The 114,497-nt window shown below is 61.8% G+C and carries 105 protein-coding genes (1 of these 105 running past the window's edge); 51 read left to right on the top strand and 54 right to left on the bottom strand.

Annotated features, from left to right (window positions below; genetic code table 11):
- From ABWV89_RS16550 to creB, 20 genes are all read right to left on the bottom strand, one after another.
- Positions 1 to 192: hypothetical protein (locus tag ABWV89_RS16550; protein WP_353399342.1), on the bottom strand; the 192-nt coding region annotated here is incomplete at its 3' end.
- A gap of 187 nt (positions 193 to 379) precedes the next feature.
- The gene (locus ABWV89_RS16555; protein WP_353399345.1) at positions 380 to 952 is read right to left on the bottom strand and encodes a DUF2059 domain-containing protein; all 573 of its coding nucleotides are present in this window, start codon (positions 950 to 952) and stop codon (positions 380 to 382) included.
- Between the two features lie 167 nt (positions 953 to 1,119).
- The gene (locus ABWV89_RS16560; protein WP_353399348.1) at positions 1,120 to 2,286 is read right to left on the bottom strand and encodes a hypothetical protein; all 1,167 of its coding nucleotides are present in this window, start codon (positions 2,284 to 2,286) and stop codon (positions 1,120 to 1,122) included.
- Positions 2,287 to 2,475: 189 nt separating this feature from the next.
- On the bottom strand, positions 2,476 to 2,883 hold the full coding sequence (locus tag ABWV89_RS16565; protein WP_353399350.1) for a hypothetical protein: 408 nt from the start codon (positions 2,881 to 2,883) through the stop codon (positions 2,476 to 2,478).
- Positions 2,884 to 2,917: 34 nt separating this feature from the next.
- The gene (locus tag ABWV89_RS16570) at positions 2,918 to 3,178 is read right to left on the bottom strand and encodes a hypothetical protein (protein ID WP_353399353.1); all 261 of its coding nucleotides are present in this window, start codon (positions 3,176 to 3,178) and stop codon (positions 2,918 to 2,920) included.
- Positions 3,165 to 3,629 (bottom strand): hypothetical protein, encoded by a 465-nt coding sequence (locus ABWV89_RS16575; protein ID WP_353399356.1) that lies wholly within the window; start codon positions 3,627 to 3,629, stop codon positions 3,165 to 3,167. Before ABWV89_RS16575 ends, ABWV89_RS16570 begins: the two co-directional genes overlap by 14 nt.
- Before the next feature lie 51 nt (positions 3,630 to 3,680).
- The gene (locus tag ABWV89_RS16580) at positions 3,681 to 4,283 is read right to left on the bottom strand and encodes a hypothetical protein (RefSeq protein ID WP_353399359.1); all 603 of its coding nucleotides are present in this window, start codon (positions 4,281 to 4,283) and stop codon (positions 3,681 to 3,683) included.
- Positions 4,284 to 4,312: 29 nt separating this feature from the next.
- The gene (locus ABWV89_RS16585) at positions 4,313 to 5,293 is read right to left on the bottom strand and encodes a trypsin-like serine peptidase (RefSeq protein WP_353399362.1); all 981 of its coding nucleotides are present in this window, start codon (positions 5,291 to 5,293) and stop codon (positions 4,313 to 4,315) included.
- Between the two features lie 329 nt (positions 5,294 to 5,622).
- The gene (locus tag ABWV89_RS16590) at positions 5,623 to 6,012 is read right to left on the bottom strand and encodes a tetratricopeptide repeat protein (protein ID WP_353399365.1); all 390 of its coding nucleotides are present in this window, start codon (positions 6,010 to 6,012) and stop codon (positions 5,623 to 5,625) included.
- Between the two features lie 2 nt (positions 6,013 to 6,014).
- On the bottom strand, positions 6,015 to 6,590 hold the full coding sequence (ybiA, locus tag ABWV89_RS16595) for a riboflavin biosynthesis intermediates N-glycosidase (RefSeq protein ID WP_353399368.1): 576 nt from the start codon (positions 6,588 to 6,590) through the stop codon (positions 6,015 to 6,017).
- A 201-nt stretch (positions 6,591 to 6,791) separates the two neighbouring features.
- Positions 6,792 to 7,247, bottom strand: a complete 456-nt coding sequence (locus tag ABWV89_RS16600; protein WP_353399371.1) for a zf-TFIIB domain-containing protein — start codon at positions 7,245 to 7,247, stop codon at positions 6,792 to 6,794.
- A gap of 101 nt (positions 7,248 to 7,348) precedes the next feature.
- Complete coding sequence (locus tag ABWV89_RS16605) at positions 7,349 to 7,705, bottom strand: DUF2200 domain-containing protein (RefSeq protein ID WP_353399374.1); 357 nt, start codon at positions 7,703 to 7,705, stop codon at positions 7,349 to 7,351.
- An 88-nt stretch (positions 7,706 to 7,793) separates the two neighbouring features.
- Positions 7,794 to 8,282, bottom strand: coding sequence for a GNAT family N-acetyltransferase (locus tag ABWV89_RS16610; protein WP_353399377.1), 489 nt, complete (start codon positions 8,280 to 8,282; stop codon positions 7,794 to 7,796).
- A gap of 148 nt (positions 8,283 to 8,430) precedes the next feature.
- The gene (locus tag ABWV89_RS16615) at positions 8,431 to 8,967 is read right to left on the bottom strand and encodes a tetratricopeptide repeat protein (RefSeq protein ID WP_353399380.1); all 537 of its coding nucleotides are present in this window, start codon (positions 8,965 to 8,967) and stop codon (positions 8,431 to 8,433) included.
- Positions 8,968 to 9,176: 209 nt separating this feature from the next.
- Positions 9,177 to 9,653, bottom strand: coding sequence for a hypothetical protein (locus ABWV89_RS16620; protein WP_353399383.1), 477 nt, complete (start codon positions 9,651 to 9,653; stop codon positions 9,177 to 9,179).
- A gap of 116 nt (positions 9,654 to 9,769) precedes the next feature.
- Positions 9,770 to 10,992 (bottom strand): IS3 family transposase gene (locus ABWV89_RS16625; protein WP_353399386.1). Its coding sequence is split into 2 segments (ribosomal slippage): positions 9,770 to 10,734 and positions 10,734 to 10,992, totalling 1,224 coding nucleotides; the frame shifts between segments, so codons are not numbered across the junction.
- 929 nt (positions 10,993 to 11,921) lie between these two features.
- The gene (locus tag ABWV89_RS16630) at positions 11,922 to 12,764 is read right to left on the bottom strand and encodes a metal-dependent hydrolase (RefSeq protein ID WP_353399389.1); all 843 of its coding nucleotides are present in this window, start codon (positions 12,762 to 12,764) and stop codon (positions 11,922 to 11,924) included.
- 97 nt (positions 12,765 to 12,861) lie between these two features.
- Positions 12,862 to 14,319 carry a cell envelope integrity protein CreD gene (creD, locus tag ABWV89_RS16635; protein WP_353399392.1) on the bottom strand — a complete coding sequence of 486 codons (1,458 nt, stop codon included), beginning with the start codon at positions 14,317 to 14,319 and terminating at the stop codon, positions 12,862 to 12,864.
- Between the two features lie 162 nt (positions 14,320 to 14,481).
- Positions 14,482 to 15,990, bottom strand: coding sequence for a two-component system sensor histidine kinase CreC (creC, locus tag ABWV89_RS16640; protein WP_353399395.1), 1,509 nt, complete (start codon positions 15,988 to 15,990; stop codon positions 14,482 to 14,484).
- Between the two features lie 49 nt (positions 15,991 to 16,039).
- The gene (gene creB, locus ABWV89_RS16645; protein WP_353399398.1) at positions 16,040 to 16,768 is read right to left on the bottom strand and encodes a two-component system response regulator CreB; all 729 of its coding nucleotides are present in this window, start codon (positions 16,766 to 16,768) and stop codon (positions 16,040 to 16,042) included.
- A 121-nt stretch (positions 16,769 to 16,889) separates the two neighbouring features.
- On the opposite strand from creB, the gene ABWV89_RS16650 reads away from it, so the two are divergent.
- From ABWV89_RS16650 to ABWV89_RS16665, 4 genes are read left to right on the top strand one after another with little or no spacing between them, the layout of a single operon-like run.
- On the top strand, positions 16,890 to 17,576 hold the full coding sequence (locus ABWV89_RS16650) for an SDR family oxidoreductase (RefSeq protein ID WP_353399401.1): 687 nt from the start codon (positions 16,890 to 16,892) through the stop codon (positions 17,574 to 17,576).
- A 24-nt stretch (positions 17,577 to 17,600) separates the two neighbouring features.
- Positions 17,601 to 18,815: a ferric reductase-like transmembrane domain-containing protein gene (locus tag ABWV89_RS16655; RefSeq protein WP_353399403.1), complete on the top strand. Its 1,215-nt coding sequence runs from the start codon at positions 17,601 to 17,603 to the stop codon at positions 18,813 to 18,815.
- Between the two features lie 8 nt (positions 18,816 to 18,823).
- Entirely contained in the window at positions 18,824 to 19,213 is a 390-nt protein-coding gene (locus ABWV89_RS16660) for a cytochrome b5 domain-containing protein (RefSeq protein ID WP_353399406.1), read from the top strand.
- Positions 19,214 to 19,269: 56 nt separating this feature from the next.
- Positions 19,270 to 21,741 carry a penicillin-binding protein 1A gene (locus tag ABWV89_RS16665; protein WP_353399409.1) on the top strand — a complete coding sequence of 824 codons (2,472 nt, stop codon included), beginning with the start codon at positions 19,270 to 19,272 and terminating at the stop codon, positions 21,739 to 21,741.
- 120 nt (positions 21,742 to 21,861) lie between these two features.
- Here the strand turns inward: ABWV89_RS16665 and ABWV89_RS16670 are convergent, their stop codons facing one another.
- From ABWV89_RS16670 to ABWV89_RS16685, 4 genes are all read right to left on the bottom strand, one after another.
- The gene (locus ABWV89_RS16670) at positions 21,862 to 22,842 is read right to left on the bottom strand and encodes an NAD(P)H-dependent flavin oxidoreductase (protein ID WP_353399411.1); all 981 of its coding nucleotides are present in this window, start codon (positions 22,840 to 22,842) and stop codon (positions 21,862 to 21,864) included.
- Positions 22,843 to 22,964: 122 nt separating this feature from the next.
- Complete coding sequence (locus ABWV89_RS16675) at positions 22,965 to 24,755, bottom strand: acyl-CoA dehydrogenase (protein WP_353399414.1); 1,791 nt, start codon at positions 24,753 to 24,755, stop codon at positions 22,965 to 22,967.
- Positions 24,756 to 24,891: 136 nt separating this feature from the next.
- Positions 24,892 to 25,824 (bottom strand): electron transfer flavoprotein subunit alpha/FixB family protein, encoded by a 933-nt coding sequence (locus ABWV89_RS16680; RefSeq protein ID WP_353399417.1) that lies wholly within the window; start codon positions 25,822 to 25,824, stop codon positions 24,892 to 24,894.
- 152 nt (positions 25,825 to 25,976) lie between these two features.
- The gene (locus tag ABWV89_RS16685; RefSeq protein WP_353399419.1) at positions 25,977 to 26,726 is read right to left on the bottom strand and encodes an electron transfer flavoprotein subunit beta/FixA family protein; all 750 of its coding nucleotides are present in this window, start codon (positions 26,724 to 26,726) and stop codon (positions 25,977 to 25,979) included.
- Between the two features lie 396 nt (positions 26,727 to 27,122).
- Here ABWV89_RS16685 and ABWV89_RS16690 point away from each other — a divergent pair, with 396 nt between their 5' ends.
- From ABWV89_RS16690 to ABWV89_RS16700, 3 genes are all read left to right on the top strand, one after another.
- On the top strand, positions 27,123 to 28,133 hold the full coding sequence (locus tag ABWV89_RS16690; protein ID WP_353399422.1) for a TRAP transporter substrate-binding protein: 1,011 nt from the start codon (positions 27,123 to 27,125) through the stop codon (positions 28,131 to 28,133).
- Between the two features lie 155 nt (positions 28,134 to 28,288).
- Positions 28,289 to 28,786 (top strand): TRAP transporter small permease, encoded by a 498-nt coding sequence (locus ABWV89_RS16695; protein ID WP_353399425.1) that lies wholly within the window; start codon positions 28,289 to 28,291, stop codon positions 28,784 to 28,786.
- Positions 28,783 to 30,075, top strand: coding sequence for a TRAP transporter large permease (locus ABWV89_RS16700; protein WP_353399428.1), 1,293 nt, complete (start codon positions 28,783 to 28,785; stop codon positions 30,073 to 30,075). The genes ABWV89_RS16695 and ABWV89_RS16700 overlap by 4 nt, the downstream gene beginning before the upstream one ends.
- 127 nt (positions 30,076 to 30,202) lie before the next feature.
- Here ABWV89_RS16700 and ABWV89_RS16705 read toward each other — a convergent pair whose 3' ends face one another.
- Positions 30,203 to 30,985, bottom strand: coding sequence for an enoyl-CoA hydratase (locus tag ABWV89_RS16705; RefSeq protein ID WP_353399431.1), 783 nt, complete (start codon positions 30,983 to 30,985; stop codon positions 30,203 to 30,205).
- Between the two features lie 40 nt (positions 30,986 to 31,025).
- Positions 31,026 to 31,979: a histone deacetylase family protein gene (locus ABWV89_RS16710; RefSeq protein ID WP_353399434.1), complete on the bottom strand. Its 954-nt coding sequence runs from the start codon at positions 31,977 to 31,979 to the stop codon at positions 31,026 to 31,028.
- Between the two features lie 26 nt (positions 31,980 to 32,005).
- Between ABWV89_RS16710 and ABWV89_RS16715 the strand changes: the two genes are divergently transcribed.
- The 5 genes from ABWV89_RS16715 to ABWV89_RS16735 are packed head-to-tail and all read left to right on the top strand — an operon-like array spanning position 32,006 to position 37,765.
- On the top strand, positions 32,006 to 32,926 hold the full coding sequence (locus ABWV89_RS16715) for an AAA family ATPase (RefSeq protein ID WP_353399437.1): 921 nt from the start codon (positions 32,006 to 32,008) through the stop codon (positions 32,924 to 32,926).
- Positions 32,927 to 32,937: 11 nt separating this feature from the next.
- Positions 32,938 to 33,984 (top strand): DUF58 domain-containing protein, encoded by a 1,047-nt coding sequence (locus tag ABWV89_RS16720; protein WP_353399440.1) that lies wholly within the window; start codon positions 32,938 to 32,940, stop codon positions 33,982 to 33,984.
- Positions 33,978 to 35,996 (top strand): transglutaminase TgpA family protein, encoded by a 2,019-nt coding sequence (locus ABWV89_RS16725; RefSeq protein ID WP_353399442.1) that lies wholly within the window; start codon positions 33,978 to 33,980, stop codon positions 35,994 to 35,996. Before ABWV89_RS16720 ends, ABWV89_RS16725 begins: the two co-directional genes overlap by 7 nt.
- 16 nt (positions 35,997 to 36,012) lie before the next feature.
- Positions 36,013 to 37,146: a lytic murein transglycosylase B gene (mltB, locus tag ABWV89_RS16730; RefSeq protein ID WP_353399445.1), complete on the top strand. Its 1,134-nt coding sequence runs from the start codon at positions 36,013 to 36,015 to the stop codon at positions 37,144 to 37,146.
- 16 nt (positions 37,147 to 37,162) lie between these two features.
- A complete protein-coding gene (locus tag ABWV89_RS16735; RefSeq protein ID WP_353399448.1) occupies positions 37,163 to 37,765 on the top strand; it encodes a DUF2062 domain-containing protein in 603 nt (200 codons plus the stop codon).
- Here ABWV89_RS16735 and ABWV89_RS16740 read toward each other — a convergent pair.
- The 3 genes from ABWV89_RS16740 to ABWV89_RS16750 form a co-directional block, all read right to left on the bottom strand.
- Positions 37,757 to 38,629: a transglutaminase family protein gene (locus tag ABWV89_RS16740; RefSeq protein WP_353399450.1), complete on the bottom strand. Its 873-nt coding sequence runs from the start codon at positions 38,627 to 38,629 to the stop codon at positions 37,757 to 37,759. The genes ABWV89_RS16735 and ABWV89_RS16740 overlap by 9 nt on opposite strands.
- A 92-nt stretch (positions 38,630 to 38,721) precedes the next feature.
- Positions 38,722 to 39,684, bottom strand: a complete 963-nt coding sequence (locus ABWV89_RS16745; protein WP_353399453.1) for an alpha-E domain-containing protein — start codon at positions 39,682 to 39,684, stop codon at positions 38,722 to 38,724.
- Between the two features lie 90 nt (positions 39,685 to 39,774).
- The gene (locus tag ABWV89_RS16750) at positions 39,775 to 41,214 is read right to left on the bottom strand and encodes a circularly permuted type 2 ATP-grasp protein (RefSeq protein WP_353399455.1); all 1,440 of its coding nucleotides are present in this window, start codon (positions 41,212 to 41,214) and stop codon (positions 39,775 to 39,777) included.
- A gap of 443 nt (positions 41,215 to 41,657) precedes the next feature.
- Here ABWV89_RS16750 and ABWV89_RS16755 point away from each other — a divergent pair, with 443 nt between their 5' ends.
- Genes ABWV89_RS16755 through ABWV89_RS16765 form a run of 3 tightly spaced genes read left to right on the top strand, consistent with a single transcriptional unit; the run spans position 41,658 to position 48,759 of the window.
- Positions 41,658 to 45,152, top strand: coding sequence for a transglutaminase family protein (locus tag ABWV89_RS16755; protein WP_353399458.1), 3,495 nt, complete (start codon positions 41,658 to 41,660; stop codon positions 45,150 to 45,152).
- 34 nt (positions 45,153 to 45,186) lie between these two features.
- Positions 45,187 to 47,787 carry a circularly permuted type 2 ATP-grasp protein gene (locus ABWV89_RS16760; RefSeq protein ID WP_353399460.1) on the top strand — a complete coding sequence of 867 codons (2,601 nt, stop codon included), beginning with the start codon at positions 45,187 to 45,189 and terminating at the stop codon, positions 47,785 to 47,787.
- A gap of 6 nt (positions 47,788 to 47,793) precedes the next feature.
- The gene (locus ABWV89_RS16765) at positions 47,794 to 48,759 is read left to right on the top strand and encodes a transglutaminase family protein (RefSeq protein WP_353399463.1); all 966 of its coding nucleotides are present in this window, start codon (positions 47,794 to 47,796) and stop codon (positions 48,757 to 48,759) included.
- On the opposite strand, the gene ABWV89_RS16770 is transcribed toward ABWV89_RS16765, so the two are convergent.
- From ABWV89_RS16770 to ylqF, 3 genes are all read right to left on the bottom strand, one after another.
- Positions 48,756 to 51,122, bottom strand: a complete 2,367-nt coding sequence (locus ABWV89_RS16770; protein ID WP_353399465.1) for a DNA internalization-related competence protein ComEC/Rec2 — start codon at positions 51,120 to 51,122, stop codon at positions 48,756 to 48,758. The two genes, ABWV89_RS16765 and ABWV89_RS16770, sit on opposite strands and share 4 nt — an antisense overlap.
- 204 nt (positions 51,123 to 51,326) lie before the next feature.
- The gene (locus ABWV89_RS16775) at positions 51,327 to 52,178 is read right to left on the bottom strand and encodes a hypothetical protein (RefSeq protein WP_353399468.1); all 852 of its coding nucleotides are present in this window, start codon (positions 52,176 to 52,178) and stop codon (positions 51,327 to 51,329) included.
- A gap of 237 nt (positions 52,179 to 52,415) precedes the next feature.
- Positions 52,416 to 53,387 carry a ribosome biogenesis GTPase YlqF gene (ylqF, locus tag ABWV89_RS16780; protein ID WP_353399471.1) on the bottom strand — a complete coding sequence of 324 codons (972 nt, stop codon included), beginning with the start codon at positions 53,385 to 53,387 and terminating at the stop codon, positions 52,416 to 52,418.
- 92 nt (positions 53,388 to 53,479) lie between these two features.
- Between ylqF and ABWV89_RS16785 the strand changes: the two genes are divergently transcribed.
- On the top strand, positions 53,480 to 53,962 hold the full coding sequence (locus ABWV89_RS16785; RefSeq protein WP_353399474.1) for an SRPBCC family protein: 483 nt from the start codon (positions 53,480 to 53,482) through the stop codon (positions 53,960 to 53,962).
- A 41-nt stretch (positions 53,963 to 54,003) separates the two neighbouring features.
- Here the strand turns inward: ABWV89_RS16785 and ABWV89_RS16790 are convergent, their stop codons facing one another.
- The 3 genes from ABWV89_RS16790 to ABWV89_RS16800 all read right to left on the bottom strand — a co-directional run bounded on the left by ABWV89_RS16790 (position 54,004) and on the right by ABWV89_RS16800 (position 57,651).
- Positions 54,004 to 54,897, bottom strand: a complete 894-nt coding sequence (locus ABWV89_RS16790) for a dienelactone hydrolase family protein (protein ID WP_353399477.1) — start codon at positions 54,895 to 54,897, stop codon at positions 54,004 to 54,006.
- A 105-nt stretch (positions 54,898 to 55,002) separates the two neighbouring features.
- Positions 55,003 to 56,550, bottom strand: a complete 1,548-nt coding sequence (locus ABWV89_RS16795; RefSeq protein ID WP_353399480.1) for a glutamate--cysteine ligase — start codon at positions 56,548 to 56,550, stop codon at positions 55,003 to 55,005.
- A 54-nt stretch (positions 56,551 to 56,604) separates the two neighbouring features.
- The gene (locus tag ABWV89_RS16800; protein WP_353399483.1) at positions 56,605 to 57,651 is read right to left on the bottom strand and encodes a tRNA dihydrouridine synthase; all 1,047 of its coding nucleotides are present in this window, start codon (positions 57,649 to 57,651) and stop codon (positions 56,605 to 56,607) included.
- Positions 57,652 to 57,854: 203 nt separating this feature from the next.
- Between ABWV89_RS16800 and ABWV89_RS16805 the strand changes: the two genes are divergently transcribed.
- From ABWV89_RS16805 to ABWV89_RS16845, 9 genes are all read left to right on the top strand, one after another.
- Entirely contained in the window at positions 57,855 to 58,415 is a 561-nt protein-coding gene (locus ABWV89_RS16805) for a FecR family protein (RefSeq protein ID WP_353399486.1), read from the top strand.
- On the top strand, positions 58,412 to 59,074 hold the full coding sequence (locus ABWV89_RS16810) for an OmpA family protein (RefSeq protein WP_353399489.1): 663 nt from the start codon (positions 58,412 to 58,414) through the stop codon (positions 59,072 to 59,074). Before ABWV89_RS16805 ends, ABWV89_RS16810 begins: the two co-directional genes overlap by 4 nt.
- 11 nt (positions 59,075 to 59,085) lie before the next feature.
- Entirely contained in the window at positions 59,086 to 59,586 is a 501-nt protein-coding gene (locus tag ABWV89_RS16815; protein ID WP_353399492.1) for a HugZ family pyridoxamine 5'-phosphate oxidase, read from the top strand.
- A gap of 14 nt (positions 59,587 to 59,600) precedes the next feature.
- Complete coding sequence (locus tag ABWV89_RS16820; RefSeq protein ID WP_353399495.1) at positions 59,601 to 60,281, top strand: pseudouridine synthase; 681 nt, start codon at positions 59,601 to 59,603, stop codon at positions 60,279 to 60,281.
- A 13-nt stretch (positions 60,282 to 60,294) separates the two neighbouring features.
- Positions 60,295 to 61,095 carry an SDR family NAD(P)-dependent oxidoreductase gene (locus tag ABWV89_RS16825; protein WP_353399498.1) on the top strand — a complete coding sequence of 267 codons (801 nt, stop codon included), beginning with the start codon at positions 60,295 to 60,297 and terminating at the stop codon, positions 61,093 to 61,095.
- Positions 61,096 to 61,279: 184 nt separating this feature from the next.
- Positions 61,280 to 62,464 (top strand): beta-ketothiolase BktB, encoded by a 1,185-nt coding sequence (gene bktB / locus ABWV89_RS16830; protein WP_353399501.1) that lies wholly within the window; start codon positions 61,280 to 61,282, stop codon positions 62,462 to 62,464.
- Positions 62,465 to 62,570: 106 nt separating this feature from the next.
- A complete protein-coding gene (locus ABWV89_RS16835; protein WP_353399504.1) occupies positions 62,571 to 63,992 on the top strand; it encodes an AAA family ATPase in 1,422 nt (473 codons plus the stop codon).
- Between the two features lie 29 nt (positions 63,993 to 64,021).
- Positions 64,022 to 65,503: a VWA domain-containing protein gene (locus ABWV89_RS16840; RefSeq protein ID WP_353399506.1), complete on the top strand. Its 1,482-nt coding sequence runs from the start codon at positions 64,022 to 64,024 to the stop codon at positions 65,501 to 65,503.
- Positions 65,504 to 65,605: 102 nt separating this feature from the next.
- On the top strand, positions 65,606 to 65,908 hold the full coding sequence (locus ABWV89_RS16845; protein ID WP_353399509.1) for a YkvA family protein: 303 nt from the start codon (positions 65,606 to 65,608) through the stop codon (positions 65,906 to 65,908).
- On the opposite strand, the gene ABWV89_RS16850 is transcribed toward ABWV89_RS16845, so the two are convergent.
- A complete protein-coding gene (locus tag ABWV89_RS16850) occupies positions 65,897 to 66,658 on the bottom strand; it encodes a 2OG-Fe dioxygenase family protein (protein ID WP_353399512.1) in 762 nt (253 codons plus the stop codon). The genes ABWV89_RS16845 and ABWV89_RS16850 overlap by 12 nt on opposite strands.
- 145 nt (positions 66,659 to 66,803) lie before the next feature.
- Between ABWV89_RS16850 and ABWV89_RS16855 the strand changes: the two genes are divergently transcribed.
- A complete protein-coding gene (locus ABWV89_RS16855; RefSeq protein ID WP_353399515.1) occupies positions 66,804 to 67,214 on the top strand; it encodes a bacteriohemerythrin in 411 nt (136 codons plus the stop codon).
- Positions 67,215 to 67,367: 153 nt separating this feature from the next.
- The gene (locus tag ABWV89_RS16860) at positions 67,368 to 68,228 is read left to right on the top strand and encodes a DUF2189 domain-containing protein (protein WP_353399518.1); all 861 of its coding nucleotides are present in this window, start codon (positions 67,368 to 67,370) and stop codon (positions 68,226 to 68,228) included.
- A gap of 91 nt (positions 68,229 to 68,319) precedes the next feature.
- Here ABWV89_RS16860 and acuI read toward each other — a convergent pair whose 3' ends face one another.
- Both acuI and ABWV89_RS16870 read right to left on the bottom strand, forming a co-directional pair.
- On the bottom strand, positions 68,320 to 69,327 hold the full coding sequence (acuI, locus tag ABWV89_RS16865) for an acrylyl-CoA reductase (NADPH) (protein ID WP_353399520.1): 1,008 nt from the start codon (positions 69,325 to 69,327) through the stop codon (positions 68,320 to 68,322).
- A gap of 62 nt (positions 69,328 to 69,389) precedes the next feature.
- Positions 69,390 to 71,096, bottom strand: coding sequence for a long-chain fatty acid--CoA ligase (locus ABWV89_RS16870; protein WP_353399749.1), 1,707 nt, complete (start codon positions 71,094 to 71,096; stop codon positions 69,390 to 69,392).
- A 442-nt stretch (positions 71,097 to 71,538) separates the two neighbouring features.
- Between ABWV89_RS16870 and ABWV89_RS16875 the strand changes: the two genes are divergently transcribed.
- The 5 genes from ABWV89_RS16875 (at position 71,539) to ABWV89_RS16895 (ending at position 76,655) form a co-directional block, all read left to right on the top strand.
- A complete protein-coding gene (locus ABWV89_RS16875) occupies positions 71,539 to 72,576 on the top strand; it encodes an amino acid ABC transporter substrate-binding protein (protein ID WP_353399523.1) in 1,038 nt (345 codons plus the stop codon).
- A gap of 416 nt (positions 72,577 to 72,992) precedes the next feature.
- The gene (locus ABWV89_RS16880; RefSeq protein WP_353399526.1) at positions 72,993 to 74,168 is read left to right on the top strand and encodes an amino acid ABC transporter permease; all 1,176 of its coding nucleotides are present in this window, start codon (positions 72,993 to 72,995) and stop codon (positions 74,166 to 74,168) included.
- 16 nt (positions 74,169 to 74,184) lie between these two features.
- On the top strand, positions 74,185 to 75,288 hold the full coding sequence (locus ABWV89_RS16885; protein WP_353399529.1) for an amino acid ABC transporter permease: 1,104 nt from the start codon (positions 74,185 to 74,187) through the stop codon (positions 75,286 to 75,288).
- A gap of 64 nt (positions 75,289 to 75,352) precedes the next feature.
- Positions 75,353 to 76,105 carry an amino acid ABC transporter ATP-binding protein gene (locus tag ABWV89_RS16890; RefSeq protein WP_353399532.1) on the top strand — a complete coding sequence of 251 codons (753 nt, stop codon included), beginning with the start codon at positions 75,353 to 75,355 and terminating at the stop codon, positions 76,103 to 76,105.
- Positions 76,106 to 76,346: 241 nt separating this feature from the next.
- Complete coding sequence (locus tag ABWV89_RS16895; RefSeq protein WP_353399535.1) at positions 76,347 to 76,655, top strand: hypothetical protein; 309 nt, start codon at positions 76,347 to 76,349, stop codon at positions 76,653 to 76,655.
- 46 nt (positions 76,656 to 76,701) lie between these two features.
- Here the strand turns inward: ABWV89_RS16895 and ABWV89_RS16900 are convergent, their stop codons facing one another.
- Positions 76,702 to 77,250, bottom strand: coding sequence for a hypothetical protein (locus tag ABWV89_RS16900; protein WP_353399539.1), 549 nt, complete (start codon positions 77,248 to 77,250; stop codon positions 76,702 to 76,704).
- Between the two features lie 147 nt (positions 77,251 to 77,397).
- On the bottom strand, positions 77,398 to 77,910 hold the full coding sequence (locus ABWV89_RS16905; RefSeq protein WP_353399542.1) for a Cd(II)/Pb(II)-responsive transcriptional regulator: 513 nt from the start codon (positions 77,908 to 77,910) through the stop codon (positions 77,398 to 77,400).
- A gap of 63 nt (positions 77,911 to 77,973) precedes the next feature.
- On the opposite strand from ABWV89_RS16905, the gene ABWV89_RS16910 reads away from it, so the two are divergent.
- The 9 genes from ABWV89_RS16910 to ABWV89_RS16950 all read left to right on the top strand — a co-directional run bounded on the left by ABWV89_RS16910 (position 77,974) and on the right by ABWV89_RS16950 (position 87,027).
- Positions 77,974 to 78,684, top strand: coding sequence for a cation efflux transmembrane domain-containing protein (locus ABWV89_RS16910; protein ID WP_353399545.1), 711 nt, complete (start codon positions 77,974 to 77,976; stop codon positions 78,682 to 78,684).
- An 83-nt stretch (positions 78,685 to 78,767) separates the two neighbouring features.
- The gene (locus ABWV89_RS16915) at positions 78,768 to 79,136 is read left to right on the top strand and encodes a hypothetical protein (protein WP_353399548.1); all 369 of its coding nucleotides are present in this window, start codon (positions 78,768 to 78,770) and stop codon (positions 79,134 to 79,136) included.
- Positions 79,137 to 79,272: 136 nt separating this feature from the next.
- Complete coding sequence (locus tag ABWV89_RS16920; RefSeq protein ID WP_353399550.1) at positions 79,273 to 80,673, top strand: TolC family protein; 1,401 nt, start codon at positions 79,273 to 79,275, stop codon at positions 80,671 to 80,673.
- Positions 80,674 to 80,713: 40 nt separating this feature from the next.
- Positions 80,714 to 82,111, top strand: a complete 1,398-nt coding sequence (locus ABWV89_RS16925) for a multicopper oxidase family protein (RefSeq protein ID WP_353399752.1) — start codon at positions 80,714 to 80,716, stop codon at positions 82,109 to 82,111.
- Positions 82,112 to 82,149: 38 nt separating this feature from the next.
- Positions 82,150 to 82,701, top strand: coding sequence for a cupredoxin domain-containing protein (locus ABWV89_RS16930; RefSeq protein ID WP_353399553.1), 552 nt, complete (start codon positions 82,150 to 82,152; stop codon positions 82,699 to 82,701).
- Between the two features lie 35 nt (positions 82,702 to 82,736).
- Entirely contained in the window at positions 82,737 to 83,222 is a 486-nt protein-coding gene (locus ABWV89_RS16935) for a DUF411 domain-containing protein (RefSeq protein WP_353399556.1), read from the top strand.
- Between the two features lie 27 nt (positions 83,223 to 83,249).
- A complete protein-coding gene (locus ABWV89_RS16940) occupies positions 83,250 to 83,615 on the top strand; it encodes a copper-binding protein (RefSeq protein ID WP_353399559.1) in 366 nt (121 codons plus the stop codon).
- A gap of 389 nt (positions 83,616 to 84,004) precedes the next feature.
- Positions 84,005 to 85,582 carry a methyl-accepting chemotaxis protein gene (locus ABWV89_RS16945; RefSeq protein WP_353399561.1) on the top strand — a complete coding sequence of 526 codons (1,578 nt, stop codon included), beginning with the start codon at positions 84,005 to 84,007 and terminating at the stop codon, positions 85,580 to 85,582.
- 95 nt (positions 85,583 to 85,677) lie between these two features.
- On the top strand, positions 85,678 to 87,027 hold the full coding sequence (locus ABWV89_RS16950) for a TAXI family TRAP transporter solute-binding subunit (RefSeq protein ID WP_353399563.1): 1,350 nt from the start codon (positions 85,678 to 85,680) through the stop codon (positions 87,025 to 87,027).
- A 6-nt stretch (positions 87,028 to 87,033) separates the two neighbouring features.
- On the opposite strand, the gene ABWV89_RS16955 is transcribed toward ABWV89_RS16950, so the two are convergent.
- The 4 genes from ABWV89_RS16955 to ABWV89_RS16970 all read right to left on the bottom strand — a co-directional run bounded on the left by ABWV89_RS16955 (position 87,034) and on the right by ABWV89_RS16970 (position 93,193).
- Positions 87,034 to 88,959 carry a DUF1631 family protein gene (locus ABWV89_RS16955; RefSeq protein ID WP_353399566.1) on the bottom strand — a complete coding sequence of 642 codons (1,926 nt, stop codon included), beginning with the start codon at positions 88,957 to 88,959 and terminating at the stop codon, positions 87,034 to 87,036.
- Positions 88,960 to 89,178: 219 nt separating this feature from the next.
- A complete protein-coding gene (locus tag ABWV89_RS16960) occupies positions 89,179 to 89,721 on the bottom strand; it encodes a DUF1415 domain-containing protein (RefSeq protein ID WP_353399569.1) in 543 nt (180 codons plus the stop codon).
- A 967-nt stretch (positions 89,722 to 90,688) separates the two neighbouring features.
- Positions 90,689 to 92,353, bottom strand: coding sequence for an energy-dependent translational throttle protein EttA (gene ettA, locus ABWV89_RS16965; RefSeq protein ID WP_353399572.1), 1,665 nt, complete (start codon positions 92,351 to 92,353; stop codon positions 90,689 to 90,691).
- A 231-nt stretch (positions 92,354 to 92,584) separates the two neighbouring features.
- Complete coding sequence (locus tag ABWV89_RS16970) at positions 92,585 to 93,193, bottom strand: hypothetical protein (protein WP_353399575.1); 609 nt, start codon at positions 93,191 to 93,193, stop codon at positions 92,585 to 92,587.
- A gap of 291 nt (positions 93,194 to 93,484) precedes the next feature.
- Here ABWV89_RS16970 and ABWV89_RS16975 point away from each other — a divergent pair, with 291 nt between their 5' ends.
- A complete protein-coding gene (locus tag ABWV89_RS16975; RefSeq protein ID WP_353399577.1) occupies positions 93,485 to 95,317 on the top strand; it encodes a DEAD/DEAH box helicase in 1,833 nt (610 codons plus the stop codon).
- 109 nt (positions 95,318 to 95,426) lie between these two features.
- On the top strand, positions 95,427 to 96,452 hold the full coding sequence (locus tag ABWV89_RS16980) for an endonuclease/exonuclease/phosphatase family protein (RefSeq protein ID WP_353399579.1): 1,026 nt from the start codon (positions 95,427 to 95,429) through the stop codon (positions 96,450 to 96,452).
- Here ABWV89_RS16980 and ABWV89_RS16985 read toward each other — a convergent pair.
- The 3 genes from ABWV89_RS16985 to ABWV89_RS16995 all read right to left on the bottom strand — a co-directional run bounded on the left by ABWV89_RS16985 (position 96,449) and on the right by ABWV89_RS16995 (position 97,785).
- A complete protein-coding gene (locus ABWV89_RS16985) occupies positions 96,449 to 96,844 on the bottom strand; it encodes a cupin domain-containing protein (RefSeq protein WP_353399581.1) in 396 nt (131 codons plus the stop codon). The two genes, ABWV89_RS16980 and ABWV89_RS16985, sit on opposite strands and share 4 nt — an antisense overlap.
- A gap of 200 nt (positions 96,845 to 97,044) precedes the next feature.
- Entirely contained in the window at positions 97,045 to 97,464 is a 420-nt protein-coding gene (locus tag ABWV89_RS16990) for a hypothetical protein (protein ID WP_353399584.1), read from the bottom strand.
- A gap of 30 nt (positions 97,465 to 97,494) precedes the next feature.
- On the bottom strand, positions 97,495 to 97,785 hold the full coding sequence (locus ABWV89_RS16995; protein WP_353399587.1) for a hypothetical protein: 291 nt from the start codon (positions 97,783 to 97,785) through the stop codon (positions 97,495 to 97,497).
- Between ABWV89_RS16995 and ABWV89_RS17000 the strand changes: the two genes are divergently transcribed.
- Genes ABWV89_RS17000 through ABWV89_RS17010 form a run of 3 tightly spaced genes read left to right on the top strand, consistent with a single transcriptional unit; the run spans position 97,784 to position 100,275 of the window.
- Positions 97,784 to 98,647, top strand: coding sequence for a hypothetical protein (locus tag ABWV89_RS17000; protein WP_353399590.1), 864 nt, complete (start codon positions 97,784 to 97,786; stop codon positions 98,645 to 98,647). The genes ABWV89_RS16995 and ABWV89_RS17000 overlap by 2 nt on opposite strands.
- Before the next feature lie 48 nt (positions 98,648 to 98,695).
- Complete coding sequence (locus ABWV89_RS17005; RefSeq protein ID WP_353399592.1) at positions 98,696 to 99,262, top strand: sigma-70 family RNA polymerase sigma factor; 567 nt, start codon at positions 98,696 to 98,698, stop codon at positions 99,260 to 99,262.
- Complete coding sequence (locus ABWV89_RS17010) at positions 99,259 to 100,275, top strand: ankyrin repeat domain-containing protein (protein WP_353399595.1); 1,017 nt, start codon at positions 99,259 to 99,261, stop codon at positions 100,273 to 100,275. The genes ABWV89_RS17005 and ABWV89_RS17010 overlap by 4 nt, the downstream gene beginning before the upstream one ends.
- On the opposite strand, the gene ABWV89_RS17015 is transcribed toward ABWV89_RS17010, so the two are convergent.
- The 6 genes from ABWV89_RS17015 to ABWV89_RS17040 form a co-directional block, all read right to left on the bottom strand.
- Entirely contained in the window at positions 100,267 to 101,256 is a 990-nt protein-coding gene (locus ABWV89_RS17015; protein ID WP_353399598.1) for a 2-hydroxyacid dehydrogenase, read from the bottom strand. The two genes, ABWV89_RS17010 and ABWV89_RS17015, sit on opposite strands and share 9 nt — an antisense overlap.
- A gap of 11 nt (positions 101,257 to 101,267) precedes the next feature.
- Entirely contained in the window at positions 101,268 to 102,689 is a 1,422-nt protein-coding gene (locus tag ABWV89_RS17020; protein WP_353399601.1) for a sodium:proton antiporter, read from the bottom strand.
- A 101-nt stretch (positions 102,690 to 102,790) separates the two neighbouring features.
- Positions 102,791 to 103,138, bottom strand: coding sequence for an FKBP-type peptidyl-prolyl cis-trans isomerase (locus tag ABWV89_RS17025; RefSeq protein ID WP_353399604.1), 348 nt, complete (start codon positions 103,136 to 103,138; stop codon positions 102,791 to 102,793).
- Between the two features lie 112 nt (positions 103,139 to 103,250).
- Complete coding sequence (locus ABWV89_RS17030) at positions 103,251 to 103,997, bottom strand: nitroreductase (protein WP_353399607.1); 747 nt, start codon at positions 103,995 to 103,997, stop codon at positions 103,251 to 103,253.
- On the bottom strand, positions 103,994 to 104,458 hold the full coding sequence (locus ABWV89_RS17035; protein ID WP_353399610.1) for an acyl-CoA thioesterase: 465 nt from the start codon (positions 104,456 to 104,458) through the stop codon (positions 103,994 to 103,996). The genes ABWV89_RS17030 and ABWV89_RS17035 overlap by 4 nt, the downstream gene beginning before the upstream one ends.
- A 72-nt stretch (positions 104,459 to 104,530) precedes the next feature.
- Complete coding sequence (locus ABWV89_RS17040; protein WP_502903250.1) at positions 104,531 to 105,451, bottom strand: histone deacetylase family protein; 921 nt, start codon at positions 105,449 to 105,451, stop codon at positions 104,531 to 104,533.
- A gap of 359 nt (positions 105,452 to 105,810) precedes the next feature.
- Between ABWV89_RS17040 and phaP the strand changes: the two genes are divergently transcribed.
- From phaP to ABWV89_RS17060, 4 genes are all read left to right on the top strand, one after another.
- Positions 105,811 to 106,356: a TIGR01841 family phasin gene (gene phaP, locus ABWV89_RS17045; protein ID WP_353399755.1), complete on the top strand. Its 546-nt coding sequence runs from the start codon at positions 105,811 to 105,813 to the stop codon at positions 106,354 to 106,356.
- Positions 106,357 to 106,685: 329 nt separating this feature from the next.
- Positions 106,686 to 107,840, top strand: coding sequence for an iron-containing alcohol dehydrogenase (locus ABWV89_RS17050; RefSeq protein WP_353399616.1), 1,155 nt, complete (start codon positions 106,686 to 106,688; stop codon positions 107,838 to 107,840).
- A 296-nt stretch (positions 107,841 to 108,136) separates the two neighbouring features.
- On the top strand, positions 108,137 to 109,165 hold the full coding sequence (locus ABWV89_RS17055; RefSeq protein ID WP_353399756.1) for an extracellular solute-binding protein: 1,029 nt from the start codon (positions 108,137 to 108,139) through the stop codon (positions 109,163 to 109,165).
- Between the two features lie 910 nt (positions 109,166 to 110,075).
- Positions 110,076 to 110,837 (top strand): 3-hydroxyacyl-CoA dehydrogenase, encoded by a 762-nt coding sequence (locus ABWV89_RS17060; RefSeq protein WP_353399618.1) that lies wholly within the window; start codon positions 110,076 to 110,078, stop codon positions 110,835 to 110,837.
- A gap of 327 nt (positions 110,838 to 111,164) precedes the next feature.
- Here ABWV89_RS17060 and ABWV89_RS17065 read toward each other — a convergent pair whose 3' ends face one another.
- A complete protein-coding gene (locus ABWV89_RS17065; protein ID WP_353399621.1) occupies positions 111,165 to 113,108 on the bottom strand; it encodes a GspE/PulE family protein in 1,944 nt (647 codons plus the stop codon).
- Between the two features lie 320 nt (positions 113,109 to 113,428).
- Between ABWV89_RS17065 and ABWV89_RS17070 the strand changes: the two genes are divergently transcribed.
- Positions 113,429 to 114,497, top strand: partial view of a gamma-glutamyltransferase family protein gene (locus tag ABWV89_RS17070; RefSeq protein WP_353399624.1) — the 5' portion only. It continues 773 nt past the right edge of the window; only the first 1,069 of its 1,842 coding nucleotides appear in the window; its start codon is at positions 113,429 to 113,431; the stop codon falls past the right edge of the window.

Raw genomic sequence — 114,497 nt, forward strand, 5'->3', positions numbered from 1 at the left:
TCGGCCGCTGGCGTTGTTCACCGACACGCCGTACTGCGCAAACGCCGTGACCTGCGTGGTCACGATCAGCAGCGCTGCAATGGCGCGCATCCACAGCGGCGTCTTGCGCTCGGTGATGACCACGCTGTCATCGAGCACCGGATCGTCACGGCGCATGCGGCGTTGGGCCTCCCCGAAGAGGAGGTGTTTCAAGAACTGGCGGCTGCGGTTCACGGCGGCTTCTCCCTTACTGGCGGTAGCGGGTGGTGGCGGCGGGCCTTGTTGGCGGCTCTTTGTGCGTCCACCCGAACATCGTCATCGCTTCATCGGTCGGTGAATACGGTACTGACAGGGTTGTCGGTGTTGTCGGTGCCGTAGGTTTTGACAGTGTTGTCGGTGCTTACTGCCCCGGCCCTTGCTGCATGGGTGCCAGGCCTTTGACGGCGTCCACCAGCAGCGGCTCCAGCTTGGGCAGCACCTTGGGCAGGCGGTCTTGAATGAGGCGGGACGACTGCAGGTTCACCACCTGCATCTTCTTCATCAGCGCCACATAGCCCGGGTCTTCATACAGTGCGATCAACTGCTCGACCTCTTCAGCAGAAAACTGCTTCTGGTACAGGTTCAGGTAGGCGGGCCGCACCGAATCCCAGCTGAGCTCGGTGCGCAGCAGGTTCTCGATGGGGGGCAAGGCGTTTTCCACCGCCTGGCGCTGGTTGGGGGTCAGCGGTGCGCCCTTGTTGGTCTGCAAGAGCTTGAGCGTGAGCTGCTGGCGCAAGGGGCCGCCAATGCTGCGCACCGCGGCCTCCAGCGCAGCGTGGGCGCCGTTGAGCTTGAGCAGGCGGTCCACCTGCTCTTCTGTGGGTGGCGCTGCATGGGCAGCCAGTGGCAGCACCGTGCAAACGCCCAGCAGCGCAATGCCCAACAGCTTGCCCGCATGGGCACGAAGCGCGGAAGAAAGAAGCTTGGCCTTCATGATGAATACACCCTCCGATTCTCTTAGTGCAGCTGCCTGGGGGCCGGGCTTGTGGCTTGCCCCCAGGCACTGCTCCATGTCACATGTCACATGTCACATGTCACATGCCCATTGCCATCTGTACCTGTAGAGGTCCGATGGCGTTAAAGCCCGGGCTCAGTCCGAACTCAGTTCTTGCCCAGGAAGTGGTTGACCTTGACGGACTGCTCTTCGTCGCCGTTGTAGTTGGCCTTGGTGCCATCCACATCGGTGAAGTCCACCAGCAGGCCTTCGCCTTTGTAGACCTTCTCTTGTGTGGTGAGCGGGCCGGCCCAGAACACATAGTGTTCGCGGTACTTGGATTCGCGGTTGGACACTTGCGGGCGCATGATCATGCGGCCCTTGCGGTCAAACGCGCTGATCTCGAAGCTGGTCTCGGCCTTGACGGTCTCGTTGTTGTAGATGAGCGCGTCAAAGCGGCTGCGCACGGTTCCGAAAATGTCCACCGTGACGTACACCAGCACTTCGGCACTGGGGTCGGTGGGGGTGGTGGGCACCACGCCGTTGAACAGCAGGTAGTTGCGCACCAGGCCCATGAGCAGGCTGGCGTCGCTCTTGGGCACACTGAAGTTCTGGTAGTCGCCCAGGCCCTTGTACTGCAGGGTCACGTTGGCTTCACCACGGGTGCCTTCGGTTTCGGATTCGGTGTAGCTCGGGCTGGGGCTGACCACTTGCCGGTTGGTGCTGAAGCCGCCCTGCGAGTTGTTGGTATCGCGGTTGCTGCTGCTGCCCGTGGTGGTGTTGCTGCTGCTGTCCGATTGGTCGAAGCTGCTGTTGGTGCGGGTACCACCAGTGACGCTGGTGCTGGAGCCTGAGCTGCTGCCCGAAGACACCATGGTGCTGGCGCTCGAGCCCGAGCCGCTGCCCTGGGTGTTGTTGTAGTTGGTGCCGCTCTCCGACAGGTTGAACACCTGGAAAGCGTTGGTGGTGGTGGTCACCGGGCTGACCACGCTGCCAGCGGTGAACAACAAGCCGGGCGTGAGGCGGCCACCCGAGAGGTTGCCACCGCCCTCGTCTGCCACCAGATCGAACACCAGCGCCGCACGCTTGCCACGCAGCTCGGTCACGTCAATATCCTTGAGTGCAGCGCGAATGCTGGCCGATACCAGCCGCTGCTCAGTGGCAAAGCGCTTGCCGCCACCGTGAGACGGAATGCCCGTCAAGGTGCCGCACGCTGTCAGCGCAAAGCTGGCAAGCAATACAGCCATGACGCCCAGGCGGCGCCCCCATGATGTGCGGTGCGATACGGCGCTGACATGCGCGGCCTCGCCCGCGTGCACTTGCAACGCAGACATGACTCACTCCCTGATGTTTATTTGCAGAAGACACAAATTGTATCTATCGACTTGCAACTCACCAAGGGAATACCCTGTCATATCTGACAGAAGTAGCAGCTTCGTCGGTCATTCTTCGCACTTTTGCGAAGATCTGCTGCGAATCTGCAACAGCGCGAAAACCAGCTCGACAGGACGAGCTGCGGCAGATCAGCGAGGCAAACAGCTGGCCAGATAAGGCGCTTCGCCAAACACCTTGGCGGATTTGCGCGGCGACAACAGGGCCGGCTCGTTACTGGTGGCGGGGAAATAAAGCACGAAGCTGCACCCCCGCGCACCCTTGGGACCAAGCGTGATCTCACCGCGGTCTGCCCTGCCGGTCAGCGACTTTTGCCGCGAAGGGTTGTCACAGGAAGCGGGCAACGGCCATGGCTCGCTCAGCTGGAGCGAAACCAGGCGGCCCTCTGCGGTACTGCCGCGCCGCGACACCTCCACCGTTGCAGAGAACTGTCTCCCCTCGGAAAACTTCGGGTGCGCAGTGCAGTTGTAGGTTTCGGCCTGGGCCGACGTGGCGAGCACCAGACCCCACGTCAATACAAACAGAGCGTGTGACTTCACTCAGCTACCTCAATCAAAACTCAAAGCTCAAAACTCAATGCAAATATCTGTTCATGGCTGGCAGCCAGCAGGCCGCCTTGTGCATCTGCTGGATGCTGTCGCCGTCATGCAGCAATATGCCATGCCTGCCAATCCCCTTGCCAACGAGGGACAAGGTGTTGCGGTCTTCAAAGCGCAGGATGTCTGCCACCCTGACGTCAAATGACCACGGGACCACGGCGGCACGCCTGGGTACCGCTCGGTGAAGCATGCGTGCCACGGCCACGCTGGCCTTGCAAGGTTCACAGTTGACCATTGCCAGAGAAGCCTGCTTCAGTATTGCTCGGGTGCTCGCTCTTCAACCATCGGGCAAAGAAGGCGTTTTGCTCCGCCACGGTAGAGAAGTCGCTGTCGTCGGCCGGATCAAAAATGTCCACCAGCCTGGCTGGTTGGGCATGCTCTTCCATGACCAGCACGTACGCCATTCGGCCACCGCCCATGTCGCGGCTCATGCCTGACGGGTAGACATTCAACCTGGCGCCCTGGCAGCACAGGAAGGCGCTCTGGGGTTCGAGTTGCTCACGGATCGCTTGCAGCGCCTGAAACCAGTCGTCGGCATTGGCAAACAGCAACTGGTTCTCCCAGTGCATGTCAATTCGATACGTCTCCGCGCTTTCAAACAAATCCAACCGGGCGTCCGACCAGTTCGCCTGCCCCTGGAGCTGCTTCATCACCACTTTGATGCGGCAGGTTTCTTCATGCGTCATGCCGCCATTGTTGTGCAGAACGGCGAGCAGACCAAGCGGCAAAGGCGTGGGCTACCGGATCAAGCAGGGATCGGCGGGATTGTCAGCGAGCCTGCTCAGCAGTTGGAACGGCTCAAACGTCGACACGTTGCCGAACGTGTCGCGCGCCTGGCCAGTGAGCGTCACGCCGTTGTGAAACGTGTCGGCAATCCTGAACTGCAAAGTGCCGCCGGTGCGAATCTCGCCAATGCCTGGGCTTGTAAAGTCGACGCGGACCGTGTCGACCAGATTTGTATCGTTGAAGCTGCTCCTCACATCCCGTGCTTCAGGGCCCACCACAACCGAATTGGGCTGGATGTTTTGGGCAGATATTTCAAAGTAACGCATCCCGCTCAGGTCGGACACCAACACGGTCACGTCAATGTTTTGCTCGCCGACGTTGGCCGCGTCGGGAATGATCGCGCAACGGTTGACGCTGGTGGCCGGGTCGTCGTTTCTCGCGGGCAGCTCCGCTCTGATGGCACCGCTGAGCAGCACCTTGAAGTTTGGGCCCTCAAAATCTGTCGTGGAGGGTCTTGGCCGCACACATCCAGCAAGAGACGAGCCGACGAGCGCACAAAGGGCAAGGTTTTTCACGACCTTCATTGGCATATTCGTCTTCAAATTCGCATTCATGTTCTTGTCCTTGAAACTGCTGGCCGCCATCACGGGCTCTGGCTGATGGCGTGATGAACGAGGTTGGTGAGATACCGCCCCCCTGAGCACCAGTTTTCGTTGGCACTGACGCTCTGGGAAGAGGCCACCGACACCACGTACGGCCCCTCGTCCCAGAAGCCGAACACAGGTCCGCCGGAATTGCCTGGCGTCAGGTCTGCGTCTGTCCGCATGGAGCGTGCAGCGCCAAGGTCGTTCCAGGGTTCGTCCAGAAATTTCTCTCGCTGGAAGGTGGGGCGAAGCCCTCCACCAATCGCGCTTGGGTAGCCCACATTCCACCAATACGGTTCGCCGTCCCATGAGCTGTTGTACGTGCGCGTGCCCATCCAGCCAAACAGATCGCCAATACGGTCTGCCGTCACCAGCACCACATAGTCCTCATCCACCTCGGAGAAACTGATTGATGCAGCAGACAACTGGTTGTAGTGGTAGATCGAGATGTATGGCGTCGACGCCCTGACGAAGCCGCCGGCCCTGTGCACTTCCACTGTGCCGCTCAGGTTGCCGCCCCAGTTCATCATATGGCTGGCCGTCAGAACGTGCCGGGGGCCAACAATCACACCTGAGCCGCCACCGCCGGCGGTCACCACGCGGCAAATGGTGCCCCACGGGTAGCTGGTGTCGTTGTAGATTCGCCTGTCCTCTGGTGCAAACACGACCAGTGGATCCAGCTCTTTGCCCCGCTGCATCACACGCATCGGCGGTGGCAGCTTGGCACGCAAAGGCGCGGCACGGGCGGCGAACCAATCGGGAATCATGGGCCGGATCGGCTCGCGCTCTGGTGCACCGGCCTTCTCGGCCTGAATGCCCACCAGCTTGCATTCAGGCAACTCCGGCAGCAGCATGTGCTGCAACTCTTTCGGAATGTCACCTTTGGCCTCCCGGCAAAAGGCCGCCTTCGCTTGCGCATGGGTGAGCGGCGTGTCGCGGGCAACACCATCATCATCACAAGAGTCATGTACGTCGGCCATCAGGCACCTCCAGAGACGGGTTGGAAGGATCAACGGGGGAACACACTGACGACTCTATGACCAATGCACTGAAAGCCAACCCCAGTTTGGGTAATCAGGAAAGGCGCGACTTCTCTTGAAGCCCAAGGACAAAAAAGATGGCTTAGGCGTTCCTCACCAGGACGTTGCCAGGAAGTGGGTGTCAGAGCGTCGGTGCCAGGTCTTGTGTTGTGCCCCGGAGGCCGAAGAGATGGCAAAAGGCAAGGCCCGACCTCAGCGCCCTCGCAATGCCCCCGATCTTGCTTCTTTTGCAAGCCTGAAACTGGTCTGCCCGCCTTGCCTTCGCTGAACTAGCCACGCGGCAGAAACTCCTGGAAAGGCTCCACATGCGTTTGCCTCCACGTCGGCTCCAGCACGGAAACCTTGTCAAAAAGCACTTTGGCTTCTTCCAGCCGCCCCAGCTGCAGCTCTGCACGCGCGAGCCACCAGATCGCCGTTGCGTGGTTCGGATGGGTACGGAGCTTGCGATGGCAGTGACTCACCAGCTTCTGGTAGTTGGCTGCCTCATAGTAGCTGGAGGCCACCTGGGAAAAGTACCCCTGCAGCGCAGCAGTGAGATTTCGTGCGATGGTAGCCAGCCCATTGATCACCCAGACAGCCGTGGCAAAAGCGACAAGAGCGACAAGTACATAAAGAACGCCGCGGATATCCTTGAGTACGGCGACAAGTTCCTGTTCCATGCTTAGATCCTTGAAGTCGCTTGTACGAGGGTGTCGCGCACTTTCATGAGCGCAAAGCCCAGAAGGTTCAGGCCACGCCACAGATTCGGGTTGCTCGCATCGTCATCGTCATGTGCAAGGCCTATGCCCCAGACACTGTCGACCGGGCTGGCCTCTACAAGAATACGCGAGCCAGTTTGCAGCAGATACTCGCCCATTTCTTGGTTCTGCGAGAACTTGGCAAGGTTGGCCCGGATGACAATATCCAACCTGTTCGCCAGCCACCGGGATTCATCGAAGCCACGAACCTGCCGACCCAGAGCTTTCGCCGCGCCTGGATTTGGCGCATCCAGCACCATCGATCGGGTGGCCAGGTCGCCAAACAGCGCCGCCTTTTCGGCCATCATGAAGTGCTCTGCCGTCGGATAGAGCTGCCCGTCCACTGTGAATGGAGAGTCATACCACTGGCTGAAGCAACTGGAAGACACACCTCCGGGGCGCTTCTGGTGGCCCCAGAAGAACACGAACTTCAACCTTTCGCCAGCGTTGAAACGCGCGCAAAGCTCTTCAACAAGTTGTGCGTCCTGCCCGGCACTCATGGCATCTGGCCATCAAGTGCGGTCAACGCCAGAGGCCGCGAACAAGGGGCAAGCAGTTTCGGTCGCCGACCGCCCACATCTGAACCATTCATTTTTTTCTCCCTCCTGACAAAGTCGGGGCAATGTGAGGACCTCATCATGCACCAGTGTTGAAGCTTGATCGTACCAAGCGAACGCCTTGCCAGTGGAATTGTTGCTTTCCTACGAGAGCAGCAGGTACAACAAGACCACAACAGCCACTCCGCCGTCTGCTCCGGAGAGGGTTCGCCCACCCATGGCATGGGCGACGATTTCCGCGATGTTCCAACGCCCTCCCCCGAGCCTGGAGGACAGCTGTGCAACAGCTGCTCTCGGGAGATAGACCGAGCCACACTGTGAACAGCAGAAGAGAGTTCGCTTGTCTTCCCCGACGGTCGCGAAAACGCCTGACTCGCACTCAGGGCACCGAAGTGATGCAATGGGCGAGCCGGTGTGCATGGACATCGCTTCGGCCTGGCAAGGCGCCAGCTTCTGGTCGCCCGCAGAGAGCACCCGCTGGGCCGATCGGGACGGCAGCCATGCACCTTCGCAGTACATGCAAGTCCACACACCGACCATGCCGGCTTCGACCGACGACAGGCGTTCATGACAATTTGGGCAAGCGGGTGTGTTTTTCATGGAGGCAAGCGGCAAACCAACCAGTTCAATGGAGAGGCGAGACGTGCCAACAACTTACCAACGACGTGCGTTCTGGCCTCGCCACTTCATGCATGGCGACCTCAGGACCTCAGGACTTTTTCAAGAGGCTTGCCCTTGGCGAGCTCGTCCACTAGCTTGTCCAGCTGGCGAATGGTCTTCATCAGCGGCTCTTCCACCGCTTCCACGCGGACGCCACAAACAACACCCGTGATCAAGGATCGATTCGGGTTCATTGCCGGCGCGTCGGCAAAAAAGGTCTGGACGTCCACTTCCCTTTTTTCCAACTGATTGGCCAGGCCCGCACTGTCATGACCGGTCAGCCAGCAAATGACGGCATCAAGCTCTTCCCGCGTCCGGCCCTTGCGCTCGACCTTATTGAGGTAGGCGGGATAGAGCGCAGAAAACGACATTCCAAAAATTCGGTGTGCAGTTGCCATGAAACTCCTGGCCCGGTCTGGCGTTGATATCAAATGAAAGCATGCCAGAACCATCCGGCACACTAGGCTCGCTGAGGGAGCAAGACCATCATCTCATACCCAGGGTGAACATTTGCTCATTGACTTCCTTCCCCCATTGGGCGCCGCGCTGGCTGCGCGAGAGCCTGAACCCATGCTTCTCATAAAGGTGTCGTGCAGCGTGCAGTTCATCAAACGTCCACAGGTAGATGCGCTCGTAGCCGCTTGCCTTGCAAAAGTCCATGGCAGCGTTGAGCAAGCTGGACCCCAGCCCATTGCCACGCGAATGATCCGAAGTGATGAACCAGCGCAGATGGGCGCCCGACGCCTGGTAGTGAGAGCCGTCAATGGCAATCGAGCCGTGCAGTTGTCCATCTTCTTGTTCCGCCAGCCACAGGCCATCACGCCCTGGCGTGTAGTCCAGACAAAACTGCGCCAGCTCGGCAGCCACCTTGGCCTCGAAAGGAGCACCAAAACCTACCGTGCGCGAGTAGAAACTCGCATGAAGCTCGGTCACGCGGCCGATGCAGCCGGGGCGATAGCCAAGATGAATGTTCATGGTGATGGTGACGGTGACGGTGATGAGCGCAGGAAAGAGGAAGGCGGACTGAGGATGAAACCTGGTGCTTGAACAAGGAAAAGGCGTGAAGAGGTCTCCTCACGACCGGTGCACATCAGGAGCCGCTCCGCATGAACGGAGGGCAAATTCATGGAATCTCCAAACCCAGGGACTTGAGCTTACTGGCGGCTTCTGCCCCCCATTCCCCGAGATCATTCTGTCCATCTGGATCTGCAAGCAACTCTGCGAGGATCTCATAGTCTTGCCTGGCATTGACCGTATCCCCAAGAAGCTCATAAGACCGGGCTCGTAGCCAGTACACAGCCGCATAATCGGGCTGATAGGGAACCCCTTTCGTGAAAGCGTCTATCGCCTCCCGGTACCGGCCCAACTCGAACAGCGACCATCCGATGTGGTACTGGGTCATCATGCTGCCTCTCGAAGTTTCCAAAGACTCGATCTTCGAGGCCTGCCGCGCAATGAGGAGACTCTCCTCGAATCGTTTTGCCTTCTTGAGATAGAGCGAGTAGTTGATGAGTGGCCGGTACGACGCATTCGAAGCCAGGGACAACGCCTCTGCCTGATCTTCGACCGCTCGTTCAAAGTCACCCAACTGATTGAAGGACCAAGCCCGATGGAACCGCGCTTTCGTCAGCACTTCATTGCTGCCTGAGTCCGCTTTCAAACACTCCGTCAGCTGCTCAACGGCTCCAACACGGCAGCCGCTTGTAGTGTGAGGCAATTCGGTGACGCAGATTCTCGTGGCGCCAAGGACTACAAGAGAGTCCACAACAGATGCCGGATATACGACTGCAGGCACCTTACCCCAAGGTCAACGATCGATCAGTCCCTTGCTGTTGAGCGAGAGTCCATATACAGGGTTAGGCGCCTGCTTCACAGCCGCACCGGCTTGGGTGTGTATCGTGGGTAGATGACCCCAGCCTGCACCTCAATGAGTGCCGGCCAGCTGATTCCGTGAAGTGTGTATAGCGTTGCCTGCATCTGACCTGCAGCGGGCTTCCAGCCGAGCGGGATGAACTCAAATCTCCACTTTTGATCCGGCTCGGACGCCACCGTTGCATAGAAAGTCTGGGAGTCCGAAGAGTCTTCGACCTCGATTTCGACCAGTCCCTGCATTTGCATGCCAGATCGCAGTGCACGCGACGCTGCACGAATGTGTGGACCAGTTTGATGCGCAGAGTATGCGATGAGAGCCGGAAGGATGGCGAACATGAAGTACTGCAGTTGACCGGCGTAGATGCCGAACGCAAGTAAAGCCGCGCAAAGTACTACAGAGAACCCCTTCAGCCAGTGCATGTGGCTGCCACGCGCCATTGATTGGATGGCCGCTATCTGTTCTTTCGTGTTCACGGCTCGAGCGCGCCTAACGACCAAGGCCAGCGGAGGCCATAGGCCGCCCGTGCCGAACCGTTTTGGAGTTGGAGTTGGAGTTGACCCACTTCCGTGGACGGTTATTGGTTTGATTCTCAAACCGTTTCGGTCGCTGTCTCGACATGCACGTCAGCATTGTCGACAGCATCGAACATTGTTTGCTTGCTCCTTTCATAGTTCGTTGGTGATAGGTAGCCCAGGCCGCTGTGGCGGCGTCTGGGGTTGTACCAGCCTTCAATCCAGGTAAAGACCGCCATACGAGCCTGTGACTTGCTCTGGAAGCAATTGCGCTCAATGAGTTCGCCTTCGAGGCTGGCGAAGAAGCTCTCGGCCATAGCGTTGTCATAGGCATCGCCCACTGTCCCCATCGAGGGGCGTACCTTCATCTGCCGGCAGCGCTCCCCAAAGGCCAAGCTCGTGTATTGGCTACCTTGGTCCGAGTGGTGAATGACGCTCTTGGGTTTGCGCTGCTCCAAGGCCATATTCAACGCGGCAAGCACGAGGTCTGCGGTCATGCGCTCTCCCATGGCCCAGCCCACCACGCGCCGGCTCCAGACGTCGATGACCACGGCCAGGTATAGGAATCCCATCCAGGTTGGAACGTAGGTCATATCAGCCACCCAAAGCTGATTTGGCCCCGTGGCGTGAAAGCGCCGGTTGACCAAATCTCTTGCCGGCGTTTGACGCCTGTCGCGCCGGGTGGTGACAGTGAAGCCTCGGCGCTTGCTGATGCCACGGATACCTGCGTCTTTCATCAGGCGCGCCACTCGCTGACGGCTGATGCACACACCCTGCTCATTGAGCTCAGCGCGTACGCGAGGCATTCCATACGATTCGTAGGACTCTCGGTGAATCTGGCGAATGCGCTCGGTCATCACCGCGTTGGCCATGCTGCGCTTGGACGGAGCCCTTTGCCGCCAAGCATAGAAGCCGCTAGCAGAGACACCGAGAACGCGACACATACTACGCACAGGAACGTCGGCCTGGTTCGCCATCACGAGTCGGAAGACTTCGTGGATGTCGCATCGCTGCGACCGGCGAACCAGGCCGTAGCCTTTGCCAGGATGTCTCGCTCCTGCTGTACCTGGCGCAACTGCCGACGCAGCCGCACAAGCTCTTCTCGCTCTGCGGTGGTCAGCCCCTCTTTGCCGGGAAGCGGATGCCCCTCATCAATGGCAGCTTGGCCGACCCAATTGGTGATGGACTGGGCAGTGACACCGAACTCGCGTGAGAGATCCGCAGGTCTGCGACCAGCTTTGACCAGCTCGACCATCTGCTGACGAAATTCCGCCGGGTACGGCGGCCGTACTTTGGACATAATCGACTCCTTGAACACAAAGCATGATGTGTCCACGAAATCGGGTCAACTCCACAAGCGTAGATCTTGCCAGCCTCGGGAATAGTGAAGCCATAGAGCCGCTCGGTGAACTCGGGGATTGATAGCCTTCGTAGCATTGAAACTCTCTCGCTTAGCACTTAGCCGCCTAACGACTGAGTTCAGCGGCTGCCGAAGGCAGTCCGCTGGAAAGACGGGTTGGGCCGGTTGCAGCGCTCATCGTTAGCCGAGCACATGCGCGCCAGCCATTTCTAGCATTTCCCGGTCGATCGCGAGACCTGAAGCTGACCCGATCACCACACTGGTCATTCCGCATCTTGGGCAGCAAGCAGTCGCTCCACCGTCCCACCACTTGGTGATCTCGGAAGGCGGATAAATCTCAGCGCAGGCCATGCAACCGCATTGCTCGCTACGCAGAATTTCCTCGCGATGATCATCCGCCGCGCGTTGATACGAATACGGATCGATCCCTGGATCCCACAGGCGACCGCTTGCGAGGCGAACAGTCATAGACCAGTCCAACTAGATATATACGACAGCCAAGTGCCGGGTAACATGGACGCTGCTGGATAACATGGTCATCGTTTCCTCCCAAAAACGTTTATGACTCAGGGACTTAGGGGATTTATGCTGTACGAATGGACAGGTATAAATAAACCATGAAAGTCCGCACTTCAGCTTCCCCGCGTTTTTCAACGCCCGGTCTTCGTTCTGCTACTCGACTGTTGTGTTGGACCAGGTGCACGAGATGATTCGTTGCAGGCACTATAGCCTGAGTACCAAGAAATCGCATGTGCTTGCGACACCGTTCTTTGTTCGGTGGCACGGGCGCACCGGTACCATGCGGCATCTGCGCGACACCCAGTCGCATGCATGCCTCCATGCCTGGCTGCGATCCGCACCTGCTCCTGCTATTGCACGCCCCGCGTCAGGCTCTGGGCAAACAGCTCCAGCGCCAGCCGCCTCCTCTGGCGCTGCGCTCTGGGATGGTCGGCCCAGGTGGTGGTGTCGTTTTCTCGCCTGGCCTCCGTGCCCAATCCGCTGGCTTCGATTGCCTGCAAGCGCATGCGGAGAAGAACGGCCTCTGCCTGGTAGGCTTTGATTTGATGCTGCGTCCGGGCAGAGAGAACCTCCTTTTGCGTTTTTTGCTGCTTGACAGTCTCAATGCCTGCGCTTTCTGAAGCTTCGCCATTGCCGTCACTCTGCTTCATCCATCGTGCCATCCGGCGCCACAGCCGCGCCACCGCCGCCACCGCCAGCAAGGGGAGACCAATCCATTTCATCTCGACCCACAGCCAGTCCAGGGTGAACATGCGCATGCCGCTCACGCTGATGGGGCGCCACGGCAGACAGGTTCTTGCATCGTCCAGCGGCCAAAACCAGGCGGTGCAGATGCCGGCGTTGATGAGGTTGTCGAGCAGAGGGTGCGAGAGTGTGCAGAGCAGGATGAAGCTGGCTGCGATGGCGCGATCAGCCCACCGCAGTTTCCGCGTTTGCTGTGCTTGCCGGCGCCAGGGCACGGCCCATAGCCACGCCAGCACGGCCAACAGCACGGCAAATCCAATGGAGTGGGTGAACCCGCGGTGGCCATAGATGTGGCCGTATGGGAAGCCGCCCAGCTTCATGACGAGGAAGTCGACGTCGGGCAGGACGGCGCAGGCTGCGCCGGCGAGCATCAGGCGTGGGGAGATGATGCGTTTCCCGACGGTGGCAGCCAGACCGATGGCGGGGGCGAAATGCAGAAAGACAGCCATGATGGATGAGAGCCTTTGAAATGTGTGTCTGTATGCCGGTGAGTGGGCTGTGCACGGAGCCGCTCAGCGCGGCCCCGTCACTTTGACGCGGAAAGCCTCAGGCGGGCTTCAGCCCCGTGCCGCCGCTGTTTCCAGCCGGCGGAGTGGGCGGCGATGGCGGCAGGCCTCCCGACCTGCCGGGCTGCGGTGGCTGCGGTTTGCCACCGACGCTGGGCAACTTCATCACGTTGTACCAGTCGATCTTGCGGGTGGCGATCATCACCAGAGCCAGCACGGCAAACAGCAGGAAAGAGCCCATCATCAGCGCGTTGTCTTCCGACATGAGAATCCCGTAGAGCACACCGTACACGGCCACCAGCATGCTGCTCATGCCAAAGGACTGACGCCAGCCCCCGAGCACGTGGCGCAGGTAGTAGCCCAGCAGCGCAATACAGGCTGCGCTGGCCGAGAAGTAAGCCATGGCGAACGACACATGCTCGGACAGCGAGAGCAGCAGCAGGAAGAACACCACGAGCGCAGCGCCGACCATGAGGTACTGCATGGGGTGAACTCGCCAGCGCCGGACGGCTTCGCTGATGAAAAAGCCCACAAAGGTCAGCACCACGAACAGCATGCCGTATTTGGCCGCACGATCAGTGAGACGGTAGACGTCCACCGGGTCTTGCAGGTTGACGGCAAAGTTCTCCAGGTGCTGGCGGTGGCCGTCGTTGGCGCCGGTTTGCTTCAACGCGTCCAGTGCGGTGGTCTGGGCGCTGGAAGAGAGTGATGGCACACGCCAGGTGGCAGAGAAACCGCTGCCGGAGACGTCGCGCTGTCGCGGCAGAAAGCTGCCGTTGAAGTTGGGATGCGGCCAGGGCGATGTGACGGTCACGCTGTTGTCATCGGCCAGTGGCACCCAGCCCAGCCGGTCTGTGCCAGCCAGATCCAGATCAAGCACGAAGTCCAATGGCTCGCCGGCCCTGAGTGACATGCCTTTGAGATCTACACCGAGAGGCATCAAGGGGTGCGGGTTCTGGGTGATCTGATCGATCTCGAAGGTTCTGCCACTGAAGTTGAGCTCGGGCTTGCCCAGCAGACCTCGCACATCGCTGACGTTCATCAGAACGCGCGGAGTCCCCCACTCGATCACACCCTGGTTGTGCACGGGCTTTTCCGGTGTCCACACGAAGCGGCCTGCACTGCGCTGCTGGCTGTTGTAGACCGTGACCGGGAAGATGCCTCGCATGCGGGTTTCGGTGTCGATCTGCGCCTGCGTCTCCAGGCGTGACGGGAACACCACTTGCCAGGAGGCACGCTCGCGCGTTTCGGTGCGGATTTTCTCGCCCTCTTTGCCGTAGCGAACCGTCACAGGGTAGCGCTCGGTAAAGGGCACCCACAGGACCGGGCCCGAGACCACTTGCTGGCGGGCGTGCGAGTTGGCTACTTCGCGGGTGGCCTGATCGCGGTAGCGGGACCGCTCCTGGATGGTGGCTTGCACCATCAGCAGTGGAATCCATAACATGATCATCAGCATGCCGATGATGACGCTCTTGCTGAGCAGCGGAAATTTGTTCACCTCAAGCTCCCTTCTTGTTGGTGGTGGTGTCGTTGGGCCTGAACGCTGCGCCCCGGTGGGACGTCAGCAGATGAAACGCAGTCTAGGAAGCGCGCAAGAAGCCCTCACGCACGCGGCATGAAGCGAGGAAGAATTTTGTGAAGCGGGTGTGAAACGCCGGCTTCAGCCCCCGACCGGGCTTTGGCGGTCTGCCGGCTTGGCTCGTTGCTGTGGCGCTTGCGGCTGCTGCCGTGGCAGGCGCATGGTGGCGATGCAGCCGCCTTCAGGGTGGTTGCCCACATCGGCCTGGGCATGGTGCAGTTCCGCCACTTCGCGCACCATGGACAGGCCCAGGCCGGAGCTGCGGTCCTGACCTTCTGCGCGGGGCAGAGAATAGAAACGCTCAAACACCCGGTCTGCCGCGTAGTCAGGCACGCCCTGGCCATGATCGCGCACCCGCCAGATGATGTGCTCCGGCCCGTCGCCGGAGAGGCTGATGTCGATGCGACCTGCTTCGGGCGAAAAGTCGATGGCGTTGTCCAGCAGGTTGTGCAGTGCCTGGCGCAACAGGAAGCCACTGCCTTGCACCACGGTGTTCAGGCTGCTGTCCACTTGCAGCGACACATCGAGCTGGCGCGAATGCCAGCGAGGCTCCAGAGACTGCACCACTTCGCGGGACAGGGCCGCCAGGTCCACCGGCTCCACCGCGTCCAGCGCACGCATGTGCTCCACATCGGCCAGGGCCAGCAGGCGCTCGATGAGCTGGTGCAGGCGCTCAGTCTGGCGCTGGATATTGCCCACAAAGCGCTGGCGGTCGGCCTCGGGCAAGTCTTCCTGCAGCAGCTCGGCCGCGCCTTTCACTGCGGCCAGCGGGCTCTTGAGCTCGTGCGTAAGCGTGTGGACGTAGCGCTCCACATAGTCCTTGTCTTCCAGCTTGAGCCGCATGTGCTCCACCGCTTCGGCCAGATCGGTGAATTCGGTGCGACCACTGAGCCGACCCATCCGCGGGAGCTGGGCTCGCTCGCCACGGGCCACGGCCAGCGCATAGCCCGTGAGCCGCGACATGGAGCTGGCCAGCCACCAGGTCATGATCACGCCCAGGGCCAGCGTCACGCCCAGCACGATCCAGGACCAGTAAAGAATGCGCTCTTCGCTGCGGGTGACATAGGGATCCAGCGTTCGATTCTGGCGCGAGACGGACAGCACGCCGACCAGACGCTTGCCATCCAGAATGGGCGCAGCCACATGCATGGCAGTGCTGCCCGGATCTTTCTCATCGACCAGACTGGAGCGGGCTCCGTATTGGCCACGCAATGTCAGGTAAATGTCGTTCCAGCGAGAGTGGTCTTGTCCGACGGCCTTGCCTTCGCTGTCAAACACGACAACGCCTTGGTCGTCTGTGACGATGACATGCAGACCGGGCTCGGTTTTGACAAAGCCCCAGATATCCGCTTTGATGCGGCTGCTGGCATAGGCCTCGATGGCCTGTGCAAAACCACCGCTGGCCATCCTGCCCTCGCGCATGTCGGGCGCGGCCAGTGCCGCCATGGCATGGGCCGTGTCGACCAGACTGTCTTCCATGGCCAGGCGTGTGCCCGGCTTGACCTCCTGTACAAACACCCGCAGCACCACCCACAGCGAGAGGCCGAGCACCAGAAAGAAGATCAGCAAAAGGCGAAGGCCGATGCGCATGGTGACTGGTATTTTTCCTGCTCGCTGTTGGCTGGCCCGATCACCCGGCCTACGCGGGCATCTGCAGCGAGTAGCCCATGTTGCGATGGGTCTGGATGACTTCTGCCGTGAGGCCATGCTCGCGCAGCTTGGCTCGCACCAGCTTCACATGGGCATCGACCGTGCGCTCAGACGAATCCAGCGCGTCGGCCCAGACCATGTCCATCAGCTCAGAGCGGGAGAAGATGCGCTGAGGCCTGCGCAGCAAGGTGGCCAGCAGCAGATACTCGTAGCGGGTCAGGCTCATGGCTTCTCCCCGGCAACGTATGCGCTGATTGGTCTCATCCAGCGCCAGGGCGGCTTCATCGCCTGAGGCCCCGCTGACTCCGGCGCCCACGCGGCTCGCGGTGCTGCTCTCGCCCTGCACCTCCTGCCGTGCGCTGCGTCGCAGAATCGCTTTGACGCGGGCACAGACCTCACGTGGCGAAAAAGGCTTGGTCACATAGTCATCCGCCCCCAGCTCCAGACCCAGAATCCGGTCGATCTCTTCTCCCCGGGCGGTGAGGAAGACGATGGGCAGGTCACTGCTCTTGCGCATCTGCTTGCACACATCAAAGCCATTGCCATCCGGCACACCGACGTCCAGGATGGCCAGATCAGGCGCCTGCCGTGCAAACACGTCAATCGCCTGTGCAGCGAGCGAGACATGCTCGACCTCGAACCCTTCCGAGCGCAGCGCATAGAGCAGCGTGTCGGCAATGGTCTGTTCGTCTTCCAGCAGGAGTATGCGCGCAGTCATGGCTGATTCAGCATCTGGTGGCAATGGGTGTGATACAGACTGCATCATAGAGCCATGACACCCCTGCCCCGTCGCGGCCACCTCGGGCTTATGATGAACAGACAAGCAACAGGAGAGAGTCATGCCGCAACGCAGCCCACTACTGGAAGGCAAGCGGGTGCTGATCACCCAGGCCAGCGAGTTCATGGGGCCGACCCTGTGTGAAGTCTTTGCAGAGCACGGCGCCCAAGTCATCGAAAGTGATGCCGACCTTGCGCCGGAGGCTGCCGCCGCTGAGGTGGTGGCATCAGCCGGCCCCATCGACGTGCTGGTGGCCAACCTGGCCATTTCTGCACCGGACACACCGCTGACCGACATTGGCGAGGACGAATGGCGCGAGGTGTTCGCTGCACTGGTGGACCCGCTGCCCCGGCTGGTGCGCACTGTCTTGCCAGACATGGTCGAGCAAGGCGGCGGCAAGATCCTGGTCATGGGCAGCGCCTCTGCTCTCAAGGGCATGAAGCGGCGTGCCACCTACAGTGCCGCACGGGGCGCTCAGTTGGCCTATGTACAGGCCGCCGGCGTGGAAGCGGCGCCACAGGGTGTGCAGATCAACCTGATTGCCCAGAATTTCGTCGAGAACCCCACCTACTTCCCGCCGGAAGTGCAGGCCCACCCTGCATTCAAGGAAAGGATGAAGCAGGTGCCACTCGGAAGACTGGTGACTGCCCGGGAAGACGCCGAGTTTGCGGCCTATCTCTGCAGCGACCACGCGGACTGCTTTGTGGGCCAGGTGTTCCCCGTGTGCGGCGGCTGGGTGCAGCGCTGACGCCCGCTGTGGCGCCCCGGCAGGATGACCTGGTCACTGGTTCCAAGCATCACGGGCTGGCTGGCCCTGACCCTGTGGGCCGGCAGCTTTGTGCTGATGCTGCGCCTTCCCTGGCTGGAGAACATCGCCCGCGGAATGCCACGCCTGTACTGGTGGCACCACGCCACGGGCGCCATCACTTACATGACCTTGCTGTTGCACACTGCCAGCGCCGCCGTGCCGGCGCTGGCGCAAGGCCAGCAGGACAGCGCGGCCTGGATGCTCAACCCCCTGGCCGCTACCGGCCCGTACCGCTGGGGCTGGATCGCCTTGCTGGCGCTGATGCTGATGATGGTGGTGACCTTCTGGGTTCCGCTGCGATATCGCCGGTGGCGGCAAGTGCACTGGCTGGTCCTGCCAGCTGCGATGGCCGGTGCCTGGCACGCGTGGAACCTTGCCGGAGGCGCCATGGCGCAGGCTTCGGCATGGGTGTTCGCACTGACCGTGCTCGCCAGCACTGCCATGCACGCCATCATGCGCTGGACGGCCTGGCAGGCCCATGCCTACAGGGTGGAGGCTATCCGCACCATCCGGCCGGACCTGATCACCATGGATCTCGTCGCAGAATCCGGCACCCGCTCCCTGAGCTGGAAGCCCGGGCAGTTCGTGTTTGTGTCGTTTGGTGAAGGCATCGGCTGGCGAGGCTGTGGCGAATGGCACCCCTACACCATCGCGGGTTCTGTGCCCGGCCACAGCGCAGACCAGGCCATGCGGCTTCTCATTCGCGCCCAGGGCCCATGCTCGTCCCATGTACAGCATGCGCCGGCTGGGACCCAGGTACAGGTGCGAGGCCCACACGGCCGTTTTCTGAGCGAAACCCATGCTGCTGTCGGCATTCGACCCCAGCTCTGGGTAGCTGGCGGCATCGGTGTCACCCCGTTTCTCGCCGCCGCCCAGCACCTGACGCCCGACGCGCACACCGAGTTTGTTCACATCCGACGCCCGCAAGACGCCGGGCTGCAGGAGCTGATTCCCGACCCTGCGGCAGTGCCCAGGGGAACCCGCCTGCACGATCTGGTATCTCATGCGGCAGATCTGGACAGCATTTGGCGACAATTGGGCCATCTCGTGCCAGACTTGGCACAGCGCGAAGTGTTCCTCTGTGGCCCGCCAGGTCTGGTGGCACAGCTCACTGCCCGGTTGGCGGCGGCTGGCGTTGGTCCACAACACATACACAGTGAAAGGTTTGATTTCCGATGAAAGCGCTGGTGACGATATCCACGGTGGCCTTCTGGGGCTTTGTGCTGGCAGTACAGCTCGGCGGCTTCCAGTCGCACGCGCAAAGTGCTCCGGCCAAGGCCAAGTTGGAGCTCACGCTCAAGGAAGTGGCCAGGCACGACAACGTCAAAGACTGCTGGATGGTGATCAACAACGAGGTCTACAACTTCACCGGCTACATCCCCAAGCACCCCTCGCCACCTTCCGTGATGCTGCGCCACTGCGGCAAGGAGGCGACCGACGCCTTCGCGACCAAGGAAGTGGGCCGGGAACACTCGGCCTATGCCCAGAAACTGCTCAACGACTACCACCTGGGACCGCTGGCCAACACCACGTCCAATGAACTCAAAGAACCTTCGGTCCTGATCAAGAACAAGTGAATCCGCCAGACCGTTCACTGCACATTCGCTTCACACAAGCGGGCCACAATGCGCCCATGACGAACCCGAGCCTGTTCACCCGAATCCGAGCCGCCGGCTACCCCGTGGTGCTGGCCATGGCCGTTGCCATGGGCGGTGGCGGTGTGGCCACATCAGCGCATGCCGCCACCTTCGACCTGCCGCCAATCGACCCCATCGCGCACTATCAGCCCAAGTTGCCGCTGCAGGTGCTGACCAGCGACGGCGTGGAACTGGCGCAGTTTGGCGTGGAGCGACGCGAGTATGTCCCGATCGAGCGCATTCCCAAGATGCTGCAGGATGCCTTGCTGGCGGTGGAAGACGCCCGGTTCCGCGAGCACTCGGGTGTCGACCCGAAGGGCATGGCCCGCGCCGTGGTGTCCATGCTGACCGGTGGCAGGCGCCAGGGCGCATCCACCATCACACAGCAGCTGGTCAGAACCATGCTGCTCACGCGCGAGCTGACCGCCAAGCGAAAGACGCGTGAAATCATGCTGGCGCTCCAGGTAGAGCAGGCCCTGAGCAAAGACCGCATCCTGGAGATCTACATGAACGAGATCTTCCTGGGCCAGCGGGCGTACGGGTTTGCCGCGGCTTCCCGCACCTACTTCGGCAAGTCCATGGACGAGCTGAGCGTGGCCGAAATCGCAGTGCTCGCCGGCCTGCCTCAAAACCCGCACTATGCCAACCCGGTGGCCAACTATGACCGGGCCATCGCCCGCCAGCGCAAGGTGCTCGAACGCATGCTGGCCAACGACGTCCTGGACAAGAAGGCCTACCAGGCAGCCCTGGCCGAGAAGGTGGTGCTGCACACCCGCCAGCCACGCCAGGTCAATGGTGGCTACGTGGCAGAAATGGCGCGACAACAGGTCGTCAAGCAATTTGGCGAGATCGCCTACTCCAAGGGTCTGCGCGTCATCACCTCACTCAGATCGGGCGAGCAGCAGGCCGCACATGAAGCCGTGCGCAGGCAGCTGCTCGCCTATGACGCCACCCAGGCCTGGCGCGGACCGGAAGCACGGGAAGACCTGCCCAAGGCCAAAGGGGCTGATGAAGAGAGGCTGGCAGCCGAAGCACTCAAAGGCCATCGCGATGACGACATGTTGCGTGCCGCCATCGTTCTGGAGGCCAGTCCGAAGCAGGTGGTGGCCCTGCTGTCTGACGGAAACCGTGTGACCATTCGCGGCGACGGCCTCGCGCGCGCCAAAGCGGGCCTGCAGGCCAAGGCCAGACCGGAGCTGCGCATCGGACGTGGCGCCATCGTGCGGGTGATGCACGGCGGTCGCTCGCAGCCGGCGTGGTCCATCGTGCAGTGGCCCGAAGCCGAAGCGGCCCTGGTGGCGCTTGACAGTCAGACCGGACGTGTCCGTGCCCTCGTGGGCGGGTTCGACTTCAGCCGTCAGCCGTTCAACCGTGCGACCCAGGCCTGGCGGCAACCCGGTTCTAGCTTCAAGCCGATCCTGTACTCGGCCGCACTGGAATCGCGGGTCATGCCATCGACGCTCATCGACGACCTGCCGCTGTCCACCGGCGATGGCTGGGCGCCCGACAACAGCCATGGCGCTGGCGAAGGCGCCATCACCTTGCGCAAGGCGCTCACCGTCTCCAGCAACCTGGCCAGCGTCCGGGTGCTGGGCCATGTGGGCGTACCCACTGCTCTGGAGTGGAGCAAGCGCTTCGGACTGGACCCGCAACGCCAACCCTCGGACCTGACACTGGCGCTGGGCACCGGTGCCGTCACACCCATGCAAATGGCGCGTGCCTACGCCGTTTTTGCCAACGGCGGCTATCTGGTCTCACCCGTCATCATCGAGCGAGTAGAGGATGCCAACGGCAAGGTGCTGTTCGAAGCCGCCCGTGCGCAGGCCACCCCCTCTCCCACGCGCGTCATCTCTCGCCGCAATGCGTTTGTCATGGACTCGCTGCTCAACGACGTCACCCGCACTGGCACGGCAGCTGCCGCGCAGCGCAGTTTGCGTCGCAGTGACCTGCACGGCAAGACCGGCACGACCGATCAGGCGGTGGATGCCTGGTTTGCGGGCTATCACAGCAGCGTCGCGGCAGTGAGCTGGATGGGCTATGACGTGCCTCGCAGCCTGGGCAGTGGCGGCTCGGGCAGTCGGCTGGCTCTGCCCATCTGGATTGACTACATGCGGGTTGCGCTGCAAGGCGTCCCTTCGACACCATTGCCGGATGCGCCACCTGGACTGGTGTTTCGCAACGACGACTGGGTCTACGGAGAGTGGCTCGAAGGCGGCGCGGTGGCCAGCATCACGGATGCACAGGGCACCGTCTATGCTGCACCCCGCGTGCAGATGGAAGAGATCGTCACGCCAACACTCTCTGGTGCCACCGCCCCCACAGCAGGCCGTGATGCGGCACCGACGCCATCGGCCGCGCATTCGCCAGCGGCGGCGCCCACGACCTCCTCTTCACCGACCGTGCAGCCGGGCCGCGCCGGACGCCCGGCACCCGGGCTGTTCGGCTTTCCCCGCTCAGGCGATCTATAGGCTCTCGGGGGGACAGACACCCCGTCGGCAGCTACCCCCTTAAACAAAAACGCCGGCATCGCCGGCGTTTTGTCTTTTCTGCACCAGAACAGGCGCAATCGCTGCGGATCAGAATGCGGATCAGGCGCCGCAGATGCGGGCTTTGGCCTGGGCGTATTCGTCCTTCAGGCGTGCCACCAGATCGGCAGCGGGCACGATCTTGTTGATGGACCCTATGCCCTGGCCACAACCCCAGATGTCTTTCCAGGCCTTGGCATTGTTGCCGCTCTCGCCCGTGGAGAAATTCATCTTGCTCGGATCGCTCTCGGGCAGATTGTCCGGGTCCATGCCGGCTTTGCGGATACTGCCCTTGAGGTAGTTGCCGTGCACACCGGTGTAGAAGTTGCTGTAGACAATATCGTCGGAGTTGCTGTCGCACACCATCTGCTTGTAGCCTTCAACAGCACGCGCTTCATTCGTGGCGATGAAGGCAGAACCCATGTAGGCGAAATCGGCACCCATGGCTTGCGCGGCCAGGATGGCGCCGCCAGAGGCGATGGAGCCCGACAAAGCCAGCGGGCCGTCGAACCACTCGCGGATCTCCTGCACCATGGCAAACGGGCTCTTCACGCTGGCGTGACCGCCGGCACCTGCTGCCACCGGGATCAGGCCGTCAGCGCCCTTTTCGATGGCCTTGCGGGCAAACACGTTGTTGATGACGTCATGCATGACCACGCCACCCCAGCTGTGCACGCCCTGGTTCACGTCTTCACGCGCGCCCAGGCTGGTGATGATGATGGGCACCTTGTACTTGGCGCACAGCGCCATATCGGTTTCCAGGCGGTCGTTGCTCTTGTGAACGATCTGGTTGATGGCAAACGGTGCGGATGGATTGTCCGGGTTCGCCTTGTCGTGCGCAGCCAGCGTTTCGGTGATTTCCGCCAGCCACTCATCGAGTTGGGAGGCCGGACGGGCATTGAGCGCAGGCATGGAGCCGACGATGCCGGCCTTGCATTGAGCGATCACGAGCTGGGGGTTGCTGATGATGAACAGCGGTGAGCCGATGACCGGAAACGGGATCTTGCCCAGGGCACCGGGCAATTGACGAGGCGTGGCAGACATGTTGTCTCCTTGTATGCAGGGTCTGCGAAAGAAAAAGAAACGGGCCGATGGCGATCTGGCGCCAGACAACCGCTGCAGGGGGTCGGCCCTGGCGGCCGCCCTCTGTTCGAAAGATCAGGAAATCAGAAGTCGTCGACCGACAGCGCCATGACGGTGTCCGCGCCGTCCACCACCGCATCGCGCACGCCCTGGGCGCGGGTGAGGATGTGGTCGGCATAGAAACGGGCGGTGGCGATCTTGGACTTCATGAAAGGTGCGTCGTTGCCGCCGGCCAGCTGGTCTTCGGCCACCATCAACGCCCGACCCAGCTGCCAGCCAGCCATGAGGTTGCCGGCGAGCATCAGGTAGGGCACGCTGCCAGCAAAAGCGGCGTTGGGGTTGCTGCGGCCATTGCCGGCAATGAAGTCCACCACGTCGATAAAAGCTTCGCGGGCTGCCTTGAGGCGTGAGGCCACGGCTTTGGCATCGGCGCTGTCGCGCTTGAGCAGCTCGGCTTCCGTCTGCGCCACTTGCTCGGCGATGGCTTTGGCGGTGGTGCCGCCGTCACGCGAAGTCTTGCGGCCGACCAGGTCGTTCGCCTGGATGGCGGTGGTGCCTTCGTAGATGGTCAAAATCTTGGCGTCGCGGTAGTACTGGGCAGCACCGGTTTCCTCGATAAAGCCCATGCCACCGTGCACTTGCACACCCAGGCTGGTCACTTCCAGGCTCATCTCGGTGCTGTAGCCTTTGACCAGCGGCACCAGGAATTCGTAGAAAGTGGCGTTCTGCTTGCGCACCTCGGCGTCCGGGTGATGGTGCGCGGCGTCGTAAGCCGATGCGGCCACAGATGCCATGGCGCGGCAGCCTTCGGTGAAGGCGCGCATGGTCATGAGCATGCGGCGCACGTCCGGGTGGTGAATGATGGGTGCTCCCGTGCTCATGCTGCCATCCACCGGGCGACTCTGCACACGGTCCTTGGCGTAGGCCACGGCCTTCTGGTACGCGCGCTCGGCAATGGCGATGCCTTGCACGCCCACGGCGTAGCGGGCAGCGTTCATCATGATGAACATGTATTCCAGGCCGCGGTTTTCTTCACCGACCAGGTAGCCGATGGCGCCACCGTTATCGCCGTATTGCAGCACGGCCGTGGGCGATGCCTTGATGCCCATCTTGTGTTCGATGGAAACGCAGTGCACGTCGTTGCGGTCACCCAGTGAGCCATCGGCATTGACCATGAATTTGGGCACCACAAACAGGCTGATGCCCTTGACGCCCTCAGGGGCGCCCTGCACGCGGGCCAGCACCAGGTGGACAATGTTGTCCGCCATGTCGTGCTCGCCATAGGTGATGAAGATCTTGGTGCCAAAGATCTTGTAGCTGCCGTCGGGCAGCGGCTCGGCGCGCGAGCGAACAGCGGCCAGATCCGAGCCGGCCTGTGGCTCGGTCAGGTTCATGGTGCCACTCCACTCACCGCTGATGAGCTTCTCCAGATAGATGCTCTTGAGCTCGTCGCTGCCTGCCGTCAGCAGGGCTTCGATGGCGCCGTCGGTGAGCAGCGGGCACAGTGCAAAGCTCATGTTGGCACTGTTGAGCATTTCGCCGCAGGCCGCTCCAATGGTCTTGGGCAAACCCTGGCCGCCGAAATCCACCGGATGTTGCAGACCCTGCCAGCCGCCTTCGCTGTATTGCTTGTAGGCGTCCTTGAAGCCGGGCGTGGTGACGACGTTGCCGTCTTTGAAGTAAGAAGGGTCTTTGTCGCCTTCGAAATTCAGCGGCGCGATGACGCCCTCATTGAGCTTGGCGCACTCTTCCAGAACCGCCTGCGCTGTTTCCAGGCCTGCGTCTTCGAAGCCGGGCAGCTCGGCCACTTTGTCGATCCTGGCCAGATGCTCGATGTTGAAGAGCATGTCCTTCTGGGGTGCTGAGTAGCTCATGTGGGTCGTCTCCGGGTATTCAAAAAATCAGCTCCATGGCAGGAGCGCGTTTTTCTTGGGTTTATTGTCTGCACACCGACAAAGGAAGGCGGCACCCTCCTCTGCCAGATGCAAACGGCAAGCAGCCAGCGGCTGATTACAGCGCCTTGACCAGCTCAGGCACGGCCTCGAACAGGTCGGCTTCCAGGCCGTAGTCGGCCACGCTGAAGATCGGGGCTTCCGGGTCCTTGTTGATCGCCACGATCACCTTGGAGTCCTTCATGCCGGCCAAGTGCTGAATGGCGCCGGAGATGCCCGCGGCCACATACAGCTGAGGCGCGACGATCTTGCCCGTCTGGCCGACCTGCAGGTCGTTGGGCGCGTAGCCCGCGTCCACCGCCGCGCGGCTGGCACCGATGGCGGCGCCGAGCTTGTCGGCCAGCGGCGTCATCACTTCGTTGAACTTCTCGCTGCTGCCCAGCGCACGACCACCGGAGACGATGATCTTGGCGGCCGTCAGCTCAGGGCGGTCGCTCTTGGCCAGCTCGCTGCCCACAAAGCTGCTCTTGCCCAGGCCAGCAGTGGCCGCAGGCGTGTCCACTGCAGCACTGCCACCGGAAGCCGCAGCGGCATCAAAGCCGGTGGTGCGCACGGTGATGACCTTCTTGGCGTCGCTGCTTTGCACAGTGGCGATGGCGTTGCCGGCGTAAATGGGGCGCTCGAAGGTGTCGGCGCTCACCACCTTGGTGATGTCGCTGATTTGCGCCACATCGAGCTTGGCCGCCACGCGCGGGGCAATGTTCTTGCCGCTGGCCGTGGCCGGGAACAGGATGTGCTCATAGTCACCTGCGATGGCCAGCACTTGCGCGGCCACCTCTTCAGCCAGGACGTGGGCCAGGGCGTCGGCGTCCACATGGATCACCTTGGCCACACCGGCGATTTGTGCGGCAGCCGCAGCGGCGCCACCGGCGTTGTGACCGGCCACCAGCACATGCACATCACCCCCGCAAGCCGCAGCGGCCGTGACGGTGTTGAGCGTGGCGCCCTTGATCGAAGCGTTGTCGTGTTCTGCAATAACCAAAGAAGTCATGACAGGATTTCCTTAAATTCTTGATAGCTTTAAAACCAGATACAGACCGAATACCAGTGACTCGAACCACCAGGAACCCGAAGATCCGGCTTCGCCGGTCCAAAGGGTTCGCCCCCCTTCCAGGGGGGAGCGGGCTGCGCCCGCGCGGGGGGTCAGATCACCTTCGCTTCGTTCTTGAGCTTGTCCACCAGCGTGGCCACGTCCGGCACCTTGATACCGGCGCTGCGCTGTGGCGGCTCGCTGACCTTGAGCGTCTTCAAGCGCGGAGCCACGTCCACTCCCAGATCTTCCGGCGTCACGGTCTCCATCGGCTTTTTCTTGGCCTTCATGATGTTGGGCAGCGTGACATAACGCGGCTCATTCAGGCGCAAGTCGGTGGTGATGACCGCCGGCATGGCGACGGAGAGCGTTTCCAGACCGCCATCAATCTCGCGCGTGACCTTGGCTTTGTCGCCTTCGACTTCCACTTTGGAGGCAAAGGTGGCTTGCGGCATGTCGGCCAGGGCGGCGAGCATCTGGCCGGTCTGGTTGGCGTCGTCGTCGATCGCCTGCTTGCCCAGGATCACCAGCTGCGGCTGCTCCTTGTCCACCAGGGCCTTGAGCAGCTTGGCCACGGCCAGGGGCTGCAGCTCGGCATCGGTCTGCACCAGGATGGAACGGTCGGCACCAATGGCCATGGCCGTGCGCAGGGTTTCCTGGCACTGCTGAACACCGCAAGAGACGGCGATCACTTCAGTGACCACGCCTTTTTCTTTCAGACGCACGGCTTCTTCCACCGCAATCTCGTCAAACGGGTTCATGCTCATCTTGACGTTGGCAATGTCAACGTCGGTGTTGTCGCTCTTGACACGCACCTTCACGTTGTAGTCCACCACGCGTTTGACGGGGACGATGACCTTCATGCTAGTTGGCTCCTCATGGATGGGTGGAAATCAGAGTTGACGTATACGTCAACTTCGTGAGATTGTATGCCGCGATGGCACTGAATGACATTCAAAGGCCGTCAGACAGCCATACCGACGCGGAATGACAGAAAAAAGGCCGCTCGAAATAAACGAACGGTCGTGCTTTTTTGCGATTATAGGTGAGAGGTGGAAACTGGTCAAAAGCCGGAGACGAAACCCCTTGCAAACGCCCGCCATTGAGGCTGGCAAGACAGCGCGAAAAGCATGCGGAGTAACCCTTGTTCGGGTAATCGCTGATGCCTGGCTGTTGGCAAACTATTTATATTTCGTAACTATATCGAAGATCGAGAAAAAGCTCGGTCCATCAACTCATCCACCTACAGGAGACCCCCCATGAAGCTGCGCCCCATGATCGCCGCCTTGCTCGCCGCCGGAACGGCTGCCACCGCCACCGCCGGCACCACGTTCACGGTGTCCAGCTGGGTACCACCGACCCACACCTTGAGCGTTTCGCAAAAGGAGTGGTGCGATCTGCTGGCCAAGGAAAGCGCTGGCGAGATGACCTGCAACATCCTGCCCAAGGCTGTGGCATCCCCTCCAGGCACCTTCGACGCTGTGCGCGACGGCCTGGCTGATATCTCCTACACCGTTGACGGCTACACCCCAGGCCGCTTCATCAACACCCAGGTGGCAGAGTTCCCTTTCCTGGGCGACAGCGCCACGGCAACCTCGGTGGCCTACCAGCGCATTTATTCCAAGCACTTCGCTCCTATGGGTGAGCACAAGGGCGTGCACGTTCTGGGCGTGTTCACCCACGGCCCCGGCATCATCTTCTCGAGCGACAAGCCTGCCAAATCGGTGGCAGACGTGGCCAGCATGAAGCTGCGCATTGGTGGCGGCAACATCGTCGAGCTGACCAAGGCCCTGGGCTGGAACGCCACGCTCAAGCCAGCCACTCAATCGTTCGAACTGCTCTCGACCGGCGTGATGGACGGAACGACCTTCCCTGACGAGTCGATCAAGTCCTTCAAGCTGAGCATGATCAAGCACGCCACCACCTTCCCGGGCGGCCTGTACAACACCAGCTTCGTCTTCATGATGAACCAGGACAAGTACAAGAGCCTGTCCGACAAGGAAAAGGCCATCGTCGACAAGATCTCCGGTGAAACCGTGGCGCGCATCTGGGGCGCCGGCTGGGACAAGGTCGACGCCGTCTCACGGGATACTGTGCAGAAGGAGCAAGGCGTGCAGCGCACCCAGGCCGACGACGCCTTCATCGCTGCCGTCAAAGCCAAGCAGACCGATCTGGAAGCCAAATGGGCCAAGGCTGCTGGCGAGAAAGGCCTGAAGGATCCGGAAGGCGTGCTCAAGGAGTTCCGCGCCGAGATCGCCAAAGTCAAGTAAACAGGTTTCTGTTTCACTTGTTCACCCCAAGCGGGGCAGCAGGTATCCACTGCTGCTCTGCCCGCCGGCCCGGCGGCATCACCCGATGCCGGCCGGCCGGTCTTTTTTTGTGTTCTGATCGGGGCTGATCGCTGCCCGTCTCGCACAACGCTCACATGCATAAAACGCTGGAAAAACTGCTCAACTGGTCCTCTGGCCTCATTGCAGCCATGGCTTTGTTCTCCATCATGTGGCTGACCTTTGTCGACGTGATGGGCCGAAAGTTCTGGGAACGCTCCGTTCCGGGCAGCGTGGAACTGACGGAAATTCTCCTCATCATGGTGATCTTCGGTGCCCTGCCCCTGGTGTCCTGGCGCGCGGAACACGTGGTGTTCGACTCCATGGATGCATTCATTCCTGACTGGCTCAAGGACATCCAGGGCCGATTGGTGAACCTGATTACTGGTGGCATGTTCGGCTTTCTGTCCTGGCTGATGATGCAGCGCGCCGAGCGCCTGGCCGAGTACGGCGACATCACTGACCATCTGCAAATTTCTCTCGCACCTGTGGCATGGGGCATGGCTGCATTGCTCGCCCTGTCTGCACTGGTGCATGCATTCTTCATGATCTTCCCCAACCCCGCACACACCCACACGCCCGGAGATGCCGCATGACCGAAGCTGCACTGGGTTTTCTGGCCGTCTTTGCGCTGGCCTTCATGCGGGTGCCGCTGGCGGCGTCCATGGCCATTGCCGGGATTGCCGGGCTGGGGTTGATGCGAGGCTGGACACCGGCCTTTGCCAGCGCCTCGCTGGCCGTTTATGAAACGGGCTTCAACTACCTGCTCTCCGTCATTCCGCTGTTCGTGTTGATGGGCAATTTTGTCTCTCGTGCGGGCATGGCGCGCGAGCTGTTCATGGCGGCCAATGCCTTCATCGGCCACAAGCGCGGCGGCCTGGCCATGGCCAGCATCATCGCCTCGGGCGGTTTTGGCTCGATCTGCGGCTCTTCCATCGCCACTGCGGCCACGATGACTCGGGTGGCCTATCCGGAAATGAAGGCACACGGCTACAAGGATGGCCTGGCCGCCGGTGCCATTGCCTCTGGCGGTACGCTGGGCATCATGATTCCCCCGTCCACCATTCTGGTGATCTACGGCATCATCACCGAAACCGAGATCGGAAAGCTGTTCATCGCCGGCATCATTCCCGGTCTGGTGGCCATTGTCTGCCTGTGCCTTGCCGTGGTCTTCGTGACCTGGCGCGACCCGGAAGCGGGACCTCCTGCGGAGAAGTTCAACTGGGAGGAACGCCTTCAGGCCTTCAGCAAGATCTGGGGCGTGGCGCTGCTTTTTGTGCTGGTGATCGGCGGCATTTACGGGGGCGTGTTCACGGCCACCGAAGGTGCCGGCATCGGTGCGGCGGGTGCGTTCGTGTTTGCTCTGTTGCGCCGGACCCTCACGCCCAAGCTGGTGCTGCAGATCCTGATCGAAAGCGCACGCACGACAGCCATGCTCTTCGCCATTCTGATCGGTGCAGAGATCTTCACCAACTTTGTGAACTTCACGACCATGCCGGGCGATTTGCGCGACTTCGTGATGTCGTTCCAGCCACATCCGATCATGGTGGTGATTGTGATGATGGGCATTTACCTGGCGCTGGGCATGGTGATGGAAGAGCTGGCCATTGTGCTGCTGACCATTCCGGTCTTCTTCCCGGTGATCACCGGTCTGGGCTATGACCCGATCTGGTTTGGCATCCTGATCGTCACCATTGTGGAAATCGGTTTGATATCACCGCCGGTGGGATTGAACCTGTTCGTGGTGAACTCACTGCTGCCAGACGTGAAACTGATCACCATCTACAAGGGCGTGTGGCCGTTTGTGCTGGCGGATGTGGGGCGCCTGGCGATCCTGATTGCCATTCCGCCGCTGGCACTGTGGCTACCGGGCCTGATGCAATAGCCGACACAGACACGCCAAAACCACTCCCTTTGAAGAAAAGGGAAAACAAAAAGGCGCCACTGGCGCCTTTTTTCTGTCGTTCCAGCAGGACGTGTTCTCGCGCTGTTTGTGCGTTCGATTGACTTGTTCAGGTCTGGCGCCAGGCGGGGGGGCGTTTGTCGATAAAGGCCTGAACGCCTTCCTGCGCCACGTCAGCCATCATGTTGCAGGCCATGGTGTGCCCTGCCAGTTGATAGGCCGAGCCCATGCCGGTCTCGAGCTGGCGGTAGAACAGCACCTTGCCCATGGCGATGGCTTCACGCGGTTTGGCGACGATCTGGTCGACCAGTTGCGCCACCGTTTCGTCCAGTGATTCGACGGGCACAACGCGGTTGACCAGCCCACGCTCGCGCGCCTCCTGGGCCGAGATGAATCCACCTGTGAGCAGCATTTCCATCGCTTGCTTGGGTTGCATGTTGCGCGACAGTGCCACGCTCGGTGTCGAGCAGAACAGCCCCACATCGATGCCGTTGACACCAAAGCTGGCGGCGTCGGCGGCCACGGCCAGATCGCATTGGGCCACCAGCTGGCAGCCGGCAGCCGTGGCCAGTGCATGCACCCGGGCAATCACGGGCACCTCCAGGGCGCGAAGACTCATCATGAACCGGGTGCACTGGTCAAACAGCTGCTTGTACCAGTCGTGCTCCGGGTGCGCACGCATTTCCTTGAGGTCGTGGCCGGCACAAAAAGCCTTGCCCGTGCTGGCGATGACGAGCACCCTGGCAGAGTCATCCGACTTGACCGTATCCACTGCCGTCTGCAACTGCGCGAGCATGGCGGACGACAGGGCGTTGAAGGCTCTGGGCTGGTTGAGCATCAGCGTGTACACGCCCCGGTCGTCGCGCTGCAAGCTGGCCAATGGTTCGCTCATGCTGAATGTCTCCTACGGGTAAACGGGCGCGCAGCCCCTGTCACACCTTGGCCAGGACGCGAAGGTGCGCTTCCACGCTGCGGGCCAGGGAGCTGAGGTCGTAGCCCCCTTCGAGGCAGCTGACGATGCGCCCCTTGGCATGCCGCTGGGCCACCTCCATGATGCGCTCGGTCAGCCAGGCGTAGTCCTGCTCCACCAGCGCAAGCTGCCCCATGTCATCTTCGCGATGGGCGTCGAACCCGGCGCTGACGAAGATCATCTGCGGCTTGTGGGCATCGAGCCTGGGCAGCCACATCATGTCGACCATCTCGCGAATGTCCATGCCTTTGGTATAGGCTGGCACCGGAAGGTTGACCAGGTTGGGCGCGTTCGCATGATCCCATTCCGGGTAGTAGGGATGCTGGTAGAAGCTGCACATCAGGATTCGATCGTCCCCCGCGACAATGTCTTCCGTTCCGTTGCCGTGGTGAACATCGAAATCGATGATGGCCACACGCTTGAGGCCATGCCGCTGCAACGCGTACTTGGCGGCCACCGCCACATTGTTCACAAAGCAAAAGCCCATGGCAGCCCTGCGTGTTGCATGATGGCCAGGTGGGCGTGTGGCGCAAAAGGCATTGGCCAGCTCGCCAGCCATCACGGCATCGGTGGCATCGATGGCGGCTCCCGCAGACATGAGAATGGCGTCCCAGGAGAACTCGTTGAGCGAGGTGTCGGGATCGACCTGCACATGGGTCGGGCCACCTGCAGCGATCTCGTCCCGCAGCCCGTCGGAGAGGCCTCGCAGCGCCGCCACGTGCATGCGGTCATGGGCCAACTCGATATCGGCCAGCGCTGCGGCCGTGGCTTCCCGGCGCTCCAGGGCGACATCCAGGCCGGAGACCAGCAGCCGGTCTTCGATGGCGTCGAGCCGTGTGGGGCACTCGGGATGACCCGCCCCCATCTCATGTTTCCAACAGCTTTTGTGGGTGTAGTAGCCGGTCGCGTGTCCCATGGCGGTTTTACGGTATGTTCGGGTTTATGCAAGCCGATACAAAACTGCAACAGCTGCTCAGCCAGCTTAACACGGTGATTGCCGGAAAACCGCAACAGGTGGGGCATTGTGTGACCTGCCTGCTCGCGGGTGGCCACCTCTTGATCGAAGACGTTCCGGGTGTCGGCAAGACGACCCTCGCCCATGCGCTGGCGCGCTCATTCGGACTGGCGTTTTCGCGGGTTCAGTTCACCGCAGACCTGATGCCGGGAGATCTCATCGGGGTGTCGGTGTACGAGCGTGGCAAGGAAGGCTTTGTCTTCCATCCGGGGCCGGTATTTACCCAGGTGCTGCTGGCCGACGAGATCAACCGCGCCAGCCCGAAGACACAGAGTGCACTGCTCGAGGCAATGGAGGAGCAACAGGTCACGGTCGAAGGCGAGACACGTGCCCTGCCCTCGCCGTTCTTCGTGATCGCGACGCAGAACCCCCTGGACCAGCTGGGCACTTATGCCCTGCCCGAATCCCAACTGGATCGCTTCCACATGCGCATCTCGCTGGGGTACCCGGACCGTGCAGCGGAGCGCAGTTTGCTTCAGGGCCAGGACAGGCGCGAAATGCTGTCCGACCTGCCCGCCGTTCTGACCCCTGCCGACCTGGCCCGGCTGCGGCAGGCGGTAGAGGCTGTGCACACAGCCGACCCCGTTCTCGACTACCTTCAAGACCTGATCGCTGCAACCCGCAACGGCCACTGGTTCGTGCAGGGCCTCTCGCCCAGGGCAGCCCTGGCTGTGGTCAGGGCCGCCAAGGCTCAGGCTTTTGTCCAGGGCAGAGAGTACGTGGCACCGGACGACATCGTCGACATCCTGCCACTGACGATCGCCCACCGACTCGTGCCGGTCAGTACCTCCGGCAAGGGAGCGACAGAACAGGTCCGCGCCATGATCGACGCGGTGCCGCTTCCCTGAGAGCGGCGCCCATGGGCTCCTTCGCATCTGCTCGCCCTGAGGCCCGCCCCGGCTTGAAAGCCGGGCCTGCGGGAACACAGCCTTTGCAGCGGGCGCGCCAGCGTATCCAGGGCTGGTTTCTCTCCCGCATCCCACCCAGTGACAACGTCGAGCTGACCCAGCGCAACGTTTACATCCTGCCCACCAGGGCCGGCGCCATGCTGGCGTTGACCCTGATGGTGCTGCTGGTTGGAAGCATCAACTACCAGCTCAACCTGGGCTACCTGCTCACCTTCCTCATCGCCGGCAGTGCAGCGGCGGGCATGCACTGGGCGCATGGCAACCTGCGCGGGCTGAACCTGCACATGCTGCCGCCAGCGCCCGTGCATGCCGACCAGCCGGCCATATTGCCCGTCAAGCTCGAGAACAGCGCCAGAAAGAACCGGCATGCCATCGCGGTGAGCCTGGCTGAAGCGCGCTCGGACGCAGGTGACACCGCCGCCACGGTGGACGTTGTGGCCGGAGGTAGCGCATCTGTGGACCTCAACTGGGCGCCGCCTGGGCGTGGCCTGCATGCTTTGCCGCCGCTTCGGGCACAAACCTTCTTCCCCATGGGTACTTTCCGGGTGTGGACCATCTGGCGGCCGGCAGCCAGGCTACTGGTGTATCCGGCACCAGAGATGCATCCACCCGGCCTGCCTGCGGGTCAGTCAGACGCCCCGGTCGAAGGGGTGAGCCGAACGCACAGCAGCGGCGAGTTCGACGGCGTTCGCCCCTACCGGCGAGGAGACGCGCAGAAGACCGTCGTTTGGCGCAAATCGGCAAATGCCATCTCTGCTGGTCGCAGCGAACTGGTCAGCCGCGACAACGCCGGCGCCCAGCACACGCAGCTTTGGCTGGATCAATCCAGCTGTGGAGCGTCTGGCAAAGACGCTCAGCTCAGTCGCCTGACGGCCTGGGTATTGCTGGCGGACAGGCTGGACCTCGACTACGGCCTGCGCGTTGGTGGCCAGGAAATTGCACCCGCATCCGGTCAGGCCCACAAGGCGGCCTGTCTTGAAAGGCTTGCGCTGTGCTGAAGCACACCGGTGCACGGCTGGAGAGTCTTCCCAGGGAAGTGCGGGACACGCTGTTCCTGCTCGCGGTGGTGAGCTGGATCATCTTGCTGCAAGCACCCAATATCCCCATCTCGACAACCGTGGTCAGCCTGGGGGCCGTGGCATGGCGTGCACGAACCACGTTGCTCGGGCGCCCATTGCCAGGCTGGCCGCTTCGCATTGCATGGCTGATCGCGGCGCTGGTGGGAACGGCCATGCACTACCACACGCTGCTGGGCAAGGAGCCCGGTGTTTCACTGGTGATCGCACTGCTGGCGCTCAAGAACCTGGAGATGCGCGCCAAGCGCGACGCCTTCGTGTTGTTCTTTCTCGGGTTCTTCGCCCTGCTGACCCACCTGTTCTACTCACAATCCCTGCTGAGTGCTGCGGGCATCGTGATCGGCCTGATGGGCTTGCTCACGGGATTGGTCAATGCCCACATGCCGGCCGGTCACCCGAGTATTCGGACCAGTGCCGGCATCGCCTCGAAGCTGGTGCTGACAGGTGCGCCTGTGATGGTGGCGCTGTTCGTGCTCTTCCCCCGGATTGATCCGCTGTGGGGCCTGCCCGCCGAGAAGCAGGCAGGGTCGACCGGTTTGTCGGAGACCATGGAAATCGGCCAGATCACGGAACTGGCCCTGTCGGACGAAGTGGCCTTCCGGGTGAATTTCGACGGTGCCGTCCCTCCTGATGGCGATCTCTATTTCCGAGGCCCGGTGTTGGCCAGCTTCGACGGGCGCCGGTGGACGCGCGAGCGCCGCCCGGCCAGTGCGCTGGCACGCCGGGGAGCATCCTTCGACCAGCTCGGACGCCCCATCAAGTACGAGATCCTGATGGAGCCTCACGGCCTGGCATCACTGCTCACACTGGACCTGACGGTGAGGGCGCCGGCCGGCCTGAGCAACAGGTCGCGACTGACGTCTTCAGGCCAGTGGCGTACCGAACGCCCCATCCGTTCGCTGGTGCGGTACAGCGGCGAAGCACATCTTGACTACCGACTGGAACCAGACCTGGCCCCTGAGGAACGCCTGCCGTTTCTTTACCTGCCGCGAGGCTCAAACCCCCGAACGGTGGCACTGGGGCAGGACTTGCGCAAGGTCTCGGGCGCCGGGCCCGAAGGAGACGACCGTCTGATCGCGGCCGCCCTCGATCAGCTGCGCACCGGAGGGTACAGCTACACACTTGAGCCCGGGGCATACGGCGCTGATGCGGCCGATCAGTTCTGGTTCGACACCAAAGAAGGCTTCTGCGAGCACATCGCCAGCAGTTTCGTGATCCTGGCCCGGGCCTCAGGCATTCCCGCCCGGATCGTGACCGGATACCTGGGCGCAGAGAACAACACCTTCGACGGACAGTGGATCGTCAGGCAACGCAATGCGCATGCCTGGACCGAGCTGTGGCTGCACGGTCGCGGATGGGTGCGGATAGACCCCACAGGTGCTGTGTTTCCTGGCCGCCTGGGGCGGCTGGAGAGCCTGACGCTTCCCTCCTCAGGGCTGAGCGGAGCGGTGGCGAGCATGAGTCCGACCTGGGGCACGCGACTGCGCAACGCCTGGGATGCCATAGACGGCACCTGGAAAAGGCTGGTGGTGGACTACACGCAGGAAGAGCAACTCAATCTTCTGGAGGCGCTTGGCTTTGACAGCCCCAGCTGGGCCGATCTGGGCTATGTGCTGGCCGGCCTGATCGTCCTGGGGGCAATGCTCGGGGGCGGGTGGTCCTTGTGGGAACGCCGGCACGAAGACCCCTGGCTGCGTTTGCTGAGAAAAGCCCAGCAGCGCATGAGTGCCAAACACCTCATTGCAGCCGAGGACCACCTGCTGACCCCTCGAGGGCTCATGGCCAGACTCAGGGATGCAGACACCGACCCGGCGTTTCTGAGCGACATGGGCAACTGGCTGATGCGCATGGAGCGCATGCGATATGCCAGGGGCAGCCGCGACACTTTGGGTACACTGAAGACACGCTTGGCCCAAATGCGATGGCCCGCCTGACCCGACCCAGCAACCCATGACCTTCAACATCTCCGATTCGAGCGGCTTGCGACGCCCACTTCGTTGCGCGTGCATGGCGCTGGCCGTCAGCCTCATCGGCATTCAGGGCGTCTGGGCCCAGACTGCCTCCAAGACACGTCCGGGCAATGCTGGCGTGGTGGCATCCCATGAACTGCAGGCAGACGACACCTATCGGTATGCATCCAGCCCGGCTGCCATGTCTTTCGCCCGTGAAGTGGCTGAGCGCCGGCAGCTCGATGAAGCCTGGACGCTTCAACTGGTGGCAAAGGCCGAGCGACTGGACAGGGCGATCAAGCTGGTCACTCCTGCCCCTTCCGGCAAAGCCAAGAACTGGGCCGCGTATCGCGACCGATTCATCGAGCCCACGCGGATCGAAGCCGGCAAGCAGTTCTGGCTGGAAAACCGCGAAGTCCTGCAGCAGGTAGAACACAGCTATGGCGTTCCGGCCAGTCTGATCGTCGGGGTGCTGGGCGTGGAAACCCTCTACGGACGCCACACGGGGGGCTTTCGCGTCATCGATGCGCTGACCACGCTGGCCTTTGACTTTCCCGATGCCCACCCGCGCTACAGTGAGCGTCGAGCTTTCTTCCGTGGCGAGCTCGAGCAGTTTCTCCTCATGACCAGCCAAAATGGCCTCGACCCCCTGGCCATCGAAGGCAGCTACGCAGGCGCCATGGGGCTTCCCCAGTTCATGCCCAGCAGCTGGCGGCGCTATGGCGTGGACTACGACCACGATGGCAAGGTGGACCTGTTCAATTCACCTGCGGACATCGTCGCCTCGGTGGCAAACTATTTTCGCAATTTTGGCTGGCGCCCTGGCGTTCCTACGCATTACGAGGTCAGCGTCAGGCCCGGGAAGACAGACCTTCAGGCCTTGCTGGCACCCGACATCGTGCCCAGCTTCTCGCCCGCCAGCATGCAAAAGCTGGGCGCCGGCCTGGGCCCACAAGCCAAGTCGCATGAAGGCCCTCTGGCCCTGATCGAACTTGAAAACGGTGAGGATGCCCGCACCTATTACGCTGGTACCGACAACTTCTTCGCCGTCACCCGCTACAACTGGAGCAGCTACTACGCCATGGCCGTCATCGAGCTCGGCAAGGCAGTGGAAGCCCGGTTGCCGCCCGGGTAAGGCGCCAACCCAGCGCATGAAACAGCGTTTTCTCAAGTGGCTTCCCGACCGGGAAGCGGTCAGCAACAACCGCTGGTTGCGCTGGATGGGCCCGACCCTCCAGCATCCACGCCTGTGGCACATGAGCCGCAAGGGCATTGCATTGGGCTTCGGACTCGGCATCTTCTTCGGGCTGCTGATCCCGGTCGCCCAGATTCCGCTGTCAGCTGCTTCTGCTGTGGTCCTGCGTGCCAATCTGCCCGTGGCCGTGGCCAGCACCCTGGTGACCAATCCGGTGACCTTTGGCCCCGTTTACTACGGGGCATACCGGCTGGGCAAACGGGTGCTGGGCGAAGCACCACATCCCGGCGATGTTCCCCCGAAGCTGAAGGTCGCGCTGGAGTCGCGCGACATGCAAAAGGCCATCAAGGGCAAACCGGAGGCAAGCTTCACGGAGCGGCTGTCTGCATCCTGGCATTTCCTGCGCACAGTGGGCAAGCCTCTGGTGGTGGGGCTGGCGATCACTGCAACAGTCGGCGGGCTTCTGGCCTATGCGCTGACCAGTGCAATCTGGATTGCGGCCGTTCGGCTGAAGCGGCGCAACCGCCAGCGTGGCCGCATCAAGACCCGTTCAGCCTGACAACGGCACCAGCGAAGAATCGTTCTCGGGTGTGCAGACACTGATGCGCACCACCACTTCCATCGTCTCTTCCCCACCTCCCTGGCGAACGCCTTTGGTTGGAGGACACACGGTGTAGTCACTGGCAGTCGCCAACCTGATGTGCCGTTCGTCCGTCGGGCAGCGGTGCGTCACGTCCAGGCTCAGCCATTCGCGATGGTTCATGTCCAGGCAAACATCGGCCCAGGCATGGCTGGCCAGATCGGGCTCATTCTCTGCGTAGAAATAGCCGCTGACATATCGCGCCGGCAGACCCAGGCTCCGACAAACAGCCACCATCACATGCGCCTGGTCCTGGCATACGCCCAGCCCCCAGTCAAAAGCTTCCAGCGCAGTCGTGTCCACCTGGGTTCGGCCCTTGTTGTACTTGACCTTGTCGGCCACGGCTTCAGTCAGCACCACCAGGTCTGCCACGGATGGTGCCTGACGAGCATCCAGTGCTGCAGCCAGCGCCGGTACCATTTCACGCGCCCAGGCAGCCATGCGAGGGTGCGGCTCGGCATGAGGTGTCGACCTCAGGTAGAAGGCCGGATGCGGCACCTGCGGAGGGTCGATGAGACGCGAGACGCCGTGCGTTTGCACCACTCCCTTGGCGATCACGGCGATATGGCGAAGGTCCTGCTCGACATTCGCGGCCAGGCTGAAACTGTGCACATGGTTGCCGACGCCGTCTGGCTGCTCGTGCAGCGGCGAAGGGACATTCACATGCCAGCGCTCCACCGTCTGCGCAGCGCCGCTCATTGGCCACATGTGCAGGTTTTGCACCATGTACAGCAACGGCTCTGAATAGGCGTAGTAGGTCGAATGCTCGACGCGGAGTCTCATAGGCTGCGTTCAACGGAAATGGCGCAAGGGCCAGAGTGGGTCGCACAGCATGCCACAAGCAAGGACGGGCACTGTCGGGGCACCTGCCAGCCTCATGCGTTGGCTGGCATGAGAAAGTCCTGACTGATGCGAACGCCCAGTTCGTTGACCCTGTCCAGGAACTGCGTCAGGAAAGCGTGTAGGCCCGTGGCCAGTATCTCGTCAATGCGGGCGTATTGCAGGTCTGCCTTGAGCTTGCCTGCACGGCGCAAGGTCTCATGGGAGTGGTCGTTGGCCACTGCCACCAGATTGTTGACCACTTCGTTGAGACAGGCGGCCAGGCTACGGGGCATGTCGGGGCGGACGATGAGCAGCTCTGCCACACGCTCGGGGGTGATCACGTCGCGGTACACCTTGCGATACACCTCGAAGCCACTGACGCTGCGAAGCACAGCACTCCAGTGATAGAAATCGAAGTCGTGATCGGCCAGGTGCGCCATGCCGAAATAGTCGGATTGCGCCGCGTGGAACTTCACATCGAGCAGGCGGGCTGTGTTGTCAGCGCGCTCGAGGAAAGTGCCCATGCGGTAGAAATGAAAGGCCTCGTCCTGCAGCATGGTCCCGATGGCCACCCCTCGGGAGAGGTGGGAGCGGAATTTCACCCATTCGAAGAACTGGGCCGGATCGCGAGCAAACTCGCGCTGACGCAGCATGCGCGTGAGCTCGAGCCAGGTCTGGTTCTGGGTCTCCCACAGTTCGGTGGTCAGCGCGCCTCGCACAGCTCGGGCATTCTCCCTGGCGGCGCCCAGGCATGAGGCAATGCTCGACGGATTGCTTTCGTCGCACACCATGAAGTCCAGTACGTCCCGAGCCTCGATGGTGCTGCCGCGCGTCTCCAGGTACAGCGACTTGAGCTCGCTGATGGTGAGCAAGCCTTCCCAGCCCTGCAGCGCCATCTCTTCTGACTGTGGGAGCAAGGCGGTCTGGTAATTCACATCCAGCATGCGTGCAGTGTTCTCCGCACGTTCGGTGTAGCGGGACATCCAGAACAGGTGGTCAGCGGTTCTCGAAAGCATGATGGCGATCTTTCTCTATGTGTCCTGGTCTCGACTCTTGTCTTTTATCTTTTATCTTTTGTCTTTGGCTCTTGTCCCGGTTCTCGACCCTCAGTTCTCGAGCACCCAGGTATCTTTGGTGCCGCCACCCTGGGATGAGTTCACCACAAGACTGCCTTCTTTCAATGCCACACGGGTCAGCCCACCGGGCACCATCTGGACCTCGCTGCCCGAGAGCACAAAAGGCCGGAGGTCGATGTGTCGCGGCGCAACTCCGCTGTTGACGAAGGTAGGACAGGTGGACAGGCTGAGTGTCGGCTGGGCAATATACCCCTGAGGATTGGCTTTCACGGCCTTGCGGAAGGCTTCGATCTCCGCCTTGGTGGACGCTGGCCCCACCAGCATCCCGTATCCACCCGCGCCGTGGACTTCCTTGACCACCAGCTCATCCATGTGGGAGAGGATGTACTTCAGGTCTTCAGGTTCACGCCCCTGGTACGTCGGCACATTGCTGAGGATGGGTTTCTGGCCGAGGTAGAAATCAATCATCTTCGGCACATAGGCGTAAATGGACTTGTCATCGGCCACGCCGGTGCCCACCGCGTTGCAGATGGCCACGTTTCCGCTTCGGTACACCCCCAGCAAGCCGGCACATCCCAGGGTGGAATCAGGCATGAAGGCCAACGGATCGATGAAGTTGTCATCCACCCTGCGATAGATCACATCGACGCGGCGAGGGCCACGGGTGGTGCGCATGTAGACGAAATTGTCCCGGACAAAAAGATCCTGCCCTTCCACCAGCTCCACGCCCATCTGCTGCGCCAGAAACGCGTGCTCGAAGTAGGCGCTGTTGTACATGCCAGGGGTGAGCACCACCACGGTCGGCTCCGCCGTGGTGGCCGGGCTGACCGATCGCAGCGTCTCGAGCAGCATGTCCGGGTAGTGGGCCACAGGTGCCACGCGGTTGGCCCCGAAGAGCTCCGGAAACAGCCGCATCATCATGCTGCGGTTCTCCAGCATGTAGCTCACACCACTGGGGACGCGCAAGTTGTCTTCGAGCACAAAGTACTCGCCTTCCCCATCTGCATTGGCCGCGCGCACCAGGTCGATGCCGGCGATGTGGGAATAAATCTGGTGCGGCACGTCCACGCCCATCATCTCCGGACGGAACTGGTTGTTCTGGAAGAGCTGGTCGGCCGGTACGATGCCAGCGCGGATGATCTCCTGGTCGTGATAGACGTCGTGTATGAACCGGTTGAGCGCGGTCACGCGTTGCACCAGTCCCTGCTCGAGCGTCCGCCATTCCTGGACCGGAATGATGCGGGGAATCAGGTCAAACGGGATCAGGCGCTCGGTGCCCGAACCGTCTTCATCTTTCTCGCCGTAGACGGCAAACGTGATGCCCACCCGGCGAAAGATCATCTCGGCTTCTTCCTGGCGGGCAGCGATGACCTCCTCGGACTGCTGTGAGAGCCAATGCGCATAACGCGCATAGTGGGCACGGGTGTCACCGCCATCAGCGGTCATTTCGTCAAAGGCTTTGGGGGTCATTCGCACATTCTCCTGCACTCACTGCCTCGAGCAAGAACTGAGCCAGCACTGCATGGGCGTTTGGAGGATCGCCGTTGGCCATGAAGCCATACCCGCACAGAAAGGAGCTGACACGCCTGCTTCTCAGGCTGCCCATCATGGCACCATTTGGACTCACCTGAAAATACACTATGCCCCGAAATCGGGCATCTTGGCGAACCCGCCACAATAATTGACCTTGAGGCGCACCAAATGACTGGGTTTGCGAAGGTCGGCGCCCACAGTATCCCTGTTTTGGTGTGAGAATGACCTGAAGAACATTGGGCTGTCAGCAACCGTCTTCAGCCTGGACAGCTGATGAAGATACCAATGCTCTGGCTCAGGTCTTGCTTCAGATTTGCAGAGGTCTTCGCCAGCCCGGGAGGCCATTCGACGCCAAGCGTCTCAAGTCAGAATTCGTCATCATGGCCATTCATGTCGCGCTCAGTCACGTCACCCATTACCGGTATGACCGGCCCATCCAGCTCGGCCCGCAAGTCATCCGGCTGAGGCCGGCGCCGCATTGCCGATCAGAGATCCTGTCTTTCTCGCAGAAGGTCGCTCCAGGCGAGCACTTCATCAACTGGCAGCAAGACCCTTTCTCCAACTACCTGTCACGGCTGGTCTTCCCGGCGCCCACCACCGAGTTCAAGGTCAGCGTCGACCTGGTGGTGAAGATGGCGGTGCACAACCCGTTCGACTTCTTTCTCGAAGAAGCGGCAGAGACTTTTCCGTTCGACTATGACGAAGCCTTGCGCAAGGAACTGGCCGCGTACCTGCACGCGGCGCCGCCAACGCCCAGACTGAAGGCCTACCTGGACAAGATAGACCGGACTCCTCTGCGGACGGTGGACAAGCTGGTGCAAATCAACCAGCAACTGCATCAGGACATCGCCTACACCATCCGGATGGAACCCGGCGTCCAGACGCCCGAGCAGACCCTGACACTGGGCAGCGGGTCGTGCCGCGACTCGGGCTGGTTGCTCGTGCAGATGCTGCGCCACCTCGGGCTCGCAGCGCGCTTTGTCTCGGGTTACCTGATACAGCTGGCACCCGACGTGAAATCGGTCGATGGGCCCAGCGGTCCCGAAACGGACTTCACCGACTTGCACGCCTGGTGCGAGGTATTCCTGCCCGGGGCCGGATGGATCGGGCTCGACCCCACCTCGGGACTGCTCGCGGGAGAAGGCCACATTCCGCTGGCCTGCACGCCCCAGCCCTCCAGCGCCGCCCCCATCGAGGGTGCGCTTGACGAATGCGAGGTCAGCTTCAGCCATGACATGCACATCACCCGCATTCACGAGTCTCCGCGGGTGACCAGACCTTACTCGGAAGACCAGTGGGATGCCATCGTCCGGCTCGGACACAAGGTGGACGATGCACTCGAAGCGGGTGACGTGCGACTGACCATGGGCGGAGAACCCACCTACGTCGCCACCAGTGACCGCGACGCGCCCGAATGGAACACGGACGCGTTGGGTCCGACCAAGCGCGGCTACGCCACCGAACTGCTGGACCGCTTGCGCGAACGCTACGGCGCAGGTGGCTTTGTGCACATGGGTCAGGGCAAGTGGTACCCCGGCGAACAATTGCCCCGCTGGGCCCTGTCTGCTTTCTGGCGCACGGACGGGCAGCCCTGCTGGCAAGACCCCTCTTTGCTGGCCGATGAACGTGACCCTGCGCAGTACACACAGGCGGATGCCGAGCGGTTCACCCAGACGCTTGCCCGTCATCTGGGCGTGTCGACCCAGTACATCACCGCAGGATACGAGGACACCTGGTACTTCCTGTGGCGCGAAAGAAGGCTACCTGTCAACGTCGACCCCTTCGACTCCAAACTCGACGACGAGCTCGAGCGCATCCGCCTGCGACGGGTGTTCTCGCAAGGGCTGGACAGCGTGGTGGGCTATGTGCTGCCCCTGCAGGTCCAGGACAAGGGCAAACTGCAAGGGCCGCGCTGGACCACCGGGCCCTGGTTCTTCCGTGACGAGCGCATGTACCTGGTGCCTGGCGACTCGCCCATGGGCTACCGCCTTCCACTGGACTCTCTGCCGTGGGTGTCCGAGGGTGACTATCCCTATCTGATTCAGGTCGACCCGCACAGTGCGCGCGATCCGTTGCCCAGTGGCGTTCCACTGCGCCACCAGCTGGATCCGCACCAGTTCGGTGGAGGTTTCGCAGAAGGCGGAACCGTCTCCCTGCAAGGTGCACAACCGCCAGAGAACGGACATGGACACGGGCAGGCGGGCGACGCCCCGTTCGAGCACCAGGGCACCCCGCCTGCGGGCACAGGGCCGGCCCAGACGGTCAGCGCACGCTTCCCCCAGCGTGGCGAGTCTGCCGCCTGGCTGACGCGCACCGCCTTGTGTGTCGAAGCACGGGACCCCCAGCGCGCCAACGGCCCGAAGGCAGAACGACGCCATGGCGGCAAACACCAGCACCTGTATGTCTTCATGCCCCCGATGGCGCGGCTCGAAGACTATCTGCACCTGCTTGAAGCCGTCGAGTCCACCGCCCGCAAGCTGAATATCCCGGTCGTGCTCGAAGGCTACCCGCCACCACGCGACCCCCGGATGAAAATGCTGCAGGTCACGCCCGACCCTGGCGTGATCGAGGTGAACATCCATCCCTCCTCCAGCTGGGACGAGCTGGTCGAACGCACCGAGTTCCTGTACGAGGCCGCTCACCAGACCCGCCTGTGCGCTGAGAAATTCATGACCGATGGCCGCCACACGGGCACGGGAGGGGGCAACCACTTCGTGCTCGGCGGTGCCACCCCGGACGATTCACCGTTCCTGCGCAAGCCAGAGGTGCTCGCCAGCCTGCTCGCCTGCTGGCACAACCACCCATCCCTGTCCTACCTGTTCTCAGGCCTGTTCATCGGCCCCACAAGTCAGGCGCCTCGTGTGGATGAAGCGCGCAATGATCAGGTCTATGAGCTGGAAATTGCATTGGAGCAGATCGAGCGCAGTCGTCGAATCCATGGCTCGCACCTGCCTCCGTGGCAGGTGGACCGGGCGCTGCGAAACATCCTGATCGACGTCACAGGGAACACCCACCGCAGCGAGTTCTGCATCGACAAGCTCTACTCGCCGGACAGCAGTACCGGCCGGCTGGGACTGCTGGAACTCAGGGCGTTCGAGATGCCGCCGCATGCCCGCATGAGCGTGGCTCAGCAGTTGCTGATTCGCGCGCTGCTGGCTCGCTACTGGACGCAGCCCTGGCGCTCGCCACTGACACGCTGGGGCACCGAGCTGCACGACCGCTTCCTGCTGCCGAGCTTCATCCGCATGGATTTCGAGGATGTGCTTGCCGACCTTGCCAATCATGGCTTCGAGTTCGACATGAGCTGGTTTGCCCCGCACTTCGAGTTCCGCTTCCCCTTGCTCGGTCAGCTCTCCTCGCACGGGATGAACATGGAGCTGCGCATGGCGCTGGAGCCATGGCATGTGATGGGCGAAGAAGGCGCTGCCGGTGGCAATGTCCGGTACGTCGATTCATCTCTGGAGCGAGTCGAGATCAAGGTGAGCGGGTTCAACGATTCCCGCTACCGGATTTCCTGCAACGGTCGAACCGTTCCGCTGCAACCCACCGGGGTGGCCGGCGAGTGGGTGGCTGGCGTTCGATACAAGGCATGGAACCCGCCCTCGTCTCTCCACCCCTCTATCGGCGTGCACACGCCCTTGACATTCGATTTCGTGGACAACTGGCTGCAGCGTTCCGTGGGTGGCTGCCAGTACCATGTCTCACACCCCGGTGGGCGAAACTACGAGACGTTTCCGGTCAATGCCTATGAGGCAGAGAGTCGCCGCCTCTCACGCTTCTTCCGGATGGGGCACACGACGGGTCGCATGCCGCTGCGCCACGCCCCTGTCAACAAGGAATTCCCCTTCACCCTCGACATGCGCACACCGGTCTGAAGCGGCTGCCAGCCGTTCGTGATACCGTCTGGCCGTGAACCCGACGCCCCCACCCGATTCGCTGTTCGACGACCTTGGCCCGCTGTCACCGAGTGACTGGGCCGAGTCCGTCCACGTGCCTGCCGATGCAGGGCACTATGACGAGTTGCGCGGACGGTCCCAGGGTATCGAAGGCATGCTCGCACCCCATTGGGAACGCTTCTTCGAGCATGTGGGCATGGACGGCCTGGCCGACCTGTCCCGCCGCCAGGACAACCTGAACCGTCAGTTGCGCGACAACGGCGTCACTTACAACGTCTACGCCGAGACGACAGGAGAGCAACGACCATGGTCGCTTGACCTGCTGCCCATGATTCTCTCCACGGAGGACTGGGCGCAGATCGAGGCCGGCACCCTGCAAAGAGCCCGTTTGCTCAACGCCATGATGGGCGACATCTACGGCGAGCGGCAGTTGCTCAAAAAGGCCTTGCTGCCACCAGCACTCGTGCTGGGGCACTCGGGCTATTTGCGCGCCATGCAAGGCATTGATGCCCCAGGGCAAACGTGGCTTCCCATCGTGGCCTTCGACCTGGCCAGGGGACCAGACGGGCGCTGGTGGGTGGTGAGCCAGCGGACTCAGGCCCCCTCTGGCCTGGGCTACCTGCTGGAGAACCGCATTGCTGTTTCGAGGCAGTTTCCAAGGGCTTTCGCAGGCCTGCGCATCCAGCGCCTGGCCGCCAGCTACCGAGACTTTCTTGGCGCATTGCGCAGCCTCACGCCGCAAGGGCCCGACGCCCACGTTGCCCTGCTGACACCCGGGCCTTACAACGAGACCTACTTCGAGCAGGCCTACCTTGCCCAATACCTGGGTGTCTCTCTCGTCGAAGGCAACGACCTGACGGTCAGGGACCAGCGCCTGTTTCTCAAGACCCTCAAGGGCCTGGAGCCTGTCCATGCGCTCATCAAGCGCGTGGATGATGCCTGGGTAGACCCGCTGACCTTCCGCGCCGACTCTGCGCTGGGCGTGCCGGGGATTGTGGGCGTACTGCGCGCGGGCAATCTCGCGATGGCCAACATGCCCGGCTCTTCCCCTCTGGAGTCTTCGGCAATACTGGGTTTTCTGCCCGGCGTCTGCGATCACTTGTTGGGCGAGTCACTCCTGTTGCCTTCCCTGGCCACCTGGTGGTGTGGAGAAGAAGCGTCACTGAATTCCGTGCTGCCTCAACTGCGCAAGGGCGTGATCCGCAACACCTACCCTGACAGGGACAACGCGGCTGTCATGGGGCGGCGCCTGACGCCTCAGCAAATCGATGAATGGACGGGGCGAATGGTGCGCTCCCCGGACAACTACACGGTACAGGAATGGCTGCCCTTGCCGCAAACCCCCACCTGGACGGACGCTCAGCTTGTGCCCAGGTCGGCAATGCTGCGCGTGTTCGCGCTTTGCCGTGGGCCCGGGCAGTGGCAAATCCTGCCCGGCGGAATGGTACGGATCGCCAGGCGTGGTCAGCTCATTGCCACCATGCAGCGTGGCGGAAGCAGTGCCGACTGCTGGGTCATGACCGAAGGCCCTGTCGACCACACCAACATGCCTGCGACCATGACTTCGACCATGGAGGTCGCCAGCAGCCAGCGAGTGGTCACCAGCCGGGTGGCCGAAAACCTTTTCTGGCTCGGGAGGTACACAGAGCGGGCGGAGAACAGCATCCGGCTCGCCCGTGTGTTGCTGGAGCAGCTGGCAAGCGAAGAGGCCAGCTCAGAGGCCCTGCTGCTCTGGATGGACGCAACAGCGCGTGAGGCTTCGCTCGTCCTGCCGGATGTGCCTTCAGCCATTGCCTCGCCTCGCGTCTTTGCCCGCGCACTGGTGGCCAACCTTTGTCCGCCAGGCGGACAACCGCATGCCGACCTGAGCATGAGTGTCGGTAGCCAGCTGCGCAGTCTCAAAGCCGCTGCCAGTCAGGTGAGGGATCGGCTCTCTGCGGAGCACTGGCACCTGATCGCGCGCTGTGAGGCCGGCTTTGCCGGTGACCTGGACGGCATTGACAGCGACTCGTCGTTTGCCATCAATGAAGCCATCGAAGCCTTGCAAAACGCCAGCGAGTTGCTGGCGGCCATCACCGGCTCTCAAACCGACCGCATGGTGCGGGACGATGGATGGCGCTTGCTGTCGATCGGTCGCCACATTGAGCGGATTCTCTGTCTGTCCCAGTCCATGCGCCATGCGCTGGCCTCGCAGAGCATCCAGGACGCGGCAGGTTTCGACGCGCTCGTCGCGCAGTTTGACAGCACGATCACCTTTCACGCCCAGTTCCAGCAGCGCAGGGATATTGTGGCCCTCGTCAGCCTGCTGGTGCTGGACCCTGACAACCCCCGGTCACTGGCCTGGGTGGTCAGAACCCTGCGGACCCGCCTGGGCAAATTGGCCAACAGCGAATCCGTGCAGGACAGTACCCTGGGGCAAAACCTGCCGCAGCCTTCGAGCTGGGAACTGCCTGAACTGTGCAACTGGGAGCGCCAGCCTGATGGTCAGCGCGTCTGGCGGGCACTGATGGAAGTGATCGAACAATGCGAGGCGTCTGCGTGGAGCCTGTCCGAGTCCATATCCGCGCTGCATTTCAGCCATGCCGACAATCGGCTCAAATCGCTGGGAGCATGAGGCAACATGGAACTGCGCGTCCTGCACCACACACGCTATGACTATCAGGGGACGGTCAACATGGCCCAGCATCTGGTCCACCTCTCCCCTCTGGACCGCCCGTCCCAGACCGTCTCGAGCCACGACCTGAGCTTTGAACCTGCGCCGGCCTTTCGCGTGGACAGGATCGACAGCTTTGGCAACCACCAGACCACGATCACTGTGCAGGCGCCACATGAAACGCTGGATGTGGTCGCCGACTCCCTGGTGACCACCCGCATCGTCCCGCCGCCGTCCGATTTCGAACAGGTGACTGCCATGACCTGGGAGTCGGTGCAGGAGCGCTTTCGCTACCGACTGGGCGCCCCATACGATCCGGCAGTCGAGTTCGCGTTTCCCTCTCCCATGGTGCCCAGGGCGGAAGCGCTGGCAGATTTTGCCCGCGAAGTGTTCACGCCCGGTCGGCCCATACTGGAGGCCGCCGTCGCGCTCATGACCCACATTCACACGCACTTTGCGTACGAGCCTGCGAGCACCGACATCACCACCCCCGTCTTGCAGGCACTGGAACAGCGCAAAGGTGTGTGCCAGGATTTTGCGCACATCATGCTTGGCTGCCTGCGCAGTCTGGGCCTGCCGGCCCGGTACGTCAGTGGCTACCTGCTCACCCACCCCAAGCCGGGCCAGCCGCGACTGGTGGGCGCAGATGCTTCGCATGCCTGGGTCTCGCTGCACTTGCCAAGCCTTGAACCGGATGATGCTACTGGCAACGCTCCACACTGGGTGGACCTGGACCCGACCAACGACCGCTGGGGTTACGCCAGTCCGGGTGAAGACTATGTGACTCTCGCAGTAGGGCGGGACTTCTCGGATGTGTCGCCCATGCGCGGCGTGATTCAGGGAGGAGACCAGCACACCCTGGACGTCGGCGTGACGGTGGCGCCACCTTCTGAATGGCCCGCAGCGGACGCAACGCCACCCGAACCTGCCTAACGTCGGTGCCAGTAGCGCCGGTCCATGGTGCGCTGACACACCACTTCCAGCGGCTCGGTGCTTCTCCAGAGCGCTGCGCCACATTGCGGCGTGGAGTACCAATTCATGTCTCGCGCTTCATAGCGCCGAACAACTCTCGTAGACGGGTGTCGAAACGGGTTGAGGTAACCGGCCTGCACGATCACCGTGTGCGCTTGCACAACATTGAGAAAGGCCGGGCTGGACGAAGTGTGACTCCCATGGTGTGGAGAGAGCATGAGCCCTGCCCTCAGGTCAGGCCGATCCGATATCATGCGCAATTCCCGCGCCTGGTCCATGTCGCCGGTGAGCAATGCCGATCGCGGACCGGGCACGCCAACCATCAGCACACACGACATGGCATTGGACGAAAGGCGGGGCTTGCCCAACTCCCCATGGTCCTCGGGATACGGGTTGAGCACCTCGAACCGCACGCCATCCCATTCCCAGCCCTGACCTGCGTGACATCTGGTGCCGGTCTTGCCCGTTGGCGACGCTCCCAGCCACAGCGCATCTGGAAACGATGCGGCCACTGCAGCGGCACCCCCTGCATGATCCTTGTCGGCATGACTGACCACCACCGCATCCGGCGCCACACCCATGGCCTGCAAGGTCGGCACGACGATGCTGCGGCCTCCATCACCTCCACCGGGATAAGCCGGCCCCGTGTCGAACAGCAGACTGTGCGATGCCGTTCGCACCAGAACAGCGCTGCCCTGCCCGACATCAAGCGCGAGCAGCTCGAACTCGCCATGACCTGGCGAGTGGGGCATCCACAGCAACGCTGGCCACGCCAGCAGTGCCCCGGCCATGCGCATCGGCAGGGGCCAACGGATGGCAGCCAGCACGCCGCCCGCCACTGCCAGAGCGGCCAGTGCAAACGGCGCGCGCGGGAGAAAGATGGTCGCCCATGAGAAGCTCGCTGCCCAATGCAGAAGATGCAGCATCCCATCCACTGACACGGCTGCCAGATGCCACAAGGGTGCCAGCACCACACCCAGCAGCGCCAATGGCGTGACGACGAGCGTCACCCAGGGTATGGCGAGCAAATTCACCATCAAACCCACCACGGAGAACTGACCGAACAGCATCAAGCCCAGCGGAGCAAGCGCCATGGTCACGACAGCCTGCTCGCGCAAGAGACCAAAGCCAGCGCGCCATGCCCTGACCGGCACGGACCTCACGACCGGCTCCTGCGCCTGCCCGCGATCGACATCGTTGCCCGGGTCTGCGGCAAACAGCATGCCCACCGCCACAAAGCTGAGCCAGAATCCGGATTGAAGCAGTGCCCAGGGGTCGAGCACCACCACACAACACATGGCGACCATCCAGGTCAGTCCCCAGGGCCAGCGCCCACGGAGAAGGCGCAGCCCCATCATGACCGCCAGCATCAACAAGGTGCGCTGGGCGGGAACACCCCAGCCGGAAAACACCGCATAGGCGGTGGCGAGCATCAGCCCGCCCCAGGTGCCGGCTGACGGTGCCGGGACAAGCATGACCGCTTCAGGCCACCGGTACGCCAGGCCTCGCCACATCCATCGCACCAACCGGACGGCGCACCAGGCAAACAAGGTCACATGCAAACCGGAGATGCTCATCAGATGAGAGACGCCTGTGACACGAAACAGGTCCCAGGCATTCACAGACAAGGCAGCCTGATCGCCCACCACCAGGGCGGCAAGCACGCCCGCCTGCGCCGCATCATCGACCCGGGCCAGAATGCGGTCGCGCGTCCAGAGCCTGGCGCGATCAAACCAGTGCCCGCGTGTCTCTTGAAGCAACGCGGGCGGCAGTGCAGAACGCCCTGCCTGCACACTTCCCCTGGCGCCAATGCCTTGCGACCAGAACCAGCGCTCGCGGTCGAAGCCGTGAGGGTTCATGGCACCGTGAGGCGCCTTGGCACGAACTTGAAACCGCCATACCTGTCCAGGAACCACGGCAGCGGGCAGCGCCTGCCCATACCAGCCCAGCAGCCATTGGTCCGGAACGCGAACGGCACGATCGCCGTCAACCGCCTCTCTCACTTCGAAACCGAACCGCAGACCCTGGGCCGAGCGCTGAGGCAGGCCGGTGATCACACCCGTGAGCACCAGAGAACGCCCCTCCAGCTCGGGCGACAATGACTGCGCATCGTACGCAGCAGCTCGCAGCCCGGTACAGGCTGCCGCCAGCATGGCAGCGCTCAGCAGCACTGCGGGCGCCCATCGAGTTTTCAGGGCCAGGCCTGCCATGAGCAGCGCCACGATCGCGGAGACGCCATAGATCGCCGGGGGCCACAGATACGCCTGCTGCAACTGTGCCGCCGTCCCGGCAACCCAGCCCAGCATGCCCCAGCCACTCAGCATCGCTAGCGTGCTGCGCCTTCTTGACATCCCCTGCCTTCCCTGATCGTTCTTCGCTTGTGCTGGCTCGCCTGATTTCCATTGGCGTCCAGGCCGCATGATGTCCAACGGACCGCGGCCACACAACCTCAAATTGAGGCGATCAGAAAAGAGGGGGCAGAAAGTGGGATGCCCCGGCGGTCCTCACCGCTGCGCCGGGGCCACATGTCAGCGCGACGGCCGCTCTTTGTCCGGCGTTGACTCGGTAGATGGTTTGGCCGATGGCTCGGCAGTGCCTCCCCATAGCGCAGGCAGGATTGGGGTATCGCCTGGCAGCCAGGCGGGGCGCCCGCCGGCCTCATACCGGTCGTGTTCGTCCTTGTACATCGCGAGCAGGTCTTCCACCGAAGACCAGACGCCATAGAGGTGCTCGAACTTGCCTGTCAGGCTCAGGAAGCCCTTGCACACCAGCTCTGCGTCGGTACAACCCCATCCGGCAGGGTTCATCACCATGCCGGACTTCATCACCGGATCGGTCACCATGCCGAACATGTTGGTGATGGCGGGAAAACGGGTGATGGTCTGGATCAGAGCCACGCGCAGCAGCAGACCGCCAAAAGCTGCGCCGCGCCAGTTCGGATGCACCCAGCCACCACCAAAGTACCCCAGCGTCTGGTTGCCGACCTCGGGGCCGGCGTCTGGCACCCAGTCACTCTCGACCAGGCCATAGCTGGCGCTGAAAAGCAGGCCCTGGCGAAGAGCGTCAGAGAGCTTGATGTCGGACTGAGCCACCTGCACCACGCGTCCGGCCAGGGTGGCAATGACCTCCGCGCCGCTGACCAGCGTCAGGCCGATGAAGTTGCGATTGCTCAGTGTCTCGCGATTGTGCTCTGGCGTGAACGGTGCCTGGGTGTAACCCATGCCGGTCCACTTCAGGTAGGCCTCGTTGAAAGTGTCGGGCTCGGTGGTGGTCACCACGCGAAGCTTGTGCGCGGTGAGGTGCCACAACTGGTGGCGCAGATAGGCTTGCAAAAAGCTGCGATCAATTCGAGCAGCGCTGGTTTGGGCTTGTTTTGTCATGTGCTGGCATCAATGGTCGGAACGCATTGTGTTCACGGCGCAGCCAGACCCTGCAGTCGTCCCCCGCTCCCGCACTGGCCCGGTCTCCTCTTGAGACTGTTGCAAACGCCCCCTGTCGGACTCCCTCTCTCCTCGACGAGCCCGGAGCGATTATGGAGGCTCAAAACCTCGCCGGTCGTTCAGGCACTGTCAGGTTCTGCAGGGTACCAGCTGGTTCCAGGACTCATGCCTCAGTTGCTATGGTTTTTTGCGCGGACGTCGCTGGGCTTGGGGCCCCCTGCCCTTGCCCTTGCTGTCCCGCAACGCCTTCTTGCGCTCGGCCCGCTCGGCATCTGCCTTTTGCCCTGCCGCCAGCCAGACATCAAATTCCTCCGGCGTTTCGAGTGTGATGCGTCCGGTATGCATGGCTCTAAAGTCACCGATGACCAGCTCCGCCGTCTTTTGCCAGTTGACTTTGCCGCCAGCGCCCAGTGCACCACGTTGGCGGCCGGCTGCTTCGAGCAGGTCTTCGTCCGGCGTTTCGGCCACTTCTTGCGATGGCAGGTCGAGCTTGTAGCGCTCGATCAGCAATTGCGGGTAGTGCTTCTTAAGACGGGCCAGCAGCTCCAGCGCCACTTCCTGATCGTCGTATGCGTTGCGCCCAACAGCTCCGCTGGCAGCCAGGTTGAAACCGCTCTCGGGAACAATGATCCTGGGCCACAACACTCCGGGCGTGTCGTAGAGGTAGAAGTCATCGGCCAGAACGATGCGCTGCTCATTTCGCGTGATACCAGCCTCGTCGCCGGTCTTCGCAGCGCGCTTGCCCATCAAGGTGTTGATCAGCGTCGATTTGCCGACGTTGGGAATGCCGCAGATGAGGACACGCACCGGCTTGAACATGCCCCCCCGCCCCGGCACCAAAGCCCGGCAGGCTTCTGAAATGGCCTTGGCTGGCGCTGACATGCCGGCATCGAGCGCAATGGCGCGTGTTTTCTCTCGGGCGTTGTAGTAGGCCAGCCAGCGCTCGGTCATGGCAGGGTCGGCCATGTCCTGCTTGTTGAGCACCTTGAGTGTGGGCTTGCCATGCGAGAGGTCCTGCAGCATGGGGTTGGCGCTGGAACCCGGCAGGCGGGCATCGAGCATTTCCACCACCACGTCGATCTCCTTGACCCGCTCGCCGATGGCCTTGCGGGTGAGGTGCATATGCCCGGGAAACCACTGAATGCTCATGAATGAAGACTGCTTTCTACTCAACAAATGACGTGCCACAATGGCCGGGGCCGCCTGCAACGGTGCCACCATACCAACCAGTGAGGAGACACATGAGCATCACCGTCAACATTGATCTGGGCTACGAATTCGACGTCAAAACCGACGCGTCCGAGGTGTTCGAGGTGCTCTCGGATGTGCCGGAATCTGTCAGCCATTTTCCCAAAGTTGAGGCGCTCACCGATATGGGGGGTGGTGTCTATCAGTGGGAGATGGAAAAAGTGGGGACCAAGCAGGTCAATTTGCAGACGGTGTATGCCAGCAAATACGTCAGCAAATTCGACAAGGCCAAGCAAACAGGGTCAGTGCGCTGGACCCCGGTCAAGGGCATCGGCAATGCCCTGGTGGGCGGCAACTGGAAGATCGAAGGCAAGAAAGGCTGCACGGGTGTGACCCTGGCCATTGAAGGCAAGGTCGAGGTGGCACTGCCATCGCTGATGAAAATGGTGGTTCAGCCCGTCGTGGAAGGCGAGTTCGAACGTCTGGTCGAACAGTACATCGACAACCTGATCGAACGATTCGGCGGCGAGGCCTGACCCGACAGATGGCCTGACCCGACAGATGGCCTGGCCCGCTCTCAGGCCTTGGCCAGGTGCTGGCGGAAGAACGCCAGCGTGCGCTCCCAGGCCAGCTTTGCCGCCGCCTCGTCAAAACGGGGGGTGGTGTCGTTGTGGAAACCGTGCTGGGTGCCGGGATAGCGGTAGGCGGTGTGGGGAATGCCCGCAGCCTTGAGGGCCGCTTCGTATTCCGGCCATCCGGCGTTGATCCGCTCGTCCTTGTCAGCGTAGTGGATCATGAGTGGCGCGGAAACCTTGGCCGCGTCAGCTGCCGGCGGATGGTTGCCATAAAACGGCACGGCGGCGTCCAGCCCTTCCACCCGCGTGGCCAGCATGTGCGCAATGCCGCCGCCATAGCAGAACCCGGTCACACCCACATGGCCGTTGACATCCTTGCGGGCGTTGACGGCGGCGTAGGCGGCAATGAAATCTTCCTGTGTCTTGTCGCGATCGAGCTGGCCAAACAATGCCCGGGCCTTGTCTTCGTCGCCAGGATAGCCACCCAGCGGCGTCAGGGCGTCGGGCGCGTAGGCCAGAAAGCCCTCGAGCGCAAAGCGGCGCGCAATGTCTTCGATATGCGGATTGAGCCCACGGTTCTCGTGCACGACCAGAACTGCGGGCCACGGGCCGTCACCCTCTGCCGGCCGGGCCACATAGGCCTTGACCTGCCCGTTGCCCTTGGGTGAATCGAAGGTTTCGGTCGCGGTTCTGATCCGCTTGTCGTCTTCTGCCACAACCTGCGCTTCGGCAAAGCGAGGATTGAGCGCTGCAAGCAGGCCTGCAGCCGTCATGCCACCGACAGCAAAACGTCGCGCCTTGCCCAGGAAGCCTCGCCGGTCCAGGTCGCCATGCACATAGGCATCAAACAGCACCAACAGTTCCTGATCGAAATCGGCAGCAGTCAGACGGCTCATGGCGGCTCCTCGGCAAAATGGCAGGGCTTGCCAGCTTAGCCGCAACTGGCCCCAAGCGCCGCAGCTCTCAACGCAAAACGAGTGTCAATACGTAACCGCTGGCTGCTACGCCATTGCGACGGCCGGCTTGCCCAGGCGACTGGAAGAGACGTACTCCTGCCGGTACACCTCAAACGGAAGCGAATCCGATGCTTCTGTCATGCGCTGGTCGAGCATGGACCGCTCTGCCAGGGCTTCGTAGTAGGCCTGCTCCGCATCGGTCCAGTCCAGCCCGGCAATGTGCTCGAAGTTCTGCAGCGACTGCCCCAGGGCAAACGAAACGAAATTGTCCGAATGGGCGTTGTGGACCGCGTCCAGCACGCGTGCGGACGGCAACTCGACAGGCGTGTTCCAGCGATGTGTTGCGCGCTCCACCGCCTGCTGGTGGTCATTCCCACCATGCAGTGCATCAAGCCGAGCGGCCAGCGGCGGCAAGGCTTCCAGAATGTCGGTGCCCCATTCACGAAGCGAAACCTCCTGGCCATCGCGGCTGAGCTTCAGACCGGGCTCACGCCCACGCTCAGCCGTCAATTGCTGGTTGTGAGTCAGGTCCAGGATTTCTTCCGGACTGTCCGGTGGACTGTCACTGAGCAGGCAATACAGCAGGAAGACATCGATGAAATGCAGGGTCGCCGCATCCACGCCAATGGCCTCGAACGGATTGAGATCGAGCAGTCGCACCTCGACATACTCCACGCCCCTCTCGCGCAAGGCATGCAGCGGACGCTCGCCAGGAAAGATGGTGCGCTTGGGTCGGATGGTGCCGTAGAACTCGTTCTCGATCTGCAGCAAGGTGGTGGCCAGCTGGTTGTAATCACCACCCGGATTGCGTATGCCGACGTTCTCGTATGCCGGCCACGGACGCGTCAAAGCGTCGTGCAGCGACGCAGCATAGCCTTCAAGGCCGTTGTAGCTGACGGTGAGCGAAGCCTGGGCTTCACTTTGATAACCCAGCCGCCCCATCCGCAGTGTCGTGCCGTAGGGCATGTGCAGGGTCTTGGTCTTGCCCAGCGGCTGCAAGGCGTGCTCGCGCCCTTCCACAAAAGACCCGCACACCGCCGGGGACGCACCGAAAAGCGTCAGCAGCACAAACGCGTGGCGCCGGAAGTTGCGGATCAGCGCGAAATACTCCTGGTTGCCCAGGCCGGGCATGGACCAGTTGTAGTGAATCCCGGAAATGGTCTGCATGCGCCGCCCATAGCGATGCCCCAGGCCCATGCGATAGACGCTCTTGGCACGGCCCACATTGGAGGAGCCGTAGCGCGCGATCGGAATGGTCTCATCCGTCGGCAAGCCGCAGGGCATGCTGAACCCCCACAACAGCTCGTCCCCGACCTTTTGCATGCTGCGCACCACGAACTGATGGGTTTCCCGAAGCTCGTCCAGGCAGGCCTCGACGCTACCGTGTACACCCGTGATCAGTTCCAGCTGGGATTCGCTGTAATCGGTGGTGATGCGGGGGTGGGTCAGCGGACTGCCCAGCGATTTCGGGTGGGGTGTCAGGGCCAGACGCCCGTCCGGCTGCACGCGCAGGCTCTCTTTTTCCAGACCGCGCCGCATGCCCAGCACACGTTCGGATCCCAGGCTGTCGAGCCTTTGCAGCAGTTGGTTCATGTGATTCTCGGAAGGTCGCACTGTCTGACGGACATATTGAATTCGCGGCTGACGTTAACACGCCTGCGCCAGCTCTGCTGACGATGGCAGCGAAGGCCGCACCGGGTGTGCCGGTGGTGTCATTTCACCCTGCAGTGCACGCGCAGATGGCGTATTGGCAGCCATGGATGCGTCCAGCCAGGCGCCCACTTTGTCGGGGTCATTGGTCAGCCGGATCGCGTCAAAAGCAGCCTGCGCTTCAGGGTAATGGCGCCGCATGTAGTTGAGCCACTGCTTCAGACGCCCTGCCCGGTGGCGCCGTTCGACCCGCTGGCAGACCTGTGACCAGAACACCCCCATGAGAGGCACGACGTCAGACCACGGTACATCGTCATGCCCCCTGATGGCCAGAGCCAGCCCCGGTCGGGTCACGATGCCGCGGCCAATCATGATCTGGTCGCATCCGGTCTCCAGCCGGCACTGCAGCGCATCCGCTTCGGTCCAGATTTCACCGTTGGCCACTACCCTGGCACGCATGTGCGACGGCAACACGGACTTCACCTCAGTCACCCGGTGCCAGTAGGCCGGAGGCTTGTAGCCTTGGGCTTTGGTGCGCGCATGGATGACCAGCTCATCCGCACCAGCCTCGCATATGGCCATGGCGCAGTCCTCAGCCACTGTGTCGTCGTTGTAGCCCAGGCGCATCTTGGCCGACACGATCGTGCCAGCCGGTACCGCCCGCCTGACTTCACTCACGATGCGCCCCACCAGCTCAGGCTCATCGAGCAGCACCGCGCCACCCCGGCTCTGGTTCACTGCCCGCGCCGGGCAACCAAAATTGAGATCAACGCCAAACGGGCTCAGTGCGGCCAGGCGAGCGGCATTGTCAGCCATGCAGGCAGGATCAGACCCCAGCAACTGGGGCCGCACCGGTGTGCCTGCGGCAGTGAGACCGCCGTTGTGCAGCTCAGGCACCAGCCGGTAGAAGCTCCTCGGCGGCAGCAAGGCCGTGGTCACCCTGATGAACTCGCTGACGCAACGGTCCACTCCGCCCACGCGTGTGATCACGTCACGCAGCGTCGCATCAAGCAGGCCTTCCATGGGCGCCAGCAGAATTTTCATGGGTGAGGGGTGAGGGGTGAGGGATGAGGTGTTGATTGAACGGATGGCCTCGTCCTGCAACAAGGCTCCCTGACGATCTATCGGCAATGAAGTGATTTTACGAAAGTACAACTTTGGTTGCTGATACAGCGGTTCGTCCGGTACCATCGAAAGGGCTTGAAGAAAAAAGCACGGCGAACCCAAACCCCAGGAAAATCAAAGCAATGAACAGTTCACACCTCCCCCATGTGACTGCACTGCGCAGAATGGTCGTCGCAACGACGCTCTGCGCCACCATGGTCAGCCTGCCTGCGCTGGCGCAAGACTCTACTCCCTCAGCGGCCTCGGCTCCTGCCGAAAAGCCCGCCACCAGCGCGGCAGCGGCCGCAGACACGGCCTCTGCCTCGGCACGCATCGGAACCGTCAAGCGCGTGGAAGGCGAGGTGCTCATCGGACGGGAGGGAGACATGCGCAAGCCTGCGCCTGGCGAAGGAATTCTGCTCAGCGATCGCCTGACCACTGGCAAGAACGGCGCCGCCAGCCTCATGCTCAAGGATGGCACTGTTCTCACCATGGGCCCCGACACCACCATGGACCTGAGCCAGTACGCGTTCGACAGCACCACGCAGAAGGGCAATTTTCTGCTCGATCTGCTTGAAGGTTCAGTGCGCGTCGTGACTGGCTTGCTGGGCAAGGCCAACCCCGATCTGTTCAAGGTATCCACCCCAACATCCGTGGTGGGCGTGAGGGGCACGGACTTCATCGTGGAGACACAGGAAAAATGAAGCACGTTCCCATGACCACTTTCTCTGCTGCTGACATTGGTCGTCCGACAGCCAGTTCCACCACCTTGCGAAGATTCACGACCGCAGCAGCCCTGGCCTCTGCGGTCTTGCTGGCCGCTTGCGCACCAGCGACCCGCGTGATCTTGCTGCCTCAGGCCGATGGCTCCCCTTCGGCCGTGAGCGTGACCACTGAAAAAGGCACGCAGGAGGTCAACAAACCGTACCAGACAGCCGAAGTCAGCGGGTCAGGAGGCTTGTCCAGCGGACAGTCCTCGGCTGAAGAAGTCAAGGAAGACTATGGTCAGATCCTGTCCCTGCAATTGCCTGATCCCGAGCGCTTCACGCTGCAATTCCAGCCCGGCACATCTACGCTGACACCCGAGTCCGAGGCACTTCTGCCCACCATCTTGCAGAAGGCGGAAGAACGCTCGGGCGGAGAGATCATCATCACTGGCCACACCGACCGCCAAGGCTCGCTAGAAGACAACGATGCCCTGTCGCTCAAACGCGCGCAGGCGATCCGCGAGCTGTTCATTGCACGCGGGTTCAAGGCCGAGCTGATCGAAGCAGTCGGACGCGGAGAACGGGAGCCCGCGGTTCCCACCGAAGACGACGTCGCTGAGCCGCAAAACCGCCGCGCTGAGCTTCTGGTTCGCTGACAGCGCAATCGATGGCCGGCGAGCACAGCCTCACCCGTGCCCTGCGAGACCTGCTGAGCAGGCGGCGCACGGGTGCGTTGGGCACAGTAGGCGAGGACGGGCTGCCTTTCGTGTCACTGGTGCCCTATGCCATCGACACCGACTCCGGCTCGCTGGTGATCCACATCAGTGGCCTTGCCGCCCACACCAGGAATCTGGAGCGCTGTGCCGACGCCTCCCTGATGGTCAGCGAACACGAGCCCGAGGACGGATCGCCCGTGCATGCCTTGCCACGGCTGACCCTGCAGGTCAGAGCGACCACGCCGGCCCAACCATCGCCAGCCCACACGACGGCTCGCTCAAGCTACCTGGACCGGTTTCCTGACGCTGCCCCCATGACCGAGCTGGGCGACTTCCGCTTCGTCACGCTCACCATCACTGGTGCTCGGCAAGTCGCCGGCTTCGGTGCAGCCAGAAGCCTTGGCGCCAGGGAAGTGATCGATGCCATCAAGCGCACGGCCCCTGCAGCCTGATTACACTCGGGAGCGTGACCCCGCCCCTGCCCCCGCTTCCGCCCCTGCCCGATCATTCCGTGCTCCATGCCGACGAGCATCTGCTGGTGCTGGACAAGCCCTCGGGCATGCTCTCTGTTCCGGGCCGGGGAGAGGACAAGCGTGACTGCCTGAGCGCTCGGGTGCAGCAACGATGGCGCGATGCTCTGGTGGTGCACCGGCTGGACATGTCCACCTCAGGCATTGTGGTCTTGGCACGCGGTCTGGACAATCAACGCAAACTCAGCGCCGCGTTTGCAGAGCGCAAGGTTCACAAGCAATACGAGGCAGTGGTGGGTGGCGAAGTGCACAACCCCATGCCTGACAACGGCTGGAACCTCATCGACCTGCCGCTGATCGTGGATTGGCCGAACCGTCCCCGCAGCAAGGTAGATCATGAGGCGGGCAAACCCAGCCAGACGCGCTGGCGTTTGCACGAGCGTCCTGCGGACATTTCTGGCACCACGAGGCTGCAACTCGAGCCCGTCACAGGCCGCTCGCACCAGCTGCGCGTCCACCTGATGAGCATTGGCCACCCCATCGTAGGCGATGAGCTCTATGCCGACGCTGCAACGCTGGCCCTGGCACCACGCCTGTTGCTCCACGCCTGTGCACTGTCCATTGCGCACCCTGCGTCCGGAGAGACCTTGCATTTCACCTGCACTTGCCCCTTCTAGGAAACTTGCTCCCATGAGCCAAGCCAACGCACCCACACAGACCTCTGTCCACCTGACCATTCTCACCGGCGCCTCGCGCGGCATGGGTCTGGCCATGGCCAGGCAACTGCTCGACCAAGGACACCATCTGCTGTGCCTGTCCCGAAACGAGAACGCCGAACTCACAGCCCACGCCCAGGCCTGCAATGGCACCCTGATCCAATGGTGTGTCGACCTCGCCGACCCGGCCCGTGTGCGCGAACGCCTGCAAAACTGGTTGGCCAGCCAGTCCACGGGGCATATCGCCTCGGCCACCTTGATCAACAACGCCGGCGTGATCCCCACCGTGGGGCCGCTCGGCCAGTGCCCTGCCGACGAACTCTCCAACGCCTTGCGCGTGGGCGTTGAAGCGCCCATGCAACTCACAGCAGGCTTTCTTGCAGCGACGCAGGTCTGGGTGAATGCCGCCTGGTCCGGCGCACGCAAGGTGCTGAACATTTCTTCAGGCCTGGGCCGGCGTCCCATGGCGGCCCAGGCCCCTTATTGCGCGGCCAAGGCCGGCATGGATTTGTTCACCCGCTGCTGTGCGCTGGAAGAGGCAGCCAAACCCAACGGCGCCAAGCTGGTGTCATTGGCTCCGGGCGTGATCGACACCGACATGCAAATCCAGCTTCGCGGCAGTGACGCCGCAGGCTTTCCCGACCGGCAACGATTCGTTGATCTCAAGGCCCACGACCAGCTCACCTCCCCGGCCGACGCCGCCCGAGCGGTACTGGGCTGGCTGGACCGCGCCGATTTCGGCGAAGAGCCCATTGCCGACGTGCGCGACGCCTGAGCGTGGCAGCGCAGCACAAATGCTGCAACGCAGGCGACACACGCCTAATGGACTTCCCTGACCCCCGGTCCGCCAGCGTCGGGGTAGCATGTGCAGTGCACAAAAATCCTTTGATTTGCATTGACCTGCTCGCCAGCCACATTGCGCTGGCGACGCACCCCCTGACCGTTTGAGGAGAGAGAACATGAGTCGAGAAGTTGTGGTTGTCAGCGCGGTTCGCACCGCCATCGGTACCTTTGGCGGAAGCCTCAAGGACATCCCGCCTACCGAACTGGGTGCGTTGGTGGTCAAGGAGTCGCTGGCCCGTGCCAAGACCGAAGGCAAGGACGTCGGGCACGTGGTGTTTGGCCATGTGGTCAACACCGAGCCCAAAGACATGTATCTCTCCCGCGTGGCCGCCATCGATGGCGGCTGCGCCGAAGGCACACCAGCCTTCAACGTGAACCGCCTGTGCGGCTCCGGCCTGCAAGCCATTGTCTCGGCCGCCCAGACCATCATGCTGGGTGACACCGACATCGCCATTGGCGGCGGCGCAGAAAACATGAGCCGCGCGCCATTCGCCAGCCTGAACACCCGCTGGGGCCAACGCATGGGCGACACCAAGATGATCGACATGATGGTCGGCGCCCTGCACGACCCCTTCCACACCATCCACATGGGCGTGACGGCAGAGAACGTGGCGGCCAAGTGGGGCATCAGCCGCGAAGACCAGGACAACCTGGCCGTCACCAGCCACAACCGCGCCCAGAAAGCCACGGAAGCTGGTTACTTCAAAGACCAGATCGTGCCTGTGGTGCAGCAGACCCGCAAAGGCGAAAAGCGCTTTGACACAGACGAGCACTTCCGCCCGGACGCCACGCTGGCGGACATGGCCAAGCTCAAACCCGTGTTCGTCAAGGAAAACGGTACCGTCACCGCTGGCAACGCCTCCGGCATTAACGACGCCGCCGCTGCCGTGGTGCTGATGGAAGCCAGCGTGGCCAAGGCACGCGGCCTGGCCCCTATGGCCCGCCTGGTGGCCTATGCCCATGCCGGCGTTGACCCGAAGTACATGGGTATCGGCCCCGTGCCTGCATCCAAGTTGGCGCTGGAAAAGGCTGGCCTCAAGGTGAGCGACCTGGACGTCATTGAAGCCAACGAAGCCTTTGCCGCCCAGGCCTGCGCGGTGACCAAGGATCTGGGCCTGGACCCTGCCAAGGTCAACCCCAACGGCTCCGGCATTTCGCTTGGCCACCCCATTGGTGCCACTGGCGCGCTGATCACCGTCAAGGCGCTTCACGAACTGCAGCGCATTGGCGGCCGCTACGCGCTGGTCACCATGTGCATCGGCGGCGGCCAGGGCATTGCTGCGATTTTTGAGCGAGTGTGAAACAGTCGCGTGCAAAAGTTTTGATTTGAGGCACATGACTGTGGACTGATGTTCCACAAACTCCGGGAAGTATGGTCGAATGGTTTAGCGTTAAGTAAATACCCGAATGCCGAACGACACCATGAAAGCCGATCATCTTCCCCGCTGGAACGCAGCCCTCGCTGCGCTTGAAAACGGTTTGTTGCAGCGCGATGTCGCTGCACGGGCACTTCTGCTGGCTGCACTCGCCGGCGAACATGTGCTCTTGCTTGGCCCCCCGGGCACGGCCAAGAGCGAACTGGCCCGACGCCTCAAGGCCTTGCTGCCCGGTGCCCGCTACTTTGAGCGGTTGCTCACCCGCTTCTCGGTACCCGAGGAGCTGTTCGGCCCGCTCTCGCTCCGAGCCCTGGAGGAAGACCGGTACGAGCGCCTGGTGGAAGGCTACCTGCCCGCTGCCGAGGTCGCGTTTCTTGACGAGGTCTTCAAAGCCAACTCAGCCATCCTGAACACCCTCCTCGGGCTGCTGCACGAACGCCAGTTCGATAACGGTGCCCAGCGCATCGACGTGCCACTGGTGTGTCTGGTGGGTGCCAGCAACGAGACCCCGCAAGACGAAAGCCTGCACGCGTTCTTCGATCGCTTCCTGCTGCGCATTCCGGTGCTGCCGGTGGACGACGACCATTTTGCCGACTTGCTTTGCTGCGACATGTCTGCAGATGCCCCGCAGACCGTGGCCGAAGACGCCGCACTGGACACGGCCTTGCTGCAGGCCGTTCGGTCAGACGCCGGCGCAGTCACGCTGGGCTCGGAGACAGTGGCCCTGCTGCGCGAGGCCCGCGCCAGGGCTGCAGAAGAACACTGGGTGGTCTCCGACCGCCGTTGGCGTCAGCTCGCCCACCTGCTTCAAGTGCAAGCCGCGAGCCGAGGTGCCACTGAAACATCGGTCTGGGATACCTGGGTGCTGCCTTTTGTGCTCTCGCAAGACGCGCATCAGGTCAACGCGTGGACCGAGTGGTTCATGACCGAGGTCGCAGCGCTCAAACCGATCGAGACCACCGGGCTTGAACGCGCTGCCCAGGCGTTTGAACAACAGCTTGACGTGGAGCAGCGTGCCCCGGCGGACTCGCAGGACGACAGCGCGGGCAAGCTGGCCCTGGCCCGCGCCATCAGCGGCCCGGGCGGCAGCGAAAGCGAGCTGGTGCGCATCACCAGCGATCTGGCTCACAAACGCTACGGCGATCTGCATGTGCGCACCCGTGTACTGCAGATGGCAGACGTGATCAATCGCGCCGAATCGGTCATGGCGCTGGTGGAGGACACCATGGACGTCACGCTGGGCGCCATGGCTGCCCACTACTGGCTGCCCAGCTCATGGCGGGAGCGCATTGAAGCCAACCATCGGGCCCGCGCCGCCCAGGTTCGCCATCTGCGTGACCGCCTGCTGGTGACCCAGGCCTCTTTCGCCGGTTTGCCGCGCCTGGACGAATCCGACCCGATGGCCGCCGTTCCGCCGGCGGCCGTGGCCTGGGGAGACGATGTCGCAGTCTGACACCTCCCGTCAGACACCCTGCACTGCCCATGGATCAAACGGCCACCGCCACATCCTCCAGCACACCAGCCGACCAGCCCTACCACCTGCTGGAGGACCTGGCGCGCGAGATCTGGCGTTGGGCCATCGTGTGCAGCGGTGGCACGCCTGAGGCTCGCCTGTCGCACCTGGCACGCTGGCTTGACGCCCTCAAAGCCGGCCACCTGCCGGGCAAAGACATGGACCTTGGTGAACCCGGGGCCACGGGTGCCATGCGCGATGTGATCCGCGAACTGGAGCTCACCCAGATGTCCCAGGGCAGCGATTCTATGGCGTTGCAAATCCTGCAAAGCATGCTCTGGCACCTGGACAGCCTGATCGACCGGCCTGCGGCGCAATCACGTGAAGCAGCCATCGCCGACATGAAGGACTTGTTCAAGGAGAGCTGGAACCTTCAGCGCCAGGGCTGGGAGGAAGCGCTGGCGCTGCTCAAATCGCTGGGCGATACCTCTCACTGGCGCTGGGATGACCTGCAAGGGCAACTCAACCGGCGCGAATGGTCGGAAGCGCAACGCATTGGCGAGATGCTGGAGAAAATGCCCCAGCTCACCCATTTCATCAACCAGGTGGGGCGGCGCAAGCTGGACGCGCACCTGCCCAAGGCGTCGGTGAGCCAATCCACCCAGCACCATGCCCCGCCCGCCAGCCAGGCACCGGCAGAAGACGAAGAACGCCAGCCCGAGCCAACCGCCGTGGACGGGGTAAGGCTGTCCCGAACCCTGGAACGCATGCTCGGCAGCGAATCCGCCTGCCTCACGCACCCTGTCTGGCGCCGCCTGTGGCGCGCTCGCTTTGCCGAAGCCCGATTGCTCGCCTACGACGATCGCGCGCGCATTCCCTCACCTTTGCCCCAACCCTGGCCCGAGGGTGAAGCCAACGAGCGAGACCAACGCTCGGCCGGCCATGGCCCCATGATCATTTGTCTGGACACATCCGGCTCCATGCAGGGCGCACCCGAGAATGTGGCCAAAGCTTGCGTGCTGCAGGCCTTGCGCATTGCCCACAGCAGCGACCGGCGCTGCCTTTTGCTCTCTTTTGGCGGCCCGGGTGAGTTGCTGCAAAAGGAGCTTAGCCGCGACGCTGCCGGCCTGGACGCCCTGCTCGACACCATGGGCCAGTCCTTCGACGGCGGCACCGATGTGCAGACCCCGATCGAGCGCGCCATTTTGCAGACGCAACAGGAAGGCTGGCAAGACGCCGACGTTCTTATCGTCAGCGACGGAGAGTTCGGTCTGACCCATGAGGCGCTGGATGCATTGCGCGCCGCCAAAGACGCGCTGGCGCTGCGCGTGCACGGCATCCTCATTGGCGACCGCGAGACCATTGGCCTGATCGAAACCTGCGACCACCTTCACTGGGTGCGCGACTGGCGACGCTATGGCGCGGCAGGCGTTGCCGGTGCACAGGGCTTTTCACCGGTGCATGCCCGCAACCTCACGGCCCTGTACTTCCCCAACGCCATCCGGCATTGAGCCTTGCACGGGAACCATTCGTCCCCATATGCGTCTTATCCAGAGTTGATCAGGTTGCGCAGTCGGTGCAACCTGGTCGCCTGACACCAAGGAGAGAGCACCATGTGGAAACGACTGGCCGCCATCTGGATGGCACTGCGCGGAGACGTCAAGCGCGTCTGGTACGCCATGGGCCATCCGCACACCCCGCGCTGGTTCAAGCTGGGCGTGTTGGGCGTTCTGGTCTACCTGGTCTCACCCATCGACGTCATCCCGGACTTCCTGCCCTTGTTCGGCATCATGGATGACCTCGTCCTGGCCCCCTTGGCCTTGCGCTGGTTGCTCGCCCGCCTGCCTGAGCACGTTCAGCGCCATGCAGAGCAAGGTGGCCGACCGGTAGGCGCCAAGGTTCGTTCAGGCCGCTGAACCGCCAGCCGGGTCATCCTGAAAACCGTCGCGCCGGTAGGTCAGCACCAAGGTATCGCGCCAGCCCAGGGTGTCCTCGCTCACAGGCTGGATCGGTGTGGACTCATGGATCACGCGCGCATCATCGAGCAGCATCAATGACCAGGGGTCGCGCAGCGTGAAGCGTTGCCCCGACGGTCCATTGGCTTCGAACACACGGCTCTCACCTCCCTTGATGCCGTGCCGGTCGATCATGAACACGGCCACCAGGTCCACACCATCCCGGTGTGCCCCTTCGGGCGTGGGGCGCCCAATCCCATCAGTGGTGTCGATGCGGAACGGATGTGCCTCCACGTACCAGCGCCGCTCACCATGCAGTGCAGATGCCACTTCGCCCAGGCGCAACAAGATGCGATTCCACACCGGCAGCGCCAGCGTTTCCGGTGTGACCGGTTCAAACCAGCGTTCCATGCCACCATGGAGGGCGTTGTACGACACCGGCTGCCAATGCGCGCGATGTGGCACGGCCAGAACCTCGTTTCCATCCACGACAAAGCTGCCATGGCGTCGACGCCGGTACTTGCCACCGTCGCGCAAGTAATTGTCTGGCGGAAGATCCTCCCAGGCTGAGTGCAGGGCTGACAGGTCCTCCCCGGTAGCGGGCAGCCATTGCGTCACCGCGCTCGGATGCAGCAAGGCATAGCCTCGCTCAGCCAGCGCAGCGCCTTGTGCGGCCAGCGGGGAGAACGGCGGGGAAAATTCTTGCGTCATGTCCGCAGTGTACTGGCCTGACTCGGGTCAACTCATGCTCACACGAGACATTTGTCCCGCGTGGTACCTGCCCAAAGTCTGCGCTGGATCAAAGCCCGCCACACAAGGCGGTGCGAAGCTGATCCTGTCATCCAAGGAGGTTGCCATGTCAGAGATTCAGTGGTCCGACCAGCTGTTGCTGGACTTTGAACCCATGGACCAGGTTCACCGCGAATTCATCGACCTGCTCGCTCAGGTCGAGCAGGCACCAGACGATCACCTGGAAGAAGCATGGACAGCCATGCTGGGCCACACCACCGAGCACTTCGGCCGCGAAGACACCTGGATGCGCAAAACCAACTACGGCTCCGCGGCCAACCACATCATGCAGCACCGGGTGGTTCTCAACGTGCTCAGGGAAGGCCTGGACATGATCCGGTCACGCTCCTTCGAGCCCGCCCGCACCATGGCCCGCGAGCTGGCCGCATGGTTTGCCAAGCACACGCAAAGTCTGGACGCAGCCCTTGCCCAGCACTTGCGCAGCACGCAGGCAGATCTCAAGACTCTGGCAGCCTGATCGGTACCTCAGGGCAGCCTTGACACCTGATACGTGACAGATCCAGCCACATAGGCGGCATTTCGAAACATTTGCCTGCCAATGGGCTGGGGTAAACCATATAAGGCACTGCTTCTTTAGTGGCTATATTCAGGCCCAAGAGGAGACTTTGCCATGGCACACGTTGCTACCCATGCGGTTCCGCCCCAGCCAGATCAGCTGCCGGAATCGCGCTCTGACGCGCAAGCCGCACCGGAAGCGAACAGCGAATCCATCTTCAACCTGCCACTGGCCGAGCTGACGGCTCGCGATCCCGTCGAGTGGCTCAAGCTTGGCTGGCAGGACTTCAAACGCTGCCCGCGCATCGGCCTGTTCTATGGCCTGTGCTTCTTTCTCATGGGCCACGCTTTGCTCGCCGTTTTCCAGCGAGCACCAGAATATGTGCTTTGGTTGAGCGCCGGCTTCCTGCTGATGGGCCCATTCCTGTGCCTGGGCATCTACGACGCCAGCAAGGCCATGCAAACCAACGATCACCGGCCTTCCCTGCGCGCATCGCTGCTGGCATGGCGCCCCACCAAGGGCACCATGGGCATCTTTGCCTTTGTGCTGCTGATCCTGGAAATGCTCTGGGGCCGCGCTGCGCTGATCGTCTTTGCCGTCAGCTTCAACAACATGCCGGGAACCGTCGACGTGGTCGACATCCTGCTCGACCCGGAGAACATCGGTTTTGTCATCACCTACATCGTTGTGGGCGGCGTGTTTGCCACGCTGATCTTTGTGACCAGCGCCATCTCCATCCCCATGATCATGGATCGTCAGGTGGACGCCATCTCTGCCGGCCTCACCAGCATCCGCGCCTGCCTGAAGAACCCGGGCGTGATGATGCTCTGGGGTGGGCTGATCACCCTGATCATTCTGGTCTCCATGCTGCCCGCCTTTGTGGGCTTGCTGGTCACCGGCCCCATCATCGGCCACGCCACCTGGCATGCCTACCGGCGTCTCGTTCCAACCCCATCTGAAAGCGAAGCCGGCTGACGACCCGGGTGCGTTTCTTTGGCGAGGGTCCCCTGCCTCACGCAACAGCGAGAGGCGTGCTTTCTCGGCATTCGCGCCTTGGGCGCCGTTGTCAGCTGTTAACGTTCACCACCGTGCGGCCCCTTACCTGGCCGGACAGAATTCGCGGCGCCAGATCAATGGCGGCCGCCAGACCAATCTCTTCCGTCATGGCCGACAACTTGTCTTTGTCCAGCCACTGCGCAAGGCCCTTCCAGGCAAGTTCCCGGCGCACCATCGGTGCCATCACACTGTCAATGCCGTAGAGCGTCACGCCTCGCAGGATGAAGGGCATGACAGTGCCAGGCAGATCGAAGCCCTGCGCCAGACCGCAAGCCGTTACTGCGCCGTCGTAACGCGTACTGGCGCAAGCATTGACCAGGGTGTGGCTGCCCACCGAATCCACCACGCCGATCCAGCGCTCTTTCTGAAGCGGTTTGCCTGGCTCGGACAGAGCCGCCCGGTCCATCACCTCCGCAGCACCAAGTGATCTGAGATAGTCGGCTTCTGCCATACGGCCCGTAGAAGCCACCACCGTATGACCCATGGCGCTGAGCAGGGACACAGCCACACTGCCCACACCGCCGCTGGCACCAGTCACCAGCACCTCGCCGCTGCCGGGTTTGACGCCTGCCGCGTCAAGGTGGCGTTGCAAGGCTTGCACGCTGAGCATGGCGGTGTAGCCCGCTGTGCCCACGGCCATGGCCTCGCGTGTGCTGAGCCCGTCGGGCAAGGCCACCAACCAGTCGCCTTTGACCTTCGCCCTCTGTGCCAGGCCGCCCCAATGCACTTCACCCACTCCAAACCCGTTGAGCACCACTTCTTGCCCAACGGACCAGCGCGGATGGCTGCTGGCCGTCACTGTGCCCGCCAGATCAATGCCAGGCACCATGGGGAAGCTGCGCACCACGGGCGATTTACCCGTGATGGCCAGGCCGTCCTTGTAGTTGATGGTCGACCACTCCACATCAATGCTCACGTCGCCATCGGCCGGCAGCGACGTCTCATCGATGTCGGCCATGGCACATCGGTAGCCTTGCTCTTCTGTCTTGGTGATCAGCAATCCGCGAAACTGGCTCATCTGCCCGGGCTCCTTTGCTTCCGTCTGTGTCTGTCAATGGTTTGCGTATGCGCTGACGGCATTCAGCCCTTCTGCTCAAGCGCTTCCTGCTCGCGCTCTTGCAACAGACGCCACATGACTTTGCCACTGCCACTCTTGGGCAGTGCGTCCGCAAACTCGACCACACGCGGCACTTTGTACACCGCCATGTTTTCGCGGCACCAGTCGATGATGTCCTGCTCAGAGACCTTTCCTTTTGAATCCTGGCGCAAGACCACCACGGCCTTGACACTTTCGCCGCGGTAGCTGTCTTTCACCGAAATGATGCAGGCCTCTGCAATGGCGGGGTGGCGGAACATGAGAGTTTCCACCTCGGCAGGCCAGACCTTGAAGCCACTGGCGTTGATCATGCGCTTGAGGCGGTCGGTGATGAAGAAGTAGCCGTCTTCATCCATGCGGCCCATGTCGCCTGAGCGGAAGAATGTCTTGCCATCGAAATCGATGAACGCTGCTTCCGTGGCATCAGGGCGCTTCCAGTAGCCTTTGAACACGGAAGGGCCGTGGATGATGATTTCGCCGGGCTCGCCAACGGGCATTTCCTGCAAGGTGTCCGGGTCCACCACGCGGGCGTCCACACCCACAAAAGGAATGCCCAGGCACTGCTGCTTGGGGTGGTCGAGCGGGTTGCTGTGCGACGGTGCCGCAGTTTCTGTCAGGCCATAACCTTCCGCAAAGCTGAGGTTGAATTGTTCCTTGAGGCGCTGTGCCACCGCCTGCGGCATGGCCGCACCTCCTCCGCTGATGGCCTTGATGGACGACAAGTCGTACTGCTCGAAATTCGGGCTGGCCATCAAGTCGATGATCATGGTGGGAATGTTCGTCCAGGTCGTGACCTTCCATGCCGAAATCAGCTTGCCGGCCAGCTCGCGGTCCCAGCGCGGCATGACGACGATGGTGGAGCCGGAGTAAATGCCGCCATGCATGCCACCGACCATGCCGGTGATGTGGAACATGGGCACCACCACCAGCGACACATTCTCTGACGTGGTGCCACCGCCCCAGATGGACGACGCAATGGCGTTGTGCATGATGGTCGCATGTGTGTGCATGCAGCCTTTGGGCAAACCGGTGGTGCCACTGGTGTAGGGCAGCACGCACAAATCGAACGGGCCGGCCGTGTGCCCGGGCAAAGCAGCTTGGCTGGACATGGCGGTGGCCCAGTCCACGCATTGGCCGCCGTTCGGTAGCTCCGGCAGCGGGTGCTTGGCATCCAGCCATGGCGCCCAGGCGGGAGGCACTTCTGCCGCGGGGCCCATGGCGTCACTGTAGTGGCTGGACACCATGTGCTTGAGTTGCTGCTCTGCCGGCATTTGCGCGTTGGCCTTGGCCAGTTCGCCGGCCAGGTCCGCAGCCACCACGGCGTAGCGCGCATCCGGGTCTGAGATGTAGTGCTTGAGCTCTTCTGCCCGGTTCATCGGGTTGACGGGCACCACCACCGCGTTTGCACGAAGAATGCCGTAGTAGGCCACGACAAACTGCGGACAGTTCTGCATGAACAGAATGACACGGTCACCTTTTTGCACGCCGGCTTCATGCAGATGCGCTGCCATGCGCTCGGCCGAGGCCTTGAGTTCCCGGTAGGTAATGATGGTGTCGAAGAAGATCAGCGCCGGCTTGTCCGGATAACGCATGGCACTGACTTCGAGATTGGCCCACAACGAGGTCGCGGGTGTGTCAATCGCGTACGGCAGGCGCTGCATCCAGAAACGGTGATGCGCGCGCTCGGGCATCTCGGCGGCCTTCAGGCTGTTCTCGATCATTTTTCAAATGTCTCCTGGCATTGGGGCGACTCAATGGCCGCTTTCTTTGGTGGCATGCACGCGGTGTGCGCAACCCAGTTTGTCGCACATCTGGCGAACCAAGCATACGGCCGCACCCCTGCCGCGCAAATGCGTACATGTCGCCCGGGAGACGAGTCAGAAACACACAGGGTTTTCACTCAGAATGCCCTTGGCATGGAACCTGCTGACAGGCTCTTCCATCATTCGGGCGCACCAAAAATGGCTGACAACCGGCTTTCAAAAAGCCCTGCATGTCCATGGAAACCCGGGTGTTTGTTAACGCTACCTGACATAAAGTCAGGGGCACCGGCTAGCTGCCCAATCTTGGTGCGGCCAAAGTCAAACTTTGAAACCGGAAGTGAAATTGACCAACCAACGGAGTGAAACACTCATGAAAAAGACAACGGTGAAAATGTCCATCGCAGCCATGGGCGCCATTGCAGCTCTGGCCAGTGCGCCTGCACACGCTGGCAAAGACCTCGACGCCATCATGAAGCGGGGCGAGCTGATCTGCGGCGTCAACAGTGGCCTCGCTGGCTTCTCTGCCGCCGACAGTCAGGGCAAGTGGAGCGGCATGGATGTGGACGTCTGCCGCTCAGTGGCCGCCGCCATCCTCAAGGACGCCGACAAGGTGCGCTACGTTCCCCTGACCGCACAACAGCGTTTCACTGCGCTGGCCTCGGGTGAAGTGGACATCCTCTCTCGCAACACCACCTGGACCATGACCCGCGACGCGTCGCTGGGCATTGTCTTTACCGGCGTGAACTTCTACGACGGTCAGGGCTTCATGGTGCCCAAGAAGCTGGGCGTCAAGAGCGCCAAGCAGCTCAAAGGCGCGACGGTGTGCGTACAGTCTGGTACCACCACCGAACTGAACCTGACGGACTACTCGCGCGCCAACGGCCTGAAGCTCAAGCCCGTCGTGTTCGAGAAGGTTGAAGCTGCTACCGCTGCCTACGTGGCAGGCCGCTGCCAGGCCTACACGACCGACGCTTCCGGTCTGGCCTCCATCCGTGCCAAGGAAACCTCCAACCCGGCCGATCACGCCATCCTGCCCGAGCTGATCTCCAAAGAGCCCCTGGGCCCATCGGTCCGCCGCGGCGACGATGAGTTCTTCTCCATCGTCAAGTGGGTCGGTTTCGCCCTGCTGGAAGCTGAAGAACTGGGCATCACCCAGGCCAACGCCGACAAGATGAAGGCCGAGAGCAAGAACCCGGGCGTCATGCGACTGCTGGGTGCTGGCAGCGAGGACACCGGCAAGCTGGTGGGCCTGGACGCTGAATGGGCCCTGCGCGCTGTCAAGGCAGTGGGCAACTACGGCGAACAATTTGAGCGCCACGTCGGCCCCAACACGGCGATCGGTCTGCCACGCGGCTCCAACAACCTGTGGAGCCAGGGTGGCCTGATGTACGCGCCACCGGTCCGCTAAGCCAAGCGACCAAGCCGGCCGCCCGGCGCTTTCCTGGCGATGTGCCTTGTGCACACACGGGATGGCGCTGACGGCCGGCCCTTCACTCCAAGACATTTTCAGACTCTGACGGCTTCACGCTTGAAGACCATGACGGTCGGCCTTCGTGCAAAACCCGGTCAAGCAATGTGCGGACCTCCCTCCCGCTTGTCTGGCCAGCACCGCCGGCCTTCGTGCTCAAGCATGAGCCCGTCGGGTCTTTCTTTTTTGAGAAACAGTTTCTCAATCAGCCTTGTCTTTTCCTTATTCCAACGGTTCTGACTGCCTGCCAACGAACCAAGCTCGCCTTCACATCAAAGAAAAAGACGCAACGACCACAAATTGATGCGCCCGAATAACAATTTCTCTCATGGCTCATACCTGACTGGGAGCACAGCTTGAGTACGCAATCTCCACCCCGACACAAACACCAGTGGTCGCTCAACAGCAAAGCCACGCGCGGTGTCATCTTCCAGGTCCTGCTGGTTCTGGGCATTGCCCTGGCCGTCTGGTTCCTGTCTCACAATACCCAGCGCAACATGGAGCGCCTGGGCATGCAAAGCGGTTTTGACTTTCTGACCGCCAACGCTGGTTTCGACATCGGCGAAAAGCCGGTCGAATATTCACCGACAGACAGTTACGGCAAAGCCATCTGGATTGGCGTTCTGAACACGCTGAAGGTGGCTGTCACCGGCATCATCCTCACCACCATCCTGGGCGTCTCGCTCGGCGTGGGCCGCTTCTCCCGCAACGTGCTGGTCCGCGGCCTTTGCTATGGCTATGTCGAAGCCTTCCGCAACGTGCCGCTGCTGCTGCAATTGCTGATGTGGTACATCGTCTACCTCAACATCCTGCCCGAGACGTTTGAGCCGATGAATTTCGGCGACATCGCCTTTCTGAGCAAGGGCGGGCTGGCCTATCCGTTCCCCACCGAAGGCGTCGGTCAGGTGTTGCTGGGTGCCATCGGTGGCGTGATCGCAGGCGTGTTCTGGCGCCGCCACGTCCAGAAAACATTCGAGGCCACTGGCAAGAATGGAGACCGCGTCTGGACCCCCATTGCCCTGGTTGTCGCTGGAGCGCTGGTTGGCTGGGTGATTGCCGGTGCCCCCACCAAATGGGACGTTCCCGTGCATGAGGGCTTCCTCATGGAAGGTGGCGCACGCATCACACCCGAGTTCCTGACGCTTCTGACTGGCCTGGTTTGCTACACCTCGGCATTCGTTGCAGAGGTGGTGCGTGGCGGCATTCAGTCGGTCAGTCGCGGCCAGGAAGAGGCTGCCATGGCTTTGGGACTGACACAGGGTCAAAAGATGAACCTTGTCGTGCTGCCTCAGGCCATGCGGGTCATCATCCCCTCGCTGACCAACCAGTACCTCAACCTCACCAAGAACTCCTCTCTTGCGGTGGCCATCGGATACCCGGACGTGGTCTCCATTGCCCAGACCACCATTAACCAGAGCGGGCGTGCCGTCGAATGCGTGGCCATCATCATGCTGGTGTACCTGTCGACGTCCCTGACGACGTCGGGAATCATGAACTGGTACAACAGCCGCATGGCCATCAAGGAACGCTGAAGAGAGGAATACCGAGATGGCTGATACATTCATTCCCATCCCTGCGCGCCCTTCGCCGGTGCGCACGACCGGCGCCCTTCCCTGGATGCGCCGCAACCTGTTCGCAGGCTGGAAAAACTCGCTGACCACTGTGATCCTGATCGGCCTGGCCCTGTGGCTGCTGCCCAAGGCAATGAGCTGGGTCTTCATCGAGTCGGTCTGGCGGCCAGACGCCGAGGCTTGTCAGGCTGCCCGCGGCCAGGGGGCTTGCTGGGGCGTGGTGGCGGAGAAATACCGCATCATCCTGTTCGGCAGGTTTCCCTACGAAGAGCAATGGCGGCCGCTGATCGCCACGCTGATCATGGTCGCCGGCCTGGTGCTCAGCTGCATTCGCTACTTCTGGAAGCCCTGGCTCATCGGCCTCTGGGCCTTCGTGGTGGCCCAGTTCTTTGTGCTGATGCTTGGCGGTTTGTTCGGCCTTTCTCCTGTCCGGACCGACCAGTGGGGCGGCTTGCCGCTGACAATCTTCCTGGCCACGATCTCGATCTTCCTGGCGTTTCCGCTGTCGGTCATCGTGGCACTGGGCAGGCGCAGCCAGCTCCCGGCGGCGCGAAGTGCGAGCATTGTCTATGTGGAGCTGATCCGTGGCGTGCCACTGATCTCCGTGCTCTTCATGGCCACGTTCATGTTCCCGCTGTTCATGCCGCCCGGAACTGAAATCGACACACTGCTTCGTGTGGTGGTGGGCATCACGCTGTTCGCTGGCGCCTACATGGCCGAGATCATCCGGGGCGGCCTGCAGGCCATCCCGAAAGGCCAGACGGAAGCGGCGGACACCCTCGGCCTGACCTACTGGCAGACCCAGCGCAAGATCGTGCTGCCGCAGGCATTGGCCATGGTCGTGCCCAGCATGATGAACAACTTCATCTCGATCTTCAAGGACACATCGCTGGTCTACATCGTCTCGCTGTTCGAGCTCACAGGCGCACTCAACATCGCCCTGAACTCCGACGTCGACTGGCGGCCCTACAAGATCGAAGGCTACATCTTCATCGCGCTGATCTATTTCGCGTTCTGCTTCTCCATGTCGCGCTACAGCCTGTGGGTTGAAAAGCAACTGAGTACCAGCAAAGCTCGCTGAGCCAGGCCTCAGATCACGACAAGAACACTCACACGACACAATAATTTCTCAGGACCATCACAACATGACCACCACAGCAGAACCCATTATCAAGTTCGACAAGGTCAACAAGTGGTACGGCAATGACTTCCACGTACTGCGCGACATAGACCTGAACGTGGCCCAGGGCGAGCGCATCGTCATCTGCGGCCCGTCCGGCTCCGGCAAGTCGACCATGATCCGCTGCATCAACCGGCTGGAAGAGCACCAGGAAGGTCACCTTATCGTCGACGGCACCGAGCTGACAGACGACATCAAGGCCATTGATCGCGTGCGACGCGAAGTTGGCATGGTGTTCCAGCAGTTCAACCTCTTCCCGCACCTCACTGTGCTGGAGAACCTCACGCTTTCCCCCATGTGGGTCGGCAAGATCCCCAAGAAGGAAGCTGAAGAGCGCGCCATGCAGCAGCTCGAGCGCGTCAAGATTGCCAACCAGGCACTCAAGTACCCGCTGCAGCTCTCCGGCGGCCAGCAGCAGCGCGTGGCCATTGCCCGCGCTTTGTGTCTGACCCCCAAGATCATGCTGTTTGATGAGCCCACCTCTGCGCTCGACCCCGAGATGATCAAGGAAGTGCTGGACGTGATGATCGAGCTGGCCAACCAGGGCATCACCATGCTGTGCGTGACGCACGAAATGGGTTTTGCCAAGGCGGTGGCCGACCGTGTGATCTTCATGGACCAGGGGCAGATCGTCGAGCAGAACACGCCCGACGAGTTCTTCAACAACCCGCAAAACGAGCGCAGCAAGGACTTCCTGTCCAAGATTCTGGGGCACTGAACCAGGCTCACGTTCAGGTTCAGGCTCAGGCTCAACCTCAGGCACCAATCTTGCATTGCCACTGAAGAGCGGCAAAACATCACGGTCCGGCGCACCATGCATGGGCGTTTTCACCCATGACAGCGCGGGATCGTGATGCCGATAATGTCCTTAGGCGGCACCGGACGGACCATCGTCCTGCCACCCTCGCGATTCAACATGCGATTTGGTTTGTCCAACCTTCCAAAAGGAGGATGCGAACATGATTGAGGCCACTGCCACGGGAAGCGCCATCGTCAAGGCGCGACTGGACCTGGCGCTACTGGATCAGGCGCTGCACAAGCTGGAATCCGACGAGATGTCTCCAGCCCAGTTTGCCGACATCGCCCGCCACGAAAATGAACTGCTCTCCGCACTGCCCGACCGCTACGGCATGGTGCTGGGCAATGTGCTCGACCGGCTGGAAGCCAGCGCCCTGTTTGTGGAGGAAAGCTGCTCATTCAGCCATGCGGAGTTGCTGCAGCAACTGCACATCTGGGTGGAAAAAGCTGGCGAACAGCTCCACAGCTGAACGGGTACAGGGCGACGATTGCTGTGTCGTCGCACGCTGACAAGCTTCAGTTGCAGCGAATGCCGCGGTCGATGCGGCTCACGCCTTTGGCCTTGAGTGCTTCAAAAGCGGCCTGACGCGAATTCTGGTATCCCACATAGGCCGGATGCTGGCGATAACTCGGTGTCTCGAAGAACTGTCTGCCCTTGGCATGCAGCTCCTGGCGCCCTTGCACCACTTTCGCCAACGCCTGCGTCAAGGCATCACCTGCCCATGAGCGCACCGCCTCCTTGCTGAGCAGGGCCAGCACGGAATCTTCCGATGCAACGCCATTGGTGCTCTCTTCCACATCAATCCCGGGATGGTTGAGCTCGCCGTTGTTGAGGTAGCTGAGAATGGTTCCGAGCCACTCGGTCTGCGCCTGATCGAAACTGGCCGGCTTGGCCGTATAGACAAAGCCGCCACCGCAACCGTTGATGGCCTCCTGAAGCACGACATGCCCATCGGGCAATGGCGTAGCCGCCATCACCACGGCAGAGAAAGTCGCCGCGCACCATGACACACACAGCGCCACAGCGCTTCGCCTGAAACTCTTCAACACACCTGCCTCTGACACACCTGTCTCCTTTGACGAATTGCGTGATCGCCATTATGCGGAAAGCAGGGGCAGTCACCCGTCTTCGTGCCATCTGCGGTGGTCACAAGGTGTAATGGCGCGATCATGTGTTCGCCGTTATCACTCACTCAGACCACAGCAATGGCGCTACACATGCCCCCGCTTGCGCGCAGTGGAGTTTGAGCCTTTGGACAACAAGGCATCCGCCTGGTCATGCAAGGCCTCAATGATGTGGCAATGGCCATCCGTGCCGTCACAGCGATCACGCAAGCCCACCAGATCCCTCTCCAGCGCCTTGAGCTCTTTGAGGCGCTGCCGCACATGCCCCAAGTGGGCATCCAGTGTCTGACGCGCCGTCTCGCAGTCAGACTTGCTGTCCAGGCGCAATCCCATCAGGCTTCGCACCTCGTCGAGCGACATGTCCATGGCTCGACACAGCCGAATGAACCTCAGGCAATGTACATCGGCATCACTGTAGAGCCGGTACTGGTTGTCGGCACGGGCCTGCGGTCGCAGCAGCCCCTCTCGCTCGTAGTAGCGAATGTTGGCCGCGTCCACGCCACTTCGGCGGGCAGCCACGCCAATCCGGTAGGCAGGACTGGATGAGTAAGCCTGCGACGTCAGCGTCGGTCCATCGCCTTCGACAGTGTTTTTTGTCATGGTGCTTGACCTTGAAGTGACTTCAATGTTTCCAATCATGACACAGGGCATCCCCCTGAAGACATGTCATTGACAAAAGGAACCGAATTCATGGCCTGCTCCTGCCACGAGGACCATTGCAACATCTCGGAAGAACGCCGGACCGAACTCACCAACCCCAAGTGGCGCCGCGCCCTCTGGATTGCCCTGGCGCTCAATGCCGCCATGTTTGTCGTGGAGCTCAGCGCTGGCCTCAAGGCGGGCTCTGTCTCCCTGCTGGCAGATTCCATCGACTTTGCGGGCGACGCGGCCAACTACGGACTGTCCCTGGCCGTTCTCAGCATGGCCGTTGTCTGGCGCAGCCGTGCGGCCATGATCAAAGGCATTTCCATGTTCGCCTTCGGCATCTTTGTACTGGGCCAGGCGGCCTGGACATGGCAATCCGGAAGCGTGCCTGAGCCCGTGACCATGGGCGCTGTCGGGTTTCTGGCCATGATCGTCAACGCTGGTGTGGCCGTGATGCTTTACGCCTTCCGAGCCGGCGATGCCAACATGCGCAGTGTCTGGCTGTGCTCGCGCAATGACGCCATTTCCAACGTGGCCGTCATGGTGGCTGCCCTGGGCGTGTTCGGCACGGGTACCGCCTGGCCCGACCTGATCGTGGCCACCATCATGGCCGTTCTGGCACTCAGCGCCGGCGCATCGGTCATGGGGCAGGCCAAGGCCGAACTGGACGGCAGGGCCGAGCCGGGCACCACGCTCGAAGCCGGCCATCATCACGACCATGGGCACTGAAACCAAGCGTTGGTTCGCCTCCTTGGTGGAAACGATGGGAAACACTCAGGGAACTTGGACGCAACTCTCTGTATCATTTACACATGCGCAAATGGATCGTCATGCTGTTCATCGCTCTCCTGCCCTTCCAGGGCTGGGCAAGCGCCAGCATGCTCCTCGCGCCTGGTCATCAAGGGCACACATCCGCCAAAGTCGTCAATCCTGGCGGAGCAGACGCAAGTAACCATCCCTGTCACGCTGAAGTTGCTGAAGACGTGTCTTCAATGGCGCTTGACGAACAGGTCAATGACCACGGTGCCTGCCAGTCCTGCAACATCTGCCACGGGCTGGCCATGGCCCTTACGCCGGACCGCATCGGCGAACCGAAAGCTGAGCAGCAATACCCCACTGACACGACTTCGCGCTTCTTCAGCAACGACACGCGCCACGACCGCAAGCCACCCATCGCCTGAACGCCATTGCCGGGTCACGCCCGGCTGAGGTAGCCCTGACCGCACATGGCATCACTGCACACTGCGCCGATGACCTGACGACGGCAGCCAGGGTTCTGGAAGGGGCCAATCGCGCCCTGCTCGATGGAGATTTCACATGTTCAAACATGATGCATGCCCCAGCGGCGTGCCCTTTGACGCGCTGCGTGCGACTGCCGCGGCGGCGGTTCTGTTCGTTGCCACGCACTCGGCGCTGGCACAGGTTCCGGCGGCCACGCCCGACACGGATACAAGCCCCTGGTCTGTTCCACACTGGATGCCCCCGCAAGAAGCGCAACCGGGCGAGGACATGGTTCCTGCAGACATGGAGCAGGCCAAAAAGCTCTGGCTTCAGGCCAATCAGGAAGTCGCGGAATTTCCACGCGGTCATATGGACCTCATGCGATGGGAACGAAAGCAGGCACAAACACAAGCAAAATCGCAAGCAAAGGACGGTGCTGAACCCTTCGCAGAAGCCGAATTGGGGCTGAGCGAAGTGCTGCAGCAATCCATGCTGCTGCGGCCCGATTTGATGCTCGCGCCAGGCATGAGCACACTTCAGGAGGCGCAAGTCGATGCAGCCTACGCCGACCACCGCCGCAACGTTCAGGCGGCCTGGATCAAAGCCATCGAAGCCAAAAAAACTGCCCACCTTCAGCAAGCCATGCTGGACAACGCCCGCACAGGCACCGAACTGGGCAGGCGCATGGTGCGTGCAGGCAACTGGAGCCAGGCGCGCTACATGCAGGAGCAACTGATCGAGGCCAATGCCTGGCAGACGCTCGCACAAACACGCCAGGAAGAACAGTCTGCCATTGCCGCACTGGCCACTCTGATGGGTGTCTGGCAGACCGAGGCCATCGCTGCGCTGGCAGAGCGTTTGCCGAAGCAGTTGCCTGCCGTCGAAAAGCCGCCGCTCACAGGTTCTGCTCCCACCTTGCCCGCAGATGCCATGGCGCAAGCCATGGCGCGCCACCCGGGCGTGTCGTCCGCGCGCTTCGCCGCTGAGCGTCACTTGCGCGCGCTGCCACCTGGCCGATGGTCTCAGTGGCAAAACCAGGTGTCGGTCACCCTGACGGAGCACGGTGGAGCGATCAGCGCCCCACGCCTGCGAGACCGCCGCCTGCTCAATGACGAACCTTTGATGGAAGCCGTGGAGATGCAAGCACAGGCCATGCAGATGGCCACAGAGCGTCGCGCCCAGGTTCGCCGGGCGTGGGCAGAACTGCAGTGGCGCCAGGCACAGGCTGGCCACGCTGAAGGCGTGCTGCTGAAGCTTCAAACAGCGCTCGAGGACGAGACGCTGCTTCGCTACAACGGCATGCTGCAAAGCACGTGGGAGCTGCTCGCCAGCGCTCGCAGCAAACTGCAGGCCGTGGAAGGCGGTGTCAGTGCCAGAGCGGCCTACTGGCTGGCCAAAGCCAACTGGGATGCCCTGCAACTGGGCGCAGACGACCAGCCCACCGACATGAGCTCCGCCAGCAGCGGAGCTGGCGAATCGGCCACAGGAGGACACTGACATGACCAAAACCCATCAACCCCATACCCCAGCCTCCGGCGTGAGCCGACGCCACTTCTTTGCTGGCGCTGGCGCAGCCGTAGCCGCCGCCACGGTTTCGCGCAGCGCGCTCGCCGCCATTCCCGAAGCACCCCAGCAAACCTCTGCCGACACCGCACAGCCCTGGACCCCGTCCGGTGTCACAGGTGCTGGCCGCCCATACACCCCGGTGGTCACCATCAATGGCTGGACATTGCCATGGCGCATGAACAACGGCGTCAAGGAGTTTCATCTGGTGGCCGAACCAGTGGTGCGGGAAATGACACCTGGCTTTTTGGTGAACATGTGGGGCTACAACGGCCAAAGCCCGGGCCCGACCATTGAGGTGGTCGAGGGCGACAAGGTGCGCATCTATGTGACCAACCGTCTGCCGGAACACACCACCATCCACTGGCACGGCCAGCGCTTGCCCAATGGCATGGATGGCGTCGGTGGCCTCAACCAGCCCCAGATTCCGCCCGGCAAGACCTTCGTCTACGAATTCGAAGCCAAACGCCCCGGCACTTTCATGTACCACCCGCACGCGGACGAGATGACGCAGATGGCCATGGGCATGATGGGCTTCTGGGTGACACACCCCCGCAAGCGCCACCCCCTGATCGACGACGTGCAGCGCGACTACTGCTTCCTGCTCAACTCGTTCGACGTGGAGCCGGGCTCAATGACGCCGCAGGTGAACACCATGCTTGACCAGAACATCTGGGCATGGAACAGCCGCGTCTTCCCCGGCCTGGACCCGTTGGTGGCGCGATTGAACGACCGGGTGCGGGTGCGCATTGGCAACCTCACCATGACCAACCACCCCATCCACATCCATGGCATCGAGTTCGAGGTGACGGGAACGGACGGTGGGCCAGTGCCAAAGTCAGCGCGCTGGCCAGAGGTGACCACCGACGTGGCCGTGGGGCAAATGCGCCAGATCGAATTCCTGGCCGATGAACCCGGCGACTGGGCCATGCACTGCCACAAAAGCCACCACACCATGGGCGCCATGGGGCATGACGTGCCCACCATGATTGGCGCTGATCACCGGGGACTGGTGGGCGCCATGCAGCGCGCCAACCCCGAATACATGGTCATGGGCGAGCGCGGCATGGCCGATATGGGGGAGATGGAAATGCCATTGCCTCACAACACCTTCCCCATGATGACCGGCACCGGCCCTTATGGCGCGGTGGAAATGGGCGGCATGTTCAACGTGTTGAAGGTGCGTGCGGACCTGCCCGCAGGCAAATACACCAACCCCGACTGGTACCAACAGCCTCCGGGCACACGTGCCTTTGAAGTGGCGACGGGTGACATGCCTGCAGCGCCGCGCGCCAAGGCTGCGCCTGCGGGCGACAAGCCAGCCCACGCCCACGCCAAGAAGCCCGGTGCTCACCACCGTCACGGCGATTGAACACCCGTTGAAAGAACGATTGAATGAAAGCCAAACCGATGAAAAATCCAACCTCCACACCTGCCGCCAAACCATTCACCCGGCGCCAGTTCCAAGCCTCTCTCGCGGCCCTGCCCTTGCTGGCCTTGGCCCCTCTGGCCCGGGCCCATGGCGATGCACATGGGAAAAAAGACACGCCTGCCTCCAAAGACAAAGCCAATCAGGCACCCGCAGAGCAAAAAGCCTGGGGCATTGCGGGCCGGTCGACGCAAGTCGGTCGAACCGTTGAACTGCGCATGAGCGATGACATGCGCTTCTCGCCAGACACGTTGACCGTCAAACAGGGTGAGACCCTTCGCATCGTTGCGATCAACGACGGCAAGGTCATGCACGAGTTCGTGCTCGGTACCGACGAAGAGCTGAACGCCCATGCGGCGCTGATGAAGAAGTTTCCCAACATGGAGCACGACGAGCCCTACATGACCCACGTGCCACCTGGCCAGCGCGGCGAAGTCATCTGGCACTTCAACCGCCCTGGCACCTTCGGCTTTGCCTGCCTCATCGCCGGGCATTTCGAAGCCGGCATGCGCGGCACGTTGACCGTCGCGTGATGGACACCACTTCAACCCAATACAGCAGACACAACATGAACCGACGAAAACTACTGGGCAGCATCGTGTCTCTCGCGGCCGCGACCCTGCTTGCTCCACCACTTGTGCGCGCCGAAGGCGCCAAAGCCGACAGTGATTTGCCGACCATGGAAGTCTGGAAAGACCCCAGCTGCGGTTGTTGCAAGGACTGGGTGAGCTACCTGGAGAAAGATGGTTTCAAGGTCATCGTGCACGACACCGGAAACAATGCCATGCGGCGCCGGCTGGGCCTACCCATGAAATACGCCTCTTGCCACACGGCCCTGATTGGCGGCTATGTGGTCGAAGGCCATGTCAACGCCCCCGAGATCCGACGCATGCTCAAAGAGAAGCCCGATGCCCTTGGCCTCTCCGTTCCCGGCATGCCCGTTGGCAGTCCCGGTATGGACGGCCCGGTCTATCAGGGCCGAAAAGACCCTTATGACGTTGTCCTCGTGAACAAGGACGGCAGCCACAAGGTCTACCAGTCCTACCACCGCTGACCCCACCCATCCGTTCTGGAGATCCCGATGTCCATCCGATTCCATCCGCTCTCACGCTCCATTTCCCGCACATGCGCCACCACACTGATCGCCATCGGTGCGCTGTCGCTTTCCGCCCTGGCCCACGCCGAAGACCCGGTTGCTCCCGCGGCGGCAACTGCCAGCGACAAGCTGCCATGGGTTGATGGCACCGTCCGCAAAGTCGACACGGCACAGGGCAAGATCACGCTCAAGCACGGCGAGATCACCAACCTCGACATGCCGCCCATGTCGATGGTGTTCAAGGTAGCCGATCCATCCATGCTCGAAGGCATCAAGCCTGGTGACGCGGTCCAGTTTCAGGCCAGTGAGGTGCAAGGCGCCTACACCGCGGTGCAAATCCGCAAACCATGACGTTTCTACATCCAGGCGGCTCACAGTGCTGGTGTTCCACCTCCTCACTGGTGGCCGCCTTGCGTGCCTGAATTGGCCGGCCAGGACCTGCCCGCGACCTGCCCGGCACCACTCGTGCAGTAGCACTCGTGCGTGACAGTTCACACGCTTTGCTCCGGCAATTTGCTAAAGCCTCCCCAAAGAGAGGTGCATACCTTTGGGGCAGGTACCAAACAGGACCAAGGTCTAAAGCGGAAAAAAGCATGCTTTGCCCTTGGTACGCGGCATTTTCACGCCGTTTTTGTGCTGTTTTTCTCAGTTAAACACTTTGGCTGTTGTGTCGACACTAAAGGCACACCTGAATTTTGCAGGTGCAACTTTATGGGGTTATCGCCCCGAGGACGTCCTGCATGAGAGTCAACACCCCCGTCACTCAGAACGAGTTCGTCTACGCTGACGGCGTCACTCTGGTCTCCATGACAGACCTGAAGGGACGTATTACCTACGCCAACGATGCCTTCATTGCCGTCTCCGGCTTCGAGCGCGAAGAGCTGTACGGCAAACCCCACAACCTCATCCGCCACCCGGACATGCCGCCAGAAGCATTCCGCGACATGTGGTCAACCCTGCAATCAGGATCGCCCTGGTCCGCGCTGGTCAAGAACCGGCGCAAGAACGGCGACCACTACTGGGTCATGGCCAACGCCACGCCTGTGATGAGCAATGGCAAACCCGAAGGCTATATGTCGGTACGCACCAAGCCTTCCCGTTCAGACATCCAGGCCGCTGAAGAGCTGTATGCCCGCATGCGCGAAGAGGCTTCCTCCGGTCAGGTCAAACTCGGACTCAGCCGCGGCAGACTGGTCCGCAAAGGACTGGTTGGAGCGGTACAGCGCATGACCCGACTGACGCTGGGTCGTCGCATGGCCATCGGCACCCTGACGCTGGCTGCGGCCGTTCAGGCCATCGAACACATGAGTGAAGGCTTTGGAGCATGGGGACACTACGGCGCCCTCGCTGGAACCGTGCTACTGGCGCTGGGCATGGCCTGGCTGCTCAAACGCGTTTTCACAGCCCCATTGGGCGAAACGGTCGACTTCGCCAACCGGATGGCCGCTGGCGACCTCACCGGTCGCATGAGCGCAAGCCAACCCGGAGAGTTCGGCGAACTGGCACGCGCACTCAATCAGTTGAACGTCAACCTGCAGGCCGTTGTCTCCGACGTGCGCCGCGAAGTGCAAGGTGTGTCCATTGCAGCCACGGAAATCGCTTCGGGCAACAGTGACCTCTCTGCCCGCACCGAGTCCCAGGCCAGCAGCCTGCAGGAAACCGCTGCCTCCATGGAGGAGATCACCAGCACGGTTCAGCACAGTGCCACTTCCGCATCCGAAGCCGCTCGCATTGCCGAGCAGGCTGCCTCCGTGGCCCGGGAGTCGAACCAGGCCATGCAGATGCTGATTGGCACCATGGAGAACATCCAGAAATCTTCCAGCCGGATCGGCGAGATCATCCAGGTCATCGACGGCATCTCGTTCCAGACCAACATTCTGGCGCTGAACGCCGCCGTGGAAGCCGCCAGAGCCGGGGAACAAGGGCGCGGCTTCGCCGTCGTCGCGGGTGAAGTCCGCTCACTGGCCCAGCGCACCCTCACAGCCGCCAGCGAGATCAAGGGGTTGATCGAAGAGTCCGCCAACACCGTGGCAAAGGGCAGTACGCAGGTCAATGAGGCCAGTGCCACCATCGCCGGCATGCTCCAGTCGGTGGTGCAGGTGGATTCGCTCATCAACGAAATCACCTCGGCCAGCCAGGAGCAGTCCCAGGGGCTGTCGCAGATCAACGAGGCAGTGGGTCACATGGATTCGGTCACGCAACAGAATTCGGCCATGGTCGAGCAACTCTCTGCCGCGTCGACTTCCCTGCAGCAGCAGTCCCGCGTGCTGGAAGAAACCGTGAGGGTCTTCAAGTTGCAAAACAGCACCACTGCCTGAGCGACCGTACCGAAGGCCTGCATCGCGCAGATTTCGCCCGTCGCTGGAGACACACTGACACGCAGATGGAGCCCCGCGCATGGTAATGTTGCGCCATGCCAAACCAGCTGCGTTTTACCCTGCTCTCCATTCGGGACCTTCTGGTCTCGATCGGGCCCTTCATCCTGCTCACGGTCGCACTGCTGGTGCTCGCCTTCTGGTGGCTCAAGCCAACCCCACCCAGAAGTGTCATCCTGGCCACGGGACCTGAGCAAAGCGCCTACGACGAGTTTGGCAAGCGATATGCGCAATCGCTCGCGCACTTTGGCATCGAGGTGAAACTGCTGCGCTCCGACGGATCGTCCGACAACCTCAAGCTTCTGAGGAACGGTCAGGCTGACATCGGCTTTGTGCAAGGTGGGACGGCCGACATTGGCTATGACGATGAAGAGTCTGTGGTCTCTCTGGGCAGCCTGTTCGTCGAACCGCTGTGGCTTTTCTATCGCGAGGACTCGGCCCGGAAACACATGCAGTCCGACACCATCCATTCCCTGTCAGACCTCAAGGGCTGGCGAGTGAACGTGGGTACGGCTGGCAGCGGGGTGCCTCGCCTGTTCAATACCTTGCTCGACGTCAACCGCATCGAGCGCCAGTCGATCGACATGATGGAGCTGGAGCAAACGCCTGCGACCGTCGACTTCCTGGAAGGCAAGATAGACGCCGTGGTTTTCGCCTCCGCGCCTGAGTCACTGATGGTGCAGATGCTGTTGCAGTCGCCTGGCATCAAGCTGCTGCACTTTCCTCAAAGCGAAGCCTACTCGCGCAGGTTTTCCTACCTCACGCCCGTGGTGCTCCCCCAGGGCGTCGTCGACCTCTCGCAAAACGTACCAGCCAATGACGTCAAGCTGGTCGCATCCACCACCAGCCTGCTGGCTTCTTCCGGGACCCACCCGGCCATTGTCGACCTGTTCGCACAGTCGGCCATCAGCTTGCACGGTGGGTCGGGCTGGTTTCAGAAGGCCGGCGAGTTCCCCAGCCTGGAGCACAGCGAGGTCCCGCTCTCTGACGAAGCAGTGCGTGCCATCAGGAACGGCCCTCCCTTCCTGCAGCGCTACCTGCCGTTCTGGCTGGCCAACCTGGTCGAGCGCATGTGGCTGGCCATGGGCCTGATCATTGCGCTCGCCCTGCCACTTTCGCGAATCATCCCGCCTCTGTATGCCTTCAGGATCCGCTCCCGGGTATTTCGCTGGTATGCAGAGCTTCGCGACATCGAACAGCGTGTCGAAGCGTCACCGGAACAGACGCCGGACCTGCTCGACGAACTGGACGCCATCGACCAGAAAGTAGGCAAGGTAGTGATTCCGCTGGCCTACGCGGACGAGCTGTATGCGCTGCGCAGCAATATCCAGATGATCCGGCAGCGTCTGAAGGCGCACGCAGGCTCGACGGCACCCATTGACCACTGATGTTGATCAGTGGCGCTGTTCACTCTGCTGTGGTGAGGGCCACGCAAGCGGGCTGGGCTGGGTGTCGGCAAAGATCATCTGAAATGCCGTATCGCAACGTGCATCTTGCTGCCCGCGGCGTTGCCCGGCAGAGGACGCATCCGTCAAAGGCATCCAGGGCAGCTCCCGATCCTGCATGGGCCGGGAGGCCACAAATTGACCATCGCCGGGAGATTCATCACGTCGAGGGCGGTGCAAGGTCCGGTAGGCTGCCTCATGCAAGCCCATCAATGCCTGGAAAAAGGCCTCCGACTCCTGGCGCGTGAAATCGATGCTGTCCAGACCTTCGCGGAGGGTGCGCAGCACATGGGCGATCAGGTGAATCAGGCGAGGACGGTTGCGGCTGGCGACTCGCAGTTGCGACGACCAGAGAATATCGGGCACCACATCCCGGTAACGCAACTCGGCAGTGCCTTGCCGCTCTGACAGGCTCTTTCCCTGCTGCCGCGCCTGTGCCGCCGTGCGTTGCGCTTGGGCGATCACACGGGACCAGGTACCCGTCAGGAAACGGCGGACCACCGCCGGCGCCTTGCCGAAGTCCTTGCGCACACTGATCTCTGCCGCAATGCGCTGCGCCAGCTCATCCACCGGCATACCCGAGCCTTGCGACAACTCTCGCCCCGCCTCCGGCATCGCCAGTAACTGCGCCTGCTGCGCAACACGCTGCACAGGCGTCATGGGGCCAGCGCTCAGGCCGCGAACAGCGTCATGCACTGCCTGCGCGAAGGGAGCGAACCCTGTGTCCTGTTCGCTGGCGAACGTCTGACAGCGAACCTCGATGGCACTGAGCAAACGCTGAGCTGCATTGTCTTTCTCTGCATAAAAGCCCGGGTCCGAATGCGCGATCTGCATCAAGACTGGTTTCATGTCGCGCACCATGGCCTGCACCAGCGGCTGCACTTTCTGGCCATCGCTGACGCGGCGGATCATGAGACCCACCATCTCTGCAGCCAGCGCACGCGCCATGGCGTTGCTGGCACCTCCCAGGCGACGCCCCGCCACATACTGGCCGGCTCTGCCGAGATTGCCGACCAGCAGTTGCTGCAGGTGGTCCAGCGTGAGTACCGCCTGTGGGCTGTCACCCGACATCTCATTGGCCAACAGCGGCTCCTCCTGATTGGCCGCTTTCGTGGATGTCGGCATCCCGGACGAAGCTGCCGAAGGCATAGCATTGATGGAGGCAATCTGGTAGTTGGCCGACTCGACCTTCCACCCGGAGATCATGTGATTGACGTCCTGGTAGAAGTGTTCAAGGATTCGCCCCAGTGGCATCGCACCAGCCTGCATCCAGCGGGTGCGCACCGCATCATCGCTACAAACCGCTTCAAACGCGGCCATCACGGCATCCACGATGGGCTCGGGTTGCAGCGGGTTCGCGCTGGCACGAACATGACTCATTCCCCGAAGGCCACAGACCCGAGCCTGCAGTTCAACAAGTTCATCATCCACTGACAGCTTCACCATCTGCAGCATCCGAGCCTGCGTCATGTCTTGCTGCACATCGTCATCTGACAGCAGAGCCATGGATGACTCACTCGCCTCTTCAAGGCTGAGCCTAGACTCCTTCTTCTCCGAGGGAAACACGGATGCAGGCGATGAGTCCGCCGCATTGCCTGCTCGGCCACTGGTGAGGCTGCGTGCCTCCCATGCCACATCCAGGCGCCTGATCAGCTCGCGCGTGACCATATCCCGACGCGCCAACAGCATGGAAATGGCATGCTCATTCAGGCTGCGTTCGCCAGCATTGTCCGTCGCGCAATGCCGCATGGCATCGCGCAATGCGTCGATCCACGCCGGAACCCATCGACGCGCCATCCGTTTCGACTGTTCGAGACAAGCTTCGAACAAATGAGACGGCCTGCGAGGCTTGGACAACTCAACGGCGGATTCCATGACACGTGACTCCGGGGCGACAGCAAAATATAAGCAAAACATGAGCGATACCCACCTTGAGCGGATTCGCTTCCATGGAGCACATTGTTCAACTGCGTCCCCGGCCGCAAGCGAAAGAAAAGGCGGGATTCACCCCGCCTTTTCAAGCCATACATTTGACCTCATTTTTCAAGCAGTCCAGCCGTCAAAACGAACCAAACGGGTTCATTGGGAGCGCGCTCACTGTTTCAAAAGCGCCCGCCAGCCATCCCACCCGAGCTTTTCGAGCGTCGCAATGTTGCGCTCCACTATCGCTTCGGCATCACCCCCTTCGCTTTCCACGGCACGCGAGATGCTGTCTTCCCTCAGCAAATGCAAGGTGGGGTAAGGTGATCGGTTCGTTGCATTCGAGACGTCGCCTTCCTCCGCGCCTTCGAAGCGGTAGTCCGGGTGGAAGCTAGCCACCTGGATGACGCCTTCCAGCTCGTGCTCATCCACCACCTCATCCACCACCTCCAGGAAATCGTTGAAGACCTCGAAATCCGGGAAGAGCGTGGGATGAATCAGCAAAGTGGTATCAATCTCTTCGGGTGGGGTGCTGGCCAGCAGGTCCAGCTCACGATCCAGGTCCTCCAGAAGACCATCCACGTGTTTGGCGTGGCTCACCACAATGCGCACCTGTTTCTTGGCCCAGACCGAACGGGCAAAGGGGCAGAGGTTGAGGCCGATGACGGCCTTTTCGATCCAGTGGCGGGTGGAGGTGATGATGGTTTGGTCATCCATGGGGGTTGGGGTTGTTTTGGTTAAACGAGGATTGTGCCTTGGAACGCACTGCAGCCCTTCTCCTTCCTCTCTTTACTCTCTTTACTCTCTTTACTCTCTTTACTCCCCCCCTATCCCCCCAGCCCCCTTTCCACCCCGCCGGGCGGAAAGGGGGAGCTCTCATTTGGCTTCTGGTCTCCGACTCGGCTTCTACGGCTCGATGCGTCGCCACCGTGGTTTGGGGTACATGCATTTCGCTGAGGCTGTCGTAGGAGCCTCGGCTTTGGTCTTCGCTCCCACGGCGCCCAGCTGACTTTGCCGCTTTGCGGCTTGTCAGTTGGGCGCTGGCTTCGCGCGTTGCAAGTCCCTTTGACCTGAAATGTTTCGCTCGCAGGCAACCGGCGAGCCGCGCAGCGGCAACGCTGGTTGACTGCCGTGGGCACACCAAGAGCAGGCGAAGTCTCTACGACAGCGGTGGAGAAACCGTGGTGACCGAGAAGCAGCGGCAACCTCCCGCCAGTAGCCACACGTCCAGAAACCAGAAGCCGAATGTTTAAAGGCTCCCCTTTCCGCCCCGGCGGGGGTGGAAAGGGGCGGGGGGGATAGGGGGGGGAAGAAAAGGAAGAATGAAACAAAAGACGCTCGGAAGTGAAGAGCGGTAGCCACTGGCTGAAAGGCCAATACCAACTCCCAAAAGCAAAAAACCCCTCAAGTGAGGGGCGCAGAAAATCCAAAGTTGCGACGGATTCGAGTTTCTCTACCCATACGCAACGAACCTGCCAACAAAGCGCGCACAAGACTGGCGAGCCGCAAAGCGGCAAAGCCAGCAAACCCGCCACGCCAAAGAGACCACAACACGCCAACAAAAAGCCCCTCAAGTGAGGGGCGTAGAAGAATCCAAGGTTGCGACGGGTCCGGGTTTCCCGGTCCGTACGCAACGCCCCCCAGTGGGGGGTGACGCGCCGCAGGCGCGGCGCGGGGGGCGTCCTTACTTCAAGGCTTTGTAGCGCATTCGCTTGGGCTTGGCGCCCTCTTCGCCCAGACGCTTCTTCTTGTCGGCTTCGTACTCCTGGTAGTTGCCGTCGAAGAAGGTCCACTGGGAATCGCCTTCTGCTGCCAGGATGTGGGTACAGATGCGGTCGAGGAACCAGCGGTCGTGGCTGATCACCATGGCGCTGCCGGCGAATTCCAGCAGGGCTTCTTCCAGCGCGCGCAGGGTTTCGACGTCCAAGTCGTTGGATGGCTCGTCCAGCAGCAGCACGTTGCCGCCTTCTGACAGCATCTTGGCCAGGTGCAGGCGGCCACGCTCACCGCCGGAGAGGTTCTTCACCAGCTTTTGCTGGTCGCCACCGGAGAAGTTGAAGCGACCGCAGTACGCACGGCTGGGCATCTGGAACTTGCCCACGGTGATGATGTCCAGGCCACCGGAGATGTCTTCCCAGACGGTCTTGTCGCCGGCCAGGCCTTCGCGGGTCTGATCCACTGCAGCGATCTGTACAGTTTTGCCAATGCTCACTTCACCGCTGTCTGGCGTTTCCTTGCCGGTGATCATCTTGAACAGCGTCGACTTACCGGCGCCGTTGGGGCCGATGATGCCGACGATAGCGCCAGCGGGCACCTTGAAGCTCAGGTCGTCAATCAGCACGCGGTCGCCAAAGGATTTGGTGACGTTCTTGAACTCGATGACTTCATTGCCCAGACGCTCGGCCACGGGAATGAAGATCTCGTTGGTCTCGTTGCGCTTCTGGTAGTCGACGTCGGACAACTCCTCGAAGCGGGCCAGACGCGCCTTGCTCTTGGCCTGACGGCCCTTGGGGTTCTGACGCACCCACTCCAGTTCCTTCTTCATGGCCTTGGTGCGGGCGTCTTCGGTGCGCTGTTCCTGCTCCAGACGCTTTTCTTTCTGCTCCAGCCAGGTGGAGTAGTTGCCCTTGTAGGGGATGCCATGGCCACGGTCGAGTTCGAGAATCCACTCGGCGGCGTTGTCCAGGAAGTAGCGGTCGTGGGTGATGGCCACCACGGTGCCCGAGAAGCGCGAGAGGAACTGTTCGAGCCAGTCGACAGATTCAGCGTCCAGGTGGTTGGTCGGCTCGTCCAGCAACAGCATGTCGGGCTTGGAGAGCAGCAGGCGGCACAGCGCCACACGGCGCTTCTCACCACCGGACAATGGGCCGATCTTGGCCTCCCATGGCGGCAGGCGCAGTGCGTCAGCCGCGATCTCCAGCAAGTGGTCGGTGTTCTCACCGCCGGCGGTGGCGATGATGGCTTCGAGCTCGGCCTGCTCGGTGGCCAGCGCATCAAAGTCGGCATCTGGCTCGGCATAGGCGGCATACACCTCTTCCAGGCGCTTCTTGGCTTCCAGCGCACCACCAATGCCCTGCTCGACTGCTTCGCGAACAGTCTGGTCAGGGTCCATCTGCGGCTCCTGCGGGAGGTAGCCGATCTTGATGCCGGGCATCGGGATGGCTTCACCCTCGATTTCCTTGTCGATGCCGGCCATGATCTTGAGCAGCGTCGACTTGCCGGCGCCGTTCAGGCCCAGCACGCCGATCTTGGCACCCGGGAAGAAGGACAGCGAGATGTCCTTGAGGATCTGACGTTTGGGCGGCACGATCTTGCCGACCCGGTTCATCGTGTAAACGTATTGAGCCATGGCTGTGGAAGTGAAGAACTAGAAAAGAGAAAAATCAAAAAAGCGAAATGGTGAGGCAAACGGCCGGGCACAGATAAGGCAGACGGCACTGCATCGTGCGATGCGCACGCTGAAACGAATACGGCGTTTGCCAGAAGTCAGGCGGCTCGGATGTCGGCATGCGGCTTGCAGCAGCGCAGATATCCGGTCATGCGACGTGAGCGAGCCCCCTCTTCTGCATTTCAGGACGACTCAAGCCTGAGGATTGGAGCCATCAACCTTACCATTATCGCCCGCCTCTGATTCCGGTGGCAGTCTCAACATCGCTTGCATCGAAGGCGGAAGCAGCGTCTGCTGCAGCCAGTCAGGCGGCTGCAGTGCTTCCAGCCATTTGGCCTGGCGGGCCACCATCAGAAGTGCCCGAAGCCAACGGTGAAGCCCGCTTCGGCTCAGTCGGAGTACGCGCTGACCGTCCGACCCCACCATGAAGGTCAGCACACACTGTCCTTCAGGCGTCATGGTGGTGCGAATCCGCTCACACAGGAGGTACTGTGCCTGATCGGTCTGCTCCCGCGTTTCCTTGCCCAGTTTGAGCGCCTGTGGCGCAGCAGGCTGCTCCCCCTTGTCCTGAGCCCTGGGCTCGACCACTTCGTTAAACGCCAGCTCGTGCTCGATTCGGGCTCGGGTCGGCGCATCGCCCCCGGCCTGCTGCCCTGGCGTGCTGCGCTCCAGTTGGTCCGTCATGGCCCCTAGCAGATAGACCGCCATACGGCGCGTCAGCCACAGTCGCTCCGACGGCTGGCGCAAGGTCATCCAGATGCGATCCTGAACCGCGTGATAGCCAAATGTGGTGGTCAGCATAGGTCCTCCTGTGCGTATTTTCGCATTGCTGCAACACCATCCTTTCGTTTGGGACCGGCAGCCCTTTCAAATCCGTGCGACAATACCAACCGGACGTTTCTTCAGTCAGGAACGATCCCCGATCGCGGCGCCGCCGCCCAGCTCCGATGGCAAACAGCCGGGCGAGCCCGGAGCGCGGCTCTCGACAATCCCATCAGCCTGGACTGGCCGGTTGGCGCAAACCAAACAAGAACGCGTGCAACCGTTGAGGCCGATGCCCCTGTGCCATTGAAGACGGCACCTCACTTCGACATGAACTTTGAAGAACTGAACCTGGCACCTGCCATCGTGCAGGCCGTGCGCGAGCAAGGCTACGAAACGCCCACCCCTATCCAGTCTGAAGCCATCCCTGCCGTCCTGGCCGGGAAAGATCTGCTGGCTGGTGCACAGACTGGCACCGGCAAGACCGCAGCGTTCACGCTGCCCATGCTGCAACGCCTGAGTGAAGGCGAAACAGCCACCAGTGACAGGCTTGGCGGCAAAGCCATCCGTGCCCTGGTGCTCACCCCCACCCGCGAACTGGCCGCCCAGGTCGAAGAGTCCGTTCGGGTTTATGGCAAACACCTCAAACTCAACTCCGCCGTGATCTTCGGTGGCGTGGGCATGAACCCGCAAATCAACACCATCAAGAGAGGTGTTGATGTTCTCGTCGCTACCCCTGGCCGCCTGCTGGACCTGCAGCAGCAGGGTTTCATGGATTTGTCCAAAGTCGAGATTCTGGTACTGGACGAAGCCGACCGCATGCTGGACATGGGCTTCATCCATGACGTGAAGAAGGTGCTGGCGCTGCTGCCCAAGAAGAAGCAGAACCTGCTCTTCTCGGCCACCTTCAGCGACGAAATTCGCGACCTGGCCAACGGCCTGCTGCACGAACCACAGCACATCCAGGTCACGCCACGCAACACCACGGTGCAGCGCATCAGCCAGGTCATCCACCCTGTCGGTCGCACCAAGAAGAAGGCATTGCTGGCCCACATCATCAATCAGCACGACTGGAGCCAGGTTCTGGTGTTCACCCGCACCAAATTCGGCGCCAACAACGTGGCCGACTTCCTCACCAAGAACGGCATCAAGGCGATGGCCTTGCACGGCAACAAGAGCCAGGGAGCCCGCACCCAGGCACTGGGCGGTTTCAAGACCGGCGAAATCCGTGCGCTCGTCGCCACCGACATTGCTGCCCGCGGTATCGACATCGACGACCTGCCGCACGTGGTGAACTACGACATCCCCAACGTCTGCGAAGACTACGTCCACCGCATCGGTCGTACCGGCCGTGCGGGTCGTGAAGGCCAGGCAGTGAACCTGGTCAGCCTGGACGAAGAAGGCTTCATGATGGAAATCGAGCGCTTTACCAAGCAGGAGATTCCTGTCCAGATCTTCCAGGAATTCATGCCAGAACCCGGTGAGAAGGCAGAGCCCATTGCCATGGGCCGCCAGACCATCTGGGGTGGTGCGGGCAAGGCGCCGAGCCGCGAAGTGATGGCCGCAGCGGCCAAAGCTGCGCGTCAGGAGATGATGCAGCGCATCCGCGAACGCAAGGCAACCGAGGGTTCTGCGAAGAAGCCTCGCAACAACCAGAAACCACGAGCCTCCGGCAACGCTGAAGCAGGTGGCGCCGATGCCATTGCAGAAGAAGGCATGGACGCCATCATGGCCGATGGGCAGGACCAGTCGCAGCAACGCCAGCGTGCCGACGGCAACAACAACGGTGGCAACAATGGCCGCCGACGCCGGCGCAATGGCCGTGGCGGTCAGCGCAGCGGCCGCTCAGCGCAGCAAGGTGGACAGAACCAGCAGACACAAAGCCAGGGCCGGCCGCAACATGGCGAGCAAGGCGAAGAGCGCCGCGAGCGCCAGCCGGGCCCCAATGCCCACCTGGGCAGCCTGCGAATCCGTGAGCCGCGTCCGCGCTCCGGATCTGCCGGTGGCCAGCCCGATCCGCTTCGCACCAGCATCGATGCCATGCGCACGGGCAAGCGCGGCAATGGAAATGGAAAAGGCAACAACAAGGGCGGCAACAAGAGCAACAAACGCCAAGGCGGCGGTGCCGATCCGCTGCGAACCAGCTACGGCCGCATCGACTGAAGCCGCCCGCTGAGACCAGCTCCAGGCTGGCATTCTTCCCGTCAGGGCGGAATGCCAGCCTTTTTCTTGCCTGATGTCCAGGCGGCGCGCTCGTCCCTACAATGGACTCATGCCCACGACCACCCAGCCGCGCTATGCCACCCTGATGGTGGCCACATGCAACGTCTTGAACCTTGCTCTGCCGGGGCGCGATTTCTACAAGGGGCAGTCGCCCTATTCCGACACGGAATTCGAACGCAAAGTCGCCTGGCTGGGGGAGCGCTTTGGCGCACTCAATGCCGACATCCTGGCGGTGCAGGAAGTCTGGGATGAAGACGCCTTGCAGCAAGCGGTCACCAGCAGCGGCCTGCGCTACAACCTGGTCACAGCACCTGGTGCCGAGAATGGTCCAGGCCAAACGGGCGCACAAGGGACGCCGAGGGTCGGATTCGTCACCCGCCTGAAGGTGGAATCACTCGAGTCCTTGACCGACTTCCCAGGCGAAGCCGTCATCAACGTTCCCGGGCTGGGCCCCTACACAAATTTCCAGCGTCCGCCCCTTTTGGCCACCTTGAAGCTCAAGCATGGTCAGACCGTGTGTGCGCTGACCGCTCACCTCAAGTCCAAACGACCCAAATTCTTGCAGGACGACGATGGCAACGCGCTGGAGGACCCTGACGACCCGGCCATCCAGTCCATCGCCTCCATGCGCTCACTGCTCATGCGCGCCAGCGAAGCACTGGCACTGCGGCTGAAGATCGTGGATATGCTCCACAGAACGCGGCTGCCCTTGATCTTGCTGGGAGACCTTAATGACAGTCCACGCAGCTCGACGACACAGCTGATCTCAGCCACTTCCCAGGTCGCCTACGACCGTGGCGCTCTTGACCATGCCTTGTTCAACGCATGGGATGCACAAGGAGAGTTCGGCCTTCGCCGCGACGTGGCCTACTCGCACATCCACCAGGGCATGCCTGAAGTGCTGGACCAGGTGTTTGTCAGCGAGGAGTTTCTACCGGACAGCCGTGCGTCCATCGGCGACGTGCGCCGCATGGAGGTCTTCAATGACCACCTGCACGAAGGCAGAAGTCGAACCCGAAGCGATCACGGGTTTGTCCGGGCGCTGCTCAGGTTGCGCCTGCCCGAACAGGACTAGGCATCCCTGCCTCCGCGTACGAACGCGGTCACCAGAGGCTCGTCGCCTACCTGCCGGCTGCAGTGGCCATGCTTGTCTGCATCAAATACCGCTCCCTCAGGCAACGTGTCATTGGAGTAAAAGTGCTCTCCCGGGCGGAACTGCCGGACACTGCCGTCCTGCAGTCCTATCTCCATGCATCCTTGCAGCACAAACAACCACTGTGGCGTGGTCGTGCAATGGAATGCGCTGCGAAAACCCACGGGACTGCGACGCAACTGGAGGCCACTGGCGGCCACCACAGGCGAGAGTCGCGCTGCCTCATTGCCTTCTGACAAGGCGATGGTGTGCTCACGAAAACGGGCTACGCCGTCTGAATCCGTGAAGAGCTCTACTTGTTGAAATTCAGCCATGGGAGGGTGTGGAAATCATCGATACCTTTGACGATACCTCATCACGACAGCGCCCATGACTCTTTCGCTCGGTCTCAAGAGTCAAAGTACAAGCAAAAAAAGGTCCGAAGCCGTGAATGCAAAAAGGCTTCGGACCCGAGGGAAACCGGCTGGGCCGGTGGAGACACTCAAGGAGACATTCAATATGTCAAAGCAAGTGATCAGTTGGCCACGTAGTCGCCATTGGCCTGCAGGGCGCCAGTGCGACGCGCCTGAATCACTTCTGCGCGAATCTCTTCACGAGACTTGGCGCTGGCCGCCACTGCCTCTGTCCGCGTCCCGCTGAATTCGCCGCTGGCCGGCATGGCGGCAATGGCCGACTTCACATCGGCACGGGTCCTGGTCGCATCGGGTGCAGCCGCCACTGTGGCGCCATTGAACTCTCCGCTGGCGGGCAGCCGGGTTGCCTCGGCCATCACATCGGCGCGAGTCCTGGCGCTGTCTGCCTGGGCGATAGCGGAGATGTTCCCACCATCACTGAATTCACCGCTGGCTGGCGTGAAATCTGCGGCCATGGTCTGGCTGGCTGCCAGAGCAGCGAAAAGAGCCACGGCGAGGGAAGAGCGTTGAATGGTTTTCATGGTATTGCCTTTCGGGTTGGTTTGCTTGGGTCAAAAAAAGAAGAAATAAACAGAACTGCGATTCAGTGCCTTCAGTATTCCGCGACCAGCTGCTTCAGTGTTTGCAGCGGCGTATCGCTGATTGACAGCGTGTTTCTGCTTTGCTTCGTTTTGTTTCGACCGGGAAAAGGACACTCCGCGCTTACAAGTTGTTTCGCGAATCGCAAACCCGCTTAACCCCATCTGGTTCAACTCTGCGACTAAGGAAGCACTGCATTCCTTGCGTGCCTCGAACATCAGGGCACGCCCTGAGACAGCCCTTACAAACGTGGAGAAACCCATGAACCACTCAAGCACACTCATCACATCGCGTCGCGCCCTCCTCGGGCTGGCAGCGGCTACCGCCTTGACCACCGCCCTTCCCTCTTTCGCACAGGGCCGGCTGATGGAGGTGAGCATCACTGACCGATCCACCGGACGCGAATTACCGGTCTACCACCACAAAGGCGAGTACTGGGTCGCCGGTCGACCAGGTGCTCGCTATGCGATCGGCCTGCGCAATCAGACCGGTCGGCGGCTGCTGTCAGTGGTCTCCGTCGATGGCGTCAACGTCATCACAGGACAGAGCGCTGCCTACGAGCAGAATGGCTACGTGCTCGCCAGCGGTCAGTCCTACGATGTCACCGGGTGGCGCAAGAGCGACAACCATGTCGCAGCATTTCATTTCACCAAAGCACGCAAGTCCTATGCATCCCGCACAGGCCGGCCATTCGACCTCGGTGTCATCGGCGCTGCCGTGTTCCGGGAGCGCCCCCCCATCCGTCACCACCACGACCGGCATCGTGCGCCCTGGTTCAACGACTGGTTCGGGGATGAATCTGGCGAACTGCACGAACGGCAAGAAATGGAAAGTCGCGCGCCATCGGCGAAATCGGCTCCTCTGGGCAAATCACATCGTGCCGAAGCCGAAGACCGCAGCTCACGCCTTGGCACCGGGCATGGCCGGCAGGAGTACGACCGCATTGGCCACACCAGGTTTGAACGCTTGCACGCGTCACCGGATGAAATCATCAGCATTCGCTACGACAGCTATGCCAACCTGGTGGCGCGTGGTGTGATTCCCCGCCGACACCGCCACGATCACAGCCATCCCCGCCCATTTCCCCATGCCCCGCAACATGGCTACGTCCCCGACCCGTACTGACCGGCAGCCTGCCATCGGCAAAGCCCTGACAGAGGCCATAATGTGCCCATGTCAGGGCCTGCCGACGACGAACTGCTTCACGCCTATGCCAAAGGCGATCCATCGGCGTTCGAGCAACTGTACGAACGGCACGCAGGCGTACTGTGGCGATTTGTCCTGCGCAGTGTTCAGGAACCTGGACTGGCCGAAGAACTGGCACAGGACGTCTGGATTGCTGTCATTGAAAAGGCGGGCCAGTTCGAGTCGCGGTCGGCATTCCGTACCTGGTTGTTGAGCATTGCCCACCACCGCATCGTCGACCATTGGCGGCGACACCGTCCCCACGTCAGTCTTGACGCCGATGCCGACGAAGGGCGCGGCTGGGCAGAGAAGCTGGTCGCCGAGTCGGGTTTCGGGCCAGTGCGCCAGCTCCAGAGCCGTGAGCAGGGCCAGGCATTGCTCGACGCGCTTGCAGCCTTGCCCATCGAGCAGCGCGAGGCCTTTGTGTTGCAGGCAGAAGGCGGGTTGAGCGTGGCGGACATTGCCAGCGTGACCAAAGTACCCCACGAAACAGCCAAGAGTCGGTTGCGATACGCTCGCGCCCAACTGCGCAAAGTGCTGGAGGATCAGCGATGAGCGGCCAGGACGAAAAAGACACCATGAACGCGGCTGGACAGGACGCCCTCGTTCAGCGCTATCACGAGGCCAGCGCGCTCGACCCTCTGGCCAAGCCGCCCGAACGGCTGCGTGCGGCCGTGCTGGACAAGGCGCGCAATGCTGCGGCGGAGCGGCATCACAGAAAAGAGCGCCACGCAGCCAATCAGCCGCGCTGGACATGGACAGCTGCGGCCAGCGTGATGATGTTGGTTGCAGCGGGGTGGATTGGCATGCGCATGAGCGACACGACTGATCCCGATGATAAAACCGTGGTAGCTTCCGCCGACCTGGCCAGAGCGGAAATCAAGGAAGAAATCGCGCAAAGCGCTGGCAGTGGTCAAACGGCATCTGCTCCGGCGGTTGCGCCTTCCAAGCGAGTCGAAGCACTGACGGAAGAACAGCGTTCGCCGGTGCTGGCTCAGTCCGAACCCGCCCCTTTGCCAGAAACAGTCCGAATCCAGCCTGAAGACGCAGAGTCCCGCGCCACTGCCATCGCCAAGGCTGAGGCCAATACAGAGGCGGAAATGGAAACTGAGATCCAAACAGAGGCTGTGGCGTCTGTCGACCGGTCTGAGAAAGCCAAACAGCCAGCCCGCCCGGCACCCACCATTGTGGCCAGCGCTCCCGCCGCGCGCCCGGCCGATGCCAGCAGCCTTGCCGACGCCGACGAGAAGCCTGAGGGTGATGCGGCCCTGCCAGCTGCCAAGCCGCAAGCACCGGCGGCCAGGGCCAGACAGTCTATGGCCAAGGAGCGCCCTCAGGCCCTTGAAGGCTGGGAGGAGCACCTGGCTATGGGCAGGTCACCCGATGAACGCGACGCGCAGGGACTGACCTGGCTCATGCGCGCAGCCAGTCTGGGCGACAGCGAAGCGGCTCAGGCGTTGCTCGACGCCGGTGCGAAACGCGATTTGATCAGCCCCCAGGGCAAGACAGCGGCAGATCTTGCCCGCCTTGCCGGCCATGAGGCATTGGCAGCGCGCCTGTTACCCTGAGTTTTTCAACACTTCAGGGTTGACCGGTGTCAGCGCCTTGCCCTCCAGGAAGAATGCCAGGAGGTTGTCTGCTGCCAGCATGACCATGGCCAGGCGCGTTGGCACGCTTGCACTGGCAATGTGCGGTGTCAGCACGACATTGGACAGCGACAGGAGGGACGGGTTGACCGCGGGCTCACCTTCGAACACATCCAGTCCTGCGGCGGCCAGTCGTCCCTCCCTGAGGGCCGCTGCCAGTGCATCTTCGTCGACAATGCCGCCGCGAGCGATGTTGATGAGGGTGGCACCGGGCTTCATCTTCGCCAGCGCGCCAGCATCGATGAGGTGATAGACATCCGGACTGTAGGGCAGCACCAGAACCAGATGATCTGCCTGAGACAGCAGCTCGTCCTGGCTGACATAGCTTGCCCTGCAGGCCTCTTCAGTCGCCGCATCGAGCTGGCTGCGGTTGTGGTAGATCACGCGCATGCCGAAACCATGCGCACCCCGCCTGGCGATGGCCTGCCCGATACGCCCCATACCGAGAATGCCCAGCGTACTGCCATGCACATCGGCTCCGGTGAACAGGGACAAAGACCATTGCTTCCAGCGGCCCGCGCGCAGGAAATGCTCGCTCTCGGTCACCCGGCGTGCCGTGGCCATGAGCAGTGCGAACCCGAAATCCGCCGTCGTCTCCGTGAGAACGCCGGGCGCATTGGTGCCCAGCACGCCAGCAGCCGTCATGGCGCTCAAGTCGAAATTGTTGTAGCCCACCGCCAGATTGGCCACAATCTTCAGCTGAGGGCAGGCTTGCAGCAGGCCAGCATCGATTCGCTCGCTGCCAGAAGTCAGGACGGCATCCTTGCCTTGCAGCCGTTCGATCAGCTGGGCCGGCGTCCAGACCACGCCCTCGGGCGTGGTCTCCACTTCGAACACCTGCTCGAGCTTTTCGACCACGGCGGGATAGACATCCCGGGCAATCAGCAGTTGAGGCTTGTTCATCGGCATGTGGCTCAGGCGAACCAGATCCAGGTCATGAAGGCAAACAATGGCATCAGAATACCGAACGACCAGACCATGTAGCCAAAGAAGCTAGGCATGGGCACGCCACGATCTTCGGCAATGGCCTTGACCATCAGGTTGGGCGCGTTGCCAATGTAGGTGTTGGCCCCCATGAACACGGCACCGGCCGAAATGGCCACCAGGGTGGGCGCAAAGTTCGTCATCAGCGCAGCAGCATCACCACCCGCCGTATTGAAGAACACCAGGTAGGTCGGCGCATTGTCCAGGAAGGAGCTGAGCAAACCGGTGGCCCAGAAGTACATGGCGGTGTTGTTGCTGCCATCAGGGTTGGTCACTGCACTGACCACCGCGGAGAACGGGCCGCTGGTGCCAGCCTTGAGCATGGCGATGACAGGGATGATGGTCAGGAAGATGCCAGCGAACAGCTTTGCCACTTCCAGCATGGGCTCCCAGTTGAACTGGTTGCTTGCGTGGACACTGTCCGGCGTGATCTTCAGCGAAACGATGGCCACCAGAATCAGGCCGACGTCGCGCACCAGGCCGGGCAGCCCAACATGCGTGCCCGCAATGTTGAATTCGACGTCCGATTTCCAAAGGCCGCTCATGAGCACCAGTGCAACAATCACGCCGAGCAGCACGAAATTGATGGCGCCGTCAAAGCCGAAGCGCGGCGTGTCGGGCGTGGGGTCCACCGGCTGAATCTCCTCGCGATGGTGGTAGTGCCACCAGTCGATCACGTAGAACAGCGTCAGCAACACGCCCACCAGGAACAATGTCTCCGGGAAGATGTTCTGCATTGTCCAGAAGAAGTCAACGCCCTTGAGGAAGCCCAGGAACAGTGGCGGATCGCCCAGCGGCGTCAACGAACCGCCCGCGTTGGAGACGATGAAGATGAAGAACACGACCACATGCACCCGGTGCTTGCGGTTGTCATTGGCACGAATGAGAGGGCGAATAAGCAGCATGGACGCACCCGTGGTGCCCATGAAGCTGGCCAGCACTGCGCCGATGGCCAGAATGCCTGTATTGAGCGCAGGGCTCCCGTGCAGGTTGCCCCGCAAGAAGATCCCTCCCGCCACGGTGAACAGGGCAGTGAGCAGCAGAATGAACGGGATGTACTCGGCCAGAAGCGCGTGAATCAGGCCGGCGCCAGCTGCGCCGAAGCCGTACACGAAGGTAAATGGCACCATGAAAGCCAGTGCCCATCCTGCTGCCACCTTGCCGTAATGGTGATGCCAGAACGAAGGTGCCACCAAAGGCATCAAGGCAATGGACAACAAGATGCCTGCAAAAGGCACCCCCCAAAGCACCGACAACTGACTGCCGTCCAGGTCGGCAGCCTGAGCAAAGCCAGGCAGCAGCGCCGCCATGACCACCAAAGCCCATTGCCAACGGGAACGTGTGAACACCATGTCTTTCCTCTTGCTCTATTTCGTGGCTCGGGCTTTCACCCGAATCCAGGTTGTGATCGAAACGGAGGCGAAACGCCCCACCTCCATTGACTGCGCCAGTATCAGACAGCCAGCAACTCGACTTCAAACAGCAGCGTGGCATTTGGCGGGATGACGCCGCCCGCGCCACGGGCGCCATAGCCCAGCTCCGGAGGCAGCACCAGGCGGCGAGTGCCGCCAACGGCCATACCTTGAACGCCCTCATCCCAACCCTGGATCACATGCCCTGCCCCCAGAGGAAACGCAAAGGGCTGGCCACGGTCCTTGCTGGAGTCGAACTTGTTGCCCTGGACGCCATCATTGAACAACCAGCCGGTGTAATGCACCTGGACATGCTGGCCTGCTTTGGCCACATCGCCCTCGCCAACCACAACGTCTTCGTATTGCAGGCCGCTAGCGGTGGTATTCATGAAAGTCTCCTGTATCTGAATCAAACTGAAAAACAAAAGGCACAAGCCGAAGGCCGAATTATTCCAGCCCCGGCTGAGGGTGGCCTGACATGCGCCCTACCCGAACGACTGGTCAGCTACCAAGCCATCGTGTGAATGACGCCACCGGCTCACGGGGCGTACGGTATGTGTTGACCACATTGCTCTCGTCAGCGTACCCCAGCGCCATGCCGCACACCAGCATCTCGCTCTCTGCTGCACCGACGTGGGGCAGGATGATTCTGGAATAGTGGTTCCAGGCGGCCTGCGGGCAGGTATGAAGTCCGTGCGCCCTGGCGAGCACCATGAGGTTTTGCAGGAACATGCCGTAGTCCACCAAAGACCCTCGGCCCATGACCTTGTCCAACGTGAACATCATGCCGACCGGCGCGTCAAAGAAGCGGAAGTTGCGCTGGTGCTGGGCATGCATGCGGTCTTTGTCGCCCTTGCCAATGCCCAGCAGACCGTACAGCCCCCACCCATTGTCCCGGCGGCGATCAATGTAAGGGCTGACCCATTCGGCCGGGTAGTAATCGTATTCTTCCTGATAGGCGGCGGCCTGCGAGGGGTCGACACGGACAGAGTCGTGTGCGGCGCAAACCTTCTCCACCAACGAATCCCGGGCACTGCCCTGCAGCACATAGACTTTCCATGGCTGCGTATTGGTGCCCGATGGTGCGCGCGATGCGACGGAGAGAATCTGCTCGAGCGTGCTGCGATCAACCGGGTCAGGCTTGAACGCGCGCACCGACATGCGGCTATCGATGGCCATCTCCACACTTGCCCGATCAATATTGCCCGTGGCAGTAGCGCCAGGCCCCTGAGTTCCGTGATGTGTCATGTCAATGTCTCCAGCGCAGCTCTCAACCGCTCGGGCAAAGGCACGGGGCGCCGCGTTTCACGGTCCACGTACACATGCACGAAGTGGCCACAAGCCGCTGTGTTGTTGTCTTCGTCATTCCCGTCGCTGGCAAACAGGCCCACCTCGTAGCGCACACTGGATGAACCCAGGCGCGCCACACGCAACCCGGCCTGTACCGGTTGAGGAAAGGCCAGCGGCGCAAAGTAGTTGCACTGGGTTTCCACAACCAGGCCAATCACCTCGCCTTCATGGATGTCCAGCACACCTTGCTCGATCAGCCACCCGTTGACGGCCGTATCAAACCAGCTGTAGTACACCACGTTATTGACGTGGCCATAGAGGTCGTTGTCGCTCCAGCGGGTACCGATATCACGAAATGCCTTGTAGTGGCTGCGAGGAAGGGCTGCTGGCCGGTGGGAAGCTTGCTGGGTTTGCGACATCAGGGCATTTTGCCAGCGACCGGGCCCTCATGTCCCGTATGGGGTGTACGCCCCCGCCGATCACCGGGTTCTTCAGGCGTCCCCATGCCTTTCCCGAGGGGCCGGCGGCGTGGCATTAGCGTGTCCGGAAGCTTTCTCCCACCGGGCGAAGTACTCCAAAGCCACCTTGTAGGAGTTCATCTGAACCTGCACCGTGGCGTCTATATCGTGCCCATACCCCCCGGCCATCACCATGGCCAGAGGCAGGCGTCTTTGCCAGGCCCAGTCAAACACCCGTCGATCTCGCGCCTCCATCCCGTCATCGCTCAGTTTCAGCCGCCCCAGCCGGTCGCCTTCATGTGCGTCTGCGCCAGCGAGGTATATGACGAAGCCCGCATCAAAGCGCTCTTCGAGCGTCTGCAAGGCCTGCTCAAGGGCTTGCAGATAAGCGTCGTCGCGGCAGCCGTCAGGCAGGGGGACATCCAGATCGCTGGGTTCTTTGCGGAAGGGAAAGTTCTTTTCTCCATGGAGCGACAGGGTAAAGACGGAATCGTCGCCAGCAAAGATGTGAGCCGTACCGTTTCCCTGGTGCACGTCCAGATCGATGATGGCCACCCGCAATGGGCTGCGACTTGTCCTGCCATGCTCGGCCTGCATCAGGCGAGCTGCCACCGCCGCATCATTGAAGACACAGAAACCGCCCCCCTTGTGTGCATAGGCATGGTGGGTTCCCCCAGCGATGTTGGCCGCCACACCGTCTCCAGCCAGCGCGCACCGGCTGGCCTGGACCGTCGCGCCAACCGACCGGCGGGCACGCTCACCCATGGCTTCGCTCCAGGGAAAACCGATCTCCCGCTGCGCCGCTTCCGGCAGTGATCCATCCATGATGGCTTTGACATAAGCCGGCGAATGAACCAGCGCAAGCTCACCATCGGTGGCAGCGTCGGCCTGCCCCATTTCTATTTGCGGCAGCTCCCCTGCCACTCGCTCCTTCAGACGCGAGTACTTGTGCATGGGAAAACGATGGCCCTGCGGCAGCGGCAAGACGAATTGCGTGGCGTAGAACACTTTCACCAGGCCACCTCAATTGACGGCGGTAGGTCAGCGCTCCATTTATTGCAGCGCAATATTCCCGTCGCACCGAAGCCAAAAAACTTGCTGAACACCACGTAAACACTGGCCATTAGATACTTCACTCTAATATGCTGCAACGCAACAAAAAAGACTTGCAATGCTCAATCCGAGATCTATAATACAAACCATGTTGCAGCGCAGCATGGTCCAACGGCCCCCAGGGAGGCATGAAAAAACAAGGACAGCGGCACCGCAGCAAACATCGAAACCCTCACTCTATCCACCCTCTAGGAGTACAAATTATGATGACCGCTGACCAAATCGTCGCTGCCCAGAAAGCCAACGTTGAGACCCTGTTCGGCCTGACCCAGAAAGCTTTCGACGGCGTCGAGAAACTGGTTGACCTGAACATCCAGGCCACCAAGGCTGCCATGAGCGAGTCCGCCGAGACCGCCCAGGCCATGATGAGCGTGAAAGACGCTCAGGAATTGCTGGCTCTGCAAGCTAGCCTGATGCAGCCTCTGGCTGAGAAGACTGTTGCCTACAGCCGCCACCTGTACGACATCGCCACCGGTACCGGCGCTGCTTTCTCCAAAGCTGCCGAGTCCCAGGCTGCTGACGCACAGAAGAAGATGATGGCTGTTGTGGACAATGCTGCCAAGAACGCTCCTGCTGGTTCCGAGTCTGCTGTTGCCGTGATGAAGAGCTCCTTCTCCGCCGCCAACAACGCCATGGAATCCGTGCAGAAGGCTGTCAAGCAAGCCACCGAAATGGCTGAAGCCAACTTCAACGCCATGACCGCCACTGCTGTGAGCGCTGCCAAGCCAGCTGGCCGCAAGCGTTAATTTTCAAAATGGTCTGTTTGGCCATGGGTTCTCCGGCTTTTGACATCGGTCAAGGCTGACATACTGAACCTGTCGCAAGATACCGTCACACAGCGTGAGTGGCGGTGTCTGGAAACAGACCGTTTCTCAGGTTGTCTCCTCGGGTCCCTTTCGAATTCCGTATTCATCGGACCCTTCAAGCCCTCACTCTTCAGTGAGGGCTTTTTTTCGCCTTTGGGACAGTCCCGGCTTGCGCAGCCAGGCCTCTTGGCGCATGCTCTGCTGACAATGCACCGCACAAGAGCCGAGCCTCTGGCATCGGCTCCAGCCATCATTTCAGGAGACTTTTCATGTCCGGTTTCGTGTTCGAGACAGTTCCCCGCATCATTTGCGAGCAAGGCGGCATCACCCGCCTGGGCGAACTCGCAGCCGACCTGGGCGCAAAGCGGCTCTTCATCGTGACCGATGCGGGCCTTGTCAAGGCAGGCTTGCTGGACAAAGCACTCGAATCACTCAAGTCAGCTGGTCAGGACGCCACGGTATATGCCGAGGTCCTGGCAGACCCACCAGAGGAACGGGTAGAAGCAGCGGTTCAGGCTGCGCTTGAGGCCAAGGCTGACGGTGTGGTCGGCCTGGGTGGCGGCAGCTCCATGGACACCGCCAAGCTGGTGGCCTTGCTGGCATGCACACAGCAGGCCTTGCCTTCTGTATACGGAATTGGCCTGGCCAAAGGGCCGCGACTGCCGTTGATCCAGGTGCCCACCACGGCCGGCACGGGCTCGGAAGTCACGCCCATCGCCATCGTCACAACACCTTCCAACGAGAAGAAAGGTGTGGTCTCCCCTCTGCTCTACCCCGACCTGGCCCTGCTCGACAGCCACCTCACACTCGGCCTGCCACCGGCGGTAACGGCCATGACCGGGGTCGACGCCATGGTGCATGCCATCGAGGCCTACACCTCCAAGATCAAGAAAAACGTCTTGTCCGATGCGCTGGCAGTCAAGGCGCTGCAGTTGCTGTATGCCAACTTGCCAGCCGCGGTAGAGGATGGCAAGGATCCGGCCGTTCGGGAAGCCATGCTCAGTGGTTCGCTGTTTGCAGGCATGGCCTTTGCCAACGCACCGGTGGCTGCCGTCCATGCATTCGCCTACCCGCTTGGCGGCCATTTCCACCTGCCCCACGGCTTGTCCAACTCTCTTGTCCTCGGCCCCGTTCTGGACTTCAACCTGAACGCAGCCCAAACGGAATATGCCGAACTGGGGCGCGCCATCCTGCCCGAGCACACCACCAGCAACGACAAGGTGGCCGCCCGTGCTTTCCTTGACGCCATTCGCGCCCGGGTCGCCGCCATGCCCTATGCCCAGAACCTGCGCGAAGCCGGCGTCCAGCAGGAGTCGTTGCCCATGCTGGTCAAGGATGTGATGCAGATCGAACGTCTGCTCGTCAACAACCCTCGCGAGGTCACCGAGGAAGACGCCCACGCCATCTACCAGGCAGCGTTCTGACCGGAGACCGCCGCCCGTACGGGCCGGGGTCAGCCCATGGCGTGTGAATCAGATCGTCAGGCGCATGGTAGCAACTGAGAATCATTCTTGTTTCTGTTAATATCCAGGACAGACAGTCGCTACCTGCGCGCCACTTGCCACGGAAATGGACATGTGCCTGCGCCGGTAGATAACCAGAACCCCTCTCAGCAATCATTGGACAGGACAACATGACCCGCAAGTTCAGCTCGCCCCAGCAAAGCCCGGCCCAGGCCAAGACCCGTTTCAGCCTCAGTAAGCCACACTCTGCCATTGCCATGGCTGTCGCCACTGCCGCCGCGGCCATGATGGCTATCCCTGCCCAGGCCGAGGAAAATGTCCTCAACCTCTACTCCGCTCGCCACTATCAGACGGACGAAGCGATGTACGCCGAGTTCACCAAGCAAACAGGCATCAAGATCAACCGCGTGGACGCTGATGATGCAGGCATCATCGCTCGCCTCAAAGCTGAAGGCGCAGCATCTCCTGCCGATGTCGTCATGCTGGTCGACGCTGCGCGCCTGGCCGTGGCCAACGACCAAGGCCTGTTCCAGCCCATCCAGTCAGCCAAGCTCGACGAGGCGATTCCCGCCAACCTGCGTGCTGACAAAGGTCCGCAGGGCGTGACCTGGACCGGTTTCTCCACCCGCGCTCGTGTGATCGTCTATGACCCACTGCGCGTCAAGGCCGAGGACGTTGCCACCTACGCCCAACTGGCTGACCCGAAGCTCAAAGGCATGCTCTGCACCCGCACGGGCTCACACCCTTACAACCTCTCGCTGTTTGCCACGGTGATCGAGCAGATGGGCGACCAGAAAGGCGAAGCCTGGCTCAAGGGTCTGGTCGACAACATGGCACGCTCACCCAAGGGAGGCGACACCGACCAGATCCGCGGAGTGGCATCCGGAGAATGCGGTGTGGCCATCACCAACTCCTACTACGCGGCGCGCCTGGTTGCATCCAGCAAACCTGAAGACCGCGCAGTGATGGAAAAGGTCCGAGTCGTGTTCCCCAACCAAGGCACCACAGGCACCCACGTCAACATTGCGGGCGCCGGCGTGGCCAAGCATGCCAAGCACAAGGAAGCCGCAGTGGCCTTCATGGAATACCTGGCCAGCCCGTTTGCCCAGGAGTATTTCGCCAACGGCAACAATGAGTTCCCCGCCGCAAAAGGCATGAAACTGGACAACCCGGCGCTCAAGGCCATTGGCGGCGACAACTTCAAGGCCGAGACTGTGCCACTGGGCGTGGTGGCCAAGAACATGACCAAGGTTCAGCAGATGCTGGATCGGGTGGGATACAAGTAAGGCGTCTTCCCTTTCTTCATTCTTCTTCCTTTTTCCTTTTTTCCTTTTCAAGGTTTTTGGTTGGGCACTGCCTCCTTTGGGGGGTGGTGCCTTTTCTTTTGTCCTTTCCTTTTGTCCTGTTCTTTTGCCTGCAACGCCCCTGCCCCTGAGTCACCTTCTTTCATCCTGCATTTCCTTCCCCCCTATCCCCCCAGCCCCCTTTCCACCCCGCCGGGCGGAAAGGGGGAGCTCTCATTTGGCTTCTGGTCGCCGACTGGGCTTCTACGGCTCGAACCGTCGCCACCTTGGTTTGGGGTACATGCATTTCGTTGAGGCTGTCGTAGGAGCCTCGGCGTCGGTCTTCACGCCCACGGCGCCCAGCTGACTTTGCCGCTTTGCGGCTTGTCAGATGTGCGCTTGCCTTGCGCGTCTCGAATCTCGTTGGCCTGCACTGTCTCGCTCGCAGGCGACCGGCGAGCCGCGCAGCGGCAATGCCAGTTGGCTGCCGCCTGGGTGCCAAAGGAAGCCGAAGTCTCTACAAAAGAGGTTTCTCCTAAAGCCGCCTCGCGTGAGGCGGCGCGGCCCATCCGAGGGTGCGGCGGATCCGGGTTTCCCGGTCCGCATCGCGCCGCCCCCTTGAGGGGGACGCGCAAAGCGCGGCGGGGGTGCTTCTCGTCATCGCCCCGGCGGGGTGGAAAGGGGGTTGGGGGGATAGGGGGGAAGAAAAAGAAGAAGGAATGAGAAAAGGCCCTCTAAAACGACAAGCGACTTGACCACATCAACCTCAGGCCAAGGAGTTGGCCACCCCACAGCCCCACCGGCAAGAGAAAACCCTCTTACCTTACCCCCTCAAACTCCCCCATAATCCCTACTTGACGTTTACGTTAACGTAAATCAATCTTCCCAACAGAATTCGCATAGGAGCAAAAGAATGGAAATCGCTGGAAAAGTCTTCATCGTCACCGGTGGTGCATCAGGTCTGGGCGAAGGCACGGCACGTATGCTGGCAGCCAGTGGCGCCAAAGTCGTCATCGCCGACATGCAGGCTGAGAAAGGCGAAGCCATTGCCAACGAGATCGGCGGCGCATTCGTCAAGTGCGATGTCAGCAGTGAGGCAGACGGCCAAGCCGTGGTGGACAAGGCGGTTTCCCTGGGCAAACTGATGGGGTTGGTCAATTGCGCCGGCATTGCTCCTGCGGAAAAGACAGTGGGAAAGAACGGCGCACATGCACTTTCAACCTACACCAAGACCATCATGGTGAACCTGGTGGGTTCATTCAACATGATCCGCCTGGCGGCCGAAGCCATGAGCAAGAACGAGCCCGAGGAAGGCACAGGCGAGCGTGGCGTGCTCATCAGCACGGCCAGCGTGGCAGCCTATGACGGCCAGATCGGTCAGGCGGCTTACTCGGCGTCCAAAGGCGGCGTGGTGGGCATGACCCTGCCCATCGCCCGCGATCTGGCCCGCAACGGGATTCGCAACATGACGATCGCGCCCGGCATCTTCGGTACCCCCATGCTCTTCGGCATGCCGCAGGAAGTGCAGGACGCCCTCGCCGCCGGCGTGCCCTTCCCCAGCCGCCTGGGCACGCCACAGGACTACGCGAAGCTGGCCAAGCACATCATTGAAAACGACATGCTCAACGGCGAAGTGATCCGCCTAGACGGCGCCATCCGCCTCGCACCCAAGTAAGTAGAAACCGCCAACCGCAAAGGCAACGCAACACGACCCAGCGCAGGGCCGCCCCAAGGCGAGTCAGCCCCCTCGGGGGGCAGCGACCCGTGAGCCGGCGGAGCGTGGGGGCCAACGACTCGCCGTCGGGCCGCCCCAAGGCGAGTCAGCCCCCTCGGGGGGCAGCGACCCGTGAAACGGCGGAGCGTGGGGGCCAACATCCCCAGCGTGGGGGCCAACAGTTTCACCGCCGGGCCGCCCCAAGGTGAAACGCGCCCCCTCGGGGGGCAGCGACCCGTGAAACGGCGGAGCGTGGGGGCCAACATCCCCAGCGTGGGGGCTACGTTTCTAGCGATACGCCGTGCGCGCCTGCTTGAGGTCCGTCAGACCCTGCACTACCTTCTCCAGCGCATCGTGTCGCAAGCTGCGCATCCCTTCGCCCAGTGCGGCATTGAGAATGTCTGACGGGCGGGCTCGTTCCTGGATCAGCTGTTTGATGGTGCGACTGTTCTGCAGAATCTCATAGACCCCTACCCGCCCTTTGTAGCCCTTCGTCTTGCAATGCTCACACCCGGCCGCATGTCGAAGGTGAACGCCTTTGTGGGATGACTCGCCGGCAGCTTCCAGCAAGCGCTGTTCACCGTCTGCATAGCTCAGGCTGCTGCCTTCCACATACTCTTCGACCAGCGTGCTCCATTCCTCGTCGCTCACGGGCCGGCTTTGTGCACAGACCGGGCACAGTTTGCGCACCAGGCGCTGAGCCACCAGACCCAGCAGGGAGTCTGCAAAGTTCATTGGATCCATGCCAAGGTCGAGCAATCGCACCACACTCTCGCTGGCATTGTTTGTATGCAACGTCGACAACACGAGGTGTCCTGTCAGTGATGCTTCAATGGCAATCTTGGCGGTTTCGGCATCTCTAATCTCGCCAATCATGATCACGTCCGGGTCAGCACGCAGAAAGCTGCGCATCGCATTGGCAAACGTCAGTCCGATCTTGCTGTTGACTTGCACTTGACGCAGGCCCGGCTGCGTGATTTCGATCGGGTCTTCCGCCGTCCAGATTTTGCGGTCATCGGTGTTGATTTCTGACAGCATCGAATGCAGTGTCGTTGTCTTCCCGGAGCCGGTCGGACCCACGGCCAAGACCATACCGAAGCTGCGCTCGTTGAAGCCCTTGATGATGGCGAGATCGCGCTGCTGCAGTCCGAGCTGGGTCAGTGGCAGGGGCTTGGCTGACTCCAGCAAGCGCAACACCACGTCTTCCAGGCCGTCATGGGTTGGCATCACAGCGACCCGCAACTCCAGTTTGGTGCCGCCGAATTCACTGAAATCGATCTTGCCATCCTGAGGCCGGCGTCGCTCGGCGATGTCCAGCTTGGCCATGATCTTGATGCGGGAGACCAGCGGTGCACGCAAACTGGGTGGCAGGGCCAGGTAAGGCTCCAACTCACCGTCGCGCCGAAAGCGCACCAGCGTCTTGGCTTCGCCCGGGTTGGTCTCGATATGGATGTCCGAGGCTTTGGTGCGCTGGGCTTCGCTGATCATCTGGTTGACCAGCTTGACCATGCCGGCCGACTCTGCAGCCGAGTCGTCATGTTCGGACTCATCCTTGCTGCCGATGTCAGCCACCGCCTGAGCCACTGCCTCCGCCAGCACACCGTGCGCCGCGGCGCTCGTGGCGTCCCCGCTGAGCAAAGCGTCGCGCAGCTCCTTGACGACGGCTTCCGGGCTGTCGGCATGACCTTCCCGGTGGATGCGGTCCTGCACAGCCAAACGCCGCTCTATCGCGTCCCGACTGGCCCAGACAAGGGCCACCGAACGCCCCGTGATGTTGCAAAGACGATGATGCAGGTCGGCGTCGGTGGGTGCGCTGGAAGCCACCAGAAACTGCTCATCGGCAACACCCAGTGGCATCACCCCATTGGCGTGGCATTGGCTCAGAGGCAGGCGGGCAAACACCTTGTGCTCCACTTCAAAGCCCAGAACCTCCACTTCAACCAGCCCTGCGACCCTGGCCAGCGCCCTTTGCAACTCGTCTTCGCTGAGCATGGCGCGAGTCACCAGTTCGTGGGCACGGGACCTGAGCAAATCCGGGTCTTCATTCGCGAGCACTGCCAGTGTCTTCTCATCGAGCATGTGCAACGCCAGCAAGGCTTGGCGCAGGTCCATCACTGGCAGCCTGCGCAGTGCATCCTGAGCCTGCCGCAATTGCGCCAATGTATGGACGACGGGCGATATGACATGACCTGTCCGGGCTTGCTCAGTACTGGGTGAAATTGCCTGTGTCATCGTGGTCGAAAGTTCTAGGTGAAAGACAAGATTGGCCTACCCTTTGCTACAAAGATAGTGCAAGCAAAGGTATCAAACGTTGATTTGGCGCAAGCGCACGACCGGCCATAACGTCTTATCGAGCAATGGGTCACGGTTTTCAGCAACCTGGCGGAGATGGCGAGTGTGCGAGGGAAGCCACCAGCTTGCCCAGACAAACAGCCCTCGGGTAAGGTGAGCCCACCAACGGAGCCATGCCCTGTGGTGCATGAGCCATGCATTCACCGGAACCGCTCCGGCCCTCACAACTATCACAGTGCAAACCACACCACCGTCAGCCCATGCCCCCCTCCCGAGAAAAGCGTGTCACGACCCTTGCTCTGGCAGCCTGCGCCAGTTTTGCTGCAGCTGTTTTGAGCGCCTGCTCAACGTCGCCACTGACAGCTGACGGCTCTATTCAGCCAGAAGCGTCAAGCGGTCTGACGGCGAAAGAGGAGCGAACGTTTCGCCAGGAAGCAGTCGCCGCTGCCAACCCACTTGCCACCGCAGCCGGTGCCCGTGTCCTGAAAGAAGGCGGGAATGCCATCGATGCAACCGTCGCGGTTCAGATGGTGCTGGCGCTCGTGGAGCCGCAATCGAGCGGCATCGGCGGCGGTGCATTCCTCCTGCACCACGACGGGCACACGCTACAAGCCTATGACGGCAGAGAAACGGCGCCAGCCTCGGCGGGGCCAGACCTCTTTCTTGCAGAGGACGGCCAGCCAATGCCGTTCAAGCAAGCTGTGGCTGGCGGACGGTCGGTCGGCGTTCCCGGGGTGTTGCGCATGCTGGCACTGGCACACAGACAGCATGGCCAGCTGCCCTGGAAGAAGCTGCTCGAGCCAGCCATCGAACTGGCAGAGCAAGGGTTCGCCATCAGCCCCAGGCTGCACCAGTTGCTGGCCAAAGACGAGACGATGAAGGAGGACCCGGTGGCGCGGGCCTATTTCTGGGGTCCGGACGGCAACGCTCACCCCCTGGGACACATACTGCGCAACCCTGAACTGGCGCATGTGCTGCGCCAGATTGCCAACGAGGGGCCTGATGCACTCCATACGGGCGACATCGCACGAGCGATCACCCGGAAAGTTCAGGCGCACCCCACCAACCCGGGCGGCATGACCATGGAAGATCTCGCCGCGTATCGGGCCAGAGAGCGGGAGCCACTGTGCTTTGACATGGACGCCGAGCCGCGCCAGGTCATGGTCTGCGGCTTTCCCCCTCCCAGTTCAGGTCCTCTGGCGATCGGGCAGATCATCGGTTTGCTGAGTCGGGCCCAGGGACGGGACAACCCCTGGCATGAGCAGACCATGGACCCGGAATGGCTGCACCGGTATACCGAAGCGGCCCGACTGGCTTTCGCGGATCGCG

The organism is Hydrogenophaga sp. 5NK40-0174, from assembly GCF_040372165.1.
In the GTDB taxonomy this organism is placed as follows: Bacteria; Pseudomonadota; Gammaproteobacteria; order Burkholderiales; family Burkholderiaceae_C; genus Hydrogenophaga.

Coding starts and splice junctions, on each gene's coding strand:
- ABWV89_RS16650 (WP_353399401.1), top strand. CDS start 16,890: ATGCCGCAACGCAGCCCACTACTGGAAGGCAAGCGGGTGCTGATCACC.
- ABWV89_RS16840 (WP_353399506.1), top strand. CDS start 64,022: ATGGATCAAACGGCCACCGCCACATCCTCCAGCACACCAGCCGACCAG.
- ABWV89_RS16870 (WP_353399749.1), bottom strand. CDS start 71,096: ATGCCCGAGCGCGCGCATCACCGTTTCTGGATGCAGCGCCTGCCGTAC.
- ABWV89_RS16890 (WP_353399532.1), top strand. CDS start 75,353: ATGACCACCACAGCAGAACCCATTATCAAGTTCGACAAGGTCAACAAG.
- ABWV89_RS16935 (WP_353399556.1), top strand. CDS start 82,737: ATGAACCGACGAAAACTACTGGGCAGCATCGTGTCTCTCGCGGCCGCG.
- ABWV89_RS16630 (WP_353399389.1), bottom strand. CDS start 12,764: ATGGCTGTCTTTCTGCATTTCGCCCCCGCCATCGGTCTGGCTGCCACC.
- ABWV89_RS16755 (WP_353399458.1), top strand. CDS start 41,658: ATGGCCATTCATGTCGCGCTCAGTCACGTCACCCATTACCGGTATGAC.
- ABWV89_RS16915 (WP_353399548.1), top strand. CDS start 78,768: ATGCGCAAATGGATCGTCATGCTGTTCATCGCTCTCCTGCCCTTCCAG.
- ABWV89_RS16670 (WP_353399411.1), bottom strand. CDS start 22,842: ATGTCTGCCACGCCTCGTCAATTGCCCGGTGCCCTGGGCAAGATCCCG.
- ABWV89_RS16990 (WP_353399584.1), bottom strand. CDS start 97,464: ATGAAAACCATTCAACGCTCTTCCCTCGCCGTGGCTCTTTTCGCTGCT.
- ABWV89_RS17050 (WP_353399616.1), top strand. CDS start 106,686: ATGTCCGGTTTCGTGTTCGAGACAGTTCCCCGCATCATTTGCGAGCAA.
- ABWV89_RS17030 (WP_353399607.1), bottom strand. CDS start 103,997: ATGACACATCACGGAACTCAGGGGCCTGGCGCTACTGCCACGGGCAAT.
- ABWV89_RS16800 (WP_353399483.1), bottom strand. CDS start 57,651: ATGAAAATTCTGCTGGCGCCCATGGAAGGCCTGCTTGATGCGACGCTG.
- ABWV89_RS16985 (WP_353399581.1), bottom strand. CDS start 96,844: ATGGCTGAATTTCAACAAGTAGAGCTCTTCACGGATTCAGACGGCGTA.
- ylqF (WP_353399471.1), bottom strand. CDS start 53,387: ATGAGCATTCAGTGGTTTCCCGGGCATATGCACCTCACCCGCAAGGCC.
- ABWV89_RS16970 (WP_353399575.1), bottom strand. CDS start 93,193: ATGCTGACCACCACATTTGGCTATCACGCGGTTCAGGATCGCATCTGG.
- ABWV89_RS16720 (WP_353399440.1), top strand. CDS start 32,938: ATGGGCTCCTTCGCATCTGCTCGCCCTGAGGCCCGCCCCGGCTTGAAA.
- ABWV89_RS16975 (WP_353399577.1), top strand. CDS start 93,485: ATGAACTTTGAAGAACTGAACCTGGCACCTGCCATCGTGCAGGCCGTG.
- ABWV89_RS16815 (WP_353399492.1), top strand. CDS start 59,086: ATGGCCGGCGAGCACAGCCTCACCCGTGCCCTGCGAGACCTGCTGAGC.
- ABWV89_RS16735 (WP_353399448.1), top strand. CDS start 37,163: ATGAAACAGCGTTTTCTCAAGTGGCTTCCCGACCGGGAAGCGGTCAGC.
- ABWV89_RS16665 (WP_353399409.1), top strand. CDS start 19,270: ATGACGAACCCGAGCCTGTTCACCCGAATCCGAGCCGCCGGCTACCCC.
- ABWV89_RS17015 (WP_353399598.1), bottom strand. CDS start 101,256: ATGAACAAGCCTCAACTGCTGATTGCCCGGGATGTCTATCCCGCCGTG.
- ABWV89_RS16750 (WP_353399455.1), bottom strand. CDS start 41,214: ATGACCCCCAAAGCCTTTGACGAAATGACCGCTGATGGCGGTGACACC.
- ABWV89_RS17060 (WP_353399618.1), top strand. CDS start 110,076: ATGGAAATCGCTGGAAAAGTCTTCATCGTCACCGGTGGTGCATCAGGT.
- ABWV89_RS16775 (WP_353399468.1), bottom strand. CDS start 52,178: ATGACAAAACAAGCCCAAACCAGCGCTGCTCGAATTGATCGCAGCTTT.
- ABWV89_RS16610 (WP_353399377.1), bottom strand. CDS start 8,282: ATGAACATTCATCTTGGCTATCGCCCCGGCTGCATCGGCCGCGTGACC.
- ABWV89_RS17005 (WP_353399592.1), top strand. CDS start 98,696: ATGTCAGGGCCTGCCGACGACGAACTGCTTCACGCCTATGCCAAAGGC.
- ABWV89_RS16875 (WP_353399523.1), top strand. CDS start 71,539: ATGAAAAAGACAACGGTGAAAATGTCCATCGCAGCCATGGGCGCCATT.
- mltB (WP_353399445.1), top strand. CDS start 36,013: ATGACCTTCAACATCTCCGATTCGAGCGGCTTGCGACGCCCACTTCGT.
- ettA (WP_353399572.1), bottom strand. CDS start 92,353: ATGGCTCAATACGTTTACACGATGAACCGGGTCGGCAAGATCGTGCCG.
- ABWV89_RS17020 (WP_353399601.1), bottom strand. CDS start 102,689: ATGGTGTTCACACGTTCCCGTTGGCAATGGGCTTTGGTGGTCATGGCG.
- ABWV89_RS16590 (WP_353399365.1), bottom strand. CDS start 6,012: ATGGAACAGGAACTTGTCGCCGTACTCAAGGATATCCGCGGCGTTCTT.
- ybiA (WP_353399368.1), bottom strand. CDS start 6,590: ATGAGTGCCGGGCAGGACGCACAACTTGTTGAAGAGCTTTGCGCGCGT.
- ABWV89_RS16745 (WP_353399453.1), bottom strand. CDS start 39,684: ATGCTTTCGAGAACCGCTGACCACCTGTTCTGGATGTCCCGCTACACC.
- ABWV89_RS16655 (WP_353399403.1), top strand. CDS start 17,601: ATGACCTGGTCACTGGTTCCAAGCATCACGGGCTGGCTGGCCCTGACC.
- ABWV89_RS16710 (WP_353399434.1), bottom strand. CDS start 31,979: ATGGGACACGCGACCGGCTACTACACCCACAAAAGCTGTTGGAAACAT.
- ABWV89_RS16835 (WP_353399504.1), top strand. CDS start 62,571: ATGCCGAACGACACCATGAAAGCCGATCATCTTCCCCGCTGGAACGCA.
- ABWV89_RS16700 (WP_353399428.1), top strand. CDS start 28,783: ATGACCGAAGCTGCACTGGGTTTTCTGGCCGTCTTTGCGCTGGCCTTC.
- ABWV89_RS17055 (WP_353399756.1), top strand. CDS start 108,137: ATGGCTGTCGCCACTGCCGCCGCGGCCATGATGGCTATCCCTGCCCAG.
- ABWV89_RS16765 (WP_353399463.1), top strand. CDS start 47,794: ATGGAACTGCGCGTCCTGCACCACACACGCTATGACTATCAGGGGACG.
- ABWV89_RS16850 (WP_353399512.1), bottom strand. CDS start 66,658: ATGACGCAAGAATTTTCCCCGCCGTTCTCCCCGCTGGCCGCACAAGGC.
- ABWV89_RS16715 (WP_353399437.1), top strand. CDS start 32,006: ATGCAAGCCGATACAAAACTGCAACAGCTGCTCAGCCAGCTTAACACG.
- ABWV89_RS16940 (WP_353399559.1), top strand. CDS start 83,250: ATGTCCATCCGATTCCATCCGCTCTCACGCTCCATTTCCCGCACATGC.
- ABWV89_RS16855 (WP_353399515.1), top strand. CDS start 66,804: ATGTCAGAGATTCAGTGGTCCGACCAGCTGTTGCTGGACTTTGAACCC.
- bktB (WP_353399501.1), top strand. CDS start 61,280: ATGAGTCGAGAAGTTGTGGTTGTCAGCGCGGTTCGCACCGCCATCGGT.
- ABWV89_RS16845 (WP_353399509.1), top strand. CDS start 65,606: ATGTGGAAACGACTGGCCGCCATCTGGATGGCACTGCGCGGAGACGTC.
- ABWV89_RS16575 (WP_353399356.1), bottom strand. CDS start 3,629: ATGACGCATGAAGAAACCTGCCGCATCAAAGTGGTGATGAAGCAGCTC.
- ABWV89_RS16675 (WP_353399414.1), bottom strand. CDS start 24,755: ATGAGCTACTCAGCACCCCAGAAGGACATGCTCTTCAACATCGAGCAT.
- ABWV89_RS16740 (WP_353399450.1), bottom strand. CDS start 38,629: ATGAGACTCCGCGTCGAGCATTCGACCTACTACGCCTATTCAGAGCCG.
- ABWV89_RS16680 (WP_353399417.1), bottom strand. CDS start 25,824: ATGACTTCTTTGGTTATTGCAGAACACGACAACGCTTCGATCAAGGGC.
- ABWV89_RS16790 (WP_353399477.1), bottom strand. CDS start 54,897: ATGAGCCGTCTGACTGCTGCCGATTTCGATCAGGAACTGTTGGTGCTG.
- ABWV89_RS16825 (WP_353399498.1), top strand. CDS start 60,295: ATGAGCCAAGCCAACGCACCCACACAGACCTCTGTCCACCTGACCATT.
- ABWV89_RS16995 (WP_353399587.1), bottom strand. CDS start 97,785: ATGGGTTTCTCCACGTTTGTAAGGGCTGTCTCAGGGCGTGCCCTGATG.
- ABWV89_RS16795 (WP_353399480.1), bottom strand. CDS start 56,550: ATGAACCAACTGCTGCAAAGGCTCGACAGCCTGGGATCCGAACGTGTG.
- ABWV89_RS17065 (WP_353399621.1), bottom strand. CDS start 113,108: ATGACACAGGCAATTTCACCCAGTACTGAGCAAGCCCGGACAGGTCAT.
- ABWV89_RS16600 (WP_353399371.1), bottom strand. CDS start 7,247: ATGAAAAACACACCCGCTTGCCCAAATTGTCATGAACGCCTGTCGTCG.
- ABWV89_RS16585 (WP_353399362.1), bottom strand. CDS start 5,293: ATGGCCGACGTACATGACTCTTGTGATGATGATGGTGTTGCCCGCGAC.
- ABWV89_RS16705 (WP_353399431.1), bottom strand. CDS start 30,985: ATGAGCGAACCATTGGCCAGCTTGCAGCGCGACGACCGGGGCGTGTAC.
- ABWV89_RS16945 (WP_353399561.1), top strand. CDS start 84,005: ATGAGAGTCAACACCCCCGTCACTCAGAACGAGTTCGTCTACGCTGAC.
- acuI (WP_353399520.1), bottom strand. CDS start 69,327: ATGAGCCAGTTTCGCGGATTGCTGATCACCAAGACAGAAGAGCAAGGC.
- ABWV89_RS16785 (WP_353399474.1), top strand. CDS start 53,480: ATGAGCATCACCGTCAACATTGATCTGGGCTACGAATTCGACGTCAAA.
- ABWV89_RS16955 (WP_353399566.1), bottom strand. CDS start 88,959: ATGGAATCCGCCGTTGAGTTGTCCAAGCCTCGCAGGCCGTCTCATTTG.
- ABWV89_RS16770 (WP_353399465.1), bottom strand. CDS start 51,122: ATGCTGAGTGGCTGGGGCATGCTGGGCTGGGTTGCCGGGACGGCGGCA.
- ABWV89_RS16685 (WP_353399419.1), bottom strand. CDS start 26,726: ATGAAGGTCATCGTCCCCGTCAAACGCGTGGTGGACTACAACGTGAAG.
- ABWV89_RS17040 (WP_502903250.1), bottom strand. CDS start 105,451: ATGCACAAGTACTCGCGTCTGAAGGAGCGAGTGGCAGGGGAGCTGCCG.
- ABWV89_RS16805 (WP_353399486.1), top strand. CDS start 57,855: ATGAACAGTTCACACCTCCCCCATGTGACTGCACTGCGCAGAATGGTC.
- ABWV89_RS16910 (WP_353399545.1), top strand. CDS start 77,974: ATGTCATTGACAAAAGGAACCGAATTCATGGCCTGCTCCTGCCACGAG.
- ABWV89_RS16980 (WP_353399579.1), top strand. CDS start 95,427: ATGCCCACGACCACCCAGCCGCGCTATGCCACCCTGATGGTGGCCACA.
- ABWV89_RS16605 (WP_353399374.1), bottom strand. CDS start 7,705: ATGGCAACTGCACACCGAATTTTTGGAATGTCGTTTTCTGCGCTCTAT.
- creB (WP_353399398.1), bottom strand. CDS start 16,768: ATGACTGCGCGCATACTCCTGCTGGAAGACGAACAGACCATTGCCGAC.
- creC (WP_353399395.1), bottom strand. CDS start 15,990: ATGCGCATCGGCCTTCGCCTTTTGCTGATCTTCTTTCTGGTGCTCGGC.
- ABWV89_RS16690 (WP_353399422.1), top strand. CDS start 27,123: ATGAAGCTGCGCCCCATGATCGCCGCCTTGCTCGCCGCCGGAACGGCT.
- ABWV89_RS17000 (WP_353399590.1), top strand. CDS start 97,784: ATGAACCACTCAAGCACACTCATCACATCGCGTCGCGCCCTCCTCGGG.
- ABWV89_RS17035 (WP_353399610.1), bottom strand. CDS start 104,458: ATGTCGCAAACCCAGCAAGCTTCCCACCGGCCAGCAGCCCTTCCTCGC.
- ABWV89_RS16895 (WP_353399535.1), top strand. CDS start 76,347: ATGATTGAGGCCACTGCCACGGGAAGCGCCATCGTCAAGGCGCGACTG.
- ABWV89_RS16695 (WP_353399425.1), top strand. CDS start 28,289: ATGCATAAAACGCTGGAAAAACTGCTCAACTGGTCCTCTGGCCTCATT.
- ABWV89_RS16950 (WP_353399563.1), top strand. CDS start 85,678: ATGCCAAACCAGCTGCGTTTTACCCTGCTCTCCATTCGGGACCTTCTG.
- ABWV89_RS17025 (WP_353399604.1), bottom strand. CDS start 103,138: ATGAATACCACCGCTAGCGGCCTGCAATACGAAGACGTTGTGGTTGGC.
- ABWV89_RS16885 (WP_353399529.1), top strand. CDS start 74,185: ATGGCTGATACATTCATTCCCATCCCTGCGCGCCCTTCGCCGGTGCGC.
- ABWV89_RS16860 (WP_353399518.1), top strand. CDS start 67,368: ATGGCACACGTTGCTACCCATGCGGTTCCGCCCCAGCCAGATCAGCTG.
- ABWV89_RS16960 (WP_353399569.1), bottom strand. CDS start 89,721: ATGGATGACCAAACCATCATCACCTCCACCCGCCACTGGATCGAAAAG.
- ABWV89_RS16920 (WP_353399550.1), top strand. CDS start 79,273: ATGTTCAAACATGATGCATGCCCCAGCGGCGTGCCCTTTGACGCGCTG.
- ABWV89_RS16905 (WP_353399542.1), bottom strand. CDS start 77,910: ATGACAAAAAACACTGTCGAAGGCGATGGACCGACGCTGACGTCGCAG.
- ABWV89_RS16570 (WP_353399353.1), bottom strand. CDS start 3,178: ATGGTCAACTGTGAACCTTGCAAGGCCAGCGTGGCCGTGGCACGCATG.
- ABWV89_RS16560 (WP_353399348.1), bottom strand. CDS start 2,286: ATGTCTGCGTTGCAAGTGCACGCGGGCGAGGCCGCGCATGTCAGCGCC.
- ABWV89_RS16555 (WP_353399345.1), bottom strand. CDS start 952: ATGAAGGCCAAGCTTCTTTCTTCCGCGCTTCGTGCCCATGCGGGCAAG.
- ABWV89_RS16580 (WP_353399359.1), bottom strand. CDS start 4,283: ATGAATGCGAATTTGAAGACGAATATGCCAATGAAGGTCGTGAAAAAC.
- ABWV89_RS16930 (WP_353399553.1), top strand. CDS start 82,150: ATGAAAAATCCAACCTCCACACCTGCCGCCAAACCATTCACCCGGCGC.
- ABWV89_RS17010 (WP_353399595.1), top strand. CDS start 99,259: ATGAGCGGCCAGGACGAAAAAGACACCATGAACGCGGCTGGACAGGAC.
- ABWV89_RS16810 (WP_353399489.1), top strand. CDS start 58,412: ATGAAGCACGTTCCCATGACCACTTTCTCTGCTGCTGACATTGGTCGT.